This window comes from Variovorax sp. Root434 (genome assembly GCF_001426595.1).
Lineage (GTDB): Bacteria > Pseudomonadota > Gammaproteobacteria > Burkholderiales > Burkholderiaceae_C > Variovorax.
In genome coordinates this window covers 1-111626 of the sequence record NZ_LMEK01000026.1, presented here as the reverse complement: position 1 = coordinate 111626, position 111626 = coordinate 1, and the positions used below count along the sequence as shown (strand labels likewise).

Sequence of the window (111626 nt, the reverse complement as noted above, 5' to 3'; positions counted from 1 at the left end):
GCCTGGCCTTCGATCGGGCTCGCCGGGTTGGCGAAGGGCAGCACCACGCCGGCATTCGCGCCAGCGGCGGCCGGGCCGTGGAAGTGCGCCATGGTGGCCGGTCCGCTCAGGCCGCTGTAGGTGATCTTGTACTTGAGCACGTTGGTGTCGCGGTTGAGCCAGGCCTCGGCCATGCCGCTGCCGCGCGTCATGTTGGGCGGGACTTCGCTCGCCGCGTTCATCGCGCCGCTGAAGCTCGCCACGTTCGACTTCGACATCATCCCGCAGCCGACCAGCGCGGCGCTGGCCACCGCGGTGACGAGGGCTGCGCGCAAAAGAGTGCCATAGTTGGTCATGAGCTTGATCTCCTGAGTTATGAAAACCTCCACAGCATAGGCAGCGCCGCGGTTCTTGTCTTGTCGGCCGCCACCCCGACTTTGATGGCGCCCAGACGGCTGGAAGAGAATGCGGCGATGACTTCCACCTCCCTCCCCAGCGCCCGCGACGTGGCCGATTTCTGGCGCGAAGCCGGCCCCGGCCGCTGGTTTGCCAAGAATGATGCCTTCGACGCCGATTTCTCCGCCCGCTTCTCGCAAGCCCATCAGGCCGCAGCCCGCGGCGAACTCGACCACTGGGCGTCCGATGCCGAAGGTGCGCTGGCCCTGCTGGTGCTGCTCGACCAGTTTCCTCGCAACACCTGGCGCGGCAACCCGCACATGCTGGCTACCGATGGCAAGGCGCTGGCCGTGGCGAAGCAGGCGGTAGCTGCGGGCTTCGACCGGCAGTGCGAGCCGGCGCTGCGCCCTTTCTTCTACCTGCCCTTCATGCACTCCGAGGTGCTGGCCGAGCAGGAGCGCTCGGTCGAACTCAACGCGGCGCTCGACGCCAACACGCAGCGCTATGCAGTGCTGCACCGCGACATCATTGCGCGCTTCGGCCGTTTTCCGCACCGCAACAGGATGCTCGGGCGCAGCAGCACGGCGGAAGAACAGCGCTTTCTCGACGAAGGAGGCTTTGCCGGCTGAGGCTCAGGCGTCGTTGTGCGGAAGCGGCGCTTCGCGCGTCGGTGACGGATTCAGGTCGCCCGCGCCCTTGGTGTCCTTCATCGAGCCGTAGGTGCGCGCATAGACCCAGGTGAACTCGGCTCCCAGCAGGAAGATCTGCGCCGAGTAGTACACCCACACCAGCACCACCACCAGCGAGCCCGCGGCCCCGTAGCCCGAGGCGACGCTGCTCTTGCCGATGTACAGCCCGATGAGGTGCTTGCCCACGGTGAAGAGCAGCGCCGTGACGCCTGCCCCGATCCACACGTCGTGCCACTGCACCCTGGCGCGCGGCATGATCTTGTAGATCATCGCGAAGATCACCGTCACCATCGCGAAGCTGAAGACGAAGTTGACGGCCTGCGCCGCCGTCTCCCAGGCGCCGAACACCGGCGACCACCACTTGCCCAGCGCCGCGAGTGCCGCGCTCGCCACCAGCGACACCATGAGCAGGAAGCCGATGCCCATGATCATGCCGAACGACAGCAGCCGCACGCGCAGCAGGTTGAACAGCCCCTTGTTCTTGGCGCGGGCCGGCGCGCGCCAGATGCGGTCGAGCGCATCCTGCAGCTCGCCGAAGACGGTGGTGGCGCCCACCACCAGCAGCCCGACCCCGATCGCCGTCGCGACGATGCCCTCGGCCGGCTTGTTGACGGCCTGCAGCATGCCCTGCACCGCCGCCGCGCCCTGTGCGCCCATGAGCCCGGCGAGCTGCGCGAAGATCTCGCCGCGCGCGGCCTCTTCCCCAAACACCAGGCCGGCCACCGAGATCACGATCAGCAGCAGCGGCGCGATCGAGAACACCGTGTAGTACGCCAGCGCCGCGCCCATGCTCGGTGCGTAGTCGTTCGACCAGGAATTGAAGGCCCGCTGGCAAAGATCGAAGAGTGCGCGCAGTTGCATGAGCATGCCGAAGTTTCTCAGTGAAGCCGCCCGGTGCCGTGTCAGTCCGTAGCCCGGCAAGTTGAAAGCCTGCCTACGATAATCGCTCCACATGCACCCGTCTCCCCCCGCCGCCCAGCCCCAATCGCCACGCGACCTGTTCCTTTCATTCACCTGGCTCGCGCTGCAGGGCTTTGGCGGCGTGCTCGCCATCGTCCAGCGCGAGATGGTCGAGAGGAAGAAATGGCTCACGCCCGAGCAGTTCCTCGAAGACTGGGCCGTGGCGCAGGTGATGCCGGGGCCCAACGTGATCAACCTCGGCCTGATGATCGGCGACCGCTACTTCGGCCTGCGCGGCGCGCTCGCCGCCGTGGCGGGCATGCTGGCCATTCCGATGGTCGTCATCCTCGCGCTGGCCGTGCTGTACGCGCACTACGCGGGCAATCCTCAAGTGGCGGCGGCGCTGCGCGGCATGGGCGCGGTGTCGGGCGGACTGATTGCCGCGACCGGCATCAAGCTGGTGCCGCAGCTGCGCAAGCACCCGCTGGGCTTCGCGGCCTGCCTCGCCTTCATGGCGCTGGTGTTCGTGGCCATCGTGGTGCTCAAGATGCCGCTCGGCTGGGTGCTGCTGGTGGTGGGTGGCGTGGCCTGCGTGTGGACCTGGAAGAGAATCCCCGCATGAGCATCGCGATGCAATGGCACGACTGGCTGGCGCTGTTCGGGCAATACATGCTGCTGTCGCTGCTGTCGATCAGCGGCGCCATCACCACCGTGCCCGACATGCACCGCTACCTCGTGGCCCAGAACGGCTGGCTCACCGATGCGCAGTTCAGTTCCTCGGTCGCCATCGCGCAGGCCGCACCCGGGCCCAACGTGCTGTTCGTGGCGCTGATGGGATGGAACGTCGGCCTCAACGCGGGCGGCGGCATCGGCGCCGGGTTCCCGGCCTGGGCGCTCGGTTTCTTCGGCCTGACGGTCACCATGGTCGGCATCATGCTGCCGAGCACCACCCTCACCTACTTCGCCACGCGCTGGGGCCACCGCAACCGCACGCGGCGCGAGGTGCGCGCCTTCAAGCAGGGCATGGCGCCCGTGGTGGTGGGCTTGCTGATCGCCACCGGCTGGGTGCTGGCCGCCGGCAACCATGCCGGCGATGCGCCTGCATGGCACCTGTGGCTGCTGAGCGGCGCGACCGCGCTCATCGTCTGGCGCACGCGCATCCACCTGCTCTGGCTGCTCGGCACCGGAGCGGTGCTGGGCGCCGTGGGCTTCGTCTGACCGCTCTCACATCTTTCGCATTCCTTCGTCTTACTCAGGAACACCTCGACATGTCGCAACTTCGTCCGCTCGGCCGCTCCGGCCTCCTGGTTTCCCCGCTCGCCTTCGGCGGCAACGTCTTCGGCTGGACCGTCGACGAGGCAGCGTCGTTCAAGCTGCTCGATGCCTGGCTGGACGCGGGGTTCAACTTCGTCGACACCGCCGACGTCTATTCGGCCTGGGTGCCGGGCCACGTCGGCGGCGAGTCCGAGACCATCATCGGCAAATGGCTCAAGCAGAGCGGCAAGCGCAACCGCGTGGTGCTGGCCACCAAGGTCGGCAAGCCGATGGGAGAAGGCAAGTCGGGCCTGTCGCCCGCGTACATCCGCGAAGCCGTCGAGGCCTCGCTCAAGCGCCTGCAGACGGACTACATCGACCTCTATCAGTCGCACGACGATGACGCCAACACGCCGCTCGAGGAGTCGCTCGGCGCCTTCGACAAGCTGATCAAGGAAGGCAAGGTGCGCGCCATCGGCGCCTCGAACTACAGCGCACCGCGGCTGGCCGAGGCGCTCGACGTGTCGGAGCGCCTGGGCATCGCCCGCTATGAGAGCCTGCAGCCGCTCTACAACCTGTACGACCGCGCGGTGTTCGAGGACGCGCTGGAGCCGCTGTGCCTGAAGCGCGAGGTGGGCGTGATCAACTTCTACGCGCTGGCCGCCGGCTTCCTCACGGGCAAGTACCGCACCGAGGCCGATGCGGCCAAGAGCGCGCGGGGCGCCAACACCACCAGGAAATACCTCAACGAGCGCGGCCTGCGCATCCTCGACGCACTCGACAAGGTGGCCCAGCAGTACAACGCCAAGCCGGGCCAGGTCGCCATTGCGTGGCAGATCGCGCGGCCGGGCGTGACAGCGCCCATCGCCAGCGCCACCTCCATCGGGCAGCTCGAAGAGCTCGTGGTCGCGACGCAGCTGAAGCTCGACGCAGGCACCATCGAAATGCTCGATCGCGCCAGCGCCGAAACCAAACCCGCAGCCTGAGCGGCCAACGGCAATGAGCGTGTTCGACTCCATCGCAGCCCCTGCGCTCGAGCACTTCGCCGACCTGCGCGTCGAGGTGGGCGTGCCGCAGGTGCTGGGCAGCAGCCAGCGCGGGCTGCGTCGCGTGGTGCCGATCACCGGCGGCGAGGCCATCGGCCATGGCTGGCGGGCGCGCGTGCTGCCGGGCGGCAGCGACTTCCAGCTGATCGTGAGCGATACGCTCTCCGAGCTCGACGCGCGCTACGGCCTCGAGACCGATGCGGGTGACCTCGTCTACGTGCAGAACCACGCTGTGCGCTCGGCCTCGCCCGAGGTGATGGGCAAGCTGCTGCGCGGCGAACCGGTCGATCCGTCGCAGGTGTACTTCCGCTGCAACCCGCGCTTCGAGACCGCGTCGCCTTCGCTGCGGTGGATCAACGAGCGCATGTTCACCGGGGCCGGCATGCGCCACCCTGCCGAAGTGGTGATGCGCTTCTACACGCTGGTCTAACCGTCTACCGGGTTCAGCGGCGTCGCAAGAATGCGCTGGTAGAAGGCCACGTCGAGCCAGCGGCCGAACTTGAAGCCGGCCTGCCGCACGGTGCCCGAATGCTCGAAACCCAGGCGCTCGTGCAGCGCGATGCTGCCGGCGTTGGCGGCATCGATGGCGCCGACCATCACGTGCACGTCGCGCGCCGTCGCTTCGGCAATGATCGCCTCCATCAGCGTGCGGCCCAGGCCTTCGCCGCGGTGCGCGCTGTCGACGTACACCGAGTGCTCCACCGTGTACTTGTAGGCGGGAAAGGCGCGGAAAGCGCCATAGCTCGCGAAGCCCAGCAGCTTGCCGCTGTCGTCCTCCGCGCCGATCACCGGGAAGCCGTTGGCGCGCTTGGCGGCGAACCACGCGACCATGTTCTCGGGCGTGCGCGGCTTGTAGTCGTACAGCGCGGTGGAGGTGACGATGGCCTCGTTGAGGATGGCCAGGATGGCGGCGGCGTGGGCCTCCTCGGTGCAGGAGATGAGACGCATGGTTTTCCTCTTTGAAATTTCGTTCAATATAAGAGAATAATAATCTCATATGAGAAACGACCCAACGACAGCCAGTGCGTCCGGACCGGACATCGACACGCTCATCGCCGCCCGGCTGCTGGCGCTGCGGCAGGTGCAGGCGCTGAGCCTTGCGGACCTGGCCGAGCGTTCGGGTGTGAGCAAGGCCATGATCTCCAAGGTGGAGCGCGCCCAGAGCAGCCCCACGGCCGTTTTGCTGGGACGGCTGGCCGCCGGGCTCGGCGTACCGCTGGCGCAGCTTCTCACCGAGGAGAAGGAGCAGCCGCAGCGGCTGCGCACGCGCGCCGAACAGGAGATCTGGCGCGACCCCAAGGCAGGCTACCTGCGCCGGCAGGTCGCCGAGCGCCGGGGGGGCGGCGTCGAGCTGGTCGAGGTCGAACTGCCGCGCTCGGCACAGGTCGACTACCCGCGCTGGAGCGGCAAGCCCTACCGGCAATGCCTGTGGATGCTCGAAGGCGCCCTCCGGGTCGACTACGGCGACGAGCGCTTCGAGCTCTCTCCCGGCGATTGCCTCGACTTCGGCGTCGACCGGCCGCTGGCCTTCAAGGCGCTGGGCCGCACCGGCTGCCGCTACCTGCTGGCGGCCAGTCCGGAGTAGCACGGGCCTCGGGCGGCGGCCCGCAGGGTAGGCAAGCTCCCACATGCACAGTCGGCGCGCACCGGTGCGGCGGTTGGCACGGCCCGGGATACTGCAGCCATCGTGGCTTCCGAGGAACGACTATGTCTTTCGTGCTCTACCTGATCGGTTTCCTGATTTTCCTGGCCGGCCTCGCCTGGGGCGCCTCCGTGGCCGGCGTACCCTCGCTCTACATCGGCATCGGCGTGGTAATCCTGCTGGGCATCGGCATCTTCAGCGCGGTGAGCCGCACACGCAGCAAGGATCCTTCCTGAGTTCACGAAGGCTTCACGCCGCACGCACAGAGGGTCGCTAACTTCGCATGCGCATCGCGGAACGCGGTGCGCATTGCTTCAAGTCGGCGGCCTCCATGCACACCTCTTCTCCCAGTTCTTCTCCCAGTTTCTTTTCTCCCCTCTTTTCGCCTGCCTCTTCGGCAGCGCCTTCGCCCCTTCCCCCGGCCGACCACGTGGGCAGCCTCAAGGTCGACCTGCTCGTGGTGGGCGCGAGCTTTGCCGGCCTCGCCTGCGCGCGGGCGGCCGCCCTCGCGGGCCTCAGCGTGATGGTGCTGGAGAAGAAAGCCAGCGCCGGGGCCAAGCTCCACACCACGGGCATCATCGTCAAGGACGCGGTCGACAGCGTGCCCTGGCTGGCAGAGGTGCCGCCCGCGCTCGTGCGCCGGATCGAAGGGGTGCGCCTGTATGCGCCCAACATGCGCCATGTCGACCTGCACGCACCGGGCTACTGGTTCTGGGCCACCGACGCGCCAGCACTGCTCGACTGGATGGTGGGTTCGGCGCGCGCCTGCGGCGTCGACGTGCGGCTGGGCACGCTGTTCGAGCAGGCGCTGTGGGTCAACGGACACTGGGAGGTGCCGGTGACGCAGGGACCCTGCATCACGGCCACCTACCTCGTGGGCGCCGACGGGCCCCATTCGCGCGTCGCCAAGGCGCTGGGACTGTCGCGCAACACACGCTTCCTCTACGGCATCGAGCATGAATACCAGCGTGCGCGGATGGCGCCGGGGCTGCTGCATTGCTTCATCGACCGCAAGCTCGCGCCCGGCTACATCGGCTGGGCGCTCGAGGGCGTGGGCGTCAGCCAGATCGGACTGGCGCGCCGCATGGCGCACAACCATGCCGGGGCGCTGAAGCTCGACCCCCTGCTGCGCAAGATCGCGCCGGTGGTCGCGCCCGGCGATGCGCCGCCGGTCGCGGTGCGCGCGGGCATGATCCCGTGCGGCGGCGTGCTGCCGGTGGTGGCGCGGGAACGGGCCCTGCTGGTGGGCGATGCGGCCGGCATGGTGTCGCCGGTGACGGCAGGCGGCATTCACACGGCGCTGCTGCACGGCCAGCGCGCAGGCGAGGCCGTTGCGCGCTTCGTGCGCCGCGAGGCCGGCGATCCCGCCACGTGGTTCGTGCGCAGCTACCCCGGCTTTCGCCTCAAGCGCACGCTGCGCTGGGCCTTCGACCACTTCCAGAGCGACTGGATGTTCAACCACCTGCTGGGAACGCCGCAGATGCGGCGGGTGGCCGAACTCGTCTACTTCCACCGCAAGGGTGGATCGTCGCCAGGGAACTAGCCAGCAAGACGCTCAGGCGCCGCGCTGCCGCATCGCCTCGTAGAGGCACACGCCGCTGGCCACCGAGACGTTCAGGCTCTCCACCGCGCCGGCCATCGGGATGCTCACCAGTTCGTCGCAGGTCTTGCGCGTGAGCTGCCGCATGCCTTCGCCCTCGGCGCCCAGCACCAGCGCCAGTGGGCGCTTGAAGTCGCTCTGGTAGATCGTGCCCGGCGCGTCGTCGCTGGTGCCCACGCACCAGATGTTGCGTTCCTTGAGTTCGTTCAGCGTGCGCGCGAGGTTGGTGACCATGAAGTACGGCACCGTCTCGGCCGCGCCGCTCGCCACCTTGGCCACGGTGGCGTTGATGCCGGCCGCGTGGTCCTTGGGGGCGATGACCGCGTGCGCACCGGCGCCGTCGGCCACGCGCAGGCAGGCGCCGAGGTTGTGCGGGTCGGTCACGCCGTCGAGCACCAGCAGCAGGGGCACGGTGCCGGCCTCTTCGAGGCCTTCGAGCAGTTCGTCGAGCGAGCGGACCTGTGCCACGGGTTCGACCCGCGCCACAACGCCCTGGTGGCCGTGGCTGCCGCTGAGCTTGGACAGCCGCAGCCCGTCGGCCTCGACCAGCCGCACGCCGGCTTCCTGCGCACGCGCGATGAACTGTTTCATGCGCGCATCGCGCCGGCTGGCGTCGAACATCACTTCGAGCACCGATTTCGGCGCGGTCTTGATGCGCACGCCCACGGCATGGAAGCCGAAGATCACTTTGGGAGAAGACATCCCCCGATTATCGAGTGCCGCGCGCCTCTGCCCTGACGGCCCGTCAAGCGAGCGGCAAACCGCTGAGCGCGCGAGTGCGCTCGTCGTGCAGTTCCTGCACGGCCAGCGCACTCGGATGCACCTTCCCGCCATTGCCCACGCTCTCCAGGTACTGGCAGGCGGCATGGCCTTCGGCGGCCTTTTCGTAGCGCGCGATCCAGGCGTCGCGCGCAGGCAGCTTGTCGGGCGACACCGGCCACACGCCCGGCCGGGGCCGCATGTGGTCGCCGATGCCGATGCGCCAGGGCTTGGCGCTCACCCGGGCGCGAAAGCAGTTCTGGTTGCGGCACATGCGCGCGTAGACCTTGTCGACGCCCAGCGCCTGGAAGCAATCGGCCACCGCGGTGTCGGACGGGCTGAAGACATCGTGCATCGCCAGCACCCGGAAGCCCGCGGGCGTGCGGTAGATGCGCAGGTTCCAGTCGGGGTGCTGCTGCATGAAGCGCGCGATGCGCTCGGCCGCCTGCTTCTCCGGCACGGGGTTGCCGCTGGGCTCGCCGCGCTTCTTGCGCTGCCCGATGACCCAGGCCACGGTGAAGACCACGATGGCCGCGATCAGTCCACCCAGCCAGGTCTTGGCGGCCCAGCCGCCGACCACGCCTGCGATCAGCGCCGGCACCAGCGCAAAGCCGAACACGCTGCCGCGCAGGGGCTCCTCGAAATCCATGTCGACGAACAGCACATCGGGCGTATTGAGGCAGCGCGCGCCGTAGGTGTTGCGCGTGATGACGGTGTCGCCATGGCGCTCGACGATTTCCTCGCGGATCGGCATGCCGTCGGCGCCGTTGTAGGGCACCTTGCGCTCGCGGCGGTCGAGCTTCTCGCCCTGGTGGACGATGCGGTCGAAGGCGTCGCGCGTGCGCTGATCGGCATGCGCCTGCGCGGCGATCGGGCTCTCGTCGGACCAGCCGTAGCGGCGCACGGTGAACTGTTTGCCCGCGACACGCTCCTGGATGCGGCCTTCCGCCCAGAACTGGGGAACGATCATCGGTTCAAGCCCCTCTGCCGAAATACAGCCAGATCATGAGTGCGGCCATCGCGATGATCAACGTCGGCAGCCATCTGTAGCCGCCGTCGTGCTCGCGGCCCGGCTCGTTCATCGAGCACCGAGGCATGTGCCGGGTCAGAGGGCCGAAGCCGATGCCCGACGGATCTTCGTGGTTGTCGACCAGCCGCTTCGCCGCGGCCAGGCTCAGGCCGGTGGCTTCGCGGGTGAGGCGGATGGCCTCGATCTTGTTGCCCCGCGCCAGGGCCGCGAGCGCGGTGGAGGGCATCGCCGCGAAACCGCGGTCCTGCCTTGCGGCAGTGGGCGCGCGGCGTCCGCAGGCGGCATCGCCGTCCCCTGCTTCCTGCCGGTCGGCGTAGCGATCCACGGCTTCCTTGGCCGCCTTGAGGTCCACGCCCGTGCGATTGCGCACGATCTTGATGGCCTCGATCATCCTGCCGCGCTGCAGCGCCAGGACGGCGTCCTGCGGAAGTTCCTCCATGGCAATCTCCTCGAGTTGACTCGCTATTCATTTGATAGCTTAGTGCGCTTGTCATGCGGGCGCCAGAGCCACTTTTTCATTAAGCGAGACATGCCCGGCCTCGATCGTGATGCGGCGTTCGCACTGCGCCGCGATGCCGCGGTCGTGGGTGACGAGCACGAGCGTGGTGCCCAGTTCGCGGTTGAGGTCGAACATCAGCCGCATCACCTGCTCGCCGGTTGCGAAGTCGAGGCTGCCGGTGGGCTCGTCGGCCAGCAGCAGCGCGGGTTGGACCACGAAGGCACGGGCCAGCGCCACGCGCTGCTGTTCGCCGCCCGAGAGCACCTTGGGATAGTGGCCGAGCCGCTGGCCGAGCCCGACGCGGCCGAGCATTTCGGTGGCTGCCTTGCGGGCGTCCTTGCGGTTGGCCAGCTCCAGCGGAAGCATCACGTTTTCAAGTGCACTGAGGTTGCCGAGCAGTTGGAAGCTCTGAAACACGAAGCCCACGCGCTGCGCCCGGACTGCTGCACGCTCGTCCTCGTCGATGGCGAAGATGTCCTCGCCGGCGATGCGCACCGTGCCGCGCGTGGGCGTGTCCAGCCCCGCGATGATCGACAGCAAGGTGCTCTTGCCGGAGCCCGAGGCCCCGACGATGGCAGCGGTTTCCCGCGCGCCGAGGGTGAAATCGATGTCCTGCAGAATGTCCAGCGTGCCGGTCGAATCGGTGACGGACTTGAAGACATGCTCGACGGCGACAATGGCATCAGACGGGGGTTGGGACATGGAAAGGCTTTGGTTTTGAATCGACGAGACTTTATCTTGACCACCGCCGCGCTCGGCAGCGCGGGGACATGGACGGCCGCGGCGCAGGCCCAGGCTGTGGCAACCGGCAAGCCGGTGATCCTGGTGCTCGGCGATTCGCTGAGCGCAGAGTACGGCCTCAAGCGCGGCGAAGGCTGGGTACCCTTGCTGGAAAAAAGGCTTGCGCAGCAGAAGATCCCGGCCACGGTGGTCAACGCCAGCATCAGCGGCGACACCAGTTCCGGTGGGCGCGCCCGCTTTGCGTCGCTGCTCGCGCAGCACAAGCCCAGCCACGTGGTGATCGAGCTCGGCGCCAACGACGCCTTGCGCGGCCTGCCGCTCTCGGACACGGAAAGCAACCTGCTGCAGATCGCCAAGGCCGCGCAGGCTGCGGGTGCGAAGGTGCTGATCGTCGGCATCCAGGTGCCGCCGAACTATGGCGGCGACTACACGCGGCGCTTCGAGGCGGTGTTCTCCAAGGTGGCGGGCGCCACCAGGTCCGCGCTCGTTCCCTTCCTGCTCAAGGGCGTGGCCGATGCGCCCGATGCGCTCTCGCTGTTCCAGGCCGACCGCATCCATCCGACGGCCGCGGCACAGCCGCAACTGCTCGACAACGTCTGGCCCGAATTGCGCAAGTTGCTGCCCAGGTAATGGAAAAAGCCGCCGCGGGCACAGGCCTGCGGCGGCTTCTTTTCGATCGGTACGCCAGGAGCGGATCAACCGTTCTTGGTGGGCAACTCGGGCACGGTGGGTGGATCGCGTTCGAGCGAGGCCATGTCGGTTTCCGGGTCTCCGGGGGCCAAGCCGTCGCTGCTCGGGCTGAGTTTGCGGTTCGCCTTTTCTCGGAGCTTCTCTTCCTTCTTTTTCTTCTTGGCCAGCTCTTTCTGGCGCTTCTCGTAGCCGTAATTGGGTGTTGCCACTGCTTCTCCTTGGGCGAGGCAGTCAGGGTGACTGCACGTGGCCTACTGTAAGCGATAACGGTGCGGTCTCGAGACGGTACCCCATGACGCTCGCAGGGAGCGCGAAGCGATTTCTTACATCCGCGCCAATGCCTGCTGCAGGTCGGCGCGCAGGTCTTCTACGTCTTCGAGGCCGATGGAAAAACGAACGAGCGTGCCCTTGTAGGGCCAGCGTGCCACGCCGGCGTCGCGCATCAGGCCGATGTCGTAGGGCACCACGAGGCTGATCGGACCGCCCCACGAGTAGCCGAGGCGGAACAGCCGCAGGCTGTCGCAGAAACGATCGACCTGCTCGGTGCTGTAGCGCTCGTCGAATACCACCGAGAACAGGCCGGCCGCGAGGTCGGTGGCACCGCACAGCGCACGCCAGTGGGTGTGGCCCGGCGAGTCTTCGAGCGCGGGGTGCAGCACCTGCGCGATCTCCTCGCAGCCGTTAAGCCAGCCGGCCAGTTCGCGCGCCGAGCGGTCGTGCGCCGCATAGCGCAGCGCGATGCTGGGCAGCGAGCGCAGCAGCGTTTCCACGTCGCCCACGCCAATGCCCCAACCCATGCGCATGTGCGTGAGCTTGAGCGCGCGGTGCAGCCGCTCGTCGCGCGTGACCACGCTGCCCATGAGCACGTCGCCGCCGCCGCTCGGGTACTTGGTGAGCGCGTGCACCGAGATGTCGACGCCCTGCCCGCTGCCGTTGAAATCGAAGGGCGCGAAGGCCAGGCCCGCGCCCCAGGTGTTGTCGAGCGCCGTCATCACGCCGCGCGCGCGGCAGACGTTCACGAGCGCGGGCAGATCGGGAAACTCCATCGTCACCGAGCCCGCTGCTTCCACCCAGACCAATCGCGTGCGGTCCGACAGCTTGGCCGCAAGGTCGGCCGGGTTCATTGCGTCGTACAGGCGATGGGTGATGCCGAAGTTCGCCAGTTCGCCGGTGGCCAGCGCCTTGTTGGGTCCGTAGGCGTTGTCCGGGATCAGCACCTCGTCGCCGGTCTTGAGGAAAGCGAACGAGACCAGCGAGATGGCCGCCAGACCGCTGGGCACGAGCAGGCACTCGGTGCCGCCTTCGAGCGTGGCCAGGCGCTCTTCCAGCGTGAAGGTGGTGGGCGTGCCGTGCAGGCCGTAGGTGTAGCCGGCCTTGGTACGCCAGTCGCGCGCGCGCATGGCGGCCACGTCGGCGAAGAACACCGTCGATGCCTTGAAAACGCCGGGCTGCGGCGCAGCGAAAGTGGCGGGCGGAACGTAGGGGTGGTGGATCAGGGTCGTGGAAGGCTTGCTCATGGGTGGATGCTATCGCGGCCGGCCCGGTGCCTCCGGCAAGCGTTCCATCGCACAATGCGCGGATGGGCCAGAGCCTGCTTCATGGAAGAAGCCCGCGACCGTGCAACTGACGCGCCTTGCCCCTTCTCACCTGCGGCCCTTCGTGCGGCTGATGTGGGCCTCGTCGCCCGGGGGCAAGCCTGCCGAGCGCCCGGGTGCGCGCGAGCATGTGCTGCCCACCGGCGGCATGCACCTGGTCTTCCGGCTCTCGGGGCCGTCATTGCGCCTGTTTCGCGACGATACCGATGCGCAGGGCTTCACGGTGGGCCATGCCATGGTGGGCGGGACCCGCTCGGCCTTCTTCGTGCGCGATGTGTCCGTCGCGACGCGTTCGGTCGGCGTCATGCTGCAGCCGGGCGCGGCCAGGGCGCTGCTCGGGGCGCCCGAAGATGCGCTGGCCAGGCGCCACACCCCGCTCGAAGCGCTCTGGGGTGCCGATGCGGGCTTCGCGCTCGAACAGCTGCACGGCACCGACTCGCAGGCGCGGCAGCTCGCCATCGTCGTTGCCTTGCTGAGCGCGCGCCTTGCCTCGTCCTCCCTGCGCGGCCTGCACCCCGCGGTGGCGCAGGCACTGGCCCGCATGTCCAGCGCGAGTGCCAACGACAACGACGGGCAAGCCGGCGCCATCGGCGAACTGGTGAAGCAAAGCGGCTACAGCCACCGGCGCTTCATCGCCCTCTTTCGCAGCATGACCGGCCTGGCACCCAAACAGTACGCACGCATGCTGCGCTTCGACCGCGTGATCGGCCAGTTCGCCACCACCCCGGCCCAACGCTGGGTCGAGCTGGCGCTGCAGGCCGGCTACAGCGACCAGGCGCATTTCAACCGCGATTTCCTGGCGATCGCCGGCATGTCGCCGCAGGCGTACCGGCGGGCGGCACCGACGTCCTCGCGGCACGTGCGGATCTGAGCGGCCTGCTACGCCCCCGCAGGTCAAATTTGTTCAAGACCTGATCTGCGGCGAGCGCCAGAATCGCGCCCATCTCAACCCGAAGGGACAACAAACCATGGCCATCCACGAGCTGTTTCCGTACCTCTGCGTCCACGATGCCGGCGCAGCCATCGAGTTCTACTGCAAGGTCTTCGAGGTGAAGGAGATCTTTCGCCTGACCGAACCCAGCGGGCGCATCGGCCACGCGGAGCTGGACTTCCACAACGGCGCGATCCTGATGATCTCGGACGAATTCGCCGAGTTCAACATCCACAGTGCGAAGACGCTGGGCGGCACGGCCGTCACGCTGCACCTGCATGTGGACGATGCCGACACGTTGGTGGCGCGCGCAGTCGCTGCAGGCGCCACGCTCGACATGGCACCGCAGGATCAGTTTTACGGGGAACGCTCCGGCGTTTTTCGCGACCCCTTCGGCCATCGCTGGAACGTGGGGCACAGCATCGAGAAGCTGACGCCGGAAGAAATGCAGCGGCGCTACACCGAGATGCTCGGCGGCGCCGGCTGAGAGATCAGACCGACCACTTCTCGATCAGCTTCTCGGCGCCGAGCGAGTCGTAGCCTTCGAAGGGCTGGTGGATCCAGGGGTTGGTGGGCAGGAATTCCACCTGGTAGTCGGGCGTGAAGGTCGACAGCGCCTTGGTCCAGATCACTGCGCTGCGCAGCTCGGTGATGGGCGGATAGTTGTTGCGCAGCATGTCCATCACGGCATGCAGCGTGTGACCCGAGTCGGCCAGGTCGTCGACCAGCAGCACCTTGCCAGCGATCTCGCCCTTGGGTGTCGTGATGAAGCGCGCGATGTCGAGATGGCCCTGCACCGTGCCCGCGTCAGCGCGGTACGAGCTGGTCGACATGATGGCCAGCGGCTTGCTGAAGATGCGCGAGAGCACATCGCCAGGGCGCATGCCGCCGCGCGCCAGGCACAGAATGGTGTCGAACTGCCATTCCGACTGGTGCACCTTGATCGCGAGCTTCTCGATCAGGTTGTGGTACTCGTCGTAGCTGACGTAGAGATGCTTGCCGTCTTCGGTCAACATGGGTCTTTTTTCCTCTTCAGTCGGCCAAGTAGGGGTGGCGCATCATGATCGTGTGGTCGCGGTCGGGGCTGGTCGACACCATGTGGATCGGCACACCGGTGATCTGCTCGATGCGTTGCAGGTACAGGCGCGCATTGATCGGCAGCTTGTCGTACTGCGTGACGCCGACCGTGCTCTCGGTCCAGCCTTCGAGGGTTTCGTAGATCGGCGTGCAGCGCTCGATCTCGTCCGCGCCCATCGGCAGGATGTCGGTGGTTTCGCCGTCGAGTTCGTAGCCGGTGCACAGCTCGAGCTTTTCGAGGCCGTCGAGCACGTCGAGCTTGGTGATGCACAGGCCCGACAGGCCGTTGACCTGCGCCGAGCGCTTGAGCAGCGCGGCGTCGAACCAGCCGCAACGGCGGCTGCGGCCGGTGGTTACGCCCTTTTCGGCGCCCACGGTGCTCATGTGATAGCCGGGGGTGCCGGGCGTGGCCCAGTCGAGTTCGGTGGGGAACGGACCGCCGCCTACGCGCGTGCAGTAGGCCTTGGTGATGCCGAGGATGTAGTGCAGCATGCCCGGGCCCACGCCCGAACCGGCGGCGGCATTGCCGGCCACGCAGTTGCTGGAGGTGACGTACGGATAGGTGCCGTGATCGACGTCGAGCAGCGTGCCCTGCGCGCCTTCGAACAGCAGGTTGGCGCCGTTCTTGTTCGCGTCGTTCAGTTCGCGCGAGACGTCGGCCATCATGGGCTTGAGCAGCTCGGCGTGCCTCATCGCTTCGTTGAAGACTTCGTCGAAATCGATGGCCGGCGCGCTCAGCACCTGCGTCAGCACGTGGTTGTGCAGGTCGAGCAGCACGCGCAGCTTGGTGGCGAAGCGCTCGGGGTGCTTCAGGTCCTGCACGCGCAGTGCGCGGCGTGCGATCTTGTCTTCGTAGGCCGGGCCGATGCCGCGGCCGGTGGTGCCGATCTTCTCGATGCCGCCCTTTTCGCGGTAGGCCTCGCGCGCGATGTCCAGCGCGGCATGGAACGGCAGGATCAGCGGGCAGGCCTCGCTGATGCGCAGGCGCGAACGCACCTCGACGCCAGCCTTCTCCAGCCCTTCGATTTCCTCGAACAGCTTGGCCGCCGACAACACCACGCCGTTGCCGATGTAGCACTTGACGCCGGGCCGCATGATGCCGCTTGGGATCAGGTGCAACGCGGTTTTCACACCGTTGATGACCAGCGTGTGGCCCGCGTTGTGGCCACCCTGGAAACGGACCACGCCCTGGGCGCTTTCCGTCAGCCAGTCGACCAGCTTGCCTTTGCCTTCGTCGCCCCACTGGGTACCGACGACGACCACGTTTCTTCCGGTGGTTACGCTCATGCTCGTTCCATTACTTCAAAAAATCAGATCGCTCGGACACTCCACTGGCCGGCTTGCTCGACGAGCTCGCGGTCGCAGTGGAATTCATCGATTTCGCTGCCATGGCCCGGCAGCACGCAGACTACCGTTTCACCGGACTTGCGCAATTGGGCAATCGCCTGACGCAGGCCAGCCGCGTCGCTCCAGGGCGCGCGGATGGCGGCGCGCAGCGGGCGGGCCGGCAGCACGCCGACCAGCTCGCGCACGTCGAGGCTGAAGCCGACGGCCGGACGGTTGCGGCCGAACACGGCCCCCACTTCGTCGTAGCGGCCGCCGCGCACCAGCGAATCGGCCGCGCCGGGCACGTAGATGCCGAAGCGCATGCCGCTGTAGTACGCATAGCCGCGCAGGTCGGCCAGGTCGAAGCTGATCTGGCGGCCGGCCACGCCCTGGAGGCCGGCAGCGAGCTGTTTCAGGCCGGCCAGCGCGGCGCCCACGGCAGGCGTGCCCTTCAAGGCCTTGGTGGCCTCGTCGAGCACCGACGCGTCGCCGTACAGCTGGACCAGGGCGCGCAGCCCTTCGCGCGAGGCGGCGGGGAAGTCCTTGGTGAGCGAAGCGAGCTCGCTCGCGTCCTTGGCGGCCAGTGCGGCGTGCACCCGGGCGAGCGTGGCGGCATCGACCGGTACGCCGGCGAACAGCGCACGCACGATTCGGGCATCGGCCAGGTCGACGATCACGCCCTCGCGCAGACCGGCGGCGTCGAGACAGTCGAGCGCCAGCAGCAGGGTTTCGGTGTCGGCCTCGAGCCCGGCGTGACCGTAGATCTCGGCACCGAACTGCAGCGGCTCGCGGGTGGCGTGCGGGCGGTCGGGCCGGGTGTGGAGCACCGGGCCGCAATAGCACAGGCGGGCCACGCCGTCGCGGTTCAGCAGGTGGGCATCGATGCGCGCCACCTGGGGGGTGGTGTCGGCGCGAAGGCCCATGCTGCGGCCGGAGAGCTGGTCCACGAGCTTGAAGGTTTGGAGGTCGAGCGCCTCGCCGGTGCCCGAGAGCAGCGATTCGAGGTGTTCGAGCAGCGGCGGCATCACCAGCTCGTAGCCATAGCCACGGGCGGTATCGAGCAGCTGGCGTCGAAGTTCTTCGATGTGGCGCGCCTCTGAGGGCAGCACATCGGCAATGTGATCCGGGAGGACCCAGGCGGACATGGGGATCGAGGGCGTGGTTAAACCGGAATTCTACCGGGACCGCGCTACCCCAAGATCCAGAGCAGTAGCAAACCCAGCAGGATGCTGCAAAGTCCGAAGAAACGAAGCTGGCCGTCACGCAGCTGCATGAGCTGGCCGAAGCCGCGCCGCCACCCTCCCGGCGAGACGAAAGGCAGGATGCCTTCGATCACCAGGACGAGCGCCAGCGCGCTCCAGAAAGTGTCGGCGCTCACGGCTCCTGAGGGCGGCTGCGAATCAACGACGGGAAGCGTTGGTGTTCGAACCCGAACCTTGCATGGCGCGGAAGAAGTCCGAGGACGGATCGAGCACCATCACGTCGCTCTTCTTGTTGAAGCTCTGCTTGTAGGCTTCGAGGCTTCGGTAGAACTGAGCGAACTGCGGGTCGCGGCCAAAGGCCTCGCTGTATGTGGAAGCGGCCTGGGCATCGCCCTCGCCCTTGATCTTCTGCGCGTCGCGGTAGGCGTTCGCCACGATCACTTCGCGCTGGCGATCGGCATCGGCGCGGATCTTCTCGCCTTCGGCCGTGCCGGTCGAACGCAGCTCGTTGGCCACGCGCTTGCGCTCGGCTTCCATGCGGCGGTAGACCGATTCGGTGATGGCTTCCACGTAGTCGACACGCGTGATGCGCACGTCGACCACGTCCACGCCCCAGGGCTTGGCGCCCTTCACCACCGACAGCACTTCGCGCTGCACGTCGGCCATCAGGGCCTCGCGGCGCACCGAGATCAGGTCGCGCACGGTGCGCTTGTTGATGTTTTCCTGGAACGCATTGCGCACCACGCGGTTGAGCTGCATGGCGCCGGCGTTCTCGTCGAGGCCGACATTGCGGATGTAGGCCTGCGGGTCGCTGATGCGCCAACGCACATACCAGTCGATCACCACACGCTGCTTCTCGGCAGTGAGCATCGGCTCGGTGTCCACGCTCGACAGCGTCAGCAGGCGCTTGTCGATGTACGACACGTTCTGGAACGGCGGCGGCAGCTTGAAGTTGAGGCCGGGCTCCGTGATGACCTGCTTGATCTGGCCAAGCGCATAGACCACGCCGAACTGCCGCTGGTCGACCACGAAGAGGGTCGAGCTTGCCAACACCAGCAGCACGAGGATCGAGGTGGCGATGAATCCGATTCTGTTCATATTCTTTCGGGCCTTTTTCAACGCACGTCGCGGTCACGCGAGCGGCCATCGCGGGCGCGCACGTCGTTCGTCGCAGGGGCCACCGGGATCACCGAGGACTGGGCCGGTGCAGTGCCGGCGACATTCGGGCTGGCCGCGTCGACCGGCGTGGCCGCCGCGTTGTTGCCGCTCAGCTGCATGAGCTTGTCGAGCGGCAGGTACAGCAGGTTGGAGCCTTGCTTGCTGTCGACCAGCACCTTCGTCGTGCTGGCGTAGATCTGCTGCATGGCATCGGTGTACATGCGGTCGCGCGTTACCTGCGGGGCCTTCTGGTATTCGGCCAGCACCGCACTGAAGCGGCCGGCATCACCCTGGGCCTGCGCCACGATCCGCGCCTTGTAGGCCTCGGACTCTTCCTTCAGGCGCGAAGCCGTACCGGTGGCGAGCGGCACCACGTTGTTGGCATAAGCCTGCGCATCGTTCTTGGTGCGCTCGCGCTCCTGGCCAGCCTTGAGCACGTCGTCGAACGCGGCCTGCACCTGCTCGGGCGGACGCACGCCGCCCTGCTGCAGGTTGATGCCGACGACTTCGACGCCGATCTTGTAGCGGTCGAGGATGGTCTGCATCAGCGTGCGCACGCGCGGTGCGATCTGATCGCGCTCCTCGGCCAGCGCGGCGTCCATCTTCATCTTGCCGACCACCTCGCGCACGGAGGTCTCGGCCACCTGCACGACGGTGTCGGCGGGCGACTTGCTTTCGTAGAGCCAGGCACGCGGATCGCTCAGGCGGTACTGCACGGCGAACTTGATCTCGACGATGTTCTCGTCTTCGGTCAGCATGGCCGACTCGCGCAGGCCGGTGGAGCGCACGATGGCGTCGCGGCCGACGTCGGCGGAACGGATCTGCGTGGTCACCACCACCTCGTGGCGCTGGATCGGGTACGGCAGGCGCCAGTTGAAGCCGGCGCCCACGGTGCTCTTGTAGCGGCCGAACTGTGTGATGACGGCCTGCTGGCCTTCGTTCACGATGAAGAAGCCGGTGCCGAGCCAGATCAGGACCACCACTGCCGCCACGAGACCGAGGCCGAATCCTGCATTCTTCATGTCGGGCCTGTAGCCGTTGCCGCCACCATTGCCGCCGTTGGGGCGGTTGCCGCCGCCCTTCCCACCGAAGAAGCCACCGAGCTTGCGATTGAGGTCGCGCCAGAGTTCATCGAGGTCGGGAGGGCCTTGGTTGGGGCCCTGTCCGCGAGGGCGGTTGTCGTTGTTGCCGTTGTTGCCGCCATTGCTCGAAGGCGGTGGGGTCGGTGCGCCGGGAGGATTGGCGTCGGGGGGGCGGCTGCCGTTGGAAGACGGCTCGTCGCCGCGCCCCCATCGGCCGTCGTTCAGGTTGAACATGCCCAGAAACCCTCTCCGCGCTGGCTTTGAATTCATTCGCTTCGTTCTCTTGTCAGTGGCGGGATTGTGCCCAATCAATCGGTTGCATCGTGCAATTCAGCGTCTGCCTCAGGGGTCATCGTATCGGCTACGGAACCCGACTGCCGGGCGAGTTCGGCGCGCAGCAGCGGCACGCCCTCGCCACTCCTGGCACTGAGGAAGATGCGGGGGACCTGCGCGCCGTCGATTTCCATCTCGTCCTGCAGATGCAGCGGATGCTGCGCGCTTTCAAGAGCGTCGAGCTTGTTGAACACCAACAGCTGCGGCACGGTGTCGGCGCCGATCTCGCGCAGCACCGTCTGCACCTCGGCCATCTGCTCGGGGTAATGGGGGTTGGAGGCGTCGACCACATGCAGCAGCAGGTCGGCATCGACCGCCTCCTGCAGCGTGGCCTTGAAGGCATCGACCAGCCCGTGCGGCAGGTCGCGGATGAAACCCACGGTGTCGGAGATCGACACCTGCCGCCGGGCATCGCCCAGATAGAGGTTGCGCGTGGTGGTGTCGAGCGTGGCGAACAGCTGGTCGGCCGCATAGGCGCGGGCCTTCACCAGCGCATTGAACAGCGACGACTTGCCCGCGTTGGTGTAGCCCACCAGCGAGATGTTGAAGGTGTCGCGTCGCTCGCGCTGCCGGCGCTGAGTGCCGCGCTGCTTTTGCACCTTGGCGAGACGCTCGCGCGTGCGCTTGATCGACTCGCCGATCATCCGGCGATCGAGCTCGATCTGCTTCTCGCCCGGGCCGCCGCGCACGCCTGCACCGCCGGTCTGGCGCTCCAGGTGGGACCAGCGGCGGACCAGCCGCGTGCTGAGGTACTGCAGGCGAGCCAGCTCGACCTGCAGCTTGCCTTCGTGCGAACGCGCGCGCTGGGCGAAGATTTCGAGGATGAGAAAGGTCCGGTCGTAGACCGCGATGTCGAGCTGGCGCTCGAGGTTGCGCTGCTGCGCGGGGCTCAGGGCCTGATCGAAGATGACCTCGCTCGCCCTGTACAGGGCAGCCAGCTCCTTGATTTCTTCGGCCTTGCCGCTGCCAACGAACAGGGCCGCGTCGGGTGCCTTGCGCTTGCACGCAAGACGGGCGACAGGCGTCAGGCCCGCGGTCTGCGCGAGCAGGCCGAGTTCCTCGAGTTCGCTGTCGAAATGGGGCAGCCCGAAATCGACGCCGACGAGAACGGCGGCGCCTTCCTGGCGGGGGATCAGTTCAGACAAGCGGGATCAGAAATTGGGAAAAAGCGCGGCAGCAGGGGCCGCCGCGCTCCGCGCGATCAGGCTGCGGCGTCTTCGTTCTCGGTAGCCGAGAAGTTGACGGCACGACCCGGCACGATGGTGGAAATGGCGTGCTTGTAGACCATTTGCGTCACCGTATTGCGAAGCAACACGACGTACTGGTCAAAAGACTCGATCTGGCCCTGCAGCTTGATGCCATTCACCAAATAAATGGAAACCGGCACGTGCTCACGACGCAGGGTGTTCAGAAACGGGTCTTGCAGAAGTTGCCCTTTATTGCTCACGATATTCTCCGTGTTCAAGAGTAGTTGTTGGAGAGATGACCTTAACACAGGGTTTCTGCGTCGCAGCAATCGGGGTCAAAAGCCTTGAGAAAATAACGGCTCTCAAAAGACGGAACTTCCACTCGGCCCGCAGCTCATCGGCCGCCATCGGCAGCCAAGCCCCTCAGTCGTCCTTGTCGGCAAATGGATTGTGCGAGCTCTTGAACTCAATGCGCAAGGGGGTACCCACAAGGTCGAACTCCTTGCGGAAGCGCCCTTCGAGAAAGCGCTTGTAGGCGTCGGTGACGTGCTCCAGTGAATTACCGTGGATCACGATCACGGGTGGGTTCATGCCCCCCTGGTGCGCATAGCGCAGCTTGGGCCGGTACATGCCCCCGCGCTTGGGCGCCTGGAACTGCACCGCCTCCAGCAGCAGGCGGGTCAGCACCGGCGTCGACATCTTGCGCGTGGCCGACTTGTGGGCCTGCGCGATCGCCTGCCACACCGGGCCCAGGCCCTGGCGCTTGATGGCCGAGATGAAATGCAGCGCCGCGAACTTCAGGAACGGCAGCCGGGTCTCGATCTGCCGCTGGATCTGCTCGCGCTGGTAGCTGTCGACGGCGTCCCATTTGTTGATCGCGATCACCACCGCACGACCGCTTTCGAGGATGTAGCCGGCGATGTGCGCGTCCTGGTCGGTCACGCCCTGCGTGGCGTCGAGCAGCAGCAGCACCACGTTGGCCGATTCGATGGCCTGCAGCGTCTTGACCACCGAGAACTTCTCGATCGCCTCGAACACCCTGCCCTTGCGGCGCAGGCCGGCCGTGTCGATCAGCTCGAAGCGCTGGCCGTTGCGCTCGAAGGGCACGGAGATCGCATCGCGCGTGGTGCCCGGCATGTCGAAGGCCACGAGGCGCTCTTCGCCGAGCCAGGTGTTGATCAGCGTCGACTTGCCCACGTTGGGCCGTCCGGCCACGGCCAGCTTGATCGGCTTGTTGACCTCGTCCTCGTCCGTCTCGTCGTCGGGATCGGGCAGGTTCAGCGGTTCCAGGGCGAGTTCGACGAGGTCGCGCATGCCCTGCCCGTGCGCAGCAGATACGCCATGCACGTCGCCGAAGCCGAGTTCGTAGAAGTCGACCAGCTTGGTGCCGTCGTGCATGCCTTCGGCCTTGTTGGCCGCCAGCACGCAAGGCTTGCCGAGGCGGCGCAGTTCGTTGGCGATGTCATGGTCTTGCGCCGACAGGCCCTCGCGGGCGTCGACGACGAAGATCACCACGTCGGCCTCGGCCACGGCCTGCCGCGTCTGCTTGGCCATTTCCTTGTAGATGCCGCTGCCCGCGTCGGGTTCGAAGCCACCGGTGTCGATGACGATGAACTCGTGCTTGCCCAGGCGGCCATTGCCGTAGTGGCGGTCGCGCGTGAGGCCAGCAAAGTCGGCGACGATGGCGTCGCGCGTCTGGGTCAGGCGGTTGAAGAGGGTCGACTTGCCAACGTTGGGCCGCCCGACCAGGGCCACGACCGGCTTCATGGCCGGCCTTTCGATGGCGCGGATTTCATGGTCGGGCCTTGGAAAGAAAAAAGGAAAAAGAAAGAGTTATTCAGGGCGATAACCAAACACGCCACCCTTGGCAGTCACGACCACGACCGTGTTGCCGGCCAGCACCGGCGTGACGGTGATGGCCGAGCCATCGGGCGTGACGCGATTGAGCAGCGCGCCATCTTCGCGCGACACGAAGTGCAGCGTGCCGGTGTCTTCGCCGATGATCAGCGAGCGGCCCACGGCCAGCGGCGCGGTGAGGTTGCGGTTCTTCAAGCGGCTCATCTGCCAGGCGCGCTCGCCATCGGCACGGCGCCACGCGACGACGCTGCCGTCGGACTCGGTACCGTAGACAAAACCGCTGTCGCCGCTGACGCCGTCGGCGCCCGAAGCGGGCTTGCTCCAGACCAGCGAGCCGCGCACGGTCTCGACGCAGCCAACGCTGGCGTAGTACGCGCGGGCGCAGATGGTGTCGCCGAAGCGGCTCACGCTGCCGGTCAGATCGACCAGACGCTCCACGTCGTTGGTGCCGCGCGGTGCCGCAATGGGCGATTCCCAGCGCGAAGTGCCATTGGCGGGGTTGATGCCCACCAGACGGCCGCCGATGCCTGCGACCAGCGTGTCGCCCACGGCGATCAGCACGCCCGACTTGCGCAACACGAGGTTTTCACCCGTGCGCTGCTGGATCCAGAGGCGGCGGCCGCTCTGGCCGTCCCAGGCGCTGATGCTGCGGTCGGCGGTCTGCACGAACACGCGGCGTCCCGCCACCAGCGGTGCGGTGAAGGCCTGGGCCGAGAGCTTCTGCTTCCACAGGACCTTGCCGTTCTCGATGGCGACCAGTTCGTTGCCGGTGGTCACGACCGCGGCCATCGACCCGTCGCTGCCTACGCCCGCTGCCAGCGGCGCACCGGCGCTGGCACGCCAGGTTTCACGGCCGGCGCGGGCGTCGATGGCAACCACCGTGCCGTCGCTGCCGGCCACGGTGACGGTGTCGCCGCTGATGTCGGTGGTGAGAGGGAACTTGACCTCGGGGATGCGCACCGTCCAGGCCTGGCGCACGCCCATCAGGGCCGGATTGGCGGGAAGTTCTGCCGGCTTCGGCTTGCCGCTGCCCGAACAGGCGGCGAGGAGCGCCACCAAAACAAGAGCTGATCCCGCGCGCAGGGCGGTCGATTCAGGCATGAAACGCTTGAAATTCATATGCGGTCAGGGAGTTTTGGGGGCTGCGGGGGTAACGGTGACGACTGGCGCCAGGCTCTTCGGATCGACACCGACCGCGTTGAGCTTGATTTCGACCAGGCGGCGGTAGTCGGAGGTGGCACCAAGGCCGGTCCAGGCCTTGCGGTATTCGGCCTGCGCCTCGGCGCGCTTGCCCTGGGCCAGGTAGATGTCGCCCTTGCGGTCGGCCACCAGCGGTTCGAATTCCTTGGGCACGCTGCCGTCGAGCTGCTTGATCGCATCGTCGTAGGACTTGCTGTCGAGCAGTTCGGCCGCCAGCCGCAGCCTGGCAATAGCCTTGTAGCCCGGATCGACGGCGTTCTGCGCAACCCATTCGAGTTCGGCGCGCGAGCCCGCGGCATTGCCCTTTTCGTACAGCGTCTTGGCGACCAGCAGGCCGGCCTGCTGCGCGTAGGTAGTGCCCGAGAAGCGCTTCTTCATGTCGTCGAGCACGAGCGCGATGCGCGCCGGATCGCCGGCCTGCGCGGTCTTCTCGATTTCGTCGTAGAGCGACGAGGCCTGCGCCGCCTTGTTGCGTCCATACCATTGCCAGCCGTTCCAGGCCACGAAGGCGCCAGCGACGAGCAGCACGGCCCACGTGATCAGGGTGCCGTAGGTGTTCCAGAAATGCTTGAGCTGGTCGAGCTGTTCCTGTTCTTCGAGGTCGAGATGGGTTGCCATGCGCTGTCAGGTGTTGGGAGCCGGCGATTGTAGGGTGGCGGCCCAGGCGGCCACTTCGGCGAGTGGCCGGAAGGTCTGCGCACCGCTTCCGTCGCGCAGCGCCTTGAGAGTCACTTCGCCGCGTGCAAGTTCATCGGCGCCGAAGATCAGGGCGTAGGTGGCCCCGCTGTTGTCGGCCCGCTTGAACTGCGACTTGAAGCTGCCAAGACCGTCGGCCGTGGCGGCGTGCATCTGCACGCGAACACCGGCATCGCGCAATTGCTGCAGCGTGCGCAGCACCACCGGCATGGCGGCGGCATCGGGCACGACGGCATAGACGTCGGGCGCTCGGGCCGGGATCTGGGTGCCCTGCTCTTTCATCAGGTCGAGCACGCGCTCCACGCCGATCGCCCAGCCCACCGCGGGAGCCGGCTTGCCGCCCAGCTGCTCGAACAGGCCGTCGTAGCGGCCGCCGGCACACACCGTGCCCTGCGAGCCGAGCCGGTCGGTCACGAACTCGAACACGCTGAGGTTGTAGTAGTCGAGACCGCGCACCAACCGGGGGTTGATGGTGTAGGCCACGCCGTTGGCGTCCAGGATGGCCTTGAGGCCCTCGAAGTGCGCCAGCGATTCGGCGCCGAGGAAATCCATCAGCCGCGGCGCCGACTCGACCACGTCCTTCATCGCCGGATTCTTGGTGTCGAGGATGCGCAGCGGATTGCTGTGCAAGCGGCGCTTGCCGTCCTCGTCGAGCTTGTCGGCGTGCGCCTCGAAGTGCGCGATGAGCTGTGCGCGGTGCTGCGCGCGCTCGGCCGGCTGGCCAAGGCTGTTGAGTTCCAGCCGCACGTCGGTCAGGCCGATCGCCTTCCACAGCGCGCTCGCGAGCAGGATCAGCTCGGCGTCGATGTCGGGTCCGGCAAAGCCCAGCGCCTCGACGTCGATCTGGTGAAACTGCCGGAAGCGCCCGCGCTGCGGCTTCTCGCGCCGGAACATCGGGCCGATGGCCCACAGGCGCTTGCCGCCGTCGTAGAGCATGTTGTGCTCGATCGCGGCGCGCACGATGCCGGCGGTGTTCTCGGGTCGCAGCGTCAGGTGGTCGTTGTCGCCGTACTTGTCCGAGCGATCGTGGAAGGAGTACATCTCCTTCTCCACGATGTCAGTCACTTCGCCGATGCCGCGCACGAAGAGCGCGGTGTGCTCCAGTATCGGCGTGCGGACGTTGCGGTACGCATAGCGCCCCATCAGGTCGCGCACGGTGGCTTCGAGCCACTCCCAGCGCGCCGATTCGGGCGGCAATATGTCGTTCATGCCTTTGACGGCATTCAGTTTTTCAGCCATGAGTCTGCGGAGGTTCAGGCCAGGGCAGCGTGTTCGCCGCCAAAGCGCTTTTCGATGTAGTTTTCGACGAGCTGATGGAACTCGTTGGCGATATTGTCGCCGCGCAGCGTAAGGGCCTTTTCGCCGTCGATGAAGACCGGCGCGGCAGGCGCCTCGCCGGTGCCGGGCAGGCTGATGCCGATGTCGGCGTGCTTGCTCTCGCCGGGGCCGTTGACGATGCAGCCCATGACGGCCACCTTCAGCGTCTCGACGCCCGGATATTTCTTGCGCCAGACTGGCATCTGCAGGCGCAGGTAGTCGTCGATCTGCTTGGCCAGTTCCTGGAACGTGGTGCTGGTGGTGCGGCCGCAGCCCGGGCAGGCCGTGACGCTCGGCACGAACACGCGCAGGCCCAGGGCTTGCAGGATCTCGTTGGCAATCAGCACCTCTTGCGTGCGCGACTCGCCCGGCTGCGGCGTGAGCGACACGCGAATCGTGTCGCCAATGCCCTCCTGCAGCAGGATCGACAGCGCCGTGGCCGAGGCCACCGTGCCCTTGGTGCCCATGCCGGCCTCGGTCAGGCCCAGGTGCAGCGGATAGTCGCAGCGCCTGGCCAGTTCGCGATAGACCGAGATCAGGTCCTGCACGCCGCTCACCTTGCACGACAGGATGACCTGGTTGCCGCTCATGCCCATCGACTCGGCCAGCCTGGCGGACTCGATCGCCGAAGTGATCAGCGCCTCGTACATCACCTGCTTGGCATCCCAGGGCTCGGCGCGCTGGCTGTTGGTGTCCATCAGGCTGGCGAGCAGTTCCTGGTCGAGGCTGCCCCAGTTGACGCCGATGCGCACAGGCTTGTTCCAGCGCATGGCCGCGTCGATCATCTGGCCGAACTGCCTGTCCTTCTTGTCGCCCTTGCCCACGTTGCCGGGGTTGATGCGGTATTTGCTCAGCGCCTCGGCGCAGGCCGGATAGTCGGTCAGCAGGCGGTGGCCGTTGTAGTGGAAGTCGCCGATCAGCGGCACGTCGATGCCCATGCGGTCGAGCTGCTCGCGGATGTAGGGCACCTGCGCGGCGGCCTCGGGCGTGTTGACCGTGATGCGGACCATTTCGGAGCCGGCAATCGCCAGTTCCTTCACCTGGATCGCGGTGCCGACGGCATCGACGGTGTCGGTGTTGGTCATGGACTGCACGCGCACCGGAGCGTCGCCGCCCACCGTGACCACGCGCGGCCCCCAGACCACGCTGGCCTGGCGCGAGCGGCGCGCCTTTGGCGCGGCCGACTCGATGGGAAGCGGGAGGCAACCGGCGGTCATGATTTCACCTCGAAACGTGCCACGCCACCGCCCTTGGTGACGGGCTTCAGGTCGTATGGCTGGCCGCGCACCTGCACGTCGACGCTCGACGCGCGACCGACCACGACGGACAGCGGCAGCGTGCCCGACAAACCCACCGTTTCGCCAGCCTTCAGGCTGCGGCGCAGCAGCTGCTTGCCCCCTGCTTCGGTCACGGTGACCCAGCACTCTTCCCGTGCCACGAAGACAAGTTGCTGGCCACTGGCGGCTGCAGTGGCGGGCGCGGCAGGGGCAACGGGCACAGCGGCGACCGGTGCCACGGCAGCAGCAGGCGCGCCAGGGGTGGCGGCCGCGGGAGCCTCGCCCACTGGACCGCTCGGCGCCACGGCCTGCACGGGCACGTTTTCCGCGACAGCGCCGGTCCCGCTGGACGACACCGGTCCGCCGGCAGGCCCCGAACCCTCACCGGATTCGCCGCGGGCCGTCAGTCGCGACACGGAAGCCCCGATCTGGTCGAACACCGACTGCGGCAACCAGAACAGCGCACCCGCGGCCACCAGCAGGAGCCCCACCACGATCAGCAGCGCACGCGAAGGCAGCCCACTGGAGCGGCCGTTGTTGTTCCAGCGCGGCGTGTTGGAGGCGATGTTCCCTCGCAGCGTGCGATCGGCCTCGGCCAGCGACACCTTTTGCGTGCTGGGCAGCTTCGCGAGCACGGGCGCGGGATCGATGCGCAACGCGCGGCAGACGCTGCTCGCCAGGGCGCGAGCGAAGACCGGATCGGGCAGCGAGGCGATGTCGTCCGCTTCGAGCGCCATGAGCTTCTGCGGCGGCACCTTCAGTGCGGCGGCCACCATCTCGATGTGCAGGCCGTGGGCCTCGCGCGCCTCGCGCAGCAGGTCGCCGGCGGTCTTGTGCGTGATGTCGCCTTCTTCCAGCGGCTGTGCTGCGAAAGTGCCGAACTCCGAAACCCGATCAGTCATTGAAATTCCCGCGCTCGTACGCTGTTGCCTCCCGCGACTGGGGGAAGCGTCGTTGCAGTTGACCTCCCAACTGCGCGACTGCCTCGCGGTTGTTCAGCTTTCGTTCGACCTTGATGCCGAGCCAGAGCGTCTCGGCGCTGGCCGAAGGGCTGTTGTTGACGCGGCGAATGTAGAACTGCGCACGCGACCATTCTTCGCGCTGCGCCAGCAACGAAGCCAGGTTGAAGCCGACCACCGGATTGCCGGCATCGATCTCGTAGGCCTGCATGAGGCTGCGCTCCGCCTGGACCCGCTGGCCGGCCTTGAGTTCGCACACGCCCTGCGTCATGAGCGTCTTGGCGCGGTCCGCATAGCTCGGCACGGCCAGGGCTTCCGTGAACTGCGCAGCCGCATCGCCGTAGCGGTTCTGCTGGCACAGCAGCCAGCCGTAGTTGTGCCGCGCGTTGGGGTCGCGCGGATTGATGGCGATGGCGCGGCGGAAGCTGTCTTCGGCCAGCGCGGCGTCGTCGAGCCGCATGTAGACCAGGCCGCGCAGGTTGTAGGCGTCGGCGTTGTTGGGATCGGCGGCCAGCGCCTGCTTGATCTCGTCGAGCGCGACGGTGGTCTGGCCATGCTCGAAATAGCCGGAGGCCAGTTCCATGCGCAGGCGCGCGCGGCGCTGCCGGCTGGTTTCGTCGGACTCGGTGACGATCTCGGCGCCCTTGCCCGAGCTGGTGTCGGCCAGGCTGGTGGTGGTTGTGCGCGTGTTCACGCAGCCCCCAAGCAGCAACGCCATGGCAACGCCCGCGAAACCCACAGTCAGCATTCGCTGCACGCTCGCGGTCGTCATCGGAATGGCCATGCTCATCGGTTCAGTGCTCCTGGGGGACGGTCTTGCGGACCGGATGCAAAACAATGGGGCGCTCCGCCGCGCGTCGCTGGGCCATGCGCTCGGCCGCACGGGTGCGGTCCTTGACGTCGCCGGCGAGCTGGCCGCAGGCGGCGTCGATGTCGTCGCCGCGCGTCTTGCGCACGGTGGTCACGAGGCCAGCTTCGCTCAGCGTCCTGGCGAATGCCAGTACGCGCGGCTGCGGCGAGCGCAGCAGGCCCGACGCCGGAAATGGGTTGAACGGGATCAGGTTGAACTTGCACGAGATGCCGTGCGTACGCACCAGCTCGATGAGCTGCCGCGCATGCTCGGGCTGATCGTTCACTCCGTCGAGCATGCAGTACTCGAAGGTGATGAAGTCGCGCGGCGCATGCACCAGGTAGCGCTTGCAGGCCTCGAGCAGTTCGGCGATCGGGTACTTGCGATTGAGCGGCACGAGGTCGTCGCGCAGCGCATCGTTGGGCGCGTGCAGCGAGACGGCCATGGCCACGGGGCAATCGGCGCCGAGGCGGTCGATCATGGGCACCACGCCGGAGGTCGACACCGTCACGCGACGGCGCGACAGCCCGTAGGCGTTGTCGTCGAGCATGGTGCGCAACGCGGGCACGAGCGCCGAGTAGTTCTGCAGCGGCTCGCCCATGCCCATCATCACCACGTTGGAGATGACGCGTTCGTCGCGCTTCAGGTGCTTGCGCAGGAAGTGTTCGGCAAACCAGAGCTGGGCGACGATTTCGCCCGTGCTCAGGTTGCGGCTGAAGCCCTGATGCCCTGTCGAGCAAAAGCGGCATCCGACCGCACAGCCGGCTTGGGACGACACGCACAGGGTGCCGCGGTCGTCCTCGGGAATGAATACGGCTTCGACGGCATTGCCGTCACCGACGTCGAACAGCCACTTGATCGTGCCGTCCTTGGATTCGTGCTGCGTGAGGACCTGCAAGGCCTCCACGCGCGCGGTGGTCGCGAGTTTCTCGCGCAGCGACTTCGCCAGATCGGTCATCTGGGTGAAGTCGCTGGCGCCACGCTGGTGGATCCAGCGAAACAGTTGCGTGGCGCGGAACTTCTTCTCGCCGAGTTTTTCGCAGAACGCAGCCAACCCCTCGAGATCGAATTCGAGCAAATTGGCCGTGGTCATGGAATCGATCGGCAGACAGCTTCAGCGTGCGTAGACGTTGAGGCCGGCGAAGAAGAAAGCGACTTCGTTCGCTGCGGTTTCGGCAGCGTCCGAACCGTGCACGGCGTTGGCGTCGATGCTGTCGGCGAAATCGGCGCGAATGGTGCCGGCAGCGGCCTTCTTCGGGTCGGTGGCGCCCATCAGGTCGCGGTTCTTGGCGATGGCGTTGTCGCCTTCGAGCACTTGCACGAACACGGGGCCCGAGATCATGAACTCGACCAGGTCCTTGAAGAAGGGACGCTCCTTGTGCACGGCGTAGAACTGTTCGGCTTCGTTGCGCGACAGGTGCACCAGCTTGGCGGCGACGACCTTGAGGCCGGCAGCTTCAAAACGGGAAACGATCTTGCCGATGACGTTCTTGGCAACTGCGTCGGGCTTGATGATGGAGAGGGTACGTTCGATAGCCATTGAAATGCTTCCTGGAGCTTTGATTTTGAAGTGTTTTGTCACAACTGCAACACGCTTGTTGCATCACATGTCGACAAAGCCTCTGATTTTAACCGGCGCAGCCTTTCGGATTGGTGAAAACCCCGCGAAAGGCCGCGCGCCGACGGCTGGCTTTCAGCGCCCGCGGCGGCGGCCACCACCACCTTGGCCGCCCTGGCCGCCGAAGCCGCCACCACCGCCTCCACCACGACGCGGGCCTCCGCGCTGCTCCTTGCGCTGGCGCGAGAAGCTGTCGGCGCCGATGTAGCCCAGCGAGGTCTTCATCGGATCGGGCTGGTTGGCACCGCTCGGTTGGCGGTCGTCGCCCTGCTGGCGATTGCCGCCGCCCTGGCGGTTGCCGCTGTTGCCGCGGCGTCCCTGCCCTTGAGGCGGACCGCCGTTGCCACCGCCACGATTGGGACGGCCACCCCGGTCGCCGCGCGGCGGACGTCCGTCGCCCAGCGGACTCGGGATCGGCGCTTCGCGGCTGCCTTCGTCGCGACCATCGCGCATGTCGCGCGGCTGCTGGCCGCCACCACCATTGCGATTGCCTCGGCGCTTCTTGTTGCGCCCGTTTCGGCCATTGCCGCCACCGCCCTCCTGCCCCGGGCCACGCTGCTGCGGGCCGGGCCGGGCAACCGCGCCGCCGGAGGCCTGGAACAGCGCACGGATATCGCGCTCGTCGAGTTCCATCCAGGCGCCGCGCTTCAGGCCGCGCGGCAGCACCATGGCGCCGTAGCGGATGCGGATCAGCCGGCTGACCGCGTGGCCCACCGACTCGAACAGGCGGCGCACCTCGCGATTGCGGCCTTCGGAAATGGTCACGCGATACCAGCAGTTCGAGCCTTCGCCGCCGCCGTCCTCGATGGTGCCGAACTGCGCCATGCCGTCGTCGAGGCGCACCCCGTCGAGCAGCTTCTGCTTTTCTTCGCCGGTGAGCGCGCCCAGCACACGGACCGCGTACTCGCGCTCCAGGCCGAAGCGCGGGTGCATCAATTGGTTGGCCAGATCGCCGGAGCTGCTGAACAGCAGCAGCCCTTCGGTATTCAGGTCGAGGCGGCCGACCGACTGCCACTTGCCCTGCTGCAGGCGCGGCAGCTTGCGGAACACGGTCGGGCGGTTCTGCGGATCGTCATGCGTGACCACTTCGCCGACGGGCTTGTGGTATGCGATCACGCGCGGCGGCGGGGGTGCGATGCGGTAGCGGATCGGCTTGCCGTTGATCTTGACCTGGTCGCCGTACTGGATGCGCTGGCCGATGTGGGCCGGCTCGTTGTTGACGGAAATGCGGCCCTGGAGAATCAGCTGCTCCATTTCGAGCCGCGAGCCCAGGCCGGCTTGCGCCAGCACCTTGTGCAGCTTGGGCGAATCCGCCTCGGGCAGCAGCACGCGCTTGAGCGGCGGGACTTCGGGGCTTTCTTCGTCGGCGTCGAACTGGCCGGAGATGACGTCCGAGAAACGGATCGGCTCGGGCGGCGGCGCGTTGCGCTGTTCGCGCTCTGCGGCGCGGCGAGCGCGGTCGAGGTCGTCTTCTTCCTCGTCGGGCTCTTCTTCGTCTTCGTCCCGCTCTTCTTCGCCGTCATCGCTGATGTGGCGATCGGCTTCGACCGGTGCGGGATTGCGGGTCTCTTCAGCGGCGACAGCGACAACCGGGGCTTCCTCTGCGGCAACGACCGCCGGCGCGATCGCCTCGGGAGGCTGCGCAACAGGCAAAGCCACCGCTTCATCCGCCACGGACGGCTCGACCGGCTTCTTCTTGCGGGGCGCTCTCGGTTTCTTGGGCGCCTCGGCCTCCAACGGTGCAGCGATTTCCTGCGCAGCTGCCTCCGGCGCTACCGATTCAATAGCATCACCTGCAGCCTTCCTGGACGGAGCCGCCCTTTTCTTCTTTTTGACTTCGGGCTCGGCCGGCAGCATCGCCGCGTCTTCGGTGTCGGTTGTGCTCATGAGGTTTTTCCGGGAGAGGGAGCGTGAGGGTCGGCCTCGTCCTGGGACGGGGCATCGGGTTCTGGCGACGGTGCCTGAGCGGGCTCGGGCTCGGGTATGGATTCGGGTTCTGGCGCGGGTTCGGGTTCGGGCTCGACGGGAGATTCGGCGCCTGCGGCGTTCTCGGCAAACTGCGCCTCGGCGGCTTCGGCGGCGGAAGACTCCAGCTCTGCCATCCCCGATGCATCCGCATCGCCCTCTGCCAGCGCTTCGATCTCGGGCGCGGCATCGATGGGCAACCCCTGCTGTTCGCCGGACGCCCGCTCAAGGGCATCGACCAGCGCTGCCTGCTGCGCGGGCGTTTCGATCAGTGGCAACTGGTCGAGCGAGGCCAGGCCCAGATCGTCGAGGAACTGGCGCGTGGTTGCGTACAGCGCCGGTCGGCCGACCGTTTCACGGTGGCCGATGACCTCGACCCAGCCGCGATCTTCCAGCTGCTTGAGGATCAGCGAGTTGATCGTCACGCCACGGATGTCTTCCATGTCGCCGCGCGTGGCCGGCTGCCGATAGGCAATGATGGCCAACGTCTCGAGTGCGGCGCGGGTGTAGCGCGGCGGCTTCTCGGGGTGCAGGCGATCGAGGTGGTCGCGCATCTCGGGCCGGCTCTGGAAACGCCAGCCGCTGCCGACGCTCACCAGCTCCAGGCCGCGCTGCGCCCAGTCTTCCTGCAATTCAAGCAACAGCACCTTGATGGTGTCCACGCCCAGCTCGTCGTCGAACAGCACGCGCATATCGCGCACCGGCAACGGCTGGCTCGAACAGATCAAGGCGGTTTCGAGAATGCGCTTGGCATCCGCCGTATTCATGGTTCGCGTTATCCGGGAAAAGGCGCCTCGGGGCGCTAGTTCAGAAGGATGAAAGGAGTAGGCGCTGCAGGCACGCGGCAAATGCAAACGCAAGGCCGGCCTCGGGTGACCGGCGCGGCCCTCGGGCCGTCAGGCGCGATTGTAATCCAGCCCCCAGGACTGCAAAGCCTGGACGAGGTCGGCGGGCGGCGGCGAGCGGAACTCCAGCGCCGCTTGTGTGACAGGATGCACGAAGGCCAGCCTGAATGCATGCAGCGCCTGGCGCGACAGCCCGGCCGCCGGCGCCCCGCCGTAGAGCGCATCGCCCACCAGCGGATGGCCGATCGACGCCATGTGCACACGGATCTGGTGGGTGCGCCCGGTTTCGAGGGTGCAGCGCACGGCGCAGCCTTCGGTGTTGCTGTCGAGCCGCTCGATCAGCGTACGCGCCGTCTTGCCCGCGTGCCGCTCGAGATCGACCACGGCCATGCGCAGCCGATTGCGCGGATCGCGCCCGATGGGAGCGTCGACCTGCCGGCCCGCGGCGCCCTCCCACGGCTTGTGGCCGATGGCCAGGTACTGCCGCTTGACCTCGCGGGCGGCGATCAGCGCCACCATCGCATCCATGGCGGCCCGGGTGCGCGCCACCACCATCAGGCCGCTGGTGTCGCGGTCGAGCCGGTGCACGATGCCGGCACGCGGCAGCAGCACGGCCTTCGGGTCCAGCGCCAGCAGGCCATTGAGCAGCGTGCCGCTCCAGTGCCCCGGCGCCGGATGCACGACCAGGCCGGCGGGCTTGTCGACGATACGCAGGTGTTCGTCCTCGTACACGGTGACGATGTCCATCGGCTCGGGCCGAAAGGCCTGGCTCTGGGGTGTGGGACGAAGCTCAATGCGGCCGGCCTGCCCCGCCTTGACGGTGGCCGAGACCTTGGTCAGCGTGCGGCCCTGCAGTTCGACAGCGCCAGCCTCGATCAGTTGCTGCAGGTAACTGCGGGAAAACTCGGGCACCAGCGCGGCGAGCGCGCGGTCGAGCCGCTGGCCGTGCTGGGCCGGGTCGATGACGAAGGGCCGCTGCTCGCTGGGTTCGATCGGATCGGCCCCCTCCTCGAACTCGGGAACCTCCAGCGCCTCAGGGGTATTGTCCAAAGGGTCGGTCGATATAATTGAGGGCAACTGTTTCACGAAAGCCGTATGTGATGTTTCGCGCCAAATTATCGGTCCCCGCCTGGATCGCGCTCAGCGCCGCGGCTGTGCTGGCTGCTGGTTGCTCGTCGACCTCCGTCGACAAGACCGCCAACTGGAGCCCCAACCGTATCTATTCGGAAGCCAAGGACGAGGCCGGATCGGGCGCCTACGACAAGGCCGTGCCGCTGTACGAGAAGCTCGAAGGCCGCGCCGCCGGCACGCCGCTCGCGCAGCAGGCGCAGCTCGAAAAGGCCTACGCCCAGTACAAGTCGGGCGAAAAGGCGAACGCCATCGCCACCGTCGACCGCTTCATGAAGCTGCACCCGGCGAGCCCCGCTATCGACTATGCGCTCTACCTCAAGGGCGTGATCAACTTCAACGACGACCTCGGCATGTTCGCGTTCATGACGCGCCAGGACCTGTCCGAGCGCGACCAGAAGGCCGCCAAGGAATCTTTCGAGTCGTTCAAGGACCTCGTCACGCGCTTCCCCGAGTCGCGTTACACCCCTGACGCGCGCCAGCGCATGAACTACATCGTGAACTCGCTCGCACAGTACGAAGTTCACGTGGCGCGCTACTACTATTCGCGCGGCGCCTACCTGGCGGCCATCAACCGCGCCCAGGTCGCGCTGTCCGACTACCGCGAAGTGCCGGCGCTCGAAGAAGCCCTGTACATCATGGTGAAGTCGTACGACGCCCTGGGCATGAAGGACCTGCGCGACGACACCCAACGCGTGCTGACCACCAACTATCCGAAGAGCACCTACCTCGCGAACGGCTTCAAGGGCAAGGACGATCCTTGGTGGAAGGTCTGGTAGCCCCTAATTAAGTCTTGAGTGCGGCCAGCGCAGCCTCGAAATCCAATTCGTTTTCGAGCCGCCGCATCGGTGGCAGCGCCGCCAGCAACCGGCGGCCGTAGCCCATGGCCACCAGCCGCGTATCGCAGATCGCCAGCACGCCGCTGTCGGTTTCGCGCCGAATCAGTCGCCCCGCCCCCTGCTTGAGCGCCACGGCCGCCTCGGGCAGCGAATAGTCGGCAAACGAACTGCGCCCCTGCGCTTCAAGGCGCTGTGAACGCGCCTCGACCAGCGGATCGTTCGGCGGCGGGAACGGCAGCTTGTCGATCACCACCAGTTGCAACACATTGCCCGGTGCATCGAAGCCCTCCCAGAACGAGGCCGATGCCACCAGCACGCAGCCTGCGCGCCCGGCGCTCGCGCCTTCGCGGAAGCGATCCATCAGCACGCGCTTGGGCAGTTCGCCCTGCACCAGCACCTCGGGCCGCGCCTCTGCGTCGAGCAGTTCGAATTGCTGCCTCATCGCGTCGCCGATGGTGCGTAGCGCGCGAAGCGTGGTCGTCAGCACCAGCGTGCGGCCGCCCAGCTCGGTCGCACCGCGCGCGGCCAGCTCGGCGACGCGCTGGCTGTGCGACGGATCGTTGGGCTTGGGAAACGCACGCGGCACATAGAGCGCTGCCTGCGAGGCATAGTCGAACGGGCTTTGCACGCGCAGCACTTCCGCGTCCTGCAGGCCGCAGGGCTCGGTGAACCAGCGCAGCGTGGGCTCGTCGCCCAGCGTTGCGGAGGTGAAGACCCAGGCGCGGCCGCCATCGTGCTGCGCCGCCGTCTCGCGCGCCGGCCGCTCGCCATAGCCGTCGAGATCCTCGTCGTCGTCATCGGCCGCATCGGGGTTTGCCTCGGCGATCTTGAGCACCCGCTTGCGCATGGCGTCGGCGATGTCCAGCGGCGATTCGATGAGCCGCAGCTGCGAGCCCACATCGACCCAGCGCACCGAATCGATCTCGCATGGCAAGGCGAAGCGCGCGATGCGCTTCGCGAGTTGGCGGGCCCGCTCGTGCAGCCGCACGAAGTCGGGCGAGATTTCGCTGACGGTGGCGAGCCCCTCGGCCGACAGCTCGAACGCTTGCAGCAGGTCGTCCAACGCGCGCTGCCACGCATCGGGATCGACACCCTCGGGCGAGGCACCCAGCCAGCGCAGCTTGGCGCCGGGCCATTGCTTGCCGACCACGAGCCGCAGTTCGCGCGCGGCGCGCTCGACCGCCGCGACCAGCTGCTGCCAGTCGACCAGGCCGCGCGCATGCTGCAGGCCGGCACCCAGCATGTCGCGCGCGAAGTCGAGCGCCTGCCCGCTGCCGAGCTGCGCGCCGAGAAACTGCACGCCGGTTTCGTTGAGCTGGTGCGCTTCGTCGAACACCACCACGCTCACGGTCGGCAGAAGCTCCGCCATGCCGGTCTCGCGCACCGCGAGGTCGGCAAAGAACAGATGGTGGTTGATGACCACGATGTCGGCCGCCAGCGCCTCGCGCCGTGCCAGGTTGACATGGCAGGGCTTGAACTGCGGGCATTGCGCGCCCAGGCAGTTCTCTCGCGTGGAGGTGATCAGCGGGATCAGCGGCGAGCGCTCGTCCAGCCCCGGCAGCTCGGCCAGGTCGCCGGTGCGCGTGGCCTTCGACCACTGCTCGATCTTGGCGAGCGTGCGCAAGCTGCCGCGTTCAGGCAACGAAGCATCGTGGCGCGCCAGGTCGAGCCGGTGCAGGCACAGATAGCTGCCGCGCCCCTTGAGCAGCGCGGTGCGCACCGGCAGGCCGAAGGCTTCGACGAGACGCGGCAGGTCGCGGCCGAACAGTTGGTCCTGCAGCGTCTTGGTGGCGGTCGAGAGCAGTACGCGCTCGCCGCTCAGCAGGGCCGGCACGAGGTACGAAAAAGTCTTGCCCACCCCGGTGCCCGCCTCGACCACCAGCACGCCGCCCTGGTCGATGGTGCGGGCCACGGCTATCGCCATCTCGGTCTGTCCCGCGCGCTCGCGGAACTGCTCGGCGGCACGCGACAGCGCGCCGTCCTGCGCGAAGGCGTCGCGCACCTGGTCTTCGAGCGCCCCCGTCACGCCGGCTCTTTCGGGTCGAGGTCGTTTTCGAGGCGCGCGATCTGGTCGCGCAGTGCGAGGCGGCGCTTTTTCAGGCGCCGCAGCAGCAGCTCGTCTTGCGGCGAGCCCTCGGCCAACCGGTCGATGGTGGCGTCGAGATCGGCATGCTCGATGCGCAATTCGATCAGCTGGCGGGAAAGGGAGTGAAGATTGGAGTCCAACGGTGGGGAGCGGCTGCGAGGTTTTCGCGGCGCGTGTTCATTCGATAATACGTCCTGACACGAATCTCCGAGAAGACAGAAACACGCGCTTCGGCGCATATGCCTCATGACCCAAGGCTTTCGACTCGCCGCGGCCACCGGACTCCACAAGGGAGACCGCCCGTACCAACAAGACCAGGTGCTGATGATGAGCCATCCGCGCGTGCCTGGCTGCGTGCTGGGCATCGTGGCCGACGGCATGGGCGGGCGCAGCGGCGGGCGCAAGGCCTCCGATCAGGTGCTGATGACGGCACGCCAGCTCTTCGCCCGCTACCAGCCCAGCCGCGACGACCCCGAAGCCGTGCTGAAGCAGATCCTCGAAGACTCGCACACGGTCATCAAGCTCACCGCCGTGTCCAGCGAACAGGAGCCGCACAGCACGCTCGCGGCCTTCCTCATGACGCCCAAGGGCGACTGCGCCTGGATCCATGCCGGCGACTCGCGCATCTACCACTTCCACGACGGGCAGCTCGTCAAGCGCACGCGCGACCATTCGTACGTGCAGGTGCTGATCGACCGCGGCCAGATCACCGAGGCCCAGGCCAACGTCCATCCGCAAGGCAACATCCTGCTCGGCTGCCTGGGCATGACGACCACGCCGCCGCCCATCGACCCCTACTACATCCCGAAGATGGAACCGGGCGATCTGCTGATGGCCTGCAGCGACGGACTGTGGCATTACTTCAGCCCCGAAGAGCTGGCGAGCGTGCTGTACGCACAGCCGCCGCGCGATGCGGTCGAAATCCTGGTGGGTGAAGCGCGCCGCCGGGCCCGGGGCACGGGCGACAACATCTCGATTGTCGTCCTGAAGTTCGATCCGCTGCCGGCTGCTGCCGCCTGAGCGGCGCCCTGCCTTCTTGCCCCGCTCAGGGTGCGGCCGGCGGCGGCGGCAGCGGCGCCGCGCGCGGCTTGCTGCGATTGGCGTTCTGCCGCTCCCGGCTGGCCCTGTGCTCTTCAGCCCGCTTCTGTTTGTCTTCGAAACGCTTGACGGCAGCCGGCGCCTCGGCCTGACGCTGGGCGGCCTTGGCCTGCTCGTCGGAATGGGCCTGCTGCTTGGACCGAAACTGGCGTTCGCGCTCGGCCGCATCGGCGGCCGTGGCGGCGCGGCTGGCCGCATGGTCGGCCGCGCGCTGCTCGCGGTCTTTCTGGCCCTGGATCGACTCTTCCTGCTTCTCGCGGGTGTCTTGCGGGCGCTGGGTGCCGGCCTTCTGGTCGAGCTTTTGCAGCTCGGCCGCGCCGCTGCGCTGGCGCTGGATGTCGTTGATCGCTGTTTCCTGCCGCCTGATGTTGTCGGTTTCCTTGCGACGCCGGCCCCGGCTCTCGCGCAGGCAGTCTTCCACCGCGAACTTCTTGTAGCAGGCGGCCCGCTCTTCGACAAAGCGCTTCTCGATGACCTCGCGCTCGCTGGAGAGCCGGCGCTTCTCGGCCTCGAGGTCGGCATTGCCCGCGGCGGCGTTGGACTGTGCCCACAGCGGAAGGCTGGCCAACGTCATCAGCAGGGCAAGAGCGATTTTTTTCATGTGAGTCGGGTGTCGACGATGCGGCGTTCAAGGGCGAGAAACTCGCTCGATTGCATTTCGGTGAGCCGGGAGACCGTGCGCGGAAACTCGTGCGACAGCGGCCCTTCCGTGTACAACGCCTCGGGCGGAACCTCGGCCGACATGATGAGCTTGCAGCGCCGGTCGTACAAGACGTCGACCAACCATGTGAAACGGCGTGCTTCCGAGGCCATGCGCACCGGCATGTGCGGCACGTCGGACAGCAGCACGGTGTGGAACTGGCTGGCGATCTCGAGGTAGTCGTTCTGCGAGCGCGGACCGCCGCACAGCGTCTTGAAATCGAACCAGACCACGCCGCCGGCCTTGCGCAGTGCGCGGATCTCGCGCTGCTCGATGTGCAGGATCGGGCTTTCGTCGGCCGTCTCGGCCAGCTTGTCGAAGGCCTTGCGCATCTCCTTCTCGGCCGCGCCATCGTTCGGCGTCAGGTACATGCGCAGCTGTTCGAGCGTGCGGCGCCGGTAGTCCGTACCGTTGTCGACGCTCAGCACTTCGAGCTTCTCGTTCAGCAGCGCAATGGCCGGCAGGATGCGGTCGCGGTGCAAGCCACCGGGATACAGATCGTCGGGCTTGAAGTTCGAGGTGGTGACAAAGCCCACGCCGTTCTCGAACAGCGACACCAGCAGCCGATGAAGAATCATCGCGTCGGTGATGTCCGCCACATGGAATTCATCGAAGCAGATCAGCTTGTAGCGCTTCGATATGCGCAGCCCGAGCTCGTCGAGCGGGTTCACCGTGCCCTGCAACTCGCGCAGCTCGCGGTGCACCTCGCGCATGAACTCGTGAAAGTGCAGGCGCGTCTTGCGCCGCAGCGGCACCGCATTGAAGAACAGGTCCATCAGGAAGCTCTTGCCCCGCCCGACGCCACCGTACATGTAGACGCCGCGCGGAAGCTCCGGCCGGTTGATGAACTTCTTCAGCGCGTTGGAACGCTGGGCCTTGTAGTCGGCCCATTCCCTGGCGCAGCGATCCAGTGCCTCCACGGCACGCAGCTGCGCTGGATCGCTCTTGAACCCGCGCGCAGCGAGTTCCGCCTCGTAGGCCTGTTTGACGCTGGTCAAAAGATCGGTGAGATCAGAAGTTCAGCGTGCGCTTGTCCACGGCGAGTGCCGCTTCCTTCGTGGCCTCCGACAGCGACGGGTGCGCATGGCAGATGCGCGCGATGTCTTCGGCGCTGGCCTTGAACTCCATCGCCACCACGGCTTCGGAGATCAGCTCGCTGGCCTGCGGGCCGACGATGTGCACGCCCAGGATCTCGTCGGTCGCTGCGTCGGCCAGGAACTTGACCATGCCGGTCGTGTCGCCCAGCGCGCGTGCGCGGCCGTTCGCGAGGAACGGGAAGGTGCCGGCCTTGTAGGCGCGGCCCGCGGCCTTGAGCTGCTGCTCGGTCTGGCCGACCCATGCGATCTCGGGGCTGGTGTAGATCACCCACGGGACCGTGTTGAAGTTCACGTGGCCATGCTGGCCCGCGATGCGCTCCGCCACGGCAACGCCCTCTTCCTCGGCCTTGTGCGCCAGCATCGGGCCGCGCACCACGTCGCCGATAGCCCAGACATTCGGCAGGTTGGTCTTGCAGTCGTCATCGACGTTGATGGCGCCACGCTCGTCGAGCTTCAGGCCCACGGCTTCGGCGTTCAGGCCGATGGTGTTGGGCACGCGGCCGATCGACACGATCAGCTTGTCGACTTCCAGCGTCTGGGCTTCGCCCTTGGCGTTGGTCCAGGCGACGCTCACGCCCTTCTTCGACGACTTGATCTCGCCGACTTTCACGCCGAGTTCGATCTTGAGCTTCTGCTTGTCGAAAGCCTTCTTGGCTTCCTTGGCGATCTGCTCGTCCACCGCGCCCAGGAAGGTCGGCAGCGCTTCGAGCACCGTGACCTCAGCACCGAGGCGACGCCACACCGAACCCATTTCGAGGCCGATGACGCCCGAGCCGATCAGGCCCAGCTTCTTCGGCACCGCGCCGATGCGCAGCGCGCCGTCGTTCGAGAGGATGTTCTCCTCGTCGAACGGCGTGCCCGGCAGCGCGCGGGCATTGGAGCCCGTGGCCACGATGACGTGCTTGCTGCTGATCGACTCTTCGGCAGCGCCCGCCACCTTGATCTCATAGCCAGTTTCGTCGGTCTTCACGAACGAGCCGCGGCCATGGAAGAAGCTGATCTTGTTCTTCTTGAACAGGTACAGGATGCCGTCGTTGTTCTGCTTCACGACCTGGTCCTTGCGGGCCAGCATCTTGTCGATGTCGAGGCCCAGGCCTTCGACCTTGATGCCATGGTCCGCGAAGTGGTGGCCGGCCTGCTCGAAGTGTTCCGACGATTGCAGCAGCGCCTTCGAGGGGATGCAGCCGACGTTGGTGCAGGTGCCGCCCGGTGCGGGGCCGCCCTTACCGTTCTTCCATTCGTCGATACAGGCCACGTTGAAGCCGAGCTGCGCGGCGCGGATCGCCGCGATGTAGCCGCCGGGGCCGCCGCCGATGACGACGACGTCGAATTGTTTGCTCATTGGGTTTCCGTTTCAGTTGTCCATCGCGCTGCATGAATCAGGGTTCCTTCGCGAACACCGCGGAACCGGCTTTGCCGGGCCGCAGGTGTTGCCCCCGTGAGGGGGTTGGCGAAGCGACACGAAGTGCGCGAAGACTGGGGGTGGATCAGATATCGAACAAGAGGCGCGACGGGTCTTCCAGCGCTTCCTTCATGGCGACCAGGCCCAGCACGGCTTCACGGCCGTCGATGATGCGGTGGTCGTAGCTCATGGCGAGGTAGTTCATCGGGCGAACGACGATCTGGCCGTTCTCGACCACGGCGCGGTCCTTGGTGGCGTGCACGCCGAGGATGGCCGACTGGGGCGGGTTGATGATCGGGGTCGAGAGCATCGAGCCGAAGGTGCCGCCATTCGAGATGGAGAACGTGCCGCCGGTCATGTCTTCGATGCCCAGCTTGCCGTCTTGTGCCTTCTTGCCGAACTCGGCGATCTTCTTCTCGATGTCGGCAAAGCTCATCTGGTCGGCATTGCGCAGGATCGGCACCACCAGGCCGCGCGGCGAACCGACGGCGATACCGATGTCGAAGTAGCCGTGGTACAGGATGTCGTTGCCGTCCACCGAGGCGTTGATCACCGGGTACTTCTTCAGTGCGTGCACCGCGGCCTTCACAAAGAAGCTCATGAAGCCGAGCTTCACGCCGTGTTCCTTGGTGAAGCTGTCCTGGAAGCGCTTGCGCAGCTCCATGACGGGCGCCATGTTCACTTCATTGAAGGTCGTCAGGATGGCGTTGGTCGATTGCGACTGCAGCAGGCGCTCGGCGATACGGGCGCGCAGGCGGCTCATCGGCACGCGCTGCTCGGGGCGCTCGCCCAGGTCGGGCGCGCTGGTGGGCGCGGCGACTTGCGGCAGTGCGGGCTTGGCGGCCGGTGCGGGAATGGTGGCCGCGGGCTTGGCGCCCGAAGCGACCGCGCCGAGCACGTCGCCCTTGGTGACACGGCCGTCCTTGCCGGTGCCGGCCACGTCGCTGGTCTTCAGGTTGTTGTCGGCCAGCAGCTTGGCGGCGGCGGGCATGGCCACGTCGGCCTTCGAACCGCCGGTGGCGGCAGCAGCAGCTGCCGGTGCAGGCGAAGCGGCAGCCGGAGCTGCGGCAGGCGCAGCCGCCGGTGCGGCGGCCGAAGCCTTGCCGTCGGTATCGATCTTGGCGATCAGCTGATCGGCCACCACGGTGGCGCCATCGGGCTGCACGATTTCGGCCAGCACGCCAGCCGAGGGCGCGGGCACTTCCAGCACGACCTTGTCGGTCTCGATCTCGATCAGGATTTCATCGATGGCGACGGCTTCGCCGGCCTTCTTCTTCCAGGTGAGCATGGTGGCTTCGGCCACCGATTCGGAAAGCTGGGGGACTTTGACTTCTACGATAGACATTTGGAGTGAGCTCCGATTTTTTCTTCAGGGTGTTCGTGTGAAAAGAGGCTTTTGATTACTTGGTCAGCACGAAGCCCTTGAGCTTGCCAAACGCGCCATCGACGAGCGCCTTCTGCTGTTCCTGGTGCAGGTGCGAGTAGCCCACCGCCGGCGATGCCGAGGCGGCACGACCGGAGTAGCCGAGCTTCTGGCCGTCCTGCATGTTTTCGTGGATGTAGTGCTGCACGAAGAACCAGGCGCCCTGGTTCTGCGGCTCGTCCTGGCACCACACCACGTCGACGAGGTTCGGGTACTTCTTGATCTCGGCAGCGAAAGCCTTGTGCGGGAAGGGGTAGAGCTGCTCGACGCGGATGATCGCCACGTCTTCGGTGCCCTGCTCTTCGCGCTTCTTGGCCAGGTCGTAGTAGACCTTGCCGGAGCAGGCGATCAGGCGCTTGACCTTCTCGGCCTTCAGGCCCTTGCTGTCGGGAATGACGGTCTGGAAGCTGCCCTTGGTGAACTCGGACAGCGGCGAGGTCGCGTCCTTGTTGCGCAGCAGCGACTTGGGCGTCAGGATGATCAGCGGCTTGCGCAGGTTGCGCACCATCTGGCGGCGCAGCACGTGGAAGATCTGGCTGGCCGTGGTCGGCTGCACCACCTGCATGTTGGTGTCGGCGCTCAGCTGCATGAAGCGCTCCAGGCGAGCCGAGCTGTGCTCGGGGCCCTGGCCTTCGTAGCCGTGCGGCAGCATCATCGTGAGGCCGTTGACGCGGCCCCACTTCACTTCGCCGGAAGCGATGAACTGGTCGATCACCACCTGCGCGCCGTTCACGAAGTCGCCGAACTGGGCTTCCCAGATCACGAGCGTGTTCGGGTCGTTCGAGGCGTAGCCGTATTCGAACGCGAGCACGGCCTCTTCCGACAGGATCGAGTCGATCACGACGAACGGCGCCTGGTTGTCGGCCACGTTCTGCAGCGGCGTGTAGGTGCCGGTGTCGAACTTCTCGCGGTTCTGGTCGTGCAGCACGGCGTGGCGGTGCGTGAACGTGCCGCGGCCCGAGTCTTCACCCGACAGGCGGATCGGGTAGCCGCTGGCCACCAGCGATGCGAAGGCCATGTGCTCGCCCATGCCCCAGTCGACGTTCACGTCGCCGCGGCCCATGGCGGCGCGGTCGTCCAGCACCTTCTTCACGAGCGGGTGCACGGTGAAGCCCTCGGGCACGAAGGTGATCTTCTCGGCCAGGCGCTTCCATTCGCTCGAGGGAATGGCGGTATCGCCGGCGTCGGTCCACTTCTTGTTGAGGTATGGGCTCCAGTCGACGGCGTACTTGCTCTTGAAGTTGGTCAGCACCGGGTCGACCGTGTTCTTGCCTTCGTCGAAGGCGGCACGCTGCGCCTTGACCATGTCGTCGCCGAGCGTGTCGCCCAGGCCTTGCGCGGCCAGCTTGTCGGCGTACAGCTTGCGCGTGCCGGGGTGGACTGCGATCTTCTTGTACATGAGCGGCTGGGTGAGCGAGGGGGTGTCCTGCTCGTTGTGGCCCAGCTTGCGGAAGCAGATGATGTCCACGACCACGTCCTTCTGGAATTCCATGCGGAAGTCCAGCGCGATCTGGGTGGCGAGCACCACGGCTTCGGGGTCGTCGCCGTTCACGTGCAGCACCGGCGCTTCGATCATCTTGACGATGTCCGAGCAGTACAGCGTCGAGCGGCTGTCGCGCGGGTCGCTGGTGGTGAAGCCGATCTGGTTGTTGATGACGATGTGCACCGTGCCGCCGGTGGAGTAGCCGCGGGTCTCGGCCAGCGCCAGCGTTTCCATCACGACGCCCTGGCCCGCGAAGGCGGCGTCGCCGTGCACGATCACGGGCAGCACCTGCTTGCCCAGTGGGTCGCCGCGGCGGTCCATACGGGCGCGCACCGAGCCTTCGACCACGGGGTTCACGATCTCGAGGTGCGAGGGATTGAACGCCAGGCTCAGGTGCACCGGGCCGCCGGGGGTGGTCACGTCCGAGCTGAAGCCCTGGTGGTACTTGACGTCACCGCTGGGCAGGTCTTCGGGGGCGGTGTGGTCGAACTCGGCGAACAGGTCGGCCGGCATCTTGCCGAGCGAGTTGACCAGCACGTTCAGGCGGCCGCGGTGGGCCATGCCGATCACGATTTCCTGCACGCCCTTGGCGCCGGCCTGGTTGATCAGTTCGTCCATCGCGACGATGAAGCTCTCGCCGCCTTCGAGCGAGAAGCGCTTCTGGCCGACGTACTTGGTGTGCAGGAAGCGCTCGAGGCCTTCGGCGGCCGTGAGGCGGTTCAGCACATGCTTCTTCTGCTCGGCGCTGAGCTTGGGGTTGGTGCGGGCGCTTTCGAGCCGCTGCTGCCACCAGCGCTTGTGGTTCTGGTCGGTGGTGTACATGTACTCGGCGCCCATCGTGCCGCAGTACGTTTCGCGCAAGGCGTTGAGCAGGTCGCGCAGCGACATGGTCTCCTTGCCGAAGAAGGTGTTGCTGGTGTTGAACACCGTCTCGAGGTCGGCGTCGGTGAAGCCGTAGAACGAGGGTTCGAGTTCCGGGATCGAGGGACGCTCGGCGCGCTTGAGCGGGTCGAGGTCGGCCCAGCGGGCACCGACGTTGCGGTAGGCGGCGATCAGCTGCTGGACCGAGGTACGCTTGCGGCCGAGCTCGGAGTCGGCACCGCTGGCCTGCACGACCTTGGTCGTGCCCTGCTTCGCACGTTCGGCGAAAGCATTGATGACCGGCAGGTGCGGAACGTCGCGGGTGTTGGTGCCATCGGCGGCGGGAACGTTCTGCAACGCGTCGAAATACGAACGCCAGTTGTCGGGCACGCTGCCGGGGTTGGCGAGGTAGTTCTCGTACATCTCTTCGACATAGGGCGCATTGCCACCGAAGAGGTAGGTGTTGCCTTGATAGGCTGTGTACGCCGTGGGCGTAGAAGAATCGCTCATGATCCGCTGACCTTCGCTTCCCTGAAGGAAGCACTAGCTGGTTAAGAAACCTTCCGCGACACGGCTGAACCGATTGGCGGATGCGACTGTGGCTGGGGAAGGGCCTGAGTACCTTGGCATTGTGCCACGTCAACCATATGACGGCCCAAAGGAGCTTCGCAACCCCTCTCCTGCTCATTCAGGCGGAAGAGAGTAACTGTTTGATTTGCTGCAGCGTGGCGGGGTCGTCGATGGTGGTCAGGTCGCCCGGGTCGCGCTGCTCGCACACGGCCTGGATGGCACGGCGCAGCAGCTTGCCGCTGCGCGTCTTGGGCAGGCCGCTCACGAAACGCACGCGCGCTGGCCGCGCCAGTGCGCCGAGCTGGTCGGCCACCATCTTCATGATCTCGCCTTCGAGCTTGAGTGCCGCATCGGCGTCGCCCACGGCCTTGCCGTCCTTGGGAACGACGAAGGCCATCGCGACCTGGCCCTTGAGCGCGTCGGCCACGCCCACCACGGCGACCTCGGCCACGTTGGCGTGGCCCGAGATGCTCTCCTCGATCTCGCGCGTGCCGAGGCGGTGGCCCGCCACATTGATCACGTCGTCGGTGCGCCCGAGGATGTAGAAATAGCCGTCTTCGTCGCGAATGCCCCAGTCGAAGGTCGAATAGACCATCTTGCCGGGCACGCTCTTCCAGTACGTGTTGACGAAGCGCGCATCGTCCTTCCATACGGTCTGCATGAAGCCGGGCGGCGTCGGGCCTTCGACCACCACCACGCCCTTCTCGTTCGGGGCGGTCAGTTCCTCGCCGGTCGATTCATGCAGGATCTTGATGCGGTAGCCGTACATCGGCACGCCCGGGCTACCGAACTTGCTGGGCTTGGCCTCGACGCCGTTGGCGATGGTGATCATCGGCCAGCCCGATTCGGTCTGCCAGTAGTTGTCGATGATCGGCACGCCCAGGCCTTCGCTGATCCAGCGTGCGGTGGGCTCGTCGAGCGGCTCGCCCGCCAAAAACAGCGCGCGCAGGCTCGACAGGTCGTACTTCTTCAGCAGTGCCGGGTCCTGCTTCTTGAGCACGCGCACCGCGGTGGGGGCGCTGAACATCACCGTCACCTTGTATTTCTCGACCAGGCGCCACCAGATGCCGCCGTCGGGCTGCCGGTCGATGCCTTGCGTGGGCAGGCCCTCGTACATGATCGTCGCCATGCCCGCGATGAGCGGGCCGTAGACGATGTAGCTGTGGCCCACCACCCAGCCGATGTCGCTGGTGGAGAAGTAGGTTTCGCCGGGCCGGCCGTCGAAGATGTGCTTCATGCTGGCGGCCAGCGCGACCGCGTAGCCGCCCACGTCACGCTGCACGCCCTTGGGCTTGCCGGTCGTGCCGCTGGTGTAGATGGTGTAGCTGATGTCGGTGGAGGCGAGCCATGTGCAGGGCACCTTGGCGTCGAGGTGCTTGCGCCTGAGTTCGGCGGCCAGATGGTCACGGCCGGCAGTCAGGTCCATGGATGCAAGGCCGCGGTCCGTGAGCAGCACCGCCGAAGGCTTGTGTTTCGACAGGCGGATCGCCTCGTCGAGCAAGGGCTTGTACGCAATGACCTTGCCGCCGCGCGAGCCCGCGTCGGCGCTCACGATCACCTTGGGCTCGGCGTCCTCGATGCGCGTGGCCAGCGAGCCGCTGGCGAATCCGCCGAACACCACGCAGTGGATGGCGCCGATGCGCGCGCAGGCCAGCATCGCGAAGGCGGCCTCGGGAATCATCGGCATGTAGATGAGCACGCGATCGCCCTTGCCCACGCCGAGTTCGATCAGGCTGGCGGCGGTGCGCTGCACCTCGGCATGCAACTCGTTGAAGCTGTAGCTCTTCTCGACGCCGATTTCGGTGGAGACGAAGACCAGCGCGGGCTGATCGCCCCGCGCGGCCAGATGCCGGTCGACCGCGTTGTGGCACAGGTTAGTCGTGCCGCCGACGAACCAGCGCGCAAAAGGCGGCTGGCTGGCGTCCAGGATCTGTTGTGCGGGGTCTTGCCAGTCGATCAGCTTCGCCTGCTCGGCCCAGAAGGCCTCGGGCGCATCGACGGATTGGCGATAGAACTCTTCGTAGCGGCTCATCTGGGTATGTCTCCTGTTATTCATTCGGGTCTGGCGGCACCACCAAAACTGAATTCATAATTATGGAGACCGATCTTGCAGCAAGCTGACGGCCGGAACAATCCGGCCGAGCCCTGCCTCCCGCCGCAGATGCGCTACCGGACGAGCGAAAGCAACTCAGGAAATGCGGGGTGTTCCGCCGTGCGCAGCCACTCGAAGCCGACCATCTCGGTCGTCACGAGTTCGGCGCCGGCACCGGCCAGCCGGTCGAAGGCCGCGTCGCGGTTGCGCTCGGTGCGCGAACTGCAGGCGTCGGTGACGACCCAGACTTCAAACTCGTCTTCCAGCAGGTCGAGCGCGGTCTGCAGCAGGCAGACATGAGCTTCGCAGCCGGCGATCACGATGGCGTTGCGCTCCTCGGCCGCGGCGGCGGGCTTTTGCAGATGCTTGGGCAGGCTGCGCGCATTGCCCTGCGGTGCCTTGGCCGGCACGCGCAGCCACTCGCCCAGGCCTTCCTCCACGCCGCTGAAATGCATCTTCGACAGGGTGCGCTGGCACAGCGCGCGGATGTCGGGCAGGTTTTCGCCAAGGCTGGAAGGGTTGTGCTCGGTGCCGAACACCGGCACCTGGAACAGGTGCGCCATCTTGCCGAGGCGCACCGCGTTCTGCGCGACGGCCTCGCCCTCGAAGATCGCCGGCATCAGCCGCGCCTGGTAGTCGACCAGAACGAGTTGGGAGAGCGAGGCGTCGAGCAGCATGAGCGGTGTCTTTCAGGTATCGGTTGAGTTGGGCTGAACCGTACCACCGAAAGGACCGCCTCGGGCTCTCTAGACGCGCGCCCGCCGGCACGGGCCGTCTGCCGGCATCGAGGCACGCCTAAACTGCGGCGCATGAAGATGTTCTCCAAGCGGGCGTGCCTCGCGGCGCTGGGCCTCGGCGCCGCGCTGCTCGCCGTGGCCTGCGGCGGCGTGCGCAAGGCCGCGGTGCCGATGACGACTTCACTCGAAAAGAGCAGCTGCGCACGCGGCGAGGTCGACACGCTGCTGGTGATGCTTCCCGGCGCCTACTCGGCGCCCGGCGAGTTCGAGCGCGAGGGCTTCGTGCGCGCGGTCCGCGAGAACCGCATCGCGGCGGACGTGATGCTGGTCGACGCTCATCTCGGCTACTTCAACGACAAGAGCATCCTCGACCGCCTGAGCGCCGACGTGGTCGCGCCGGCGCGCGGCCAGGGCTACCGCCACATCTGGATCGTCGGCATTTCCCTCGGCGGTTTCGGCGGAATGCTCTATGCGCAGACGCACCCCGGCGAACTCGCGGGGCTGGTGACGCTCGCGCCCTATCTCGGCGAGCGCTCGCTCGGCACGGACATCGCCAACGCGGGCGGCCTCGCCAGGTGGAACGGGCCGCTGGTCGACCCGGCCGCGAGCCCTCCGCGAACGCCCAACGAGACGCAGCTCTGGCAATGGCTGCGCGGTTACGCGGGCTTCACGAACACGACAGGCGCGCGGCCGCCGCTCTATCTGGGCTACGGCGTGGACGACCGCTTTGCCTTCAGCAACCGGCTACTGGCGAACGTGCTGCCGCCCGAGCGCGTCTTCACGACAGAAGGCGGCCATGACTGGCCTGAGTGGAACCACCTCTGGCGCCGGATGCTGCCGACCTTGCCGCTGCCAGGTTGCCCCGGCTGAAAATCCGCACCGAACTCAGTTCGGCCGCAGGCGCAGCAGCTTGCCGTCGGCTTCGTCGGTGAGCACGTAGAGCAATCCATCCGGCCCCTGCTTCACGTCGCGGATGCGGGCGCGGCCCTCGGCCAGCAGCTTGTGCTCGGCGACCACCTTGCCGCCTTTCAGCTCGATGCGGTCGAGATAGCCGAACTTGAGCGAGCCCACGAACAGGTTGCCCTTGCAGCCCGCGCCATAGCGGTCGCTGGTCAGGAACGCCATGCCGGACGGCGCGATCGACGGCACCCAATAGTGCAGCGGCTGCTCCATGCCCTCCTTGGCCGTAATGCCGTCGCCGATCTTGCCGCCGCCGTAGTTCTCGCCGTAGGTGATGACGGGCCAGCCGTAGTTGCGGCCGGCCTGCGGAATGTTGATTTCGTCGCCGCCCTGCGGCCCGTGCTCGGTCATCCAGAGGCGGCCGTCGGGCGCGAGCGTGGCGCCCTGCCCGTTGCGGTGGCCGTAGCTCCAGATCTCCGGCAGCGCGCCCGCCTTGCCGACGAAGGGGTTGTCCTTGGGCACCGTGCCGTCCTTGCCGATGCGCACGATCTTGCCCAGGTGGTTGTCGAGCTTCTGCGCGTCTTCCTTGCGGCTGAAGCGCTCGCCCAGCGTAAGGAACAGCGTGCCATCGCGCGCCTCTACGATGCGGCAGCCGAAGTGGTTGCGGCTCGCGACCTTGGGCTGCTGGCTGAAGATGATCTTCAGCTCCTCGAGCTTCGTGCCGTCGGCCGACAGATTGGCGCGGGCCAGCGCGGTGCTGTTGGCCGAACCGCCGGCATCGGGTTCGGAGAAGCAGAAGTACAGCGTGCGGTTTTTCTCGAAGTCGGAGTCGGCCAGCACGTCGAGCAAGCCGCCCTGCCCGCCCGCCGCGATAGGAGGCAAGCCCGCGATGGGCGCCGCGATCTTCCCGTCGGCACCGACCAGCCGGAGGCGGCCGGGCCGCTCCGTCACCACGAAACGGCCGCCCGGAAGGAATGCGATGCCCCACGGGTTTTCAAGACCGGTAGCCACCGTTTCAGGCCTCATCTGCGCCGCGGCGGTGGCGCAGAAACCGATTACCGTGACAAATGTCCAGAGACAAAGAGAAGCAGAAAGTGTTAAGCGCGGCAAATTCATGGATTTTCCGTGAAGTTGAAGCGATCTTGACGAGAAATAGCGACTGAACCCAGCAAGAGCGTCGATCAACCCGAGGTCCGAGGGCCCTTTCACGGTCAACCGCTTATGGGCCATAAACGTTCGCCGTTACATTTTTTCTTTGATTGGATTGAAATTTTTTATGTAAATCAATGACTTACAGATGAATTCGCTAATTCTGTTTAAATTGACATAACCGCGCGTCATCAATATCCTACGCGCCATGCGTTTTTTCGTCCTTCCCGCGTCCCTTCTAATTGCCGTCGCTGTTCATGCGGCCCCCCAACAAGACAAGACCGATGACGAGTTGGCACGAATGCTCGCCGACAAGGGCATCATCGGACAGCTCAAGCAGGTTCGCCAGACCGTCACCGAACGCACTTCGGATCTCGTGGTGACCGCCATCGGCTTCCTCGGCGTTCCATACCGCCGCGGCGGCAACACCGCCGAATCGGGTTTCGATTGCAGCGGCTTCGTTCGCGCCATGTACAACCAGACCGTGGGCCACATGCTTCCGCGCCGCGCCGAAGAGCAAGCCGCCGCCACCGAGAAGATCGATCGCAGCCAGCTCAAGCCCGGCGACCTCGTGTTCTTCAACACCATGCGCCGCGCCTTCAGCCATGTCGGCATCTACGTCGGCGAAGGCAAGTTCATCCACTCGCCCCGCTCCGGCGCCCAGGTTCGCGTGGAAGACATGAACGGAAGCTATTGGCAACACCGCTTCGACGGCGCCCGCCGCGTGCTCGGCGGACCGACGGAAGAAGTCAAGGCTGCGGCTCTCGCCAACACCGGCAACTGACCCCTCCAAGTCAGGACGAAAAAAATCCCGCTTCAGCGGGATTTTTTCATGGGCGCTCGATTGCGCCCTGGGTCATGCGGCCTTCTTCGCGGGCGGCAGGTCCGTGCAGGTGCCATGCGCCACTTCCGCCGCCATGCCGATGCTTTCGCCGAGCGTCGGGTGCGGGTGGATGGTCTTGCCGATGTCGATCTCGTCCGCGCCCATCTCGATGGCCAGCGCGATCTCGCCGATCATGTCGCCGGCATGCGTGCCGACGATGCCGCCGCCGAGGATGCGGTGCGTTTCGGCATCGAACAGCAGCTTGGTGAAGCCCTCGTCGCGGCCGTTGGCAATGGCGCGGCCCGAGGCCGTCCAGGGGAAGTGCCCCTTTTTGACCTTGATGCCTTCGGCCTTGGCCTGGTCCTCGGTGAGGCCGACCCACGCCACTTCGGGGTCGGTGTAGGCGACGCTGGGGATCACGCGGGCGTTGAAGGCGGCGCTGGACAACTCCTTGTCGCCCTTCTGCTCGCCGGCGATGACTTCAGCCGCCACGTGCGCCTCGTGCACCGCCTTGTGCGCCAGCATGGGCTGGCCCACGATGTCGCCGATGGCGAAGATGTGGGGCACGTTGGTGCGCATCTGGATGTCGACCGGGATGAAGCCCCGGTCGCTCACCGTGACGCCGGCTTTCTCAGCGCCGATCTTCTTGCCGTTCGGGCTGCGGCCCACGGCCTGCAGCACGAGGTCGTAGACCTGCGGTTCCTTCGGCGCGTTCTCGCCCTCGAAGGTGATCTTGATGCCCTCCTTCGTGGCCTCGGCACCGACCGTCTTGGTCTTGAGCATGATGTTGTCGAAGCGCGGCGTGTTCATCTTCTGCCAGACCTTCACGAGGTCGCGGTCGGCGCCCTGCATCAGGCCGTCGAGCATTTCGACCACATCGAGGCGCGCGCCGAGCGTGGAATACACCGTGCCCATTTCGAGGCCGATGATGCCGCCGCCCAGGATCAGCATGCGCTTGGGGTCGGTGCCCATCTCGAGCGCGCCGGTCGAGTCGACCACGCGCGGATCCTTCGGCATGAACGGCAGGCTCACCGACTGCGAGCCGGCCGCGATGATCGCGTTGCGGAACTTGACGGTCTGCTTCTTGCCGGTGGTGTCCCAGCTCGTGCCGGAGGTTTCTTCCACCTCGAGGTGGTAAGGATCGATGAAGTTGCCGACGCCGCGCAGCACCGTCACCTTGCGCATCTTGGCCATGGCCGTGAGGCCGCCTGTGAGCTTGCCCACCACCTTGTTCTTGTGACCGAGCAGCTTGGCGCGGTCGACCGTGGGCGCAGCGAAGCTCACGCCGAGGTCGGCGAAATGCTTCACCTCGTCCATCACGGAAGCCACGTGCAGCAGCGCCTTCGACGGGATGCAGCCGACGTTCAGGCACACACCGCCGAGGGTAGCGTAGCGCTCGATCAGCACGACCTTCAGGCCGAGGTCGGCGGCACGGAAGGCGGCCGAGTAGCCGCCAGGGCCGGCACCGAGCACGATCACGTCGCATTCGACGTCGACCTTGCCGCCGTACGTTGACACCGGCGCAGGCTTGCTCCCTCCCCCGCTGGGGGAGGGTTGGGGTGGGGGCACGGCGGCGCTCGCGGGAGCAGCAGCAGGCGCGGGCGCAGCAGGTGCAGGCGCTGCCGCAGCGGCACCGTCGACTTCCAACGTCAGCACGACCGAGCCTTCCTTGACCTTGTCGCCCACCTTCACGGCCAGCGCCTTCACCACGCCGGCAGCGGACGACGGAATCTCCATCGAGGCCTTGTCCGATTCGACCGTGATCAGCGACTGCTCGGCCTTGACCGTGTCTCCTACATTGACCAGCACCTCGATCACTGCCACTTCGTCGAAGTCGCCGATGTCGGGCACCTTGATTTGTTGTTCGCTCATTTGGACACTTTCAGTTTGAGTGTGAGAACGTCGACCGGTGGGGCCGAATTGCGATCGAATTCGCAGGCGGCGGCAATGCCCGCCTCCGCCACGTCGCGCGAGTTGCGCGACTTGATGTCATAGGCCGCGTGCATGGCGCCGAGCGCAAAGCTGCGTCCCGAGCCGATGGCCCAGAACTCCTTGAACTCGAACACCTCGCGGTAGCTGTAGATGCCGTAGATGCCGCTCTGGTTGACCATCAGCATCGTGAACTGGCTCGACTCGTAGGGCTCGTGCTCGTCTTCCTTGGTCTGCATGAAGAACGTGTCCTTCAGCACCGGATGCAGCATCGTGAAGGTGCGGAAGATCTCGTGCTTGCTGCCGAACAGCAACTGCTCGCGCGGCTGCGCGGCCAGCGCGTGCTGCAGCACCAGGAAATGCGCGGCGGCGCCAGCCACCGCGAACAGGCTCTGCCCCGCCGCATCCTCGACGGTGAAGATCTTCTGGTTGGCTTCGGCGCGGTGCGAAAGCCGCGTGTCGCCGAAGGTCACCAGAGAATCGGCTGCCATCGTGACCTGGCCGCCCTTGCGGACGGCCACTACCGTGGTCATAGCAGGATTCGACGGTAGTCCGCGAGCACTTGCCCCAGGTAGGCGTTGAAACGCGCAGCCAGGGCGCCGTCGATCACGCGGTGGTCGTACGACAGCGACATCGGCAGCGTCAGGCGCGGCACGAATTGCTTGCCGTCCCACACCGGCTTCATCTGGCCCTTCGAGAGGCCGAGGATGGCCACTTCGGGAGCGTTGATGATCGGCGTGAAGTGCGTGCCGCCGATGCCGCCCAGCGAGCTGATCGAGAAGCAGCCGCCCTGCATGTCGGCCGAGCCGAGCTTGCCGTCGCGCGCCTTCTTGGCGAGTTCGCCCATCTCGGCGCTGATCTGCAGGATGCCCTTCTTGTCGGCATCCTTGAGCACCGGCACCACGAGGCCGTTGGGCGTGTCCGCCGCGAAACCGATGTTGTAGTACTGCTTGTAGACGAGCTGATCGCCGTCCAGGCTGGTGTTGAACTCGGGGAATTTCTTCAGCGCCGCGACCACCGCCTTGATGACGAAGGCCAGCATCGTGACCTTCACGCCCGACTTCTCGTTCTCCTTGTTGGTGGAGACGCGGAAGGCCTCGAGTTCGGTGATGTCGGCTTCGTCGTTGTTGGTGACGTGCGGAATCATCACCCAGTTGCGGTGCAGGTTCGCGCCGCTGAGCTTCTTGATGCGCGACAGGTCCTTGCGCTCGACCGTGCCGAACTTCGTGAAGTCGACCTTCGGCCATGGGATCAGGCCCAGTGCAGCACCGTCGCCGCCACCGGCCGGTGCCTTGGCCGCCGAGGCCTTGGTGCTGGCCTGACCGCTCATCACGGCCTTGGTGAAGCTCTGGATGTCTTCCTGCGTGATGCGGCCCTTGGGACCGGAGCCTTTGACCTCTTCGAGCGGCACGCCGAGTTCGCGCGCGAACTTGCGCACCGAGGGCGATGCGTGCGGCAGGCTGGCGCTGGGGGCGACCGTCGGCTGATGAGCCGGAGCGGCGGCGGCTGCAGGCGCCGATGCGGCAGCCGGTGCGGGTGCACTGGCGGTTGCGGTTGCCGGTGCGGCAGCCGCTGCCTGGGTCGGCGCCGGAGCAGCAGCCCCTGCAGTGCCTTCGAGCACCGCGATCAGGTCACCGATGTTGACCGTGTCGCCCACCTTGACCTTGAGTTCCTTGAGCACGCCCGCAGCCGATGACGGAATTTCCATCGAGGCCTTGTCCGACTCCACCGTGATGAGCGACTGCTCGGCCTTGACCGAGTCGCCCACCTTCACGAGCACTTCGATGACGGCGACGTCCTTGAAGTCGCCGATGTCGGGCACCTTGACCTCGACCGGGCCGGAGGTCGCCGGGGCTGCCGCGGGAGCAGCCGGCGCGGGGGCCGCTGCGGCCGGCGCAGGAGCCGGTGCCGCTGCCGGAGCAGCCGCGGGCGCCGGGGCTGCTGCAGCACCCGCTCCCTCGGCCTCGAGCACGAGCACCACCGAGCCTTCCTTGACCTTGCTGCCGACCTCGACCTTCAGCTCCTTGACCACGCCGGCGGTCGACGACGGAATTTCCATCGATGCCTTGTCCGACTCCACCGTGATGAGCGACTGCTCGGCCTTGACCGTGTCGCCCACCTTCACGAGCACCTCGATCACCGCGACTTCATCGAAATCGCCGATGTCCGGCACCTTGACTTCCACTGCTGCCATATCGTTTGTCTCCCGCCCTGAGGCGCCGTTTCGTTCGTTGATTGTTGAGGGTCAGGCGTAGAGCGGGTTGACCTTGTCGACATTGATGCCGTACTTCTTGATCGCTTCCACCACCTTGGCCACCGGCACGGTGCCATCTTCGCTCAGCGCCTTGAGCGCAGCCACCACGATGTAGTGGCGGTTGATCTCGAAGTGTTCGCGCAGCTTGTTGCGGAAGTCGCTGCGGCCGAAGCCGTCGGTGCCCAGCACCTTGTAGTTGCGGCCCTTCGGGATGAAGGGACGGATCTGCTCGGCGTAGGCCTTCATGTAGTCGGTCGAGGCGACCACCGGGCCGGTGGTGGGCGCAAGCTGCTCGGCCACGAAGGGCACGCGCGGCGTCTGGTCCGGGTGCAGCAGGTTCCAGCGGTCGGCGTCCTGGCCGTCACGCGTGAGCTCGTTGAAGCTCGGGCAGCTCCACACGGAAGCCGACACGCCCCAGTCCTTTTCGAGCAGCTCTTGCGCGGCAAAACTCTCGCGCAGGATGGTGCCGCTGCCCAGCAGTTGCACGGTCGGTGCCTTGGCCTTGAGCGCAGGGCCCTGCTTCGACAGGTACATGCCCTTGATGATCTGCTCTTCGGTACCGGGCTGGAGGCCGGGCATCGCGTAGTTCTCGTTGAGCAGCGTCAGGTAGTAGTAGACGTTGTCCTGCTTCTCGACCATGCGCTTCAGGCCGTGATGCAGGATCACGCCGACTTCGTGCGCGAAGGTCGGGTCGTAGCTCACGCAGTTCGGGATGGTGTTGGCCAGGATGTGGCTGTGGCCGTCTTCGTGCTGCAGGCCTTCGCCGTTCAGCGTGGTGCGTCCCGAGGTGCCGCCCAGCAGGAAGCCGCGGGCCTGCATGTCGCCGGCCGCCCAGGCCAGGTCGCCGATGCGCTGGAAGCCGAACATCGAGTAGTACACGTAGAACGGCACCATGATGCGGTTGTTCGTGCTGTACGACGTGGCCGCCGCGATCCAGCTCGACATGCCGCCAGCTTCGTTGATGCCTTCCTGCAGGATCTGGCCGGCCTTGTCTTCCTTGTAGTACATGACCTGGTCTTTATCGACCGGGGTGTACTGCTGACCGTGCGGGTTGTAGATGCCGATCTGGCGGAACAGGCCTTCCATGCCGAAGGTGCGGGCCTCGTCCACCAGGATGGGCACGACGCGCGGGCCGAGCGCCTTGTCGCGCAGCAGCTGCGTGAGGAAGCGCACGTAGGCCTGCGTGGTCGAGATCTCGCGGCCTTCGGCCGTGGGCTCGATCACCGACTTGAAGGTGTCGAGCGAGGGCACCGTGAAGCTCTCGTCGGCCTTGGCGCGGCGATGCGGCAGGTAGCCGCCGAGCGCCTTGCGACGCTCGTGCAGGTAGCGCATTTCCGGCGTGTCGTCGGCCGGCTTGTAGAACGGCAGCTCGGCGATCTGGCTGTCGGGAATCGGAATGTTGAAGCGGTCGCGGAAGGCCTTGATGTCTTCGTCGCCGAGCTTCTTGGTCTGATGGACCGTGTTCTTGCCTTCGCCGATCTTGCCCATGCCGAAGCCCTTGACGGTCTTGACGAGCAGCACCGTGGGCTGGCCCTTGTGGTTCTGGGCGGCATGGAAGGCGGCGTACACCTTCTGCGAGTCGTGGCCGCCGCGCTGCAGGCTCCAGACCTCGTCATCGGTCATGTGCTCGACCATCTTCAGCGTGCGCGGGTCACGGCCGAAGAAGTTCTTGCGCACGTAGGCGCCGTCGTTGGCCTTCATGGCCTGGTAGTCGCCGTCGTTGCACTCCATCATGATCTTGCGCAGCGCGCCGTCATGGTCCTTTTCGAGCAGGGCGTCCCAGCCCTTGCCCCAGATCAGCTTGACGACGTTCCAGTTGGCACCGCGGAATTCGCCTTCGAGTTCCTGGATGATCTTGCCGTTGCCGCGCACCGGGCCGTCCAGGCGCTGCAGGTTGCAGTTGATGACGAAGATCAGGTTGTCGAGGTTCTCGCGCGCCGCCAGGCCGATGGCGCCCAGCGATTCCACCTCGTCCATTTCACCGTCGCCACAGAACACCCAGACCTTGCGGTTCTCGGTGTTGGCGATGCCGCGTGCATGCAGGTACTTGAGGAAGCGCGCCTGGTAGATCGCCATCAGCGGCCCCAGGCCCATCGAGACGGTCGGGAACTGCCAGAACTCCGGCATCAGCTTGGGGTGCGGGTAGCTCGACAGGCCCTTGCCGTCCACTTCCTGGCGGAAGTTGAGCAGTTGCTCTTCGGAGAGGCGGCCTTCGAGGTAGGCGCGGGCATAGATGCCGGGCGAGACGTGGCCCTGGATGTAGAGCAGATCGCCGCCGTGGCTCTCGCTCTCGGCGTGCCAGAAATGGTTGAAACCGGCACCGAACATGCTGGCCAGCGAGGCGAAGGATCCGATGTGGCCGCCGAGGTCGCCGCCTTCGGGCGGGTGGATGCGGTTGGCCTTGACCACCATCGCCATGGCATTCCAGCGCATGTAGGCGCGCAGGCGTTGTTCGATCTCGAGGTTGCCGGGGCTGCGGGCCTCCTGCGAGGGCTCGATGGTGTTGACATAGCCGGTGTTGGCCGAGAACGGCATGTCGACCGTGTTCTGGCGGGCATGTTCGAGCAGTTGCTCGAGAAGGAAGTGGGCCCGCTCCGGACCCTCGCTCTGGATGACGGAGGACAGTGCATCCATCCATTCACGGGTCTCCTGGGCGTCCGCATCGTTTGCGGCCGAGCCGAACAGGTTCTCGGGATTTGCCGACATGCTTGTCTCTCCTTTTAGGGCTGTGGCTGTAATTTAAGTGCGCTGTGCAGCGAACGCGGCGGAGTTTCGCATAGAAACATCGAGATTTCAAATAGTGCGTTGCAATTTCTTAATGTGATATTTTCAGTTCGCGTTTGCCCTGCGCAAAACCGCGCGCAAGCCCAGACCGACGTTGCTTTGCCGTCGTTTCCGAAGGGCTTCACCTAAACTCGGACCATGCCCTTTCCCTCTCCGCTGGCAGCTGCCCGCAGTGCCGTGAATGCCTCGCTCCTGTCCTGGTGGCGCAGGTGGTGGCGCCGGCAGACGCCGGTGCTGCAGGACGCGGTCGCCATGCTCGCGCCGATGGCGGCCGTGCTGTTGTTTCTTGCCGCCATCGTGTCCGCCTTCTGGTACCTGCGCACCGAGGAAGTCGAGCGCGAGCAGGAGTCGGTGCGCCGCGACGTCGAATACGCGCAGCAGCGCATGCGCCTGCGGCTTTTGGAACGGCAGGAGCAGTTGATGCGCATCGCGCGCGACGCTTCCAACCGCGAGATCGACCCGGTCGAATTCACCAGCCGCGCCGAGTCGCTGGTGAGCCAGTTCCCCGAGCTGCAGACCATCACCTGGATCGACGACCGCCGCCGCTTCAAGGCCGGCTATGCGGCGCCCAGCGTGCATCCGGCCCAGCAGCACCTGATCGGCGACGTGCTGCGTCCCGGCGACATCGAGAGCAACTATGCGCTGGCCCGCGAGCTGCGCCAGCCGGTGTATTCGCAGCCCGTGGCCGGGGGCGACCCCCCTGCGATGCTGCAGCTGCATATCCCCCTTTTCGATCAAGGCCTGTTCGCGGGCGTGGTGCTCGGCGAGTTCTCGGTCGACGGCCTGCTGCGCTACGGCATGCCGTCCGAAGTGCAGGCGCGCTATGCGGTGTCGCTGCTCGACGCCAAGGGCCGCGCGATCGCGGGCAACACCACCACCCTGAAGGAAGGCGGCACGCGCCTGCTGCCCTGGAGCGAGCGGACCAACGAATACGAAGTGCCGGTGTCCCCGGTGGGCAATGCGCTGGTGCTGCGGGCGCAGGCCTACCGCACCTCGCAGGGCGTGGTCGGCAACGGGCTGTTCTGGCTGGTCTGCGCGCTCAGCGTGCTCACGAGCTGGATGCTGATCGGCACCTGGCGGCACACGCGGCGGCGTCTGCAGGCGCAGCAGCGGCTGGTCGCGGAAACCAATTTCCGCCGCGCCATGGAAAACTCCATGCTGACCGGCATGCGCGTGCTCGACCTGCAGGGCCGCATCACCTACGTGAACGCCGCCTTCTGCGCGATGACCGGATGGAGCGAGGCCGAACTCGTCGGCCAGTCGCCGCCCTTCCCCTACTGGCTCGAATCCGACCGCGAAGTGATGAACGAGCGCCTGGAAGAAGAGCTGCACGGCCGTGCCCTGCCCGGCGGTTTCCAGGTGCGCGTGAAGCGCAAGAACGGCAGCGTGTTCAACGCCCGGCTCTACGTGTCGCCGCTGATCGACGCGCGCGGCCACCAGACCGGCTGGATGACGTCGATGACCGACATCACCGAGCCCACGCGCATCCGCGAGCAGTTGTCGGCATCGTACGAACGCTTCACCACCGTGCTGGAAGCGCTCGATGCGGCCGTGTCCGTCGCGCCCATCGGCAGCGAGGAACTGCTGTTCGCCAACAAGCTGTACCGGCTCTGGTTCGGCTCCGACACCGTGGGCCATCTGGGCATGGTCGCGCAGGCAGGTGTGCCAGCCTCGAATGCGCACGACGAAGGCCTCGACGACGTCGATCCGTACGCGGGCCTGCCGATCGACACGCTCACCGCGGCGCAGGCGGCCAACAACGAGATCTTCGTGCCGCACCTCGGCAAATGGCTCGAAGTGCGTTCGCGCTACCTGACATGGGTCGACGGCCGCCTCGCGCAACTGGTGATCGCCACCGACATCACGCCGCGCCGCGACGCCGAGGAGCAGGCCGCCGCGCAGGCCGACAAGGCCCAGGCTGCGAGCCGACTCATCACGATGGGCGAGATGGCTTCCAGCGTGGCCCACGAGCTCAACCAGCCGCTGACCGCCATCACCAACTACTGCAACGGGATGATGTCGCGCATCAAGGGCCAATCGATCGACAACGACGCGCTGCTCGCCGCGCTCGAGAAGACGTCGAAGCAGGCCCAGCGCGCGGGCCAGATCATCCAGCGCATCCGCTCCTTCGTGAAGCGCAGCGAACCCAACCGCACGCCAGCCGACGTGGCCACCATGGTGAGCGAGGCGGTCGAGCTGGCAGGCATCGAGCTGCGCCGGCGCAACGTGCGCCTGAACCACTACGTGGCCGCGCGGCTGCCGGTGGTGCGCGTCGACCCGATCCTCATCGAGCAGGTGATGGTCAACCTGCTGAAGAACGCGGCCGAATCCATCGACATCGCCGAGCGCCCGCTGGCGCGCCGCAGCGTCGAGCTGCGCGTGCTGCCCAAGGTCATCGAAGGCCACAATGCCATCGAGTTCTCGGTGCAGGACACGGGCAAGGGCCTCGCGCCGGAAGTGATGGACCGGCTCTACGAAGCCTTCTTCTCCACCAAGCCCGAGGGCATGGGCATCGGGCTCAATCTGTGCCGCACCATCGTCGAGTCGCACCGCGGGCGGATGCAGGCGGAGAACATCTACAATGGCCCGGATGTGATCGGATGCCGTTTTTCCTTCTGGATTCCGGTGTTGGACGCTATCAGTTCCGTAGCTAGCGACGAGGCAAAGGTACCTGCATGAGTTTGATTCCGAAGAAGGGCACGGTCTATGTCGTCGACGACGACGAAGCCGTACGCGATTCGCTGCAATGGCTGCTCGAGGGCAAGGACTACAGAGTCCGCTGCTTCGATTCCGCCGAATCCTTTCTCTCCCGATACGACCCGCGCGAAGTCGCCTGTTTGATCGTCGACATCCGCATGGCCGGCATGACCGGCCTCGAACTGCAGGATCGCCTGATCGAACGCCGCTCCCCGCTGCCGATCGTGGTCATCACCGGCCACGGCGACGTGCCGATGGCGGTCGACAGCATGAAGAAGGGCGCAATGGATTTCATCCAGAAGCCCTTCAACGACGAAGAGCTCGTCACGCTGGTCGAGCGCATGCTCGAACATGCGCGCGGCGCCTTCACCCAGCACCAGCAATCGGCCAGCCGCGATGCGCTGCTGTCCAAGCTCACGGGCCGCGAGGCGCAGGTGCTCGAACGCATCGTCGCCGGCCGCCTGAACAAGCAGATCGCCGACGACCTCGGCATCAGCATCAAGACGGTCGAGGCGCATCGCGCCAACATCATGGAAAAGCTCAACGCCAACACCGTGGCCGATCTGCTCAAGATCGCCCTCGGACAGGCTGCACCCGCGGCCAAGGCCTAGAAGCTATCCCCCCGATAGCAATGCATGTCCCCCACGCCTGCGCAAGCGGGCGTTTTTACTTGGAAAATCGAAACCGATGACCGCCCAACTGATCGACGGCAACGCCCTCGCCAAAACCATTCGTGCCGAGGTGTCCGGCCGCACCGCCGCGCTGAAGGCGCGCGGCGTGAACCCGGCACTGTCCATCATCCTGGTGGGCAGCGATCCGGCGAGCCAGGTCTACACGAAGCACAAGGTCAACGACAGCACCGAGACCGGCCTGCAGGCCACGCTCGAGACCTACCCCGCCGACCTGAGCGAAGCTGACTTGCTGGCCCGCATCCGCGCCCTCAACGACGACCCGAAGGTGCACGGCATCCTGGTTCAGCTGCCGCTGCCCAAGCACATGGACAGCCAGAAGGTCATCGAGACGATCTCGCCCGCCAAGGACGTCGACGGCTTCCACGTCGCCAGCGCCGGCGCACTGATGACCGGCGCTCCCGGCTTCTGGCCCTGCACGCCGCACGGCTGCATGAAGATGCTCGAATCCATCGGCTACGACCTGCGCGGCAAGCACGCGGTGGTCATCGGCCGCAGCAACATCGTCGGCAAGCCGATGGCCATGATGCTGCTGGCCAAGAGCGCCACCGTGACCATCTGCCACAGCGCCACGCAAGACCTCGGCGCCATCACGCGGCAGGCCGACGTGATCGTCGCGGCCGTGGGCAAGCTCGATCTCCTGACGGCCGACATGGTGAAGCCCGGTGCGGTGGTCATCGACGTCGGCATGAACCGCAAGGCCGACGGCAAGCTGGCCGGCGACGTCGATTTCGACAGCGTGAAGGAAGTGGCTGGCTGGATCACCCCGGTGCCGGGCGGCGTCGGCCCGATGACCCGCGCCATGCTCCTCGTCAACACCCTTGAAGCTGCAGAACGCGCCGCCAAGTGATTTCCATGGCCACCACGAACAACCCACTCCTCGACTTCACCGATCTCCCGCTGTTCGATCGCATCAGGCCCGAGCATGTATCGCCCGCGGTCGACACCCTGCTGGCCGATGCCGAAACCGCGCTGCAGACGGTGACGGCGGCTGAATTCCCGGCCGACTGGAACGCGATCTCCAGGGTGCTCGACGTGGCCTCCGAACGCTTCAGCCGCGCCTGGGGTGCCGTCGGCCACCTCAACGCCGTGGCCGACACGCCGGAGCTGCGCGCCGCCTACAACGAGGCCATGCCGCGCGTCACCGCGTTCTGGACCCGCCTGGGCTCCGACGAGCGCCTGTACGCCAAGTACAAGGCCATCGATCCGGCCACGCTCAATCCCGAGCAGCGCCAGGCGCACAAGAATGCCGTGCGCAACTTCGTGCTCGGCGGCGCCGAACTGCAGGGCGACGCCAAGAAGCGTTTCGCCGACATCCAGGAGCGCCAGGCCGAGCTGAGCCAGAAGTTCAGCGAGAACGCACTCGACGCGACCGATGCCTTCGCCTACTACGCCCCGCTGGGCGAGCTCGCGGGCGTGCCCGAGGACGTCGTGAGCGCCGCTCGCGCAGCCGCCGAAGCCGAGGGCAAGGAAGGCTACAAGCTCACGCTCAAGATGCCGAGCTACCTGCCGATGATGCAATTCGCCAGGAGCAGCGCGCTGCGCGAGAAGCTCTACCGCGCCTACGTCACGCGCGCCAGCGAATTCGGCGATGCCGCCTTCGACAACACCGCGCTCATCACAGAGATCCTCGCGCTGCGCGAGGAAGAAGCGAAGCTGCTGGGCTACCGGAACTACGGCGAACTCTCGGTCGTGCCGAAGATGGCCGAATCGCCCGAGCAGGTCGTCAAGTTCCTGCGCGATCTCGCCACCAAGGCCAAGCCCTATGGCGAGCGCGACCTGGCCGACCTGCGGGTCTTCGCTTCGGAGCAACTGAGCATCACCGATCCACAACCCTGGGACTGGAGCTACATCGGCGAGAAGCTCAAGGAAGCGCGCTATGCCTTCAGCGAGCAGGAGGTGAAGCAGTACTTCCCGGCGCCGAAGGTCATGGCCGGGCTGTTCAAGATCGTCGAGACGCTGTTCGAGGTGTCGATCCGCCGCGATTCAGCGCCCACGTGGCATCCGAGCGTCGAGTTCTACCGCATCGAACGCGCCGGCCAGAAGGTCGGCCAGTTCTACCTCGACCCTTCAGCCCGCGCCGCCAAGCGCGGCGGCGCCTGGATGGACGATGTGCGGGCCCGCTGGCTGCGTCCCGACAACGGCGTGCTGCAGACGCCGGTCGCACAGCTGGTGTGCAACTTCGCCAGCGGCGTCGACGGCAAGCCGCCGCTGCTCACGCACGACGACGTGACCACCCTCTTCCACGAGTTCGGCCATGGCCTGCACCACATGCTCACGCAGGTGAACGAGCGCGACGTCTCGGGCATCAGCGGTGTCGAGTGGGACGCGGTCGAGCTGCCGAGCCAGTTCATGGAAAACTTCTGCTGGGAGTGGGACGTGCTCAAGCACATGACCGCCCACGTCGACACCGGCGAGCCGCTGCCGCGCGCCCTCTTCGACAAGATGACGGCCGCCAAGAACTTCCAGAGCGGCCTGCAGACGCTGCGCCAGATCGAGTTCTCGCTGTTCGACATGCTGCTGCACACCGAGTACCACGCGGCCACGGCCAAGCCCGGCGACGTGATGGCGCTGCTCGGCAAGGTGCGCGCCGAGGTGGCCGTGATGCCCTCGCCGCCGTTCAGCCGCACGCCGAACACCTTCAGCCACATCTTCTCGGGCGGCTACGCGGCCGGCTACTACAGCTACAAGTGGGCCGAGGTGCTGAGTGCCGACGCCTACGCGGCCTTCGAGGAAACCGTGGGCGCCGACGGCGAGCCGAACATCGAGACCGGCCGCAAGTACCGCCAGGCCATCCTGGAGGCCGGCGGCAGCCGCAGCGCCATGGATTCGTTCAAGGCCTTCCGCGGCCGCGAGCCCCAGCTTGATGCGCTGCTGCGACACCAAGGCATGGCGGAGCCCCAGCCCGCTTGATGCGGCGCTGAAGCTTGCGATACTCGGGCGATGCATCCGATTTACAAATTCTCACTGCATCGCCTGAGTGGCCTCGCCCTTGCGCTCGTTGCCGCGGGCGCGATGGCACAGCCCATCTACCGCCAAGTCGACAAGAACGGCAAGGTCACCTTTTCAGATCGCGCCCCGACCGCCAGCACCGAAGCGGCTTCGGCGCCGCAAGGCGGCGTCACCACGCCCCCCAACGCCGGCCTGCCCTACGAACTGCGGCAAGTGGCGCAGCGCTACCCCGTCACCCTGTACAGCAGCGACGAATGCGGACCCTGCAGCACGGCACGCTCGCTGCTTGTCACACGAGGCATCCCGTTCGAGGAGCGGACCGTCAAGAGCAACGAGGAAGTCCAGGCGCTGCAGCGCCTGAGCAGCCAGAGTTCGCTGCCGCTGCTGACCATCGGGTCGCAGCAGCTCAAGGGCTTTTCGGATGCCGAGTGGTCGCAGTACCTCGACGCGGCCGGCTATCCCAAGAGCAACAGCCTGCCCGCGGGCTACCGCAACGGCCTGGCGCGGCCACTGATCGCGCAACAGGCAGCGCCCGCAACCCGGGCCCCTGCGGCACCGGCTGCGCAGCCCGCGTCGCCGCCTCCCACCTCGAGCGAACCGACCCCGAGCAACCCGGCCGGCATCAAGTTCTGACCCAGGCCGCGCTGGCGGCCGCGAATCGTCAGGCGAACTGCATCGTCTTCACGCCCGTCGGGGTGCCCAGCAGGCACACGTCGGCTTTCTGGTGCGCGAAGACGCCCACCGTCACCACGCCCGGCCATTGGCTCACCTCGGACTCGAAGGCCAGCGGATCGGTGATCCGCAGGCCAGTCACGTCCACGATGTGCTGACCGTTGTCGGTAACCAGCGGCAGGCCGTCCTTCTCGCGTACCTGGGCGATGCCGCCCATGCTTGCAAACTGGCGCATCACCCGGCGCGCGGCCATCGGGATCACCTCCACCGGCAGCGGAAACGCGCCCAGCGCATCGACCAGCTTGGACTCATCGGCGATGCAGATGAACTTGCGCGACTGCGCCGCCACGATCTTTTCACGCGTGAGCGCGGCGCCGCCGCCCTTCACCATGAAGCCGCGGTGGTCGATTTCGTCGGCGCCGTCGATGTAGACGGCCAGTTCTTCCACCTCGTTGCTGTCGAACACCGCGATGCCCAGTGCTCGCAGGCGCTCGGTCGAGGCTACCGAGCTGGAGACAGCGCCCTTGATCTCGTCCTTGATGGTGGCCAGCGCATCGATGAACTTGTTCACCGTGGAGCCGGTGCCGACGCCGACGATCTCGCCCTTGACCACGTAGGCCAGCGCGGCAAGGCCGACCTGGGCCTTGAGTTCGTCCTGAGAAAGAGGGGTTGGGGTGGCGGGTGCGGTCATCGCGGAGAATCCTTGGCTCATAGAAGTTCAGAATTATCCGATGCCCCTGCTGATGCCCTCTTCGCTCTACGGCCTGGCCCGCCCTTTCCTGTTCGGTTTCGACCCCGAGCACGCCCACGAACTCACGCTGGACGGCCTGGCACGCACCCAGAACACGCCGCTGGCCTGCGCCTATTCGGCACCGCGCGTGAATGATCCGGTCCAGCTCGCCGGCCTGAGCTTTCCGAACCGCGTGGGCCTGGCGGCCGGGCTCGACAAGAACGCACGTTGCATCGACGCCTTCGCCGCCATGGGCTTCGGATTCGTCGAAGTCGGCACGGTGACTCCGAAGGCCCAGCCGGGCAACCCCAAGCCGCGCATGTTCCGGCTGCCGCAGCGCGATGCGCTGATCAATCGGCTCGGCTTCAACAACGAAGGGCTCGACGCCTTCCTGGCCAATGTGCAGAAGGCGCGTTTCCGCAAGGCCGGCAGAGGCACCACGTCGCCGATGCTGCTGGGCCTGAACATCGGCAAGAACGCCGCCACGCCGATCGAGCGCGCGGTGGACGACTACTTGCTCTGCCTCGACGGCGTGTACCCGCACGCCGACTACGTGACGATCAACATCTCGAGCCCCAACACCGCCAACCTGCGTACGCTACAGAGTGACGAGGCGCTCGATGCGCTGCTCGGCGCAGTCGCCGAACGGCGCGAGGCGCTGGCCGCGCGCCACAACAAGCGCTCCCCGCTGTTCGTGAAGATCGCCCCCGATCTCGACGAGGCCCAGGTCGCGGTGATCGCCGCCACGCTGAAGCGTCACGGCATGGACGGCGTGATCGCCACCAACACCACGCTCGCGCGCGATGCGGTCAAGGGCCTGCCGCATGCGGATGAAGCGGGCGGGCTGTCGGGTGCGCCGGTGCGCGAGGCCAGCAACCGCGTTGTCGCCCAATTGCGCGCGGCACTCGGGTCGGGTTTTCCGATCATCGGGGTCGGCGGCATCCTGAGCGCGGCCGATGCCAAGGCCAAGATCGCCGCGGGTGCGGACGTAGTGCAGATCTACACCGGCCTCATCTATCGCGGCCCCACGCTGGTGCGCGAAGCCGCCCAGGCGTTGCTGCGGGATCGCAGCCAGGCCTGAGCTTTTTTCTTCGTCTCTTTCAGCGCATGCGCCAGAGTATTGGCGCGATGACCGCGGCCCAACGCAGCAGGCGCTTTGGCCGGATCAACACCACGGCGGCCGCGGCAACCACGCCGGTGGCCACCGGATGCGCACGCGCGATGCGCAGTGCCGCGGCAGCCGCCGATTCGTTGGGCGGAGGCGCTTCGCCCTCGCCTGAACCGCCGGCCGGCTGCGCCTGCTCGCGTCCACCCTGCAATGTCGCGATGCGCTCGCGCTGACGCTCCATGCGCGCCAGCAGCTCCTCGCGCGTGGCGGGGCGCGGGGGGCGCGGCGCCTCTTCGTCCTGCTCAGGATCCTTGCCGAGGCCGAAACGGTCCTGGACCCAGGCCCAGTCGCGTTCGAACTCGCGGCGTGCCGGCACGAAGCTGTTGGATGCGTTGCGCAGCGTCAGCAGCAAGCCGATGGCGGCCGCCAGCCAAAGCACGATCCACACCCCCGCCACCGACCATGCGGCCACGATGCGGTGGGGCGTTTCCCAGAAATGAACCACCACCGCCACGGACAGCAGAGCCACCGTGACCGTGGTCAGCCCCAGCACGGCCAGACTGAAGACAAGCAACAGCTTGAGGCGCTGCTTCTCGTCCTCCCAGGCCATGCGCAGCAGCTGCACCCGGTCTTCGGCCGCCAGCGCGCCTTCGGCGGCGGCGATGCGCAGCCGCCGAATCCGGGCGTTCAGCCCGAACAGGGACGACAGCCTCATGGGCTGGCTCCGGCCATGTCCGGGGGAACGATGCTGCGGCGGCGAATGCTCAGGTCAGCGGCGGCCAAGCAGCAGGCCCACCAGCACGCCGACAGCCAGTGCAGCACCGGCGATCTGCCATGGTTCGTCATGGGCGTAGGCGTTGGCGGAGTTGGCCGCTTCACGGGCCTTCTTGGCGGCGAGCTTGCTCTTCTCGGCCGCTAGTTCGCGTGCGATGGCCAGCTTGGTGTCGATGCGCTGGCGCAGCGCCTTGATGTGGGGAACCGAATCCAGGTCCTTGCTTGCCAGCACGCCGCGCACGTCGCTTGCGATGTCTTCGGCCGCTGCTTCAAGATTTTGGGATGCACTCATTGGAATCTTTCCTCCATTGATGACACCGGCACCGCGCCGGCGGCTTTCACGCCAGCGATGGCGTCCTGTCATGTTACAGGCACAAAAGGCCCTCGGGCGCGACAGATGTGCAGACTTTGATGCGAGATGCCACTTCATTGCGCACGAGCGCGCTTCATTCATCCGCCAGCAGGCGCGCAACGTGCTGCCCGATGGCCAGGCTGCTCGTGAGGCCCGGCGACTCGATACCGAAGAGATTGACCAGCCCTTGTACGCCATGCGAGTCGGGTCCGTCGATCATGAAGTCCGCAGCCGGCTCGCCCGGGCCCGAGATCTTCGGCCGCATCCCTGCATAGCCCGGGATCAAGGCCCCGTCGGGCAGCGCGGGCCAGTACTTGCGCACCTCGGCATAGAAACCGTCGCCGCGCGTGGGGTCCACCACCAAGTCGTCAGGCGAGGACACCCACTGCACGTCAGGCCCGAACTTGGCTTGGCCGCCCAGGTCGATCGTGAGGTGCACGCCCAATCCGCCGGGCTCGGGCACGGGATAGACGAGGCGCCCGAACGGCGCACGCCCCGACAGAGTGAAGTAATTGCCCTTGGCAAAGTGCTCCACGGGCACCGCCGAAGGCGGCAGGCCCTCGAAGCACCGCGCCAACGCCGGGCCACCGAGACCTGCCGCATTGACCACGCTACGGCAACGCAACGCCGTGCCGTCCTCCGCGATCAGGACAACAGCCCCAGCGCCACATTCGGCGCGCATGATGGCCGATTTCAGCGCCAGCATGCCGCCTGCGTTCTCCAGATCGCCGAGCAGGCTCAGCATGAGGGCGTGGCTGTCGACAATGCCGGTGCTTGGCGAATGCAGCGCCGCGACGCAATGCAGCTGCGGCTCCAGCGCGACGGCCTGCTGCGCGGTCAGCATCGCCAGGTCGCCGACACCGTTCGCCGCAGCCTTGACCCGAATGGCTTCGAGCTGGTCCGCCTGCCCCGGCGATGTCGCCACGATGAGCTTGCCGCAGCGCCGATGCGGCACACCGCGCTCCGCCGCATAGGCGTACAGCAACTCCTTCCCTTCAACGCAAAGCTTCGCCTTCAGCGAGCCCTGCGGGTAGTAGATGCCGGCATGAATGACCTCGCTGTTGCGCGAACTCGTGCCCGTCCCGATCGCACCTTCGGATTCGAGCACCAGCACCTCCCGGCCGTCGAGCGCCAAGGCGCGCGCCACTGCCAGCCCCACCACACCGGCGCCGATGACGGCGCAATCAATTTCTTCCATCGCGCGAGCTTAGCGCGGCCCGCGTGTGGAATCACTTTACGGAGGGCGGCGGCTCGGGATCGGTGGGTTCGTCGGGCGGCGTGCTCGGCCCTTCGTCGGGCTCGACGGGCAGATCCGGTGTGACAGGTGTCGGAAGGTCGGGATGGGTGGCCATGGTGGCGCTCCTTTCCCATTGGTTCTAGAACTCCGACATGGAAAGTTCAAACGGCCCTTGGCTGCACTTGCCGTCGGTGCGGACCGACAGTTCATGTGCCGCACGCCGCGGCATGCCGCAGAACCCCCGACCCGTTCGGCGCGCAGTGGATCCAGAAGAAAACGCGCAACAAAAAAGCGACCTGGAAATCCAGGTCGCTTTTGATTTGGTGGGCGGTGGAGGTTTCGAACCTCCGACCCCAGCAGTGTGAATGCTGTGCTCTACCCCTGAGCTAACCGCCCGAAACGCTGCTGTTTGACTTCAGCGTCTTGAAAACGTATCGCGTTGTGCGAAGCCTCAGATTATGCCATAGCTTTTCAGCTGTTTTCCCGAAACAGCGTGCGACCGCCACTCGATTTGTCGAGTTGCACCAACACCGCCTCGTGCGCGGTCAGTTCGTGCTCGGCCGCCATGATCACCGGCAGCTCGAACTGGCTCAGGTCGATGGCCACCACGGCGGTGCCTTGCGCGGGCTCGTTCGAGGCCACGTCGATCAGCAGCGCATCCTGGCCGCGCGTGAGGTTGATGTAGACGTCCGCCAGCAGCTGCGCGTCGAGCTTGGCGCCGTGGAAGGTGCGGTTGGAGCGGTCGACGCCGAAGCGGTCGCACAGCGCATCCAGCGAATTGCGCTTGCCCGGGTAGACCTGCTTGGCCATGGCCAGCGTGTCGGTCACTTCGCCGACGAAGGTGCGCAGCGGCGGCAATCCGGCGCGCTCGAACTCCTTGTTGAGAAAGCCTACGTCGAAGGCCGCGTTGTGGATGATCAGCTCGGCATCGCGCAGGTATTCCACGATGTCGTTGGCCAGCGTGGCGAACTTCGGCTTGTCGCGCAGGAAGTCGGTCGTCAGGCCGTGAACCTTCAACGCGTCTTCATGGCTCTCGCGCTCGGGGTTGAAGTAGATGTGCAGGTCGTTGCCGGTGAGCTTGCGGGCGAAGAGCTCGACGCAGCCGAGTTCGATGATGCGGTCGCCGTTTTCGGCGGAAAGGCCGGTGGTTTCGGTGTCGAGGACGATCTGGCGCGACATGCGGTGGCTCTTTCAGTGATTCTCTTTGGCGTGGTTGATCGAGTACTTGGGAATCTCGATCGTCACATTTTCCTGTGCCAGGATCGACTGGCAACTCAAGCGCGACTGCGGCTCCAGGCCCCAGGCACGGTCGAGCAGGTCTTCCTCGCCCTCTTCTGCCTCATTGAGCGAATTGAAGCCCTCCCGCACGATCACGTGGCAGGTGGTGCACGCGCAGCTCATCTCGCACGCGTGCTCGATGTTGATGTCGTTGTCGAGCAGGGCCTCGCAGATCGAGGTGCCGGCCGGCGCGGTGATCTCGGCGCCTTGCGGGCAGTATTCGGGATGCGGATAGATCTTGATCGTGGGCATGTTGTTGTTCTAGAGAGATTCGACCTTGCGCCCTGCAAGCGCGCGCGCAATGCCCGCGTTCATGCGCTGGGCGGCGAAGGCCTCGGTGTCGTCGGCCAGCTTCTTGGTGGCCGCGTCGATGGCGGCGGCCTCGTTGCTGCCCTTGGCGGCCTCACGTAACTGCGCCATCGATGCGTCGATGGCCGCGCGCTCTTCAACGCTCAGCAGGTCGCCGTCGGCGTCGAGCGCGCTCTGCGTGGCGAGCAGCATGCGGTCGGCATCGACGCGTGCTTCCACGAGTGCGCGAGCCTGCATGTCCTGCTGCGCGGTGGAAAAGCTTTCCTGCAGCATGGTCGCGATCTGGTCGTCCGACAGGCCGTACGACGGCTTGACCGCCACGCTGGCTTCGACGCCGCTGCCCTGCTCCTTCGCGCTCACGCTGAGCAGGCCGTCGGCATCGACCGTGAAGGTCACGCGGATGCGCGCCGCGCCGGCCACCATCGGCGGAATGCCGCGCAGCGTGAAGCGCGCGAGGCTGCGGCAGTCGAACACGAGGTCGCGCTCGCCCTGCACCACGTGCAGCGCCAACGCGGTCTGGCCATCCTGATACGTCGTGAAGTCCTGCGCCATCGCGGTCGGGATGGTCTGGTTGCGCGGCACGATGCGCTCGACCAGCCCACCCATGGTCTCGATGCCGAGCGACAGCGGGATCACGTCGAGCAGCAGCAGCTCGCCCGCACCGTTGTTGCCGGCCAGCTGGTTGGCCTGGATGGCGGCGCCGAGAGCCACGACCTCGTCGGGATTCAGGTTGACCAGCGGTTCGCGGCCGAAGAAATCGGCAACGGCGCGCCGGACCTGCGGCATGCGGGTGGACCCGCCGACCAGCACGATGCCTTTGAGGTCGTCGGACTTGAGCTTCGCATCGCGCAACGCCTTGCGCACGGCGGCGATGGTGCGGTCGGTGAGCGACTGGGTGGCGGTGTAGAACTGCTCGCGCGTCAGCTCGAGGCTGGCGGCTGCGCCTGCCACTTCTGCGCGGAATACAGTGGATTCCGAATCGGTCAGCGCCTCTTTCGCGGCCCGCGCGGCAACCAGCAACGCCGCCTTGTCGGCATCGCTGCCGGCGTGCAGGCCCGTCTGGGCAAGCACCCAGCCGGCCAGCGCATGGTCATAGTCGTCACCGCCGAGGGCGGAATCGCCGCCCGTGGCAATCACCTCGAACACGCCCTGAGTGAGCCGCAGGATCGAAATATCGAATGTGCCGCCGCCCAGGTCGTAAACCGCGTAGACGCCTTCGCTCGCGTTGTCCAGGCCGTAGGCGATGGCGGCGGCGGTAGGCTCGCTGATCAGTCGCAGCACGTTGAGGCCGGCCAACTGCGCGGCGTCCTTGGTCGCCTGGCGCTGGCCTTCGTCGAAATACGCCGGCACGGTGATGACGGCGCCGTAGAGCTCGTCGTCGAAGGTGTCTTCGGCGCGGAAGCGCAGCGTGGCCAGGATCTCGGCGCTGATTTCGACGGGCGACTTCTCGCCAGCCGAGGTCTGCACCTTGACCATGCCGCCATCGTCGCCGCCGATGCGGTACGACATGGCGTCGCGGTTCGCGATGTCGGCGAGGCCGCGGCCCATGAGCCGCTTGACCGAGGTGATGGTGTTGGCGGGGTCCTGCGCGCGCGCGGCCGCTGCGTCGAAGCCGATCTGGCGGCGATCGCCTTCAAGGTAGCGCACCGCTGAAGGCAGCAGCACGCGGCCCTGGTCGTCGGGCAGGCATTCGGCCACGCCGTTGCGCACCGCGGCCACCAGCGAATGGGTGGTGCCAAGGTCGATGCCCACGGCGATGCGGCGCTGATGCGGGTCGGGCGCCTGGCCGGGTTCGGAAATCTGAAGAAGAGCCATGCCCTTATTGTCCCAATTGATCGAATTTGGCTTCGACGTCCTGTCCGAAGCGCTCAATGAACATGAGGGCTCTCACCTGCTGCGCGGCGGCGGGATAGTCGCCTTTTTCGTCGATCAGCCAGTCGAGGGACGAGAGTGCGCGTGCGCGAGCGGCTTCGACCTCGACCAGCAATTTGTCGAGCGCGGCGGTGCTGTCGATGTCGTCCAGCGCCTCGCGCCACTCCATCTGCTGCATCAGGAATTCCGCCGGCATCGCCGTGTTGTTCTCGGTGTTCAGCGGCGCATCGTGCAATTCGCAGATGTAGCTGGCGCGGCGGATCGGGTCCTTGAGCCGCTGGTAGGCCTCGTTGATGCGCACCGACCATTGCATGGCCACGCGCTGCGCCGCGGCCCCCTGCGCGGCAAAGCGGTCCGGGTGAACCTCGCGCTGCAGTTCTTTCCAGCGCGCGTCGAGCGCAGTGCGGTCCTGAGCGAAAGTCGCCGGGACGGCAAACAGTTGAAAGTCGGTGTCGTTCAGGTTCATGGCAAGAAAAAACCGCCAGCACATGACATGGTGGCGGCTGTGGTCGCGCTCAGCGACGACGCATCAAATGCGAAAGCTTTCCCCGCAACCGCAGCGATCACGCTCGTTCGGGTTGATGAACTTGAAGCCTTCATTCAGACCTTCGCGCACGAAGTCGAGCTGCGTACCGTCGATGTAGGCCAGGCTCTTCGGGTCGACCAGCACCTTCACGCCGTGGTCTTCGAACACCACGTCTTCAGGCGTGAACTCGTCCACGTACTCGAGCTTGTAGGCCAGGCCCGAACAGCCCGTGGTCTTCACGCCCAGCCGCACGCCCACGCCCTTGCCTCGCTTGCCGAGGTAGCGGGTGACGTGTCGCGCAGCGGCTTCGGTCAGCGTAACGGCCATGTCAGTGGACGGCCTCGGCAGCGGACTCGGCGGTCTTGACGCCGTGCTTGGCCTTGTAGTCGCTCACGGCGGCCTTGATCGCGTCTTCGGCCAGGATGGAGCAGTGGATCTTCACGGGCGGCAGCGCCAGCTCTTCGGCGATCTGCGCATTCTTGAGCGCAGCCGCTTCGTCGAGCGTCTTGCCCTTGACCCATTCGGTCACGAGCGACGACGAGGCAATGGCCGAGCCGCAGCCGTAGGTCTTGAAGCGTGCGTCTTCGATCACACCGGTTTCGGGGTTGACCTTGATCTGCAGCTTCATCACGTCGCCGCAGGCCGGTGCGCCGACCATGCCGGTGCCGACCGAATCGTCGCCCTTTTCGAAGGAGCCGACGTTGCGGGGATTTTCGTAGTGGTCGATGACCTTGGAAGAATATGCCATGGTGTACCTCTCAAACTTTGTTCAATCGTGGAGCCTTGGGCTGCCCTGTATCAGTGTGCCGACCACTGGATCGTGCTGATGTCGACGCCGTCCTGGAACATCTCCCACAGGGGGCTCAGCTCGCGCAGCTTGGCGACGTTGTGCTTGATGGTCGAGATGGCGTAGTCGATTTCTTCTTCGGTCGTGAAACGGCCGATGGTCATGCGAAGGCTGCTGTGGGCCAGCTCGTCGCTGCGGCCCAGGGCACGCAGCACGTAGCTCGGCTCGAGGCTGGCCGAGGTGCAGGCCGAACCCGACGACACCGCCAGGCCCTTGATGCCCATGATCAGCGACTCGCCTTCGACGTAGTTGAAGCTCATGTTCAGGTTGTGCGGCACGCGGTGCTCGAGGTCGCCGTTGATGAAGACCTGTTCGACATCCTTCAGGCCGTCGAGCAGGCGCTTCTGCAGGCGCGCCGCATGGGCGATGTCGTCCTTCATCTCGAGCTTGGCGATGCGGTAGGCCTCGCCCATGCCGACGATCTGGTGCGTGGGCAAGGTGCCCGAGCGCATGCCGCGCTCGTGGCCACCGCCGTGCATTTGCGCCTCGAGGCGGATGCGCGGCTTGCGGCGCACGTACAACGCGCCGATGCCCTTGGGGCCGTAGGTCTTGTGCGAAGCCAGGCTCATCAGGTCGATGGGCAGCTTCGTGACGTCGATCTCGACCTTGCCGGTGGCCTGGGCCGAATCGACGTGGAAGATCACACCCTTTTCGCGGCAGGCATTGCCCAGCGCAACCACGTCCTGGATCACACCGATCTCGTTGTTCACGAACAGCACGCTGGCCAGGATGGTGTCGGGACGAATCGCCGCCTTAAATTTCTCGAGGTCGACGAGGCCGTTTTCCTCGACGTCGAGGTAAGTGACCTCGAAGCCCTGACGCTCCAGTTCACGCATGGTGTCGAGCACGGCCTTGTGCTCGGTCTTCAGCGTGATCAGGTGCTTGCCCTTGCCCTTGTAGAAGTGGGCCGCGCCCTTGAGTGCGAGGTTGATCGACTCGGTCGCACCCGAGGTCCACACGATTTCGCGGGGATCTGCGTTGATCAGCTCAGCCACCTGGCCACGCGCTTTCTCGACCGCCTCTTCAGCCTCCCAGCCCCAGGCATGGCTGCGCGATGCCGGATTGCCGAAATGTTCGCGCAACCAGGGAATCATGGCGTCGACCACACGCGGGTCGACAGGCGTGGTCGCGCCGTAATCGAGATAGATCGGGAAATGAGGAGTTACGTCCATGGCTGGCTCGTGCTGGCGTGGGGGGTTGTTTTTTGATCTGGGCTGCTCGTGCCGGCGCCCGGAGGCGCCGCCGGAAATCAGGTCTCAGGACTTGGCGAAGGCGTTGCCGAGGGCGAACACCGAATTCGGCGCATTCACGCGAATCGGCTTGACCACCGGCTGGGCCGAGATGGCACGCTTGACGACCGGCTTGTTCTCGATCTGCACGCCCTTGGCGATCTGGTCGTCGACCAGCTTCTGCAAGGTGACGGAATCGAGGAACTCGACCATGCGCTGGTTCAGCGAGGCCCAGAGTTCGTGCGTCATGCAGCGGCCGGCTTCGCCCAGGCAGTTTTCCTTGCCGCCGCACTGGGTGGCATCGATAGGCTCATCGACGGAAACAATGATGTCGGCCACGGTGATATCCGCAGCCTTGCGACCGAGGCTGTAGCCGCCGCCGGGGCCGCGGGTCGACTCGACCAGCTCGTGGCGGCGCAGCTTGCCGAACAGCTGCTCGAGGTACGACAGCGAAATCTGCTGCCGCTGGCTGATCGCAGCCAGCGTGACCGGACCGGTGTTCTGACGCAACGCCAGATCGATCATTGCTGTGACCGCAAAACGGCCTTTGGTAGTGAGACGCATCGCAAGCTCCTTCAAGTGCTTACCGTTGAAATGACACCGTGGCCTGGACCGCGGTGACTTCGTCTCCGCCCTGCCCGATCCCTGACGCTGGTGAACCAGCCGGTGGGAGTCGGTCCTTCATCGCGAAGTTCTTTTTTTGTTGTTGAGTATTTCGGTCAAGTATAGCAGAAGGCCCTGAACCCCGCTGGGGTAAACCCCAGCGCGGTTCGCTTGAAGAATGCGAACCTCCGAACTAGCGCGGTCGGCCTACTGCGGCAGGATCGCGATGTTGTCGCCGCCCGAAGCCCCGAATGCCTGCTCCCGCAGCAGCGCCAGCTGGTCGCGCACCCGGGCCGCCTTCTCGAATTCGAGATTGCGGGCGTGTTCCAGCATCTGCTTTTCAAGCCGCTTGATTTCCCGCGCGATGTCTTTCTCGCTCATGTCCTCGACCTTGGCGCGTTCCAGGTCGAGCTTGGCCATTTCCTTGCCGGTCTTCTCGCTGTAGACGCCGTCGATCAGGTCGCGCACCTGCTTGACGATGCTGCGCGGCGTAATGCCATTGGCTTCGTTGTGGGCGATCTGCCGGGCGCGGCGGCGCTCGGTTTCGTCGATGGCCTTCTTCATCGAATCGGTCATCCGGTCGGCGTACAGGATGGCCTTGCCGCTCAGGTTCCGCGCCGCCCGGCCGATGGTCTGGATCAGAGAGCGCTCGGCGCGCAGGAAGCCTTCCTTGTCCGCGTCGAGGATCGCCACCAGCGACACCTCCGGAATGTCCAGCCCCTCGCGCAGCAGGTTGATGCCCACCAGCACGTCGAAGGTGCCCAGGCGCAGATCGCGCAGGATTTCCACCCGCTCGACGGTGTCCACGTCGCTGTGCAGGTAGCGCACCTTCACGCCGTTGTCGCCCAGGTAATCGGTCAGCTGCTCGGCCATGCGCTTGGTCAGCGTGGTGATGAGCACGCGCTCGTTCTTCTCGACGCGGATGCGAATCTCGCCCAGCACGTCGTCCACCTGGTGCGTGGCGGGCCGCACCTCGACTTCGGGGTCGATCAGCCCGGTGGGCCGAACCAGCTGTTCGACCACATTGCCGGCATGGTCCTTCTCGTACTGTGCCGGCGTGGCCGAGACGAAGATGCACTGGCGCATGCGGGTCTCGAACTCCTCGAGCTTGAGCGGGCGGTTGTCCAGCGCGCTCGGCAGGCGAAAACCATATTCGACCAGTGTGGTCTTGCGCGCCCGGTCGCCGTTGTACATGCCGCCGAGCTGGCCGATCATCTGGTGGCTCTCGTCGAGGAACATCAGCGCGTCCTTCGGCAGATAGTCCGTCAGCGTGGCCGGCGGCTCACCCGGCGCAGCGCCCGAGAGGTGGCGGGTGTAGTTCTCGATGCCCTTGCAGTGGCCGATCTCGGCGAGCATCTCGAGGTCGAAACGGGTGCGCTGCTCCAGCCGCTGCGCCTCGACCAGCTTGCCCGCGCCCACCAGCTCCTTGAGCCGTTCGCCCAGCTCGATCTTGATGGTTTCCACCGCCGCCATGACCTTGTCGCGCGGCGTCACGTAGTGGCTCGACGGATACACGGTGAAGCGCGGCACCTTCTGTCGGATGCGCCCCGTCAGCGGGTCGAAGAGCTGCAGCGACTCGATCTCGTCGTCGAACAGTTCGAAGCGGATTGCCAGCTCGCTGTGCTCGGCCGGAAACACGTCGATGGTGTCGCCCCGCACGCGGAAGGTGCCCCGGGCGAAGTCCTGCTCGTTGCGCAGGTACTGCATGCGGATCAGCCGCGAGATCAGGTCACGCTGACCGACCTTGTCGCCGACGCGGGCAATCAGCCGCATCTCCATGTAATCCTCGGGTGTACCGATGCCGTAAATGGCACTCACCGTGGCCACGATCACCGTGTCGCGCCGCTCCAGCACGCTCTTGGTGGCCGACAGGCGCATCTGCTCGATGTGCTCGTTGATGGACGAGTCCTTCTCGATGAACAGGTCGCGCTGCGGCACGTAGGCCTCGGGCTGGTAGTAGTCGTAGTAGCTGACGAAGTACTCGACGGCGTTCTTCGGGAAAAACTCGCGGAATTCGCTGTAGAGCTGCGCCGCCAGCGTCTTGTTGGGCGCGAACACGATGGCCGGGCGGCCCAGCCGGGCGATCACGTTGGCCATGGTATAGGTCTTGCCGGAGCCGGTCACGCCCAGCAGGGTCTGGAACACCTCGCCGTCGATCACGCCCTCGACCAGCCCCTCGATGGCCGTCGGCTGGTCGCCGGCTGGCGGATAGGGCTGAAAAAGCTCGAAGGGCGAGCCCGGATAGCGGACGAATTCCCCCTGTTTCGCCGGGCCGATCGGGTCCAGTTTCTTCAGGTCTGCTATGGCTTCGTTGTTCTCTGGCATGGCTGTTCCCGACAGGTGGCGCTCGCGCCGGTAAAATTCAAGGCAACCGGAAAGGATAAAGCCTCCTCCGGTTGCAGCGCAGCTTTCATCCCAAAGGACCTTTCCATGTCTATGTTCACCGCGGTCGAAATGGCACCGCGCGACCCGATCCTCGGCCTCAACGAGCAATTTGCAGCCGATACCAACCCCAACAAGGTCAATCTCGGCGTCGGCGTCTATTACGACGACAACGGCAAGCTGCCCTTGCTCCAGTGCGTGCAGGCGGCCGAACAGAACATGATGAAAGCGCCTACGGCGCGCGGTTATCTCCCGATCGACGGCATTGCCGCGTACGACAACGCCGTGAAGGCGCTGGTCTTCGGCGCCGACAGCGAACCCGTCACCTCGGGCCGCGTCGCCACCATCCAGGCCATCGGCGGCACCGGCGGCCTGAAGGTCGGCGCCGACTTCCTGAAGAAGCTCAACCCCAACGCCAAGGTGCTGATCAGCGACCCGAGCTGGGAAAACCACCGCGCGCTGTTCACCAACGCGGGCTTCGAAGTCGAAAGCTACCCCTACTACGACGCGGCCACGCGCGGTATCAACTTCGACGGCATGCTGGCCGCCCTGAACGCGGCGCCGGCCGGCACCATCGTCGTGCTGCATGCCTGCTGCCACAACCCGACCGGCTACGACATCACCCCGGCCCAGTGGGACCAGGTGGTCGCCGCCGTCAAGGCCAAGGGCCTCGTGCCCTTCCTCGACATGGCCTACCAGGGCTTCGGCTACGGCCTGAAGGAAGACGGCGCGGCCGTCGCCAAGTTCGTCGATGCCGGCCTCACCTTCTTCGTCTCGACCTCGTTCTCGAAGAGCTTCAGCCTGTACGGCGAACGCGTGGGCGCCCTGTCAGTGCTGTGCGAAAGCAAGGAAGAAGCGGGCCGCGTGCTGTCGCAGCTCAAGATCGCCATCCGCACCAACTACAGCAACCCGCCCACGCACGGCGGCGCCGTGGTGGCTGCGGTGCTCAACAACGCCGAGCTGCGCGCCCTCTGGGAAAAGGAACTGGGCGAGATGCGCGTGCGCATCAAGGCCATGCGCCAGAAACTGGTCGACGGCCTCAAGGCCGCCGGCGTGAAGCAGGACATGAGCTTCATCACCACGCAGATCGGCATGTTCAGCTACTCGGGCCTGACCAAGGACCAGATGGTGCGCCTGCGCAATGAGTTCGGCGTGTACGGCACCGACACCGGCCGCATGTGCGTGGCCGCGCTCAACAGCAAGAACATCGACTACGTCTGCGCGTCGATTGCCAAGGTCATCTGACCGTCAGCAAGATGTGAGGGAATTCGTTTCACGACAATTCCTTCACATTTGGTGAAAAAACGGCCCTGGCCGGGGATCTACGTAGGGGTAAGGCCCCCTGCGCCCTGCCGATGGCGCTGATATATTGCACCGCAACATTCCACTCCAACACCCGCGATGCTCTACCAACTCTACGAAGCCCAGCGTTCCTTGATGGAGCCCTTCTCGGACTTCGCCCAGGCGGCCTCCAAGCTCTACGGCCAGGGCGCCGTGTGGGGCCAGGTGCCCATGGCCCAGCGCATGGCCGCCGGCTACGACCTGCTCTACCGGCTCGGCAAGGACTACGAGAAGCCCGAGTTCAACATCAAGTCGGTGAAGGTCGACGGTGAAGATGTGGTGATCCAGGAGGCCGTCGAGCTCGACAAGCCGTTCTGCGAGCTGCGCCGCTTCAAGCGCTTCACCGACGAGCCGCACATTCTCAAGACGCTCAAGAGCCAGCCCGTGGTGCTGATCGTGGCGCCGCTGTCGGGCCATTACTCCACACTGTTGCGCGACACCGTGCGCACCATGCTGCAGGACCACAAGGTCTACATCACCGACTGGAAGAACGCGCGCCTCGTGCCGCTGTCGGAAGGCGAGTTCCACCTCGACGACTACATCAACTACGTGCAGGAGTTCATCCGCCGCCTGCAGGCCGAATACGGCAACTGCCACGTGGTGAGCGTGTGCCAGCCGACGGTGCCGGTGCTGGCCGCCGTCTCGCTGATGGCCAGCCGCGGCGAGCAGCTGCCGCTGACCATGACCATGATGGGCGGCCCCATCGATGCGCGCAAGTCGCCCACCGCGGTCAATAACCTCGCGATGAACAAGAGCTTCGAGTGGTTCGAGAACAACGTGATCTACCGCGTGCCGCAGGGCTTCCCGGGCGCAGGCCGCAAGGTCTATCCCGGCTTCCTGCAGCACACCGGCTTCGTGGCGATGAACCCCGACCGCCACGCCAGCAGCCACTACGACTATTTCAAGGACCTCATCAAGGGCGACGACGCCAGTGCCGAGGCTCATCGCAAGTTCTACGACGAGTACAACGCCGTGCTCGACATGGACGCCGATTACTACCTCGAGACCATTCGCACCGTGTTCCAGGAGTTCAACCTGGTCAATGGCACCTGGGACGTCAAGAACCCCAAGGGCCAGGTGGAGCGCGTGCATCCGCAGGACATCCATTCCACCGCCCTGCTCACGATCGAAGGCGAACTCGACGACATCTCGGGCTCGGGCCAGACCGAAGCCGCGCACAGCCTGTGCACCGGCATCGCCGACGACAAGCGTGAGCACTACGAAGTCAAGGGCGCGGGCCACTACGGCATCTTCAGCGGCCGCCGCTGGCGTGAACTGGTCTATCCGAAGGTGCTGAAGTTCATCGCAGCCAACGACCAGCCGCAAAGCCGTGCCGGCAACCGCGGCGGCCTCGCAGCCGAGGACACGATCAAGCCCGAGCGCAAGACAGCCGCCGTCGCGGCCAAGAAAGTTCCAGTGAAGAAGGCCGCGAGCGTGGCTGTAAAGAAGAGGCCGACTGCGCGCTGAAGCGCGCGCAGCTTCACCCCATGGACGGGCTCGCCGCACGCATCAACGACGCACTGCCTCAAACGCAGTGCACACGGTGCGGCTACCCGGATTGCGCAGGATACGCCCAGGCCGTGGCCGACGGCGAGGCCGGCATCAACCAGTGCCCGCCGGGCGGTGCCGAAGGCATCGAGCGGCTCGCGCAACTCACCGGCCGCGCCGCCCTTCCCCTCGATGCCCAATTCGGCACCGAAGGCCCGCGCGCCATGGCGGTCATCGACGAAGCCTGGTGCATCGGCTGTACGCTGTGCCTCGACGCCTGCCCCACCGACGCCATCGTCGGTATCAACAAGCGGATGCACACCGTGATCGAAGCCCACTGCACGGGCTGCGAGCTGTGCATTCCGGTCTGCCCCGTCGACTGCATCTCGCTCGAAGTCGAGACGCCCGGCCTCAGTGGTTGGCAGGCCTGGTCGACTGAACAGGCTGCCAGCGCGCGGCGCCGCTACGAGGTGCATGGCCGGCACCGCAACACCGACGCGCGGCTGGCCGACAAGGCGCCCGAGCCCGAAGCCCTGCAAGACGCCGGCGCCCGCAAGCGCGCCATCGTCGAAGCCGCACTGGCGCGTGCCCGCGCCGCTTCGCAACAACGACAACGTCCGCCCACCACCACCAAGCCATGACACTCGACACCCTGCTCATCTACGTCGTCGCCTCGCTCGCGTTGGCCCTGATTCCGGGACCGACGATGCTGCTGGCACTGTCCAACGGCATCGAAGGCGGCATGCGCCGTGCAAGTTGGGGCATTGCCGGCGCGTCGCTCGGCAGCGTCACGCTGATCGCCGTCGTCGCGCTCGGGCTGGGCTCGCTGCTCGCGGCTTCGGAGTGGCTCTTCAACGCGATCCGCATCGCCGGCGTGGCGTACCTCGTGTGGCTGGGCATCAAGCTGTGGCGCAGCGAGGCCACCGACCTCGGCACCGCGCTGGCCAAGTCGCCGCTCGAGGTTCGGCCACAGGGCCGCGTGGCGCTGATGCGCAGCCTCGCGGTGGCATTGTCGAATCCGAAGACGGTGCTGTTTTTCGCTGCCTTCCTGCCGCAGTTCATCGACATCGCGAAGCCGCAAGGCCCGCAGTACCTGCTGCTGGGCACGGTGTTCGTCGCACTCGACACCTGCGTGATGCTGGCCTATGCGTCGGCCGGCACGCAGGCCGTGCGCTTTCTCTCGCAGCGCGGCCTCAAGGCCATGAACCGCGGTTGCGCAGCCGGCATGTGGCTGCTCGCGGCTACGCTTGCGGTGTGGCGCCGCCCCGGCGCATAGCAAAGCTCTCCCCCAGGCTTCGCGCACTTCGTGTCGCTCCGCCAACCCCCTTCCGGGGGCAACACCTGCGGCCCTGCAAAGCCGGTTCCGCGGTGTTACCGGAAATCGAGTTTCATGCTCTTCGCTTGAAGAGCATCAGCAGCACACCAGCCAAGACGACGGCCACGGCGTACCACTCGAAGCGAGTGACCGTCTCGTTGGCGATCCACACGCCCAGCAGCATCGCGATCACCGGATTGACGAAGGTGTAGCTCGCGGCCAGGGCAGCAGGCGCCTTCGCGAGCAGCACCATGTAGGCGTTGAAGGCAATCAGCGAACCGAACACCACGAGGTAGATCCACGCGGCGACAGCTTCGGGCTGCAGCGGCCAGCTCATCGTTTCGCCGGACATCGTGGCGAGCCCCATCAGCACCAGGCCGCCGCAAAGCATCTCGCTCGCAAAGCCCATCGCGCCGGGCGCCAGCGGCAGGCTGCGTTGGCTCAGCACACTGCCCAGCGACCAGCAGACGCAGGCGATGCAGATGGCGATCAGCCCCTCGGGCGAGGAACGGAAACCGCTGCCCCGCGTCAGCATCAGCACGCCGACGAGGCCGAGCGCGATGCCGGCGGCCTCCAGCCGCGACGGCTTCACGCCCCAGATCAGGTTCATCAGCGCAATCAGCAGCGGGATTACGGCGATGAACGCCACCACCAGCCCCGAGCCGATCGACACCTCGGCATTCGCCGTGCCGCCCATGCCACCGCCGAGCATCAGCGCGCCGACGACAAAGGCATTGCGCCACTGCGCGAGCGATGGCCACGGCGCGCCGCGCCAGCGCATCCACAGCGCCAGCAGCACGCCCGCGAACAGGAAGCGCGAGCCCATCTGCAGAAACGGCGGAAAACTGATCAGGGCGTACTTGATCGCGAGGTAGGTCGAGCCCCAGACCACCCACGTGGCGGCGAGGCAGAGCCACAGCATCGGCGGCAGCCCAGGGCGCGCGGCAATGGGTGCGGCTTGGGCGGGAGAAGCGAGGGTCGGCATGTGGAGGGTGTTTCTTCTTGGTGTGAGATGCCGGTCATGGTATGAAAGCGATCTCCCGGCAGCCATGCGAGATTCATGGTTCTGCCTTCGCCAAACCGTCGATTTAAAGGAGTTGCATGGACTTTTCCTTGAACCCCGCGCTGGACGCCCACGACACCCGCATCCTCGCCGAACTGCAGAACGACGCACGCCTGACCATGGCAGAACTGGGCCGCCGCGTGCACCTGAGCCAGCCCGCCGTGACCGAGCGCGTGAAGAAGCTCGAGGCCGCGGGCGTCATCAGCGGCTACCGCGCGACGGTGAACCTGGGCAAGCTCGGCTACGGCATCCGAGCGATCATCCGCGTGGGCCGCGCCGACTACGCGCGCGTGGTCGAACTGGTGCAGCAGACGCCCGAATGCGTCAATGCCTACAACGTGACCGGAGACGACAGCTGGATTCTCGAGATCGCGGTGATCGACGTGAGCCACCTCGATGCGGTGGTCACCAAGTTCTGCATCCTCACCGAGACGGCGACCTCGATCATCCTGAACCCGGCGCGCGAGCACCAGCCGATGCTGCCGCCTCGGCGTTCGGACGTGAAGCCGCCGATCAGGAAAGTGCTCAACGCGTAGCGGCGAGCGCGCCGAAGGCGGCCACCACCTCGGGCGGCGCCTGCACCATCTCGATCAGCACGCCCTCGCCCGCGATCGGAAACTCGTCGTTCGCCTTCGGATGCAGGAAGCAGATGTCGAAACCGGCCGCGCCCTTGCGGATACCGCCGGGCGCAAAGCGAACGCCCTGCGCCGTGAGCCACTCGACGGCCTTGGGCAGGTCGTCGATCCAAAGCCCCACGTGGTTGAGCGGCGTGGTGTGCACGGCGGGCTTCTTCTCGGGGTCCAGCGGCTGCATCAGGTCGACCTCGACCTTGAACGGCCCCGCGCCCATCGCGCAGATGTCTTCGTCGACGTTCTCACGCTCGCTCTTGAAGGTGCCTGTGACTTCGAGCCCCAGCATGTCGACCCAGAGCTTCTGCAGCCGCAGCTTGTCCGTGCCGCCGATGGCGATCTGCTGGATGCCCAGCACCTTGAAGGGGCGTGCGTTGGTGCTCATGCCGCGCAACCTTCCGGCTGCTCCTGCACCTGCCGCGCATTGAGCCCGAGCTTGCGCAGCAGCACCGTGTCGGCCTCGACGTCGGGGTTGCCGGTAACCAGCAGCTTGTCGCCGTAGAAGATCGAATTCGCACCTGCCATGAAGCACAGCGCCTGCACCGCATCGCCCATCTGCTGGCGCCCGGCCGACAGCCGTACGCGCGCGGTTGGCATCGTGATGCGCGCGACCGCGATCATGCGCACGAAGTCGAAGGGATCGACCGGCTCCGAATCGGCCAGCGGCGTGCCGGGCACGCGCACCAGGCTGTTGATCGGCACCGACTCGGGGTACGGGTTCAGGTTGGCCAGCTGCGCGATCAGCCCCGCGCGATGCACCGGCGCCTCGCCCATGCCGACGATGCCGCCGCAGCACACGCTGATGCCGGCGCTGCGCACATGGGCCAGCGTGTCGAGCCGGTCCTGGTAGGTGCGTGTGTCGACCACGTCGGTGTAGTACTCGGGCGCGGTGTCGAGGTTGTGGTTGTAGTAGTCGAGGCCCGCGGCCTTGAGCTGGTGCGCATGATGCGGCTCCAGCATGCCGAGCGTGGCGCAGGTCTGCATGCCCAGCCCCTTGACGGCTTCGACCAGCACGGCGACCTTCTCCACGTCGCGGTCCTTGGGCGCGCGCCATGCGGCGCCCATGCAGAAGCGCGTGGCGCCGGCGTCCTTGGCCGCCTGCGCGGCGCGCACGACCTCGTCGACCTCCATGAGCTTCTGCGCCTTCACGCCGGTATCGAACTCGGCCGATTGCGGGCAGTAGCCGCAGTTCTCCGGGCAGCCACCGGTCTTCACCGACAGCAGCGTGGCCAGCTCGATGTCGCCGGCCGGGAAGTGCTCGCGGTGCACCGTCTGCGCCTCGAACAGCAGGTCCATCAGCGGCTTGTCGAGCAGCGCCTGGATCGCCTCGACGGACCATGGGCCTTGCGGCGCCGCGGCCTTGGCGGGCCGGTGCATCGTGATCGTCTGTTGCAAGTCGTCGGCACCCATCAGTTGAACTCCAGAATGATTTGATCGACGGCGAGCGATTCGCCCTTGCCCGCCGAAATCTTGCCGACCACGCCGTCCTGCGAAGCGAACAGCACGTTTTCCATCTTCATGGCCTCGATCACGGCCAGCTTCTCGCCGGCCCGCACCTGCTGCCCCGGCTGCACCGACACCTCGACCAGCAGGCCCGGCATCGGCGACATCAGGAACTTGCTCAGGTCCGGCGGCGCCTTGTAGGGCATCTGCTCCAGCAGACGCGCGCCCAGCGGCGACAGCACCATCGCCTCGATCTGCGTGCCGTCGTGCGACACGCGCAGCGCCAGCGGGTTCTTGCCGGCCCCGCGCTCGACCTGCGCGGTGAAGGGCCGGTCGTTGACCGTGCCCTGCACACGGATGGCGCCGAGCGCAAAGCCGCTGTCGATCTTGTAGTTGTTCCCGCCCACGGCCACGACGCTGGCGCCGGTCTTCCCGTGAAAGTCGGTGACCGAGACGGGATGGTGCACGTGCTTGCCTTCCGGCCCCAGTTCCACCACCACGAACTGCTCCCCCACCTTCACGCCGTGGCCTTCGAGCTGCCCACTGATGCCCGATGCGCGCGCGCGGTAGCGGCGGTGCACGTAGGCCGCGAGCGCAACCAGGAACGACGGATCGGCGTGCGGCACATCTTCCGCATGGAAGCCCTTGCCATAGTGCTCGGCGATGAAGCCCGTGTTGAAGTCACCCGACACGAACTTCGGATGCGCCAGCAGCGCCGCCTGGAACGGGATGTTGCTGCTGATGCCGCGGATCACGAAGCCGTTGAGCGCCTCGCGCATGCGGGCAATCGCATGCTGACGGTCCTTGCCGTGCACGATGAGCTTGGCGATCATCGAGTCGTAGTACATCGGGATCTCACCGCCGTCGTACACGCCGGTGTCCACGCGCACGCCGTTCAGGTGCTCGGTGTCGCTCGCGAACATGGTCTCGGCGGGCGGCTGGAACTTCACGAGGCGGCCGGTCGAAGGCAGGAAGCTGCGGAACGGGTCTTCGGCGTTGATGCGGCATTCGATGGCCCAGCCGTTGCGCTTCACCTGCTCCTGCGTGAGCGGCAGCTGCTCACCGGCCGCCACGCGGATCATCAGCTCGACCAGGTCGAGCCCCGTGATGCACTCCGTGACCGGATGCTCCACCTGCAGGCGCGTGTTCATTTCGAGGAAGTAGAAGCTCTGGTCCTTGCCGACCACGAACTCCACCGTGCCCGCGCTCTGGTACTTCACGGCCTTGGCCAATTGCACCGCCTGCTCGCCCATCGCCTTGCGCGTGGCATCGGAGATGAAGGGCGACGGCGCTTCCTCGATCACCTTCTGGTGGCGGCGCTGGATGGAGCATTCGCGCTCGTTCAGGTAGATCACGTTGCCGTGCGAATCGCCCAGCACCTGGATTTCGATGTGGCGTGGCTCCTCGACGAACTTCTCGATGAACACGCGGTCATCGCCGAAGCTGTTGCGTGCCTCGTTGCGGCAGGAGGTGAAGCCCTCGAAGGCCTCGTTGTCGTTGAAGGCCACGCGCAGGCCCTTGCCGCCTCCGCCGGCGGAGGCCTTGATCATGACCGGGTAGCCGATGTCCTTCGCGATCTCGACGGCGCGCTCGGCCGTCTCGATGGCGTCGTTCCAGCCCGGAATGGTGTTGACGTTGGCCTCGTTCGCGAGCTTCTTCGAGGCGATCTTGTCGCCCATGGCAGCGATCGAATAGTGCTTCGGCCCGATGAAGGCGATGCCCTCCTCCTCGACCTTGCGCGCGAAAGCTTCGTTCTCCGAGAGGAAGCCGTAGCCTGGGTGCACAGCCTCGGCACCGGTCTTCTTGCAGGCCGCGATGATGCGGTCGGCCTGCAGGTAGCTCTCGCGGCTGGGCGCGGCGCCGATGTGCACGGCCTCATCGGCCAGCTCGACGTGGCGGGCTTCCTTGTCGGCATCGGAGTAGACGGCGACGGTGAGGATGCCCATCTTCTTCGCGGTCTGGATGACGCGGCAGGCGATTTCCCCGCGGTTGGCAATAAGTATTTTCTTAAACATCTAGGGTCTCCGCGGGATCTCAGCGGTTGATGAACATCGAGTAAACCGGCTGCGCTTGCGCGCGATCGACGAACACGTATGCCGTGCCGTCGGAACAGAAGTTCGCCACTTCGCCGCCGCCGCCATCGACCAGATCGATCCAGTTGTCGATCTGCAGCAGCAGGCGTCCTGCGGGCATTCCTTGCGCGCCGTTGGCCGTCCAGTAAGGCACGCCGCCGCTCTTCGTGCGCCATGCGCTCGCCCAGTCGTGGGGATGTGCGACCTCCTGCGGCAAATCGAAATGGGTCTGATAGTCGTAGAAGGCCTCCTCCATTTCCGCGGGAGCGCCATCGTCATCGGCGCGCCACCCTGCGATGGCAATTTCGCGCAGCAATGGAGGCGGGCCGTCGGCAGAGTCCGCAGGCGGTGCGGTCGGCCCTGCGCCCAGTTCGGTGCGTGGCACGGCGAACGCGGCGTTCGCACCTGCGTCATGCTCCCAGAAGCTGCAGATGCTGTCCCACTCGCACTTGAACAGGAACAGCACCTCGCCTTCCGCGAGCGGCAGCGCCTCGCCATCGGTCGGCAATTGCGCCAGGTGGCTCATTGCGCGGTTGCATTCGCGGCAGACGGGCCACAAGCGCCGGGGCAGGCCCCAGGGCAGGCCACCGAGCTTGGGGACAAGTCCAGGGTCCGCTCCCTCGCGGAACCGGGGGTAGTAGCTGCGCATGCGAATCAGAGCGGAATGTTGCCGTGCTTGCGCCACGGGTTCTCGAGCTTCTTCTCGCGCAGCATCACCAGCGAACGGCAGATGCGCTTGCGCGTCTCGTGCGGCAGGATCACGTCGTCGATGTAGCCGCGGGCGCTGGCCACATACGGGTTGGCGAAGCGCGCCTTGTATTCGGCTTCGCGTGCGGCCAGCTTCTCGGGGTCGTTCTTGTCCTCGCGGAAGATGATTTCCACCGCGCCCTTCGCGCCCATCACGGCGATCTCGGCACGTGGCCAGGCGAGATTGACGTCACCGCGCAGGTGCTTGGAAGCCATCACGTCGTACGCGCCGCCGTAGGCCTTGCGCGTGATGACGGTGATCTTCGGCACCGTGCATTCGGCATATGCGTAGAGCAGCTTGGCGCCGTGCTTGATGATGCCGCCGTACTCCTGCCCCGTACCGGGCATGAAGCCAGGCACGTCGACGAAGGTAACCACCGGAATGTTGAAGGCGTCGCAGAAGCGCACGAAGCGCGCAGCCTTGATGCTCGACTTGATGTCGAGGCAACCCGCCAGCACCAGCGGCTGGTTGGCCACGATGCCGATGGTCTGGCCTTCCATGCGCGCGAAGCCGATCACGATGTTCTTCGCGTAGTCGGGCTGCAGCTCGAAGAAGTCGCCGTCGTCCACCACCTTGAGGATCAGCTCCTTGATGTCGTAGGGCTTGTTCGGGTTGTCGGGCACCAGCGTGTCGAGCGAATAGTCGGGCCGGTCGGCCGGATCGCCCTGGCCGTTGTTGCCCAGGCGCACCGGCGGCTTCTCGCGGTTGTTGAGCGGCAGGTAGTTGTACAGGCGGCGCAGCATCATCAGCGCCTCGACGTCGTTCTCGAATGCCATGTCGGCCACGCCGCTGCGCGTGGTGTGGGTGACGGCGCCGCCGAGTTCTTCGGCAGTGACGCTTTCATGTGTCACGGTCTTCACCACCTCGGGGCCGGTGACGAACATGTAGCTCGAGTCCTTCACCATGAAGATGAAGTCGGTCATGGCGGGCGAATACACCGCGCCGCCCGCGCAGGGGCCCATGATCATGCTGATCTGCGGCACCACGCCCGAGGCCATCACGTTGCGCTGGAACACGTCGGCATAGCCGCCGAGCGAGGCCACGCCCTCCTGGATGCGCGCGCCGCCCGAGTCATTGAGGCCGATGACCGGTGCACCGACCTTCATGGCCTGGTCCATCACCTTGCAGATCTTCTCGGCATGTGCCTCGCTGAGCGCGCCGCCGAAGACCGTGAAGTCCTGGCTGAACACGAACACGAGGCGGCCGTTGATCATGCCGTAGCCGGTGACCACGCCGTCGCCCGGGATCTTCTGCTCGGCCATGCCGAAGTCCACCGAGCGGTGCTCGACGAACATGTCCCACTCCTCGAAGGTGCCGTCGTCGAGCAGCAGCTCGATGCGTTCGCGCGCCGTGAGTTTGCCCTTGGCGTGCTGCGCGTCGATGCGCTTCTGCCCGCCGCCGAGACGCGCCTGGGCGCGACGCTTTTCGAGTTGTTCGATCAGTTCTTGCATGGTGTGCTTCCGAAGCTGTGGTCCTGAATTTTGTTTGGTGTCATGGCCTGGCGGTGATGGCGGCCGCCGCAAGCAATTGGCGCGCCGCGGTCGATGCGGGCAACGTGCCCTGCGCCACCTGCTGCGTGAGCTCGGGCAGCAGCTCGCGCACCTGCGGGTGATGCCTGAAGGCGTGCTTGAGCCCGGCGTCGATGCGTTCCCACATCCACGCGGTGGCCTGTTTCTCTCGGCGTTTCGCCAGCCTGCCGTTGGCGGTCTGCAGTTGCCTGAACTGCGTGACGGCGTCCCAGAAGGCGTCGACGCCCGTGCCTGCCAACGCGCTGAGCTGCAGCACCTTGGGCAGCCAGAAGCGCACCTCCGTGCCGCTGTGCGCGTCGTGCACCGCATGCGCGTGGTCCGGGTTGCCCTGGTGGCCGAAGAGGCGCAGCGCCGAGGTGATCTGCGCCTGCGCGCGCGTGGCAGCGTCCTTGTCGATGTCGGCCTTGTTGATGACGACCAGGTCGGCCAGCTCCATCACGCCCTTCTTGATCGCCTGCAGGTCGTCGCCGGCGTTGGGCAGCTGCATCAGCACGAACATGTCGGTCATGCCGGCCACGGCCGTTTCGCTCTGGCCCACGCCCACGGTTTCGACGATCACGATGTCGTAGCCTGCCGCCTCGCACACCAGCATCGCCTCGCGCGTCTTCTCGGCGACGCCGCCGAGCGTCCCGCTCGACGGGCTGGGCCGGATGTACGCGCGCTCGTGCACCGAAAGGTGCTCCATGCGCGTCTTGTCGCCGAGGATGGAGCCGCCCGACACGGTGGACGACGGGTCGATGGTAAGCACCGCCACACGATGCCCCTTGCCGATCAGCAGCAGGCCCAGCGTCTCGATGAAGGTCGACTTGCCCACACCGGGCACGCCCGAGATGCCGAGGCGAAACGAATTCCCGGTGCGCGGCAACAGCGCGGTGAGCAATTCATCGGCCTGCGCGCGGTGGTCGTCACGGGTCGATTCGAGCAGCGTGATCGCCTTGGCGATCGCGCGGCGCTGCGACATGCCCGACGTATCGACGACCGCGCTTTCCAGCGCCTGCACGGTGTTCAGCACGCGTCCTCCGGGGACACGCGCCAGCGGTAGTGCAGGTCGACACCCTCCTCGCCTTCGAGCACGAAGCCGTGCCGCAGGTAGAAGCGGTTGGCGTCGCTCTGCACGAGCGCGGTGAGCTTGATGTCGAGATGCTGCTCGCGCGCCTGCGACTTGGCCCACTCCAGCACCCATTCGCCGATGCCCAGCCCCTGGAAGCCAGTGCGCAGGTAGAGGTGGTCGAGGCGCAGCGCATCGGCTCCCTCGGGCTTGAGCGTGACGAAACCGATGCGCTGGTCGCCGTCGAGCACGATGTGGTGCATGTAGGGCACCACGAAGCCCGCGTTCAGGCGTTCGCGCGAACGCGCTGGGTCGAAACGGCCCACGCGCTCCAGGCTCGGGCGCATCGCGTCGATGCGCAAGGCCAGCATGGCTTCGAAATCGCTGGAATCCACCGGCTGCAGCGACAGCCGCGACAAGAGATCGCCCACGTCGCTTCTCAGGCCGAGACCGCCGCGCGGATCTGTTCCAGCACGTCCTTGGCGCTGGCGGGAATGGGCGTGCCCGGGCCGTAGATGCCCTTGACGCCGGCCTCGTAGAGAAAGTCGTAGTCCTGCCGCGGGATCACCCCGCCGACGAACACGATGATGTCGTCCGCGCCTTGCTTCTTCAGCTCGTCGATGATGGCCGGCACCAGCGTCTTGTGGCCGGCGGCCAGCGTGCTGACGCCGACAGCGTGCACGTCGTTCTCGATGGCCTGCCGCGCACACTCCTCGGGCGTCTGGAACAGCGGACCCATATCGACGTCGAAACCCAGGTCGGCAAAGGCCGTGGCAACGACCTTCGCGCCACGGTCGTGTCCGTCCTGCCCGAGCTTGGAGATCATCACGCGCGGACGGCGTCCCTGTTCTTCGGCGAAGGCGTTGATTTCGGTCTTCAGCGTTTCCCAGCCCTCGGCCGAATCGTAGGCAGCAGCGTACACACCGGTCACCTTTTGCGTGTCGGCCCGATGACGGCCGAATGATTTTTCGAGCGCATCCGAAATCTCGCCCACCGTCGCGCGCAGGCGCACGGCGTCGATGCTGAGCGCGAGCAGGTTGCCGGTGTTGTTCTCGGCGGCCGCGGTGAGCGCATCGAGCGCGGCCTGCACCTTGGCGGCGTCGCGCGAGGCGCGGATCTTCTGCAGCCGCGCCACCTGCTGGTCGCGCACCTTCACGTTGTCGATCGACAGGCTGTCGATCGCGTCCTCGTTCTTGAGCTTGTACTTGTTGACGCCCACGATCACGTCCTTGCCGGAGTCGATGCGCGCCTGCTTCTCGGCGGCGGCCGCCTCGATCTTGAGCTTGGCCCAGCCGCTGTCGACGGCCTTGGTCATGCCGCCCATCGCTTCGACTTCTTCGATGATGGCCCAGGCCGCATCGGCCATGTCCTGCGTGAGCTTCTCCATCATGTAGCTGCCGGCCCAGGGGTCGATCACGTTCGTGATGTGCGTCTCTTCCTGGATGATGAGCTGCGTGTTGCGCGCGATGCGGGCGCTGAACTCGGTGGGCAGCGCGATGGCTTCGTCGAGCGCGTTGGTGTGCAGCGACTGCGTGCCGCCGAACACCGCAGCCATCGCCTCGATGGTGGTGCGCACCACGTTGTTGTACGGGTCCTGCTCGGTGAGGCTCCAGCCCGAGGTCTGGCAGTGCGTGCGCAGCATCAGGCTCTTGGGGTTCTTGGGGTTGAACTCCTTCATGATGCGGCACCACAGCAGGCGCGCCGCGCGCATCTTCGCCACTTCGAGGTAGAAGTTCATGCCGATGGCCCAGAAGAAGCTCAGGCGACCGGCGAAGCCGTCGACATCGAGGCCCTTGGCCAGCGCGGTCTTCACATATTCCTTGCCGTCGGCCAGCGTGAACGCGAGTTCGAGCGCCTGGTTGGCGCCGGCTTCCTGCATGTGGTAGCCGCTGATCGAGATCGAGTTGAACTTGGGCATCTTCTGCGCCGTGTACTCGATGATGTCGCCGATGATCCGCATGCTCGGCGCGGGCGGAAAGATGTACGTGTTGCGGACCATGAACTCCTTGAGGATGTCGTTCTGGATGGTTCCGCTCAACTGGTCCTGCGCCACGCCCTGCTCCTCAGCCGCGACCACGTAGCCCGCGAGCACCGGCAGCACGGCGCCGTTCATCGTCATCGACACGCTGACCTTGTCCAGCGGGATCTGGTCGAACAGGATCTTCATGTCTTCCACCGAATCGATCGCCACGCCGGCCTTGCCGACGTCGCCGGTCACGCGCGGATGGTCGCTGTCGTAGCCGCGGTGGGTGGCCAGATCGAAGGCAACCGACACGCCCTGCCCGCCGGCGGCCAGCGCCTTGCGGTAGAAGGCGTTCGATTCTTCGGCGGTGGAGAAGCCGGCGTACTGGCGGATGGTCCAGGGGCGCACCGCGTACATGGTGGCCTGCGGGCCGCGCAGGTAGGGCTCGAAGCCGGGCAGCGTGTCGGTGTACTTCAGGCCCTGCAGGTCGGCCGCGGTGTACAGCGGCTTCACCGCGATGCCGTCGGGCGTGATCCAGTTCAGCGCATTCACGTCGCCGCCCGGCGCTGACTTGGCAGCGGCCTTGGCCCAGGCTTCGAGATCGGCGGGCTTGAAAGAGGGTTCGGGTGTGCTGCTCATGAAGGGGCCGTTCGCAGGGTCTTTCAGGGTATTCGCAAATTCGCCTGCACGGATTTGCAAGCCGGCCGCGAGTCTAACCGATCCATAATTATTAATTCAAACCCCATTTTTGCAGTACAGTCCGGCCCATGTCCGCCGTTACCCTCACCCCCCGCGCCCTCTACGAAGAGGTGGCCGAGCTGCTGCGCCAGCGGATCTTTCGCCGCGAGCTGGAGCCCGGCAGCTGGATCGACGAACTCAAGCTGGCCGAGGAATACGGCATCAGCCGCACCCCGCTGCGCGAAGCGCTAAAGGTGCTGGCGGCCGAGGGTCTGGTCACGATGAAGGTGCGGCGTGGCGCGTACGTAACCGAGGTGTCGGAGCAGGACCTGGCCGACGTCTACCACCTGCTCTCGCTGCTGGAGAGCGATGCCGCCGGCGTGGTGGCCGAGCGCGCCACGGACGCGCAGCGTGCGGAGCTGAAGGCGCTGCATGCCGAGCTGGAAGCCGCGGTTGGAAATCGCGAGCATTTCTTCGCGATCAACGAGCGCTTCCACATGCAATTGCTGGCCATCGCCAACAACAAGTGGCGCGACCAGATGGTGGCCGACCTGCGCAAGGTGATGAAGCTCAACCGGCACAACTCGCTGTTGAAGGCGGGGCGCATTGCGGAGTCGCTGGCGGAGCACCGCTCGGTGATGGCCGCCATCGAGGCGCGCGACGCGGAAGCCGCCATGGCCCGCATGCGCGAGCACTTCCAGAACGGCCTCGAAGCCGCGAACTGAAACCTGTCAACGCGGCGCCGCGCCAGCGAGGAACACCTCCATGGCGCATTGGAACGCGGCCGGGGCTGCGTGCCAAAGCTGAGCAATCAGGGCCGGGCGCCCTTCATTCCTGGTTCGAGGTTCCCGCTTCCCCGGCGAGACGCTGCGCCGTCTCCAGCAGCAGCGGCGCGATGCGCGCCACCATCGTGTCCTTGGGCAGCAGGTAGGCGGGGCCGGCGCAGCTCACCGAGTAGCGTTCGCCGCGCGGGCCCTGCAGTGCGAAGGCGATGGCGTGGATGTGCGGATTCCATTCGCCGAAAGAGCCGCAGTAGCCCAGCCGGACGTACTCGTCGAGGCCGGCCATCAGGCTGGGCTCGACGGCGCTCCAGCTCTCCCCGCTCTCGGCCCGGATCTGCGCCAGCAGTTCGGCCTGGTCCTGCGCCGGCAACGCCGCCAGGTAGGCGCGCCCGGCGGCCGAGGTGGCGATGGTCATGCGCGTGCCCACCTCGATGCGCGAGCTGATGACCATGGAACGCGGCCGCACCGAATCGATGATGAGCATGTCGAGTTCGTCGCGCACGCCCATGTGCACGCTCACGCCGGCCGATTCCGACAGCGCCGCCAGGTGCGGCCGCGCCACCGTGCGCAGGTCGAATTGGCGCAGGTAGCGGCTGCTCATGTCGAGCAGCGCCGGGCCGAGGCTGAAGCGCTCGCTGTCCTGCGACTGTCGCAAATACCCCGCACTCACCAGCGTGGCGGTGAGCCGCGACACCGTGGCCTTGGGGATGCCCGTGGTGTCAGCCAGTTCGCGATTGCCTATGGGTGCCGATGCCATGCCGATGACCCTGAGGAGAGCCAGGCCCCTGGCGAGCGCACTTACTTCTTCTTTGCCGCCAACCGCGTCATTCATTTATCCAAACCTTTTTATGTCCCTGATGCTCCTCATTTTTCAGCAAAAAACGGTTGACGCGCCACTTATCGTGAAGTAGCGATTTCGGAACACTGTTTCAACAAAAGGCCGCAAGCCGCGGCGGGCCTGCTTTTGGGGAAAGCGTGCGATGCGCGCGGGGCTTCAGGCAGCTTGTGCGACAGGCTCGCGCGCCATCGCCATCACCTCGTGCGCAGGCAGCGTCTTGAGCCGGTGATCGCTCCAGACCTGGCGCCATCGGCGCGCGCCCGGCAAGCCATTGCGCAGGCCCAGCATGTGCCGCGCGATCGACCACCACTGCGTGCCATGCTCGGCCGCCTCGCGCGCCATGTAGTCGCACATCAGCGACTCGACCTCTTCGCGCGTCAGCGATTGCGCTTCGGCGCCGAAGAACTCCGCGTCCCACTCGGCCAGCCACCAGGGGTTGTGATACGCCTCGCGCCCGACCATCACGCCGTCGAGCAGGCGCAGGTGCTCGTGCACCTGCGCGTTGGCCGAGATACCGCCGTTGATGGAAAACCGCAGCGACGGAAACTCGTGCTTCAGCCGGTGCACCAGCTCGTAGCGCAGCGGCGGAATCTCGCGGTTCTGCTTCGGGCTCAGCCCCTTCAGCCACGCATTGCGCGCGTGCACGATGAAAGTCTGGCAACCCGCCTCGCTCACCTGGCCCACGAAATCGCGCACGAATTCGTAGCTCTCGATCTTGTCGATGCCGATGCGGTGCTTGACCGTGACGGGCACGCTCACCACATCGACCATCGCCTTCACGCAGTCGGCCACCAGTTGCGGCTCGTTCATCAGGCAGGCGCCGAAAGCGCCGCGCTGCACGCGCTCGCTCGGGCAGCCGCAGTTCAGGTTGATCTCGTCGTAGCCCCACTCTTCGCCGAGCTTCGCGCAGTGCGCCAGGTCCGCCGACTCGCTGCCGCCGAGTTGCAGTGCGACCGGATGTTCCTCGGCGTGGAAACGCAGGTGCCGGGGCACGTCGCCATGCACCAGCGCACCGGTCGTCACCATCTCGGTGTAGAGCAATGCGTGGCGCGACAGCAGGCGATGGAAGTACCGGCAATGGCGGTCCGTCCAATCCATCATCGGCGCCACGGAGACGCGCATAGCCTCGGAAACACGGTCAATCCGAGGAAAATCAAGGCCTGGCGCGGGGTTGCCGCTGTTCTCTTTCAGTGTCATTCGATGTCGTTTGGCGCCATTTTGGGGCCGTCGCTGGTACATTTCTGCCACAAATTTGGCGTGTACCAACTTGAGGGGCCACCTTGGGCAGCATCATTAAACGCAAGCGCGCGGACGGGAGCGTAGCGCACATGGCCCGCATCCGAATCAAGGAAGGCGGCGTCGTCGTTCACAGCGAGACCGAGACTTTCGATCGCGAGCCAGCCGCTCGGCTCTGGATAAAAACACGGGAGGCCGAACTGGCCCAGCCCGGCGCACTGGCAAAACTTAAGGCGCCCGACCCCACGTTCGCCGAAACCATCCAGAAGTACGTCGCCGAGTACCGCAAAGGCATCGGCAAGACCAAGGCCCAGGTTCTCAACGCGGTGGCGGCTACCAGCCTGGCCAAGCGGCGCGGCTCGATCATCACCAGCGCGGACTGGGGTGCAGTTCGCCAAAGACCTCAGCGTGCTCCCGCAAACGGCCGACAACTACCTGTCGCACATCTCGGCGGTCTACCAGCTGGCTCGGCCCGCCTGGGGCCATCAGCTTGATGCCCAGGTCATCAGCGACGCGCGCAAGGTTTGCAAGGCACTCGGCCTCACATCGAAGTCCAGACAGCGCGATCGGCGCCCCACCCTCGACGAACTGGACAAGCTCATGACGCTCTTCGGCAACCGCCGCAAGGGCTCGATTCCCATGCAGGAAATCGTGGCCTACGCGATCTTCAGCACGCGGCGCCAAGACGAGATCACCCGGCAGACGTTCGAGGACTTGGACGAAGCGCATCCGGACATCTGGGTGTGCGACATGAAGCACCCGGGCGAGAAGTCCGGCAACGACGTTCGATGCAACCTGACGCCCGAGGCGGTCCCTCTTTCCACTCCTAGCTTGACGTCGCGCAGCCTCTGCCAGTTCGCTGCACGACGACCTCACCGCCCAGGACGGCGACCATCGCAACCGGAGCCACGCAGATCGCGACGCATACAGCAGCGGCGTGAAGGCTTGGTGGAACAACATCAAGACCGGGCGCCGCAGCAGCGTCATCGCCGGCCTGAGCGGCCGCGCGAAGGAACTGCGCACGACCTTCGCGAGCGAAGCGGACGCACTGGCCACGGCGCGCGCCGAGTGGCTGCGCATTCAGCGCGGGATCTTCGATTTCGAGATCACGCTCGCCTACGGCCGCGCCGACATCACGCCGCAGCGGCCCGCGCGCGCAGCCGGCTACAAGCGGAAGATCGACGAGACGCCATGGATCGTGGCCAGCGTGCGTCACACGATCGACCAAGCTGGGTATACCAGCCAACTCACCTTGGAAACTGAACAGGCTGAGGGCGTTGAGGGGCAAGATGGCGCGGGTGATGATGCATAACCATTCGCGTCGGCGGGCTGCCTTGCGCGCAATTGAACGAAGTGCCTACGACGCGCTGATCTCCGCGGCAGGCGCAAGGCCGAAAGCTCGGCTGTATGCCCGGCTGAAGGCAGCCGCGCTGGCATAGCCGCTCGATGCTGCAACTGCTTTGACGCGTTGGCCCTGTTGCAAGCGGCGGCGAGCAAGGGTCAACCGCCACGCGGTATGAAAGGTTCCCGGCGTCATTCCTAACGTACGGCGGAAGGAAACCATAAACTGACTGCGCGACAGAGCGCTGACCTCGGCCAGTTCCTCTACTCGCCAAGCTCGCGCGGGCTGCTCAAGCAGCGCACCGACAGCGTGCCGTATGCGAGGGTCAGCCAATCCCGCCAACAAGCCCGGCTCAGTGGCTCCGCGGTCGATCGCTTGGCGCAAAACCATCAGGACCAAGAGTTCACCCAACCGCGCAAGCGCTGCCGGTCCGCCGCAACGCGGCACCGCCACTTCAGCGAGCAGGTGTTGAGCCAACGCCCAAAGCGGTTCAGTGTCTCGTGTCTCGAGCGCCACTTCAGACGGCAGGGACCGAAGCAGAGGATTTGAAACTCCGCCAAATTCCACCACCGCCCCCATCAGCACGGTCCCCGGCGAGCTGGGACGCAGAACTGCCGTGCTGCAGAAGGCGATCCGGCGAGATCCGGGACCATCGCCGGCCAACAGGAACAGGTGAGCAGGCGCTTGGGCGCGACCATGGGTCTCAGCCGGGCGGACCTTCAGGGGAAAGGCGGCTAGAAATGCACTCAGGCGGTCGAGGTGAGCAGGCGAAGTCATGGCATCGTACTTTAGATCATGCAATTCGGAGTTTTGATTGCTTCAAATCTGACATGCTTCCCCCATCGTGTCAAATCTAGAAAGGAATGAGCATGCTGATGCCCCGACAACCCGTTCCCTCCCTAGCGGTTCCGACCCTCGCTCACGGCTCCTTTGACCTGGCAAAGGAAGTGCCGGATCGATTCACGCTGCTGTGCTTCTACCGCGGCCTCCATTGCCCGGTCTGCGCCATGTATCTGCGCGAGCTGGAGAGCAAGATCGACGCCTTTGCCGCGCGTGGCGTGAACGTCCTCGCGCTAAGCAGTGACGGCGAGGACCGCGCGCGCGAAATGGCAAAGAAAATCGGAGCGACATGTCTGCGCGTGGGGTACGGGCTCTCGCTTCCAACTGCACGCGCCTGGGGGTTGTTCCTGTCCACGTCGCGGGGCAAGACTTCAATCGGAATTGAGGAGCCTGATCTTTTCTCAGAGCCCGGCGTGTTCCTTGTACGCCCCGACGGGACGCTCTACTGGTCCTCGGTGCAGTCGATGCCATTTGCCAGGCCGAACTTTGGCGAACTGGTACAGGCGCTCGATTTCGTCATCAAGAACGATTACCCCGCGCGGGGGGAGTTCGTTGGCAGCTTGCCATCGTGAGCGATCAACTGCCGGCCCCAATTTGAAGGCACCGCCGCCGATCGTTCCCGTTGACAAAATAGGACGGTCGCCCTACATTTCTCGCGCACTAGGTCAACCGTCCTATTTCACCCATGCCAACGCGCGACAGCATCATTCAGGCTGCGGACACCTTGTTCTACGAGCGCGGCTTCGAGCACACGTCCTTTGCGGACATAGCGGATGCCGTGAAGATTTCTCGCGGCAACTTCTACTATCACTTCAAGGCCAAGGACGAGATTCTTGCTGCAGTGATTGCTCTGCGGGAAGAGCGCACGAGAGCGATGTTGCAGCAATGGGAGACAGAGGGCAAAAGCCCGGCAGAGCGCGTCTGCCTGTTCGGCGAATTGCTAGTGCGCAATCAGACCCAGATCATGCGCCACGGTTGCCCGGTCGGCTCCTTGAGTACAGAGCTAGCCAAGCTCAGGCACCCAGGGCGAAGCGAGGCCAATGCCATCCTGGGGCTTTTCCGCGTGTGGCTGCGAGAGCAGTTTCAGGAAATGGGCCGAGAGGCGGACGCCGATGCTCTCGCATTGCATCTCCTGGCGCGCAGCCAGGGAGTGGCCGTATTGGCGCAGTCGCTACGCAGCAAAGAATTTGTTCAACACGAAGTCGACCTCATGAGTGCGTGGGTGGCGTCCTGCGCGGCATAAGGACAACCGCCCCCGTTTGTGCAATCTAGTCGTCTCACCAAGAAAGGGCTTTCATGTTCTGTGTGTTCCTCAAGTTTTCAACCCGCAAAGATCAGGCGCCTCGCCTTATGGCAGAGCACAAGCGATGGATCGATGAGGGCTTTGAGGAAGGCGTCTTCCTCATGACGGGCAGTCTCTCGGGCAATCAAGGCGGCCTGGTAATCGCACATGGCACCACACGCGAGGCGCTGGAAGAACGCGTGGCGCGCGATCCGTTTGTGAAAGAAGACGTGGTCAGAGTTGAGATTGCGGAGTTCGCACCGAACAGAGCCGACGGACGTCTGCAATTCCTTGTGGACCGCGCCTGAAATGGTCTCTACGCTCGAAGGCCCCGATGGGCGGCCTCGCTGCCGCTGGTGTGCCGCTGCTCCCGAGTTTCTTCGCTATCACGATGAAGAATGGGGATTCCCGGTCACCGATGATCAACGCCTGTTCGAGAAGCTTTGTCTCGAAAGTTTTCAGTCGGGTCTGAGCTGGCGAACCATTTTGGTCAAGCGAGAGAACCTCCGAGCGGCCTTCGCGGGTTTCGATTTTGGGCGCGTCGCTCGCTTCGGAGAAAGCGACGTCGAACGATTGCTCGGTGACAGCGGTATCGTGCGCCACCGCGGCAAAATTGAGGCCGTGATTCACAACGCGCGCATGGCCGAGCTGCTGGCAGAACGCGAAGGGTCGCTGGCCACCTACTTCTGGCGCTATGAGCCGAGCCCAGCGAAGTTGTCAGAGCCGCAAAGCGCTTCGACGTCGGCGGCATCACAAGCCTTGTCCAAGGACTTGAAAAAGCTGGGATGGAAGTTCGTCGGTCCAACCACCGTATATGCGTTCATGCAAGCGACGGGGCTGATCAACGACCATGCCGAGGGCTGCATCACGCGAGCCCGTGTGAATGACGCCAAGCGCTTGCATCGATCCGGCCGGCCCGTACTCCTGTGAGCGGCAGTTAGCGATTCGAGCCACAAAGTACACCAGACATCAGTCCCGCCAGCTCGCGCATTTGCCATTCGGCTTGCGCCACCCCGGGCCGCCCCGCCCCCCGCATCCGTCAGAGCTGCGCCCGCTAGGTCGATAGGCCTCGCTCTGTGTACTTCGCGTCGTATCGGCGCGTGTCATGTCTCTCCACGCTCGCCGCTTCACCGACAAGTCTGCACACCGCATCGAAGTACCCAAGATGCCCAAGGTCATCGGCATGTCACGCGCCACGCCCAGCTACGAGCTGCGCCTGCCTGCCAAGGATGCGCCGGTGCTCGCGGCGATGAAGGCACTGTCGGCCCAGTATCCGCGCTACGGCTATCGCCGAATTCGCGTGTTCCTGCGTCGCAGCGGCTTCGAGCTGAGCTGGTCACGCACACATCGCCTATGGCGCCAGGCAGGCCTGCTGGTGCCCCGGGAAGCGGCCACGCAAGCGCATCGCCTCGGTGCGCCCGCGCATCCACACGCCGTTCAAGGCCAACATGGTCTGGGCCTACGACTTCGTCTTCGACACCACGGCCAGTGGTCAGCAGATCAAATGCCTGACCGTGGTGGACGAATACACCCGCGAATGCCTGGCCATCGATGTGGCCGGGGCCATTCGCTCCAAGCGCGTCATCGAGGTGTTGTCGCGCCTGGTGAGCCTGCACGGGGCGCCGCTGTTCATGCGCTCGAACAACGGGCCCGAGTTCGTCAGCCAGGCCATCCTGGAGTGGATCGCGCATGCCGGCATCGCCACTGTGCTCAACGACCCAGGCAAACCTTGGCAGAACGGCACCGACGAGAGCTTCAACGGCAAGTTCCGCGACGAGTGCCTGTCCATCGAGTGGTTCCGCTCGCGCCGCGAAGCCGCTGTCCTGATCGAAGCCTGGCGCAATCACTACAACGAGGTACGTCCCCACAGCAGCCTGCAATACTTGACCCCGGCGGAGTTCAAACTCGAACTCCGCAAAGAACTGCAACCCGCCGTCTTCTAGGAAAAACTGTCTCGATTAAACCGAGCAGGTCACGCCCAGGTGCGTTCAGTGTCCATAGATAACGATGACTTGCCGCTTCAGGTCCCGCCGAAGCAGCGGAACATTTTTCAAGCGCAAGGCGCGTACGGCGAATGCCCGCATTTTGCCCCCTGCGCCAGCGCCGCCCCACACGGGGCCACCGCGCATCAACGCTCGCGCGCGGCGCGGCGCAGCACCTGGGTGATCGGCTCCACCATGTACTGGAGCGCGGTGTGCCCCTCTCCCTGCAGGTAGATTTCGGCAGGCATGCCGGCGAGCAGCTTCAGGTCTCCCGCCGTCGCGAGCGAAGCCGGGTCGGCCTCGACCAGCACCGAGTAATAGGGAGCGCCGGTCGCATGGTCGATCAGGCGGTCGCCCGACACGTAGACCACCTTGCCGTGCACCAACTGCGTGGTGCGGTACTTGAATGCCGTGAACCGGATGTCGGCCGGCTGCCCGCGCTGAATCCGCCCGATGTCCTCGGGGCGGACGCGCGCATCGGTCACCAGGCGGGTGTCGTCCGGCACCACGTCGGCGATGGTCTCGCGAGGCGGAATCACCGCGCCGGGCGTCGAATACTTCAGATCGATGATCTCGCCGCTGGCCGGCGCCGTGATCACCTGGCGCGCCGAGGCGTCGGCCGACTTGCGCCGCTCCTGCTCGATCTCGGCCAGCCGCGCCGCCGTGACCTTGAGCTGGTCGCTTGCCTGCTGGCGGTAGTCGCTCTCGAGCGAGCGGATGCGCAGATCGGCATCGACCGTACGCTGCTCGGCGCGTGCCAGCTCTGCGCGCCGCTCCTCGATCTTCACGCCGTAGTCGGCCACGGTGCCTTCGAGCTGCGCGATGCGCGTGGCCGAGATGAAGCCGTCCTTGAGCAGCTTGCGGTTGGTCTCGAGTTCGTTCTTCTGGAACTTCATCGACTCGCTCGCCTGCAAGATCTGGGCGCGCAGCGCGACGATCTCCTCAGTGACCTTCTCGCGCTGCGAACGCAGCAGGCGCACCTGCCCCACCAGCGCATCGCGCCGCGCATCGAACAGGGCGCGCTCCTTGTCCAGTTGCGCTGCCAGGCGCGGGTCGGCTTCCGCGGTCTCAACCACGTCGGGAGCGAAGGTGATCGCGCGCGCCATGGTCTGCTCCGCGTCGAGCCGCGCGAGGCTGGCGCGCTCGGTCTTGACGCGGTGGTCCAGCCGGTTCCTGTCGGCATCGACCGAGACGTCGCCCAGCACCAGCAGGGGCTCGCCCTGCCGCACATGCTGGCCGTCGCGCACCAGGACCTCGCGCACGATGCCGCCTTCGGCATGCTGCACCGGGCGCCGGTTCAGGTCCACCTTCACATGGGCCTGCGCCACCACGGCGGACGACAGCGGTGCGAAGCCCAGCCACGCGGCGGCCGGCAGAAATCCGAAGACCAGCACGGCCAGGCCCCAGTGCATCAGGCGGCGCGCTTCGCGCACATGCAGCGCCAGAGGGTCGTTGGCCGCGATGGCATGCGCCGTGTGATTCATCGCACAACCTCCGTGCTGCGCACTGCGGTGCGAGCTTGCTTGGGGCGGCCCGGCGCGGCGCTCATGACACCTTCTCCGCAGGGCGCGACGGCATCATCACCACCTGGGCGCTGCCCGTGTTCTGGCCCGAACGCCTGATCGTCTGCATCACCTCCGCCGCCGGTCCGTACTGCTTGACGCGGCCGGCCTCCAGCACCAGCAGCTTGTCCATGTGCTGCACCAGCGCGCTGCGGTGCGTGACGACGACCACCGTGACCTGCCCGCGCAGCGCCTTCAAGGCCTCGCCCAGCGCCAGTTCGCCTGCCCCGTCCAGGTTGGAGTTGGGCTCGTCCAGCACCAGCAGTTTCGGGTTGCCATAGAGCGCGCGTGCCAGCGCGATGCGCTGGCGCTGGCCCGGCGACAGCATCACGCCCATGTTGTCGACGACGGTGTCGTAGCCCTCGGGCAGCGCCAGGATCAGCGCATGCACGCCGGCACGCTGTGCCGCCTGTACGACCTTGTCCGCATCGACCTCGCCCAGCCGCGCGATGTTGTCGGCAACGGTGCCGGCGAAAAGCTCGACATCCTGCGGCACATAGCCGAGCCAGGGGCCGAGTTCTTCGCGCGGCCATTGCGCGAGGTCGACCTCGTCCAGCCGTACGACACCTGCATGCGGCCGCCACAGGCCGGTCAACAGGCGCACCAGGGTCGACTTGCCGGCGCCGCTGGGGCCGGTGATGGCCAGCGACTCGCCGGGCTCCAGGCTCAGCGACACGCCGGCGAGGATCATCCGCTCGCCCTGCGGCGGCCGGAACACGAGGCCCTCCGCGTACAGGCGGCCACTCGGTGCCGGCAGCGCCATGCGTTGCGGCTGCCGCTCGGCGGCGCCCAGCACCTCGGACAGGCGCGCGAAGGCGAGGCGCCCCTCGGCCAGCACGCGCCAGCTCCCCACCACCTGTTCGACCGGCGCCAGCGCCCGGCCGAGCAGGATGGTGCAGGCCACCAGGATGCCCGGCGTGCCTTCGCCCGTGATGACGAGGTAGGCGCCCAGTGCCTGCAACAGGACCTGCACCGCCTGGCGCGTGGTGCGCGTGAGCGCAGCCATCGCCACCGACTTGCGCGCGGTCGGCCCCTGCCGCGCGGCGACGGCGGCGTTGAGGTCCCGCCAGCGCCCGATCACCGCCTCCCCCATTCCGAGCGATTGCGCCAGCTCCGCGTTCTGCATCGAGGATTCGAGGTAGCGCGTGGCCCTGGCGGCGTCCTTCTGCAGGGCTTCGATGTCGCGGCGCGTGATGCGGTCGTTCACCACGGCAAGGATGAGCATCAGCACCGACGCGGCAGCGGCGGCCATACCCAGCATCGGATGCGCCATCCAGATGACCGCGACATAGACGAATGTCCATGGCACATCGAACAGGGCCAGCAGGCCCTGGGCGGAAAACAGGCTGCGCAGCGCCGCGACGTCGCGCAAGCCTTCGGAAGGCACGCGCTCGGCGCGCCTCGCCGTGCGGGCCAGCATGACCTTGGCCACCACTGGAGACAGCTGATCGGAGATCAGATTGCCCGCGACGCCCTGCAGCCGGCTGCGCAGGTAGTCCAGCATCAGCATCAGGCCGAGCGCCACGGCGACGCCGATCAGCAGCACCAGCAGCGTCTCCCGGCTCTGGCTTGTCAGCACGCGGTCGAAAACCTGCAGCATGAAAAGCGCGGGGGCGAGCAGCAGCAGGTTCACGAAGAACGAGAAGCCCGCAACGAAAAGAAGCGGCCGCTCGAGAAGCTGGAGAAGAGGCTTCATGTCGATTTATCTCCTGTGCCTCCGCCCGCACCTGCGGGCGGCGGGCGGTTTCTCACAGGCCGACCTTGATGTCGTTGCTGTCGAAGGTGTCGGCCGGATTGCTCAGCGTCAACGTCGCCACCAGCGTGCGGTTGGCAGCGCCCAGGCCATCGGCGTCGTAATACAGGTTGCCCGTCGCGCTGTCGTAGATCACGTGCACGCCCGCCCCCACCACATCTCCCGCGCCACCGCCGTTCAAGGACGCGAACTCGGCCGCCGACAGCGTGCTTCCGCTCGCAGTCGTGAGGGCCGTGAAGGTGCCGCGCGACAGCTCGATCAGGTCGCCGCTCGCCGCCGATCCCGACGCGTCGAAGTCGGTGATCGAATCCACCGCGTTGGGTGCCGAGTCGAAGACGAAGGTGTCGTTGTCCGCGCCGCCGGTGAGTATGTCGGCGCCGGCCCCACCGACGATGCGGTCGTCGCCCGCAAGGCCGTTGATCACGTCGTTGCCGCCGCCGCCACGCAATTGGTCATTCGACGCCGAACCGGTGATCGTGTCGGCGAAGGCCGTGCCGATGACGCCCTCGAAGTTCCTGTAGCTGTCGGTGCCGAGCCCGGCGGCGCTGGCATTGAAGATCGTCGTGCTGCTGCTTTGCGTCAGCGTGAACGTGAGCCCGGCCGTGCCGTCCGAGAAGTCGAGCAGGTCACCGGTGCCCCCTGCCCCATCGAGCGTGTCGTTGCCGGCGCCACCGCGGATGATGTCGTTCGAGGCGCTGCCGGTGAGGGTGTCGGCGAAGTCCGTTCCGATCACGCCTTCGATGTTCTGGTACTTGTCGTTCTGGCCGAGACCACCTGTGTCGTTGGCGATGCTGGTCAATCCAGCGCTCTGCACGAGCGTGAAATTGACTGCCACGGTACCGTCCGAGAAGTCGAGCAGGTCTTCGCTGCCGGCGCCGCCGTCCATCGTGTCGCCATTGCCGGCGCCACCACGCAGCACGTCGTTGCCAGCGTCGCCCGACAGCGTGTCGTTGCCGTCGCCGCCGATCAGGAGGTCGTTGCCGGAAGACCCGAGCAGCCTGTCGGCGCCGTTGCCGCTTCCTCCGATGAAGACGTCACCGCTCGCACCGCCGGTCAGGTTGTCAGCGCCGCCGCGGCCATCGATGTAGGAGGCCTGGTAGGTGCCGGCCGCGCTGAGATCGATCGTGTCGGCGCCGTTGCCGTTGGACACGGCCATGACGTCGATCGTCGCCGTTGCCGTGGCGGTGCCGCCGGCCCCGTCCGACACGGTGTACTGGAAGCTGCCGGCCGCGGCGCCCGCCGTGCTACCGCTAGTGAAGCTGATCGTGCCGTTGGTGGCGTCCAGGGTCAGGCCCGAAATCCCGACCGCGCCGCTGACGCTTGTGATCGTCAAGGCAAGACCGTCGATGTCGGTGTCGTTGCCGAGCAGCGAACTCGTCGACAGCGTGACCAGCGTGCTGCTGGACACGATGACCCTGTCGGTCGCGGCGACCGGGTCGTCGTTCACCGCGTTGACGGTGATGCTCGCCGTGTCGGTGGCGCTCGAGAACGCGGAGCTGCCTCCATTCGTCACGGTGCTGGCCGTGGTGCCCGCCGTGCCGCTCGTCTGGTCCCAGGCGTGGAAGGTGATGCCATTGCCGACTGTTCCATTGAAGTTCGAGTTCGCCTGGAAGTAGACACGCGTGTTCCCGTCCGCGGCCAACAGCAGCGCGGACGCGTCCGACACAGCACCCACCGCTGCCCAGCTGGCGCCGCCATTGGTGGAATACCACCAGCTTCCGTTGGAGGCATTCACCCCCGACAACGCGATGCCGGTGATGGCGCCGTTGTCCGCATCGGTCACGTTGTCGAGGCCGCCGGCCGGCGGATTCAGATTCACCAGGCTCGATACGAGCGTCCCGACGGCCCCGACCGGTGCGCCGGCATCCTCGTTGACCGACGCCAGGGCGGGGGTCGCGGCAGCATTCAGTACGGGGGCATCGTTGGTGCCGGCGATGGTCACGGTCACAACCCGGCTGGCGGTCCCGTCGGACGAGACTGCAGTGAAGCTGTCGCTGATCGATTGACCTGCGGCCAGCTGCTGGATCGCCGTCTGGCCATTGTTGGCCGTGTAGGTCCAGTTGCCGTCGGCTGCCAATGCGAAGCTGCCGTAGCCATTGCTGCCGGTAGTGCTCGCTTGAGGCGCGAAGTTCGACTGGCCCGCATCCACATCGACAATCGTCAGCGCGCCGCTGGCCGCGAGACTGCCACCGGACACCGCAACGTCTTCTTGCACCGTAGCGCTGGGATCGTCACCGTCACCACCTGGCTGGCGGTCCCGTCGGACGAGACTGCAGTGAAGCTGTCGCTGATCGTTTGACCCGCGGCCAGTTGTTGGATCGCCGCCTGGCTGTTGTTGGCCGCGTAGCTCCAGCTGCCATTCGCCGCCAGCGTGAAGCTGCCGTAGCCATGATTGCCGGCCGTGCTCGCTTGGGGCGCGAAGTTCGACTGCCCCTGATCGACATCGGCAATCGTCAGCGCGCCGCTGGTGCTCAGGTTCGGCGTCGAGGCATCCTCGCTCACCGCGCCACCGGCGACGCCGCCGATCACCGGCACGTCGTTGGTGCCGGTGATGGTCACCGTCACCACCTGGCTGGCGGTGCCATCCGACGACACCGCGGTGAAGCTCTCGCTGATCGACTGACCTGCACCAAGCTGTTGGATCGCCGTCTGGCCATTGTTGGCCGCGTAGGTCCAGCTGCCATTCGCCGCCAGGGTGAAACTGCCATAGCCATGGCTGCCGGCCGTGCTCGCTTGAGGCGCGAAGTTCGACTGCCCCTGGTCGACATCGGTGATCGTTAGCGCACCGCTGGTGCTCAGGTTCGGCGTCGAGGCATCCTCGGTCACCGCGCCGCTGGCGACGCCACCGATCGTCGGTACGTCGTTGGTGCCGGAGATCGTCACCGTCACCACCTGACTGGCCGTTCCATCGGACGAGACTGCAGTGAAGCTCTCGCTGATCGACTGACCTGCACCCAGCTGTTGGATCGCCGCTTGGCCATTGTTGGCCGCGTAGGTCCAGCTGCCATCAGCCAGCAAGTTGAAGCTGCCGTAGCCATTGCTGCCGGCAGTACTTGCTTGAGGCGCGAAGTTCGACTGGCCCTGGTCGACATCGGCGATCGTCAGCGCACCGCTGGTGCTCGGGTTCGGCGTTGAAGCGTCCTCGGTCACCGCGCCGCTGGCCACACCACCAATCACCGGCACGTCGTTGGTCCCGGTGATCGTCACCATCAATACTTGACTGGCCGTCCCATCGGACGACACGGCGGTGAAGCTGTCGCTGATCGATTCACCGGCGCCCAGCTGTTGGATCGCCGCTTGGCCATTGTCGGCCGTGTAAGTCCAGCTGCCATTCGCCGCCAGCGTGAAGCTGCCGTAGCCGTTGCTGCCGGTAGTGCTCGCTTGAGGCGCGAAGTTCGACTGGCCTGCATCCACGTCGGCAATCGTCAGCGCGCCGCTGGCCGCGAGACTGCCGTAGCCGTTGCTGCCGGTAGTGCTCGCTTGAGGCGCGAAGTTCGACTGGCCTGCATCCACGTCGGCAATCGTCAGCGCGCCGCTGGCCGCGAGACTGCCACCGGACACCGCAACGTCTTCTTGCACCGTAGCGCTGGCCACACCACCAATCACCGGCACGTCATTGGTCCCGGTGATTGTCACCGTCACCACCTGGCTGGCGGTGCCGTCGGACGAGACTGCAGTAAAGCTCTCGCTGATCGACTGACCTGCGCCAAGCTGTTGGATCGCCGCCTGGCTGTTGTCGGCCGCGTAGGTCCAGCTGCCACCGGCCGCCAGCGTGAAGTTGCCATAGCCATGGCTGCCGGCAATGCTCGCTTGGGGCGCGAAGTTCGATTGGCCCTGGTCGACATCGGCAATCGTCAGCGCACCGCTGGCCGTGAGACTGCCACCGGACACCGCAACGTCTTCTTGCACCGNGGGGCGCGAAGTTCGATTGGCCCTGGTCGACATCGGCAATCGTCAGCGCACCGCTGGCCGTGAGACTGCCACCGGACACCGCAACGTCTTCTTGCACCGTAGCACTGACCACACCACCAATCGTCGGTACGTCATTGGTGCCAGTGATCGTCACTGTCACCACTTGGCTGGCCGTCCCATCGGACGAAACTGCAGTGAAGCTGTCGATGATCGATTGACCCGCACCGAGCTGCTGGATCGCGCTTTGGCTGTTGTCGGCCGCATAGGTCCAAGTGCCGTCGGCCGCGAGCGTGAAGCTGCCGTAGCCGTTGCTGCCGACGGCGCCCGCCTGGGCTGCGAAGCTGGACTGGCCCTGATCGACATCGGCAATCGTCAGTGCACCGCTGGTGCTCAGATTCGGCATCGAGGCATCCTCGGTCACCGCGCCGGTGGCCACCCCACCGATCACCGGCACGTCATTGGTGCCAGTGATGGCCACCGTCACCACTTGGCTGGCTGTACCGTCGGATGACACGGCGATGAAGCTGTCGCTGATCGATTGACCTGCGGCCAGCTGCTGGATCGCCGCCTGGCTGTTGTCGGCCGTGTAGCTCCAGTTGCCATCGGCCGCGAGCGTGAAGCTGCCGTAGCCGTTGCTGCCGGCGGTGCTAACCTGGGACGTGAAGTTCGACTGACCCTGGTCGACATCGGCAATCGTCAGCGCGCCGCTGGTACTCAGGTTCGGCGTCGAAGCGTCTTCGATCGCCGCTCCGCTGGCGACGCCGCCGATCACCGGCACGTCGTTGGTGCCGGTGATGGTCACCGTCACCACCTGGCTGGCGGTTCCATCGGACGACACAGCCGTGAAACTATCACTGATCGACTCCCCTGCACCCAGTTGCTGGATCGCCACCTGGCTGTTGTCGGCCGTGTAGCTCCAGCTGCCATCGGCCGCCAGCGTGAAACTGCCGAAGCCGTTGCTGCCCGCGGTGCCTGGCTGAGCTGTAAAGTTGGACTGTCCTGCATCCACATCGACGATCGTCAGCGCACCACCGGTGCTCAGGTTCGGCGTCGAGGCATCCTCGGTCACCGCTCCGCTGGCGACGCCGCCGATCACTGGCACGTCGTTGGTCCCAGTGATCGTCACCGTCACCACTTGACTGGCCGTTCCATCGGACGAGACTGCAGTGAAGCTGTCGCTGATCGACTCCCCTGCACCCAACTGCTGGATCGCCGCCTGGCTGTTGTCGGCCGTGTAGCTCCAGCTGCCATCGGCTGCGAGCGTGAAGTTGCCATAGCCATTGCTGCCCGCGGCGCTCGCTTGGGATGCGAAGTTCGACTGACCGGCATCGACATCGGCAATCGTCAGCGCGCCGCTGGTGCTCAGGTTCGGCGCCGAAGCGTCCTCGGTCACCGCGCCGCTGGCGACGCCGCCGATCACCGGCACGTCATTGGTCCCGGTGATCGTCACCGTCACCACCTGGCTGGC

Annotated in this window: 107 protein-coding genes, 1 tRNA gene and 1 pseudogene (1 of these 109 running past the window's edge); 34 read left to right on the top strand and 75 right to left on the bottom strand. The window is 66.1% G+C overall.

Annotated elements, in window-relative coordinates:
* Window positions 1–335: the 5' portion of a CHRD domain-containing protein gene (locus ASD05_RS25300; protein ID WP_007828331.1), read on the bottom strand. It extends 115 nt beyond the left edge of the window; the window shows 335 of its 450 coding nt (coding positions 1–335); its start codon is at window positions 333–335; the stop codon falls past the left edge of the window.
* A gap of 117 nt (window positions 336–452) precedes the next feature.
* Here ASD05_RS25300 and ASD05_RS25295 point away from each other — a divergent pair, with 117 nt between their 5' ends.
* Window positions 453–1004, top strand: coding sequence for a DUF924 family protein (locus ASD05_RS25295; RefSeq protein WP_056598775.1), 552 nt, complete (start codon window positions 453–455; stop codon window positions 1002–1004).
* Between the two features lie 3 nt (window positions 1005–1007).
* Here ASD05_RS25295 and ASD05_RS25290 read toward each other — a convergent pair whose 3' ends face one another.
* Window positions 1008–1931, bottom strand: coding sequence for a YihY/virulence factor BrkB family protein (locus tag ASD05_RS25290; protein ID WP_200955495.1), 924 nt, complete (start codon window positions 1929–1931; stop codon window positions 1008–1010).
* An 85-nt stretch (window positions 1932–2016) separates the two neighbouring features.
* Between ASD05_RS25290 and ASD05_RS25285 the strand changes: the two genes are divergently transcribed.
* The 4 genes from ASD05_RS25285 to ASD05_RS25270 are packed head-to-tail and all read left to right on the top strand — an operon-like array spanning window position 2017 to window position 4694.
* Window positions 2017–2586: a chromate transporter gene (locus ASD05_RS25285; protein WP_056598162.1), complete on the top strand. Its 570-nt coding sequence runs from the start codon at window positions 2017–2019 to the stop codon at window positions 2584–2586.
* Window positions 2583–3182: a chromate transporter gene (locus ASD05_RS25280; protein WP_056598159.1), complete on the top strand. Its 600-nt coding sequence runs from the start codon at window positions 2583–2585 to the stop codon at window positions 3180–3182. The genes ASD05_RS25285 and ASD05_RS25280 overlap by 4 nt, the downstream gene beginning before the upstream one ends.
* A gap of 50 nt (window positions 3183–3232) precedes the next feature.
* Complete coding sequence (locus ASD05_RS25275) at window positions 3233–4204, top strand: aldo/keto reductase (protein ID WP_056598157.1); 972 nt, start codon at window positions 3233–3235, stop codon at window positions 4202–4204.
* Between the two features lie 13 nt (window positions 4205–4217).
* The gene (locus ASD05_RS25270) at window positions 4218–4694 is read left to right on the top strand and encodes a DUF3237 domain-containing protein (protein ID WP_056598153.1); all 477 of its coding nucleotides are present in this window, start codon (window positions 4218–4220) and stop codon (window positions 4692–4694) included.
* Here ASD05_RS25270 and ASD05_RS25265 read toward each other — a convergent pair.
* Complete coding sequence (locus ASD05_RS25265; protein WP_056598152.1) at window positions 4691–5212, bottom strand: GNAT family N-acetyltransferase; 522 nt, start codon at window positions 5210–5212, stop codon at window positions 4691–4693. The genes ASD05_RS25270 and ASD05_RS25265 overlap by 4 nt on opposite strands.
* A gap of 49 nt (window positions 5213–5261) precedes the next feature.
* On the opposite strand from ASD05_RS25265, the gene ASD05_RS25260 reads away from it, so the two are divergent.
* The 3 genes from ASD05_RS25260 (at window position 5262) to ASD05_RS25250 (ending at window position 7449) form a co-directional block, all read left to right on the top strand.
* A complete protein-coding gene (locus ASD05_RS25260) occupies window positions 5262–5849 on the top strand; it encodes a helix-turn-helix domain-containing protein (protein ID WP_056598150.1) in 588 nt (195 codons plus the stop codon).
* 122 nt (window positions 5850–5971) lie between these two features.
* Window positions 5972–6142 (top strand): hypothetical protein, encoded by a 171-nt coding sequence (locus tag ASD05_RS30545; protein ID WP_007828319.1) that lies wholly within the window; start codon window positions 5972–5974, stop codon window positions 6140–6142.
* 194 nt (window positions 6143–6336) lie between these two features.
* Window positions 6337–7449, top strand: a complete 1113-nt coding sequence (locus ASD05_RS25250; RefSeq protein ID WP_235508087.1) for an NAD(P)/FAD-dependent oxidoreductase — start codon at window positions 6337–6339, stop codon at window positions 7447–7449.
* A gap of 12 nt (window positions 7450–7461) precedes the next feature.
* Here the strand turns inward: ASD05_RS25250 and rlmB are convergent, their stop codons facing one another.
* From rlmB to ASD05_RS25230, 4 genes are read right to left on the bottom strand one after another with little or no spacing between them, the layout of a single operon-like run.
* Window positions 7462–8208, bottom strand: a complete 747-nt coding sequence (gene rlmB, locus ASD05_RS25245) for a 23S rRNA (guanosine(2251)-2'-O)-methyltransferase RlmB (RefSeq protein ID WP_007828317.1) — start codon at window positions 8206–8208, stop codon at window positions 7462–7464.
* 43 nt (window positions 8209–8251) lie between these two features.
* Entirely contained in the window at window positions 8252–9235 is a 984-nt protein-coding gene (locus tag ASD05_RS25240; RefSeq protein WP_056598148.1) for a hypothetical protein, read from the bottom strand.
* Window positions 9236–9239: 4 nt separating this feature from the next.
* Window positions 9240–9734 carry a hypothetical protein gene (locus tag ASD05_RS25235; protein ID WP_056598146.1) on the bottom strand — a complete coding sequence of 165 codons (495 nt, stop codon included), beginning with the start codon at window positions 9732–9734 and terminating at the stop codon, window positions 9240–9242.
* A 51-nt stretch (window positions 9735–9785) separates the two neighbouring features.
* The gene (locus ASD05_RS25230; RefSeq protein WP_007828312.1) at window positions 9786–10496 is read right to left on the bottom strand and encodes an ABC transporter ATP-binding protein; all 711 of its coding nucleotides are present in this window, start codon (window positions 10494–10496) and stop codon (window positions 9786–9788) included.
* A 36-nt stretch (window positions 10497–10532) separates the two neighbouring features.
* On the opposite strand from ASD05_RS25230, the gene ASD05_RS25225 reads away from it, so the two are divergent.
* Window positions 10533–11165, top strand: a complete 633-nt coding sequence (locus tag ASD05_RS25225; protein ID WP_200955494.1) for an arylesterase — start codon at window positions 10533–10535, stop codon at window positions 11163–11165.
* A gap of 65 nt (window positions 11166–11230) precedes the next feature.
* Here ASD05_RS25225 and ASD05_RS25220 read toward each other — a convergent pair whose 3' ends face one another.
* Together ASD05_RS25220 and ASD05_RS25215 are read right to left on the bottom strand one after the other, a co-directional pair.
* A complete protein-coding gene (locus ASD05_RS25220) occupies window positions 11231–11434 on the bottom strand; it encodes a hypothetical protein (protein ID WP_007828308.1) in 204 nt (67 codons plus the stop codon).
* Window positions 11435–11548: 114 nt separating this feature from the next.
* A complete protein-coding gene (locus ASD05_RS25215) occupies window positions 11549–12742 on the bottom strand; it encodes a PLP-dependent transferase (RefSeq protein WP_056598140.1) in 1194 nt (397 codons plus the stop codon).
* A 100-nt stretch (window positions 12743–12842) separates the two neighbouring features.
* On the opposite strand from ASD05_RS25215, the gene ASD05_RS25210 reads away from it, so the two are divergent.
* Both ASD05_RS25210 and ASD05_RS25205 read left to right on the top strand, forming a co-directional pair.
* The gene (locus ASD05_RS25210; protein WP_200955493.1) at window positions 12843–13691 is read left to right on the top strand and encodes a helix-turn-helix domain-containing protein; all 849 of its coding nucleotides are present in this window, start codon (window positions 12843–12845) and stop codon (window positions 13689–13691) included.
* A gap of 97 nt (window positions 13692–13788) precedes the next feature.
* The gene (locus ASD05_RS25205; RefSeq protein ID WP_056598137.1) at window positions 13789–14238 is read left to right on the top strand and encodes a VOC family protein; all 450 of its coding nucleotides are present in this window, start codon (window positions 13789–13791) and stop codon (window positions 14236–14238) included.
* Between the two features lie 4 nt (window positions 14239–14242).
* On the opposite strand, the gene ASD05_RS25200 is transcribed toward ASD05_RS25205, so the two are convergent.
* From ASD05_RS25200 to ASD05_RS25105, 20 genes are all read right to left on the bottom strand, one after another.
* Entirely contained in the window at window positions 14243–14767 is a 525-nt protein-coding gene (locus ASD05_RS25200; protein WP_056598132.1) for a phosphoribosyltransferase, read from the bottom strand.
* A gap of 16 nt (window positions 14768–14783) precedes the next feature.
* Window positions 14784–16115 carry an adenylosuccinate synthase gene (locus ASD05_RS25195; RefSeq protein WP_056598130.1) on the bottom strand — a complete coding sequence of 444 codons (1332 nt, stop codon included), beginning with the start codon at window positions 16113–16115 and terminating at the stop codon, window positions 14784–14786.
* Window positions 16116–16138: 23 nt separating this feature from the next.
* Complete coding sequence (locus ASD05_RS25190; RefSeq protein ID WP_056598128.1) at window positions 16139–17299, bottom strand: ATP phosphoribosyltransferase regulatory subunit; 1161 nt, start codon at window positions 17297–17299, stop codon at window positions 16139–16141.
* Window positions 17300–17343: 44 nt separating this feature from the next.
* On the bottom strand, window positions 17344–17532 hold the full coding sequence (locus ASD05_RS25185; protein WP_042672606.1) for a DUF2065 domain-containing protein: 189 nt from the start codon (window positions 17530–17532) through the stop codon (window positions 17344–17346).
* Between the two features lie 22 nt (window positions 17533–17554).
* Window positions 17555–18454, bottom strand: a complete 900-nt coding sequence (gene hflC / locus ASD05_RS25180; RefSeq protein WP_007828296.1) for a protease modulator HflC — start codon at window positions 18452–18454, stop codon at window positions 17555–17557.
* Window positions 18455–18471: 17 nt separating this feature from the next.
* A complete protein-coding gene (hflK, locus tag ASD05_RS25175; protein WP_056598126.1) occupies window positions 18472–19830 on the bottom strand; it encodes an FtsH protease activity modulator HflK in 1359 nt (452 codons plus the stop codon).
* Window positions 19831–19904: 74 nt separating this feature from the next.
* A complete protein-coding gene (hflX, locus tag ASD05_RS25170) occupies window positions 19905–21074 on the bottom strand; it encodes a GTPase HflX (protein WP_056598125.1) in 1170 nt (389 codons plus the stop codon).
* Between the two features lie 56 nt (window positions 21075–21130).
* The gene (gene hfq, locus ASD05_RS25165; RefSeq protein ID WP_007828293.1) at window positions 21131–21376 is read right to left on the bottom strand and encodes an RNA chaperone Hfq; all 246 of its coding nucleotides are present in this window, start codon (window positions 21374–21376) and stop codon (window positions 21131–21133) included.
* Window positions 21377–21539: 163 nt separating this feature from the next.
* Entirely contained in the window at window positions 21540–22883 is a 1344-nt protein-coding gene (gene der / locus ASD05_RS25160) for a ribosome biogenesis GTPase Der (protein WP_056598124.1), read from the bottom strand.
* 66 nt (window positions 22884–22949) lie between these two features.
* Window positions 22950–24092 carry an outer membrane protein assembly factor BamB gene (gene bamB, locus ASD05_RS25155; protein ID WP_056598122.1) on the bottom strand — a complete coding sequence of 381 codons (1143 nt, stop codon included), beginning with the start codon at window positions 24090–24092 and terminating at the stop codon, window positions 22950–22952.
* Window positions 24093–24098: 6 nt separating this feature from the next.
* Window positions 24099–24791, bottom strand: a complete 693-nt coding sequence (locus ASD05_RS25150; RefSeq protein WP_056521702.1) for a YfgM family protein — start codon at window positions 24789–24791, stop codon at window positions 24099–24101.
* A 6-nt stretch (window positions 24792–24797) separates the two neighbouring features.
* Window positions 24798–26108, bottom strand: a complete 1311-nt coding sequence (hisS, locus tag ASD05_RS25145) for a histidine--tRNA ligase (RefSeq protein ID WP_056598120.1) — start codon at window positions 26106–26108, stop codon at window positions 24798–24800.
* 14 nt (window positions 26109–26122) lie between these two features.
* Window positions 26123–27403, bottom strand: coding sequence for a flavodoxin-dependent (E)-4-hydroxy-3-methylbut-2-enyl-diphosphate synthase (gene ispG, locus ASD05_RS25140; protein WP_056598118.1), 1281 nt, complete (start codon window positions 27401–27403; stop codon window positions 26123–26125).
* Complete coding sequence (locus ASD05_RS25135; protein ID WP_056598115.1) at window positions 27400–28365, bottom strand: helix-turn-helix domain-containing protein; 966 nt, start codon at window positions 28363–28365, stop codon at window positions 27400–27402. The genes ispG and ASD05_RS25135 overlap by 4 nt, the downstream gene beginning before the upstream one ends.
* Window positions 28358–29212, bottom strand: a complete 855-nt coding sequence (gene pilW / locus ASD05_RS25130; RefSeq protein WP_056598113.1) for a type IV pilus biogenesis/stability protein PilW — start codon at window positions 29210–29212, stop codon at window positions 28358–28360. The genes ASD05_RS25135 and pilW overlap by 8 nt, the downstream gene beginning before the upstream one ends.
* Before the next feature lie 4 nt (window positions 29213–29216).
* On the bottom strand, window positions 29217–30365 hold the full coding sequence (gene rlmN, locus ASD05_RS25125; RefSeq protein ID WP_056598110.1) for a 23S rRNA (adenine(2503)-C(2))-methyltransferase RlmN: 1149 nt from the start codon (window positions 30363–30365) through the stop codon (window positions 29217–29219).
* A gap of 21 nt (window positions 30366–30386) precedes the next feature.
* Window positions 30387–30812: a nucleoside-diphosphate kinase gene (gene ndk / locus ASD05_RS25120; protein WP_007828277.1), complete on the bottom strand. Its 426-nt coding sequence runs from the start codon at window positions 30810–30812 to the stop codon at window positions 30387–30389.
* A gap of 153 nt (window positions 30813–30965) precedes the next feature.
* Window positions 30966–32777: a pseudouridine synthase gene (locus ASD05_RS25115; RefSeq protein WP_056598105.1), complete on the bottom strand. Its 1812-nt coding sequence runs from the start codon at window positions 32775–32777 to the stop codon at window positions 30966–30968.
* Window positions 32774–33622 (bottom strand): SMC-Scp complex subunit ScpB, encoded by an 849-nt coding sequence (gene scpB / locus ASD05_RS25110; RefSeq protein WP_056598099.1) that lies wholly within the window; start codon window positions 33620–33622, stop codon window positions 32774–32776. Before scpB ends, ASD05_RS25115 begins: the two co-directional genes overlap by 4 nt.
* Window positions 33623–33751: 129 nt before the next feature.
* The gene (locus tag ASD05_RS25105) at window positions 33752–34750 is read right to left on the bottom strand and encodes an RluA family pseudouridine synthase (RefSeq protein WP_056598097.1); all 999 of its coding nucleotides are present in this window, start codon (window positions 34748–34750) and stop codon (window positions 33752–33754) included.
* A 50-nt stretch (window positions 34751–34800) separates the two neighbouring features.
* Between ASD05_RS25105 and ASD05_RS25100 the strand changes: the two genes are divergently transcribed.
* Window positions 34801–35607: an outer membrane protein assembly factor BamD gene (locus ASD05_RS25100; protein WP_056598095.1), complete on the top strand. Its 807-nt coding sequence runs from the start codon at window positions 34801–34803 to the stop codon at window positions 35605–35607.
* 7 nt (window positions 35608–35614) lie between these two features.
* Here ASD05_RS25100 and ASD05_RS25095 read toward each other — a convergent pair whose 3' ends face one another.
* The gene (locus tag ASD05_RS25095; RefSeq protein WP_056598093.1) at window positions 35615–37693 is read right to left on the bottom strand and encodes an ATP-dependent DNA helicase; all 2079 of its coding nucleotides are present in this window, start codon (window positions 37691–37693) and stop codon (window positions 35615–35617) included.
* On the bottom strand, window positions 37690–37893 hold the full coding sequence (locus tag ASD05_RS25090) for a YdcH family protein (protein ID WP_007828249.1): 204 nt from the start codon (window positions 37891–37893) through the stop codon (window positions 37690–37692). Before ASD05_RS25090 ends, ASD05_RS25095 begins: the two co-directional genes overlap by 4 nt.
* Before the next feature lie 106 nt (window positions 37894–37999).
* Between ASD05_RS25090 and ASD05_RS25085 the strand changes: the two genes are divergently transcribed.
* On the top strand, window positions 38000–38773 hold the full coding sequence (locus tag ASD05_RS25085) for a PP2C family protein-serine/threonine phosphatase (protein WP_056598091.1): 774 nt from the start codon (window positions 38000–38002) through the stop codon (window positions 38771–38773).
* Window positions 38774–38798: 25 nt separating this feature from the next.
* On the opposite strand, the gene ASD05_RS25080 is transcribed toward ASD05_RS25085, so the two are convergent.
* The 7 genes from ASD05_RS25080 to ASD05_RS25050 all read right to left on the bottom strand — a co-directional run bounded on the left by ASD05_RS25080 (window position 38799) and on the right by ASD05_RS25050 (window position 49156).
* Window positions 38799–39452: a hypothetical protein gene (locus tag ASD05_RS25080; RefSeq protein ID WP_056598089.1), complete on the bottom strand. Its 654-nt coding sequence runs from the start codon at window positions 39450–39452 to the stop codon at window positions 38799–38801.
* Entirely contained in the window at window positions 39449–40549 is a 1101-nt protein-coding gene (gene zapE / locus ASD05_RS25075; RefSeq protein ID WP_056598087.1) for a cell division protein ZapE, read from the bottom strand. The genes ASD05_RS25080 and zapE overlap by 4 nt, the downstream gene beginning before the upstream one ends.
* Window positions 40550–40562: 13 nt before the next feature.
* Window positions 40563–41990 carry a dihydrolipoyl dehydrogenase gene (lpdA, locus tag ASD05_RS25070; RefSeq protein WP_056598085.1) on the bottom strand — a complete coding sequence of 476 codons (1428 nt, stop codon included), beginning with the start codon at window positions 41988–41990 and terminating at the stop codon, window positions 40563–40565.
* 145 nt (window positions 41991–42135) lie between these two features.
* The gene (gene odhB, locus ASD05_RS25065; RefSeq protein ID WP_056598083.1) at window positions 42136–43395 is read right to left on the bottom strand and encodes a 2-oxoglutarate dehydrogenase complex dihydrolipoyllysine-residue succinyltransferase; all 1260 of its coding nucleotides are present in this window, start codon (window positions 43393–43395) and stop codon (window positions 42136–42138) included.
* 55 nt (window positions 43396–43450) lie between these two features.
* Window positions 43451–46327 carry a 2-oxoglutarate dehydrogenase E1 component gene (locus ASD05_RS25060; protein WP_007828239.1) on the bottom strand — a complete coding sequence of 959 codons (2877 nt, stop codon included), beginning with the start codon at window positions 46325–46327 and terminating at the stop codon, window positions 43451–43453.
* A 178-nt stretch (window positions 46328–46505) separates the two neighbouring features.
* Complete coding sequence (locus tag ASD05_RS25055) at window positions 46506–48443, bottom strand: propionate--CoA ligase (RefSeq protein ID WP_082572324.1); 1938 nt, start codon at window positions 48441–48443, stop codon at window positions 46506–46508.
* Between the two features lie 110 nt (window positions 48444–48553).
* Complete coding sequence (locus ASD05_RS25050) at window positions 48554–49156, bottom strand: isochorismatase family protein (RefSeq protein WP_056598079.1); 603 nt, start codon at window positions 49154–49156, stop codon at window positions 48554–48556.
* Between the two features lie 132 nt (window positions 49157–49288).
* Here ASD05_RS25050 and ASD05_RS25045 point away from each other — a divergent pair, with 132 nt between their 5' ends.
* Entirely contained in the window at window positions 49289–50086 is a 798-nt protein-coding gene (locus tag ASD05_RS25045) for an alpha/beta fold hydrolase (RefSeq protein WP_082572322.1), read from the top strand.
* Between the two features lie 15 nt (window positions 50087–50101).
* Here ASD05_RS25045 and ASD05_RS25040 read toward each other — a convergent pair whose 3' ends face one another.
* Entirely contained in the window at window positions 50102–51232 is a 1131-nt protein-coding gene (locus ASD05_RS25040; RefSeq protein ID WP_056598077.1) for a PQQ-dependent sugar dehydrogenase, read from the bottom strand.
* Window positions 51233–51473: 241 nt separating this feature from the next.
* On the opposite strand from ASD05_RS25040, the gene ASD05_RS25035 reads away from it, so the two are divergent.
* The gene (locus ASD05_RS25035) at window positions 51474–52049 is read left to right on the top strand and encodes a C40 family peptidase (protein WP_056598075.1); all 576 of its coding nucleotides are present in this window, start codon (window positions 51474–51476) and stop codon (window positions 52047–52049) included.
* A 72-nt stretch (window positions 52050–52121) separates the two neighbouring features.
* Here ASD05_RS25035 and lpdA (ASD05_RS25030) read toward each other — a convergent pair whose 3' ends face one another.
* From lpdA (ASD05_RS25030) to aceE, 4 genes are read right to left on the bottom strand one after another with little or no spacing between them, the layout of a single operon-like run.
* Window positions 52122–53960 (bottom strand): dihydrolipoyl dehydrogenase, encoded by a 1839-nt coding sequence (lpdA, locus tag ASD05_RS25030; protein ID WP_056598073.1) that lies wholly within the window; start codon window positions 53958–53960, stop codon window positions 52122–52124.
* Complete coding sequence (locus ASD05_RS25025) at window positions 53957–54550, bottom strand: MFS transporter (protein ID WP_056598072.1); 594 nt, start codon at window positions 54548–54550, stop codon at window positions 53957–53959. The genes lpdA (ASD05_RS25030) and ASD05_RS25025 overlap by 4 nt, the downstream gene beginning before the upstream one ends.
* Entirely contained in the window at window positions 54547–56211 is a 1665-nt protein-coding gene (gene aceF / locus ASD05_RS25020; protein WP_056598070.1) for a dihydrolipoyllysine-residue acetyltransferase, read from the bottom strand. Before aceF ends, ASD05_RS25025 begins: the two co-directional genes overlap by 4 nt.
* A 51-nt stretch (window positions 56212–56262) precedes the next feature.
* A complete protein-coding gene (aceE, locus tag ASD05_RS25015) occupies window positions 56263–58977 on the bottom strand; it encodes a pyruvate dehydrogenase (acetyl-transferring), homodimeric type (RefSeq protein WP_056598068.1) in 2715 nt (904 codons plus the stop codon).
* 216 nt (window positions 58978–59193) lie between these two features.
* Between aceE and ASD05_RS25010 the strand changes: the two genes are divergently transcribed.
* The 5 genes from ASD05_RS25010 (at window position 59194) to ASD05_RS24990 (ending at window position 66026) form a co-directional block, all read left to right on the top strand.
* Entirely contained in the window at window positions 59194–61734 is a 2541-nt protein-coding gene (locus ASD05_RS25010; RefSeq protein WP_056598066.1) for a PAS domain S-box protein, read from the top strand.
* Window positions 61731–62363: a response regulator transcription factor gene (locus ASD05_RS25005; protein ID WP_012747279.1), complete on the top strand. Its 633-nt coding sequence runs from the start codon at window positions 61731–61733 to the stop codon at window positions 62361–62363. The genes ASD05_RS25010 and ASD05_RS25005 overlap by 4 nt, the downstream gene beginning before the upstream one ends.
* A gap of 76 nt (window positions 62364–62439) precedes the next feature.
* Window positions 62440–63291: a bifunctional methylenetetrahydrofolate dehydrogenase/methenyltetrahydrofolate cyclohydrolase FolD gene (folD, locus tag ASD05_RS25000; protein WP_007828211.1), complete on the top strand. Its 852-nt coding sequence runs from the start codon at window positions 62440–62442 to the stop codon at window positions 63289–63291.
* Window positions 63292–63296: 5 nt separating this feature from the next.
* The gene (locus tag ASD05_RS24995; protein ID WP_056598064.1) at window positions 63297–65354 is read left to right on the top strand and encodes a M3 family metallopeptidase; all 2058 of its coding nucleotides are present in this window, start codon (window positions 63297–63299) and stop codon (window positions 65352–65354) included.
* 30 nt (window positions 65355–65384) lie between these two features.
* Window positions 65385–66026, top strand: coding sequence for a glutaredoxin family protein (locus tag ASD05_RS24990; RefSeq protein ID WP_056598061.1), 642 nt, complete (start codon window positions 65385–65387; stop codon window positions 66024–66026).
* A 28-nt stretch (window positions 66027–66054) separates the two neighbouring features.
* Here the strand turns inward: ASD05_RS24990 and rpiA are convergent, their stop codons facing one another.
* The gene (gene rpiA, locus ASD05_RS24985) at window positions 66055–66756 is read right to left on the bottom strand and encodes a ribose-5-phosphate isomerase RpiA (RefSeq protein ID WP_056598060.1); all 702 of its coding nucleotides are present in this window, start codon (window positions 66754–66756) and stop codon (window positions 66055–66057) included.
* Window positions 66757–66796: 40 nt separating this feature from the next.
* Here rpiA and ASD05_RS24980 point away from each other — a divergent pair, with 40 nt between their 5' ends.
* Window positions 66797–67876 (top strand): quinone-dependent dihydroorotate dehydrogenase, encoded by a 1080-nt coding sequence (locus tag ASD05_RS24980; RefSeq protein WP_157610272.1) that lies wholly within the window; start codon window positions 66797–66799, stop codon window positions 67874–67876.
* A gap of 19 nt (window positions 67877–67895) precedes the next feature.
* Here ASD05_RS24980 and ASD05_RS24975 read toward each other — a convergent pair whose 3' ends face one another.
* From ASD05_RS24975 to uvrB, 14 genes are all read right to left on the bottom strand, one after another.
* A complete protein-coding gene (locus ASD05_RS24975; protein WP_056598058.1) occupies window positions 67896–68618 on the bottom strand; it encodes a phage holin family protein in 723 nt (240 codons plus the stop codon).
* A gap of 54 nt (window positions 68619–68672) precedes the next feature.
* Window positions 68673–68969, bottom strand: a complete 297-nt coding sequence (locus ASD05_RS24970; protein WP_007828200.1) for a glycine zipper domain-containing protein — start codon at window positions 68967–68969, stop codon at window positions 68673–68675.
* Window positions 68970–69123: 154 nt separating this feature from the next.
* Window positions 69124–70227 carry an NAD(P)/FAD-dependent oxidoreductase gene (locus ASD05_RS24965; protein ID WP_056598057.1) on the bottom strand — a complete coding sequence of 368 codons (1104 nt, stop codon included), beginning with the start codon at window positions 70225–70227 and terminating at the stop codon, window positions 69124–69126.
* A 31-nt stretch (window positions 70228–70258) separates the two neighbouring features.
* A complete protein-coding gene (locus tag ASD05_RS29740; RefSeq protein ID WP_007828195.1) occupies window positions 70259–70381 on the bottom strand; it encodes a hypothetical protein in 123 nt (40 codons plus the stop codon).
* Between the two features lie 206 nt (window positions 70382–70587).
* Window positions 70588–70662: transfer RNA gene (locus tag ASD05_RS24960), tRNA-Val, on the bottom strand.
* 75 nt (window positions 70663–70737) lie between these two features.
* Window positions 70738–71445, bottom strand: a complete 708-nt coding sequence (dnaQ, locus tag ASD05_RS24955) for a DNA polymerase III subunit epsilon (protein ID WP_056598055.1) — start codon at window positions 71443–71445, stop codon at window positions 70738–70740.
* A gap of 12 nt (window positions 71446–71457) precedes the next feature.
* Window positions 71458–71796 carry an ISC system 2Fe-2S type ferredoxin gene (gene fdx, locus ASD05_RS24950; protein WP_007828193.1) on the bottom strand — a complete coding sequence of 113 codons (339 nt, stop codon included), beginning with the start codon at window positions 71794–71796 and terminating at the stop codon, window positions 71458–71460.
* Window positions 71797–71805: 9 nt separating this feature from the next.
* Complete coding sequence (hscA, locus tag ASD05_RS24945) at window positions 71806–73668, bottom strand: Fe-S protein assembly chaperone HscA (RefSeq protein ID WP_056598052.1); 1863 nt, start codon at window positions 73666–73668, stop codon at window positions 71806–71808.
* Window positions 73669–73672: 4 nt separating this feature from the next.
* Complete coding sequence (gene hscB / locus ASD05_RS24940) at window positions 73673–74191, bottom strand: Fe-S protein assembly co-chaperone HscB (RefSeq protein WP_056598049.1); 519 nt, start codon at window positions 74189–74191, stop codon at window positions 73673–73675.
* A 63-nt stretch (window positions 74192–74254) separates the two neighbouring features.
* The gene (gene iscA / locus ASD05_RS24935) at window positions 74255–74578 is read right to left on the bottom strand and encodes an iron-sulfur cluster assembly protein IscA (protein ID WP_007828190.1); all 324 of its coding nucleotides are present in this window, start codon (window positions 74576–74578) and stop codon (window positions 74255–74257) included.
* A gap of 1 nt (window position 74579) precedes the next feature.
* A complete protein-coding gene (gene iscU / locus ASD05_RS24930; RefSeq protein ID WP_007828189.1) occupies window positions 74580–74999 on the bottom strand; it encodes a Fe-S cluster assembly scaffold IscU in 420 nt (139 codons plus the stop codon).
* A 50-nt stretch (window positions 75000–75049) separates the two neighbouring features.
* Entirely contained in the window at window positions 75050–76270 is a 1221-nt protein-coding gene (locus tag ASD05_RS24925) for an IscS subfamily cysteine desulfurase (protein ID WP_056598047.1), read from the bottom strand.
* Between the two features lie 84 nt (window positions 76271–76354).
* Window positions 76355–76891, bottom strand: a complete 537-nt coding sequence (gene iscR / locus ASD05_RS24920; RefSeq protein WP_007828186.1) for a Fe-S cluster assembly transcriptional regulator IscR — start codon at window positions 76889–76891, stop codon at window positions 76355–76357.
* Between the two features lie 246 nt (window positions 76892–77137).
* Window positions 77138–79255 carry an excinuclease ABC subunit UvrB gene (gene uvrB / locus ASD05_RS24915; protein ID WP_056598045.1) on the bottom strand — a complete coding sequence of 706 codons (2118 nt, stop codon included), beginning with the start codon at window positions 79253–79255 and terminating at the stop codon, window positions 77138–77140.
* A gap of 105 nt (window positions 79256–79360) precedes the next feature.
* Here uvrB and ASD05_RS24910 point away from each other — a divergent pair, with 105 nt between their 5' ends.
* From ASD05_RS24910 to ASD05_RS24895, 4 genes are all read left to right on the top strand, one after another.
* Window positions 79361–80557 carry an amino acid aminotransferase gene (locus ASD05_RS24910; protein WP_056598043.1) on the top strand — a complete coding sequence of 399 codons (1197 nt, stop codon included), beginning with the start codon at window positions 79361–79363 and terminating at the stop codon, window positions 80555–80557.
* 156 nt (window positions 80558–80713) lie between these two features.
* Complete coding sequence (locus ASD05_RS24905; protein ID WP_056598041.1) at window positions 80714–82120, top strand: polyhydroxyalkanoate depolymerase; 1407 nt, start codon at window positions 80714–80716, stop codon at window positions 82118–82120.
* 20 nt (window positions 82121–82140) lie between these two features.
* Window positions 82141–82782 carry an RnfABCDGE type electron transport complex subunit B gene (locus ASD05_RS24900; RefSeq protein WP_056598039.1) on the top strand — a complete coding sequence of 214 codons (642 nt, stop codon included), beginning with the start codon at window positions 82141–82143 and terminating at the stop codon, window positions 82780–82782.
* Complete coding sequence (locus ASD05_RS24895; RefSeq protein ID WP_056598038.1) at window positions 82779–83417, top strand: LysE family translocator; 639 nt, start codon at window positions 82779–82781, stop codon at window positions 83415–83417. The genes ASD05_RS24900 and ASD05_RS24895 overlap by 4 nt, the downstream gene beginning before the upstream one ends.
* A gap of 112 nt (window positions 83418–83529) precedes the next feature.
* Here ASD05_RS24895 and ASD05_RS24890 read toward each other — a convergent pair whose 3' ends face one another.
* Window positions 83530–84441: an EamA family transporter gene (locus ASD05_RS24890; protein WP_056598036.1), complete on the bottom strand. Its 912-nt coding sequence runs from the start codon at window positions 84439–84441 to the stop codon at window positions 83530–83532.
* Between the two features lie 116 nt (window positions 84442–84557).
* Between ASD05_RS24890 and ASD05_RS24885 the strand changes: the two genes are divergently transcribed.
* A complete protein-coding gene (locus ASD05_RS24885) occupies window positions 84558–85055 on the top strand; it encodes an Lrp/AsnC family transcriptional regulator (protein ID WP_056521564.1) in 498 nt (165 codons plus the stop codon).
* Here the strand turns inward: ASD05_RS24885 and ASD05_RS24880 are convergent.
* The 8 genes from ASD05_RS24880 to scpA are packed head-to-tail and all read right to left on the bottom strand — an operon-like array spanning window position 85045 to window position 94590.
* Window positions 85045–85533, bottom strand: coding sequence for a VOC family protein (locus tag ASD05_RS24880; protein WP_056598760.1), 489 nt, complete (start codon window positions 85531–85533; stop codon window positions 85045–85047). The genes ASD05_RS24885 and ASD05_RS24880 overlap by 11 nt on opposite strands.
* Window positions 85530–86558, bottom strand: a complete 1029-nt coding sequence (bioB, locus tag ASD05_RS24875) for a biotin synthase BioB (RefSeq protein WP_056598034.1) — start codon at window positions 86556–86558, stop codon at window positions 85530–85532. The genes ASD05_RS24880 and bioB overlap by 4 nt, the downstream gene beginning before the upstream one ends.
* On the bottom strand, window positions 86558–88606 hold the full coding sequence (accC, locus tag ASD05_RS24870; RefSeq protein ID WP_056598032.1) for an acetyl-CoA carboxylase biotin carboxylase subunit: 2049 nt from the start codon (window positions 88604–88606) through the stop codon (window positions 86558–86560). Before accC ends, bioB begins: the two co-directional genes overlap by 1 nt.
* A gap of 19 nt (window positions 88607–88625) precedes the next feature.
* Entirely contained in the window at window positions 88626–89312 is a 687-nt protein-coding gene (locus ASD05_RS24865; RefSeq protein ID WP_056598030.1) for a hypothetical protein, read from the bottom strand.
* Between the two features lie 5 nt (window positions 89313–89317).
* Entirely contained in the window at window positions 89318–90862 is a 1545-nt protein-coding gene (locus tag ASD05_RS24860) for an acyl-CoA carboxylase subunit beta (protein ID WP_056598029.1), read from the bottom strand.
* Between the two features lie 40 nt (window positions 90863–90902).
* A complete protein-coding gene (meaB, locus tag ASD05_RS24855) occupies window positions 90903–91952 on the bottom strand; it encodes a methylmalonyl Co-A mutase-associated GTPase MeaB (RefSeq protein WP_056598027.1) in 1050 nt (349 codons plus the stop codon).
* Window positions 91946–92419, bottom strand: a complete 474-nt coding sequence (locus ASD05_RS24850; protein ID WP_056598025.1) for a GNAT family N-acetyltransferase — start codon at window positions 92417–92419, stop codon at window positions 91946–91948. Before ASD05_RS24850 ends, meaB begins: the two co-directional genes overlap by 7 nt.
* Window positions 92420–92427: 8 nt before the next feature.
* On the bottom strand, window positions 92428–94590 hold the full coding sequence (gene scpA / locus ASD05_RS24845) for a methylmalonyl-CoA mutase (protein ID WP_056598023.1): 2163 nt from the start codon (window positions 94588–94590) through the stop codon (window positions 92428–92430).
* A gap of 128 nt (window positions 94591–94718) precedes the next feature.
* Here scpA and ASD05_RS24840 point away from each other — a divergent pair, with 128 nt between their 5' ends.
* On the top strand, window positions 94719–95354 hold the full coding sequence (locus tag ASD05_RS24840) for a GntR family transcriptional regulator (RefSeq protein ID WP_007828153.1): 636 nt from the start codon (window positions 94719–94721) through the stop codon (window positions 95352–95354).
* Between the two features lie 103 nt (window positions 95355–95457).
* Here the strand turns inward: ASD05_RS24840 and ASD05_RS24835 are convergent, their stop codons facing one another.
* Both ASD05_RS24835 and dusA read right to left on the bottom strand, forming a co-directional pair.
* Window positions 95458–96243, bottom strand: coding sequence for an IclR family transcriptional regulator (locus tag ASD05_RS24835; protein ID WP_056598021.1), 786 nt, complete (start codon window positions 96241–96243; stop codon window positions 95458–95460).
* A 162-nt stretch (window positions 96244–96405) separates the two neighbouring features.
* On the bottom strand, window positions 96406–97371 hold the full coding sequence (dusA, locus tag ASD05_RS24830) for a tRNA dihydrouridine(20/20a) synthase DusA (protein WP_056598020.1): 966 nt from the start codon (window positions 97369–97371) through the stop codon (window positions 96406–96408).
* A gap of 158 nt (window positions 97372–97529) precedes the next feature.
* Between dusA and ASD05_RS30285 the strand changes: the two genes are divergently transcribed.
* Both ASD05_RS30285 and ASD05_RS24815 read left to right on the top strand, forming a co-directional pair.
* Entirely contained in the window at window positions 97530–97979 is a 450-nt protein-coding gene (locus ASD05_RS30285) for a hypothetical protein (protein ID WP_157610270.1), read from the top strand.
* 443 nt (window positions 97980–98422) lie between these two features.
* Window positions 98423–98797, top strand: coding sequence for a hypothetical protein (locus ASD05_RS24815; protein ID WP_200955492.1), 375 nt, complete (start codon window positions 98423–98425; stop codon window positions 98795–98797).
* A gap of 45 nt (window positions 98798–98842) precedes the next feature.
* On the opposite strand, the gene ASD05_RS29735 is transcribed toward ASD05_RS24815, so the two are convergent.
* A complete protein-coding gene (locus ASD05_RS29735) occupies window positions 98843–99604 on the bottom strand; it encodes a helix-turn-helix domain-containing protein (RefSeq protein ID WP_157610268.1) in 762 nt (253 codons plus the stop codon).
* A 92-nt stretch (window positions 99605–99696) separates the two neighbouring features.
* Here ASD05_RS29735 and ASD05_RS24810 point away from each other — a divergent pair, with 92 nt between their 5' ends.
* From ASD05_RS24810 to ASD05_RS29725, 5 genes and pseudogenes are all read left to right on the top strand, one after another.
* Window positions 99697–100239 (top strand): peroxiredoxin-like family protein, encoded by a 543-nt coding sequence (locus ASD05_RS24810; protein ID WP_056598757.1) that lies wholly within the window; start codon window positions 99697–99699, stop codon window positions 100237–100239.
* A gap of 113 nt (window positions 100240–100352) precedes the next feature.
* On the top strand, window positions 100353–100910 hold the full coding sequence (locus ASD05_RS24805; RefSeq protein ID WP_056598015.1) for a TetR/AcrR family transcriptional regulator: 558 nt from the start codon (window positions 100353–100355) through the stop codon (window positions 100908–100910).
* Between the two features lie 53 nt (window positions 100911–100963).
* Window positions 100964–101257 (top strand): YciI family protein, encoded by a 294-nt coding sequence (locus ASD05_RS24800; protein WP_056598013.1) that lies wholly within the window; start codon window positions 100964–100966, stop codon window positions 101255–101257.
* Window position 101258: 1 nt separating this feature from the next.
* A complete protein-coding gene (locus tag ASD05_RS24795) occupies window positions 101259–101879 on the top strand; it encodes a DNA-3-methyladenine glycosylase I (RefSeq protein WP_056598012.1) in 621 nt (206 codons plus the stop codon).
* 244 nt (window positions 101880–102123) lie between these two features.
* Window positions 102124–102892, top strand: a pseudogene (locus tag ASD05_RS29725) (IS3 family transposase); the annotation flags it as partial.
* 185 nt (window positions 102893–103077) lie between these two features.
* Here ASD05_RS29725 and ASD05_RS24785 read toward each other — a convergent pair.
* The 5 genes from ASD05_RS24785 to ASD05_RS31110 form a co-directional block, all read right to left on the bottom strand.
* A complete protein-coding gene (locus tag ASD05_RS24785) occupies window positions 103078–104415 on the bottom strand; it encodes an HlyD family type I secretion periplasmic adaptor subunit (protein WP_056598010.1) in 1338 nt (445 codons plus the stop codon).
* Window positions 104416–104476: 61 nt separating this feature from the next.
* Window positions 104477–106189, bottom strand: a complete 1713-nt coding sequence (locus ASD05_RS24780) for a type I secretion system permease/ATPase (protein ID WP_056598008.1) — start codon at window positions 106187–106189, stop codon at window positions 104477–104479.
* 52 nt (window positions 106190–106241) lie between these two features.
* Window positions 106242–108443, bottom strand: a complete 2202-nt coding sequence (locus tag ASD05_RS24775; RefSeq protein ID WP_056598006.1) for a VCBS domain-containing protein — start codon at window positions 108441–108443, stop codon at window positions 106242–106244.
* Window positions 108407–110137: a VCBS domain-containing protein gene (locus ASD05_RS31115; protein ID WP_414930070.1), complete on the bottom strand. Its 1731-nt coding sequence runs from the start codon at window positions 110135–110137 to the stop codon at window positions 108407–108409. Before ASD05_RS31115 ends, ASD05_RS24775 begins: the two co-directional genes overlap by 37 nt.
* 21 nt (window positions 110138–110158) lie before the next feature.
* Window positions 110159–111614: VCBS domain-containing protein (locus tag ASD05_RS31110; RefSeq protein ID WP_414930069.1), on the bottom strand; the 1456-nt coding region annotated here is incomplete at its 3' end.
* Window positions 111615–111626 lie beyond the last annotated feature (12 nt).

Bases quoted from the DNA above. Each gene is read 5' to 3' on its own strand.
- ASD05_RS25035 (WP_056598075.1), top strand. From the start codon at position 51,474: ATGCGTTTTTTCGTCCTTCCCGCGTCCCTTCTAATTGCCGTCGCTGTT.
- ASD05_RS25050 (WP_056598079.1), bottom strand. From the start codon at position 49,156: ATGCTGCTCGACGCCTCGCTCTCCCAACTCGTTCTGGTCGACTACCAG.
- ASD05_RS25260 (WP_056598150.1), top strand. From the start codon at position 5,262: ATGAGAAACGACCCAACGACAGCCAGTGCGTCCGGACCGGACATCGAC.
- ASD05_RS25060 (WP_007828239.1), bottom strand. From the start codon at position 46,327: ATGAGCGATTCTTCTACGCCCACGGCGTACACAGCCTATCAAGGCAAC.
- odhB (WP_056598083.1), bottom strand. From the start codon at position 43,395: ATGTCTATCGTAGAAGTCAAAGTCCCCCAGCTTTCCGAATCGGTGGCC.
- ASD05_RS24890 (WP_056598036.1), bottom strand. From the start codon at position 84,441: ATGCCGACCCTCGCTTCTCCCGCCCAAGCCGCACCCATTGCCGCGCGC.
- ASD05_RS30545 (WP_007828319.1), top strand. From the start codon at position 5,972: ATGTCTTTCGTGCTCTACCTGATCGGTTTCCTGATTTTCCTGGCCGGC.
- ispG (WP_056598118.1), bottom strand. From the start codon at position 27,403: ATGACCGCCGGTTGCCTCCCGCTTCCCATCGAGTCGGCCGCGCCAAAG.
- ASD05_RS24925 (WP_056598047.1), bottom strand. From the start codon at position 76,270: ATGGACGTAACTCCTCATTTCCCGATCTATCTCGATTACGGCGCGACC.
- ASD05_RS25080 (WP_056598089.1), bottom strand. From the start codon at position 39,452: ATGAAAAAAATCGCTCTTGCCCTGCTGATGACGTTGGCCAGCCTTCCG.
- ASD05_RS24805 (WP_056598015.1), top strand. From the start codon at position 100,353: ATGCCAACGCGCGACAGCATCATTCAGGCTGCGGACACCTTGTTCTAC.
- aceE (WP_056598068.1), bottom strand. From the start codon at position 58,977: ATGTCGGCAAATCCCGAGAACCTGTTCGGCTCGGCCGCAAACGATGCG.
- ASD05_RS24860 (WP_056598029.1), bottom strand. From the start codon at position 90,862: ATGCAAGAACTGATCGAACAACTCGAAAAGCGTCGCGCCCAGGCGCGT.
- ASD05_RS25115 (WP_056598105.1), bottom strand. From the start codon at position 32,777: ATGAGCACAACCGACACCGAAGACGCGGCGATGCTGCCGGCCGAGCCC.
- ASD05_RS24905 (WP_056598041.1), top strand. From the start codon at position 80,714: ATGCTCTACCAACTCTACGAAGCCCAGCGTTCCTTGATGGAGCCCTTC.
- ASD05_RS24835 (WP_056598021.1), bottom strand. From the start codon at position 96,243: ATGAATGACGCGGTTGGCGGCAAAGAAGAAGTAAGTGCGCTCGCCAGG.
- ASD05_RS24965 (WP_056598057.1), bottom strand. From the start codon at position 70,227: ATGGAAGAAATTGATTGCGCCGTCATCGGCGCCGGTGTGGTGGGGCTG.
- scpB (WP_056598099.1), bottom strand. From the start codon at position 33,622: ATGAATACGGCGGATGCCAAGCGCATTCTCGAAACCGCCTTGATCTGT.
- iscU (WP_007828189.1), bottom strand. From the start codon at position 74,999: ATGGCATATTCTTCCAAGGTCATCGACCACTACGAAAATCCCCGCAAC.
- ASD05_RS24900 (WP_056598039.1), top strand. From the start codon at position 82,141: ATGGACGGGCTCGCCGCACGCATCAACGACGCACTGCCTCAAACGCAG.
- ASD05_RS24995 (WP_056598064.1), top strand. From the start codon at position 63,297: ATGGCCACCACGAACAACCCACTCCTCGACTTCACCGATCTCCCGCTG.
- ASD05_RS25190 (WP_056598128.1), bottom strand. From the start codon at position 17,299: ATGTCCGCCTGGGTCCTCCCGGATCACATTGCCGATGTGCTGCCCTCA.
- ASD05_RS24990 (WP_056598061.1), top strand. From the start codon at position 65,385: ATGCATCCGATTTACAAATTCTCACTGCATCGCCTGAGTGGCCTCGCC.
- ASD05_RS25295 (WP_056598775.1), top strand. From the start codon at position 453: ATGACTTCCACCTCCCTCCCCAGCGCCCGCGACGTGGCCGATTTCTGG.
- hscB (WP_056598049.1), bottom strand. From the start codon at position 74,191: ATGAACCTGAACGACACCGACTTTCAACTGTTTGCCGTCCCGGCGACT.
- scpA (WP_056598023.1), bottom strand. From the start codon at position 94,590: ATGAGCAGCACACCCGAACCCTCTTTCAAGCCCGCCGATCTCGAAGCC.
- pilW (WP_056598113.1), bottom strand. From the start codon at position 29,212: ATGAGCATGGCCATTCCGATGACGACCGCGAGCGTGCAGCGAATGCTG.
- ASD05_RS24885 (WP_056521564.1), top strand. From the start codon at position 84,558: ATGGACTTTTCCTTGAACCCCGCGCTGGACGCCCACGACACCCGCATC.
- uvrB (WP_056598045.1), bottom strand. From the start codon at position 79,255: ATGCCAGAGAACAACGAAGCCATAGCAGACCTGAAGAAACTGGACCCG.
- ASD05_RS25055 (WP_082572324.1), bottom strand. From the start codon at position 48,443: ATGAATAACAGGAGACATACCCAGATGAGCCGCTACGAAGAGTTCTAT.
- ASD05_RS24910 (WP_056598043.1), top strand. From the start codon at position 79,361: ATGTCTATGTTCACCGCGGTCGAAATGGCACCGCGCGACCCGATCCTC.
- dnaQ (WP_056598055.1), bottom strand. From the start codon at position 71,445: ATGTCGCGCCAGATCGTCCTCGACACCGAAACCACCGGCCTTTCCGCC.
- ASD05_RS24880 (WP_056598760.1), bottom strand. From the start codon at position 85,533: ATGAGCACCAACGCACGCCCCTTCAAGGTGCTGGGCATCCAGCAGATC.
- ASD05_RS29735 (WP_157610268.1), bottom strand. From the start codon at position 99,604: ATGACTTCGCCTGCTCACCTCGACCGCCTGAGTGCATTTCTAGCCGCC.
- ndk (WP_007828277.1), bottom strand. From the start codon at position 30,812: ATGGCTATCGAACGTACCCTCTCCATCATCAAGCCCGACGCAGTTGCC.
- ASD05_RS24980 (WP_157610272.1), top strand. From the start codon at position 66,797: ATGCCCCTGCTGATGCCCTCTTCGCTCTACGGCCTGGCCCGCCCTTTC.
- rlmN (WP_056598110.1), bottom strand. From the start codon at position 30,365: ATGACCACGGCCAATTTGCTCGAATTCGATCTCGAGGGGTTGGCTGCG.
- rpiA (WP_056598060.1), bottom strand. From the start codon at position 66,756: ATGACCGCACCCGCCACCCCAACCCCTCTTTCTCAGGACGAACTCAAG.
- ASD05_RS25275 (WP_056598157.1), top strand. From the start codon at position 3,233: ATGTCGCAACTTCGTCCGCTCGGCCGCTCCGGCCTCCTGGTTTCCCCG.
- ASD05_RS25215 (WP_056598140.1), bottom strand. From the start codon at position 12,742: ATGAGCAAGCCTTCCACGACCCTGATCCACCACCCCTACGTTCCGCCC.
- ASD05_RS25235 (WP_056598146.1), bottom strand. From the start codon at position 9,734: ATGGAGGAACTTCCGCAGGACGCCGTCCTGGCGCTGCAGCGCGGCAGG.
- ASD05_RS25045 (WP_082572322.1), top strand. From the start codon at position 49,289: ATGAAGATGTTCTCCAAGCGGGCGTGCCTCGCGGCGCTGGGCCTCGGC.
- der (WP_056598124.1), bottom strand. From the start codon at position 22,883: ATGAAGCCGGTCGTGGCCCTGGTCGGGCGGCCCAACGTTGGCAAGTCG.
- iscR (WP_007828186.1), bottom strand. From the start codon at position 76,891: ATGCGTCTCACTACCAAAGGCCGTTTTGCGGTCACAGCAATGATCGAT.
- ASD05_RS25200 (WP_056598132.1), bottom strand. From the start codon at position 14,767: ATGTTGACCGAAGACGGCAAGCATCTCTACGTCAGCTACGACGAGTAC.
- ASD05_RS25085 (WP_056598091.1), top strand. From the start codon at position 38,000: ATGACCCAAGGCTTTCGACTCGCCGCGGCCACCGGACTCCACAAGGGA.
- ASD05_RS25040 (WP_056598077.1), bottom strand. From the start codon at position 51,232: ATGAATTTGCCGCGCTTAACACTTTCTGCTTCTCTTTGTCTCTGGACA.
- hisS (WP_056598120.1), bottom strand. From the start codon at position 26,108: ATGGCTGAAAAACTGAATGCCGTCAAAGGCATGAACGACATATTGCCG.
- ASD05_RS25265 (WP_056598152.1), bottom strand. From the start codon at position 5,212: ATGCGTCTCATCTCCTGCACCGAGGAGGCCCACGCCGCCGCCATCCTG.
- ASD05_RS25025 (WP_056598072.1), bottom strand. From the start codon at position 54,550: ATGACCACGGTAGTGGCCGTCCGCAAGGGCGGCCAGGTCACGATGGCA.
- ASD05_RS24785 (WP_056598010.1), bottom strand. From the start codon at position 104,415: ATGAATCACACGGCGCATGCCATCGCGGCCAACGACCCTCTGGCGCTG.
- rlmB (WP_007828317.1), bottom strand. From the start codon at position 8,208: ATGTCTTCTCCCAAAGTGATCTTCGGCTTCCATGCCGTGGGCGTGCGC.
- ASD05_RS24865 (WP_056598030.1), bottom strand. From the start codon at position 89,312: ATGCGCAGCTACTACCCCCGGTTCCGCGAGGGAGCGGACCCTGGACTT.
- ASD05_RS24810 (WP_056598757.1), top strand. From the start codon at position 99,697: ATGCTGATGCCCCGACAACCCGTTCCCTCCCTAGCGGTTCCGACCCTC.
- bioB (WP_056598034.1), bottom strand. From the start codon at position 86,558: ATGGGTGCCGACGACTTGCAACAGACGATCACGATGCACCGGCCCGCC.
- ASD05_RS24895 (WP_056598038.1), top strand. From the start codon at position 82,779: ATGACACTCGACACCCTGCTCATCTACGTCGTCGCCTCGCTCGCGTTG.
- ASD05_RS25285 (WP_056598162.1), top strand. From the start codon at position 2,017: ATGCACCCGTCTCCCCCCGCCGCCCAGCCCCAATCGCCACGCGACCTG.
- ASD05_RS24970 (WP_007828200.1), bottom strand. From the start codon at position 68,969: ATGAGTGCATCCCAAAATCTTGAAGCAGCGGCCGAAGACATCGCAAGC.
- ASD05_RS25135 (WP_056598115.1), bottom strand. From the start codon at position 28,365: ATGACTGATCGGGTTTCGGAGTTCGGCACTTTCGCAGCACAGCCGCTG.
- ASD05_RS25230 (WP_007828312.1), bottom strand. From the start codon at position 10,496: ATGTCCCAACCCCCGTCTGATGCCATTGTCGCCGTCGAGCATGTCTTC.
- ASD05_RS25240 (WP_056598148.1), bottom strand. From the start codon at position 9,235: ATGATCGTTCCCCAGTTCTGGGCGGAAGGCCGCATCCAGGAGCGTGTC.
- ASD05_RS25100 (WP_056598095.1), top strand. From the start codon at position 34,801: ATGTTTCGCGCCAAATTATCGGTCCCCGCCTGGATCGCGCTCAGCGCC.
- ASD05_RS24840 (WP_007828153.1), top strand. From the start codon at position 94,719: ATGTCCGCCGTTACCCTCACCCCCCGCGCCCTCTACGAAGAGGTGGCC.
- ASD05_RS25010 (WP_056598066.1), top strand. From the start codon at position 59,194: ATGCCCTTTCCCTCTCCGCTGGCAGCTGCCCGCAGTGCCGTGAATGCC.
- ASD05_RS25195 (WP_056598130.1), bottom strand. From the start codon at position 16,115: ATGAGCGTAACCACCGGAAGAAACGTGGTCGTCGTCGGTACCCAGTGG.
- hflC (WP_007828296.1), bottom strand. From the start codon at position 18,454: ATGAACAGAATCGGATTCATCGCCACCTCGATCCTCGTGCTGCTGGTG.
- ASD05_RS24795 (WP_056598012.1), top strand. From the start codon at position 101,259: ATGGTCTCTACGCTCGAAGGCCCCGATGGGCGGCCTCGCTGCCGCTGG.
- folD (WP_007828211.1), top strand. From the start codon at position 62,440: ATGACCGCCCAACTGATCGACGGCAACGCCCTCGCCAAAACCATTCGT.
- ASD05_RS25290 (WP_200955495.1), bottom strand. From the start codon at position 1,931: ATGCTCATGCAACTGCGCGCACTCTTCGATCTTTGCCAGCGGGCCTTC.
- lpdA (WP_056598085.1), bottom strand. From the start codon at position 41,990: ATGAGCAAACAATTCGACGTCGTCGTCATCGGCGGCGGCCCCGGCGGC.
- ASD05_RS25280 (WP_056598159.1), top strand. From the start codon at position 2,583: ATGAGCATCGCGATGCAATGGCACGACTGGCTGGCGCTGTTCGGGCAA.
- aceF (WP_056598070.1), bottom strand. From the start codon at position 56,211: ATGGCAGCAGTGGAAGTCAAGGTGCCGGACATCGGCGATTTCGATGAA.
- ASD05_RS24800 (WP_056598013.1), top strand. From the start codon at position 100,964: ATGTTCTGTGTGTTCCTCAAGTTTTCAACCCGCAAAGATCAGGCGCCT.
- hflK (WP_056598126.1), bottom strand. From the start codon at position 19,830: ATGTTCAACCTGAACGACGGCCGATGGGGGCGCGGCGACGAGCCGTCT.
- bamB (WP_056598122.1), bottom strand. From the start codon at position 24,092: ATGAATTTCAAGCGTTTCATGCCTGAATCGACCGCCCTGCGCGCGGGA.
- iscA (WP_007828190.1), bottom strand. From the start codon at position 74,578: ATGGCCGTTACGCTGACCGAAGCCGCTGCGCGACACGTCACCCGCTAC.
- ASD05_RS25005 (WP_012747279.1), top strand. From the start codon at position 61,731: ATGAGTTTGATTCCGAAGAAGGGCACGGTCTATGTCGTCGACGACGAC.
- dusA (WP_056598020.1), bottom strand. From the start codon at position 97,371: ATGCGCGTCTCCGTGGCGCCGATGATGGATTGGACGGACCGCCATTGC.
- ASD05_RS25270 (WP_056598153.1), top strand. From the start codon at position 4,218: ATGAGCGTGTTCGACTCCATCGCAGCCCCTGCGCTCGAGCACTTCGCC.
- fdx (WP_007828193.1), bottom strand. From the start codon at position 71,796: ATGCCCACGATCAAGATCTATCCGCATCCCGAATACTGCCCGCAAGGC.
- ASD05_RS25205 (WP_056598137.1), top strand. From the start codon at position 13,789: ATGGCCATCCACGAGCTGTTTCCGTACCTCTGCGTCCACGATGCCGGC.
- accC (WP_056598032.1), bottom strand. From the start codon at position 88,606: ATGTTTAAGAAAATACTTATTGCCAACCGCGGGGAAATCGCCTGCCGC.
- ASD05_RS24975 (WP_056598058.1), bottom strand. From the start codon at position 68,618: ATGAGGCTGTCGTCCCTGTTCGGGCTGAACGCCCGGATTCGGCGGCTG.
- ASD05_RS29740 (WP_007828195.1), bottom strand. From the start codon at position 70,381: ATGGCCACCCATCCCGACCTTCCGACACCTGTCACACCGGATCTGCCC.
- ASD05_RS24780 (WP_056598008.1), bottom strand. From the start codon at position 106,189: ATGAAGCCTCTTCTCCAGCTTCTCGAGCGGCCGCTTCTTTTCGTTGCG.
- ASD05_RS25150 (WP_056521702.1), bottom strand. From the start codon at position 24,791: ATGGCAACCCATCTCGACCTCGAAGAACAGGAACAGCTCGACCAGCTC.
- hscA (WP_056598052.1), bottom strand. From the start codon at position 73,668: ATGGCTCTTCTTCAGATTTCCGAACCCGGCCAGGCGCCCGACCCGCAT.
- lpdA (WP_056598073.1), bottom strand. From the start codon at position 53,960: ATGAGCGAACAACAAATCAAGGTGCCCGACATCGGCGACTTCGACGAA.